Consider the following 110,829-nt stretch of genomic DNA (forward strand, 5'->3'; position numbering starts at 1 on the left):
CAGGGCCACGCCGCGCGCGCCGACATCCCAGGCGATGTGGCGGCCCATGTCGGCGGCGGAGATGCCAAGATCGCCCCCCGCCACATCCGGTGGCACCCGGTTGGAGGCGTGATCGCAGGTGACCAGCCAGCGCCCGGGGCGGTTTTCACCGGTGATGTTGAACGGCGGGATCGTGCAGAAGGCGGTATCAGATGGGGGCATGTCAGGGTTCCTTGCCCCCGCTCTTAGCGAAACCCGCCGGGAATGGGAATCTTTGCCGCGTCAAACAGCAGAAATTTGCGGTCCTGCCCGCCTTTTCAGCAATTCTTCATCCGATCTTTGCCTAATCTTCACGCCTCTCGGTTTGGTTACGATCCGGCCAGTTGCCCCCACGGGCTAATTGCGCGATAAGACCCCCGGCCCACCGTAACACCGGAACCCGACGAAAAGGATCAGGCATGAGACGCCTCCGTAATGTGAAGATCGTGGCCACTCTGGGCCCGGCTTCCAGCGACTACGCCACCATCCGCGCTTTGTTCGAGACGGGGGCCGATGTGTTCCGTCTGAACATGAGCCATGGCACCCATGACGACATCCGCGCGCGGCATGTCATCATCCGCAAGGTCGAAGCCGACGTTGGTCGCCCGATCTGCATCCTGGCCGACCTTCAGGGCCCGAAATTGCGCGTCGGCACCTTTGCCAATGGCCATGAGGATCTGGTCGAAGGCGCCAAGTTCCGCATGGACCTCTCGGCGGCGCCCGGCGATGTCCACCGCGTGCAACTGCCCCACCCCGAGATTTTCGCGGCGCTGGAACCCGGCGCCTCGCTCCTGGTCAATGATGGCAAGATCGCCGTCCGCGTCGATGACTGCGGCAAGGATTTCGCCAATTGCACCGTGACCGTGGGCGGCACCATTTCCAACCGCAAGGGCGTGAACGTGCCCGACGTGGTGCTGCCGATGGCGGCCCTGTCCGAAAAGGACCGCGTCGATCTGGAGTTTGCCTGCGAGCTCGGGGTTGACTGGCTCGCCCTCTCCTTCGTGCAGCGCCCCGAGGATGTGATCGAGGCGCGTGGCCTGGCCCGTGGCCGCGCCGCCATCATGGCCAAGATCGAAAAGCCCGCCGCCGTGAAGGCCTATGACGCGATCCTGCAGGTCTCGGATGGCATCATGGTCGCGCGCGGCGACCTTGGCGTCGAGCTGCCGGTCTATTCGGTGCCGCCGATCCAGAAACGCCTGATCCGTGGCGCCCGCGCTGCGGCCAAGCCGGTGATCGTGGCGACCCAGATGCTGGAATCGATGATCGAATCGCCGGTCCCGACCCGGGCCGAGGTTTCGGACGTCGCCACCGCCATTTACGAAGGCGCCGATGCCGTGATGCTTTCGGCCGAATCGGCTGCCGGCAAATACCCGCTGGAGGCCGTGGCCACGATGAACAACGTCGCCATCTCGGTCGAAAAGGACCCGACCTACCGTCAGGTCATCGAATCGAGCCGCACCGTCCGGCGCGAGACCATCGCCGACGGCATCGTGGCCGCCTCGCGCGAGATTGCCGAAGCGACCAACATCAAGGCCATCGCCTGCTTCAGCCTGACCGGGACCACGGCGGCGCTGGTGGCGCGAGAACGCCCGCGGGTTCCGATCATCGCCCTGACGCCCCTGATGTCGACCGCGCGCCGCATGGCGCTGACCTGGGGCGCGCATTGCGTCATCACCGAACCGCAGGAACGCCTGAAGGGGGCCGTCATCGCCGCCATCCGTGCTGCCCGGGACGAAGGCTTTGCCGATGTCGAGGATACCATCGTGCTGACCGCCGGTGTGCCCTTCAACGTCAAGGGCACCACCAACGTGCTGCGCGTGGCGCCTTGCGATGAACGGTTGATTTCGCGGGTCGATCCTGAATAATCGCTGAAAGGCGATTGCCGGAGTTTTCTTCGGGGTATTCATGGATACTGATCTCATACTGGTGGTGGGCATCGTCGCAATTGCGCTGGCGGTGCCCACTTTGCTTGCGTCCTGGGTCGATGGCTCGGTCCCGCGCACCGGTTCCTTGCTGGTGCTCTTGGGCGGCGTGCTGATCGCCGTGGCCCTGACCCAGCACGGGCGCGGCTATACCTTCGCCGAAATGCCCGATCTCTTCATCCGGGTGATCGGACGCCTGATCAAATAGCGGTTTGCGGGCCGATCCGGCCCGTTTAATCGCCCGATTGGCGCCAAGGCCGGGTCAAAGCCCCTTGCGTCCCCCCGGCCCTGCCCCTATACGCCAGCCCTCAGACTACCCCCGCACGGCCGGCCCACGTGGCATGCCGAGTCGTGCCTGCAACCACGGAGATGGAAATGCCCAAGATGAAGACCAAGTCGGCGGCCAAGAAGCGCTTCAGCTTCACAGCCAACGGCCATGTGAAAGCCGGCGCTGCCGGCAAGCGCCACGGCATGATCAAGCGCACAGCGAAATTCGTCCGCGACAGCGCTGGCACGATGATCCTGTGTGCTTCCGACGAGAAAATCGTCAAAAAGTACATGCCGTATAACCGCTAAGGAGAGATCACATGTCCCGCGTCAAATCCGGCGTTGTCACCCACGCCCGCCACCGCAAGGTGATCGCCAAGGCGGCAGGCTACTACGCCGCCCGCTCCACGAATTTCAAGACCGCGACCCAGGCCGTCGATAAGGCGCAGCAATACGCCACGCGCGACCGCAAGGCCCGCAAGCGTCAGTTCCGCGCGCTGTGGATCGCCCGTATCAACGCCGCCGTGCGTCTGTACGATCCGGCCTTCACCTACTCGCGTCTGATCGACGGTCTGGCCAAGGCCGGCATCACCGTCGACCGCAAGGTCCTGGCCGATCTGGCCGTGCATGAGCCCGAAGCGTTCAACGCCATCGCCGCCCAAGCCAAAGCAGCTCTGCCCGCCGCGGCCTGAGCCTTCCAGACCTGACTTAAAGAAAACCCCGCCACTGGCGGGGTTTTTTCATTGTGGTGTGGCGCGGCGCGGTCAGCCTGCCGCCCTTAGGGCCGCCTGCCGGCGCGCGGCCACGCGGAAGGCCAGCATGGCCAGCGCCCCCACCCCTGCCGTCACCAGCGCCGCCGACAGCGCCGGGTCGGGCCCCAGCCCCACCGCCGTGGTGCAGACCGCCGCAACCATCATCTGCACAAAGCCGTACAGCCCCGAGGCCGCCCCGGCGTATTCCGGCAAGATGTTCATGGCTTGCGAGGTCGCAATCGGGCTCGTCACCCCGGTCGCCAGGCAAAAGAAGAAGACCGGCGCCATGAAGACCGGGGCGGACAGGGGTACGAAGAGAACAATCGCCAGCAGCGCCAGACCCGAACCCAGCGTCACCCAATTGGCCAGCCGCAGCAAATGCGGCAACGGCACCTTGCCCGCGGTCAGGCGGATCAGGAAGTTCCCCATCGCCACCGCCAGCACCACCAGCGCCAGCCAGGGCCCGACCTCATGCGCCGGGCGGTGCAGGTCTTTTTCGAAGATGAAGGGCGCCGCGGTGATCACCCCATACATCGAGGTCGTGGCACAGGCCCCGCCCAGCACCAGCCAGCCATAATCGCCGCGCCCCAGTAAGGCCTTGATGCCTTCGGTGAACCTGGAATGGGCCGCAGCCTCGGGCCGAGTCTCGGGGATCAGGAAGACCACGCTGGCCAGATTGGCGACGCCAATCGCCAGCAGCAGGGGGAAGATCATCCGCCAGCCCGCAAATTGCACCACAAAGCCACCGATCATCGGGGCGAGCGAGGGGCCGACCACCATGATCATGGTCAGCACGGCCAGACGGCTGGCGATCTCCTCGGGCGCGGAGGTGTCGCGCAGGATCGCCCGACCCAGGACCAGCCCGGCGCAACCGCCAAGCGCCTGAAACAGCCGCGCTGCGATCAGCAAGTCGAGGCTTGGTGCGAGGTAGGCCGCAATCCCGGCCAGGCAGTACAGGCCCAAGGCGACCATCAGCACCGGACGCCGCCCGAAATGGTCGCTCAAGGGACCGTAGAGCAACTGCCCCAGCGCCATGCCGAGGATATAGACGCTGATCGTCATCTCCATCCGCGGCATGGAGGCGGCGAACTCCGCCCCCGCCCCCGGCAGCGCGGGCACGAAGATATGCATGGCGAGCGAGCCGGTCAGCGTCAGCGCACCCAGCACCCAGACCGGGACACGGTGTTTCTGCTGGGCGGGTTTGCGGGTCAGGTCGAAATCTGCGGCGGTCATGCGGAAAGGCTTTCGGCAGGGGAGGGTTCGGCGCTCTGCGGCAGGCGGGAGAGGATCACGCCCAGAACCCGTTCGGTGGTGGCCAGATCCTCGGGGTCGATCCCGGCCATCGCCTCGGCGCGCACCTCGGCCGCGGCTTTCTGCGCGGCGCGCACCACCCCGGCTGCGGCGGGGGTCAGCACGACCCAGCGCACCCTGCGGTCCTGCGGGTCATCCTCGCGGCGCACCAGCCCTTGCGTCGTCAGCGCATCGACCAGCCGCACCACCGACGAGCGGTCAAGCCCGAGGTACTGCGCCAGATCGCCCTGCCGCACCGGGCCCACCCGGTTGAGGTACAAAAGCGGCAGCCAGGTCGCATCGGTCAGCCCCAAAGGGGCGAGGCCGAGGTTCACCGCCCGCCGCCAATTGCGCGAGACATGCTGGATCAGGCGGCCAATCGTCTCGCGCGTGGTTTCTGCTGGCATGCTCGCACAGGCTCCGGCGTGATTGTTTGCAATGCAACAATTGATATGCAATCAATACCCACATGACAAGCCCCGGCGGCCTTCCGCATGGCGGCCTTCCCCTTGGATCATGGCCATCGTGCAAACGAAAAAGCCCCGCCGGATGGCGAGGCTTTTCCCGTGCTTCAGGCAGGGTTTACTGGCCTGCGGTCCCGATCGCATCCAGCGCCGCCACGGCCTCAGGCGGCAGGGTCAGCGCGGCGGCGGCCAGGTTTTCGTGCAGATGTGCCACCGAGGAGGTGCCGGGGATCAACAGGATGTTCGGCGCGCGCTGCAACAGCCACGCCAGCGCCACCTGCATCGGCGTTGCACCCAGACCCGCGGCAACCTCGGTCAGGGTCGCGGATTGCAGGGGCGAGAAGCCGCCCAGCGGGAAGAAGGGCACATAGGCGATCCCCTCCGCCGCCAGCGTGTCGATCAGCGCGTCGTCCTTCCGATGGGCCAGGTTGTAGTGGTTTTGCACGCAGACCACCTCGGCGATCCGCCGGCCCTCGGCGACCTGGGCCGGGGTCGCGTTGCTCAACCCGATGTGGCGGATCAGGCCCTGGCGCTGCAATTCGGCCAAGGCCGTCATCTGCGGCTCGATCGGCCCTTCGGCCGGGCCGTAAACGTCGAACATCAGGCGCAGGTTGACCACGTCGAGCACCTCGACGCCAAGATTGCGCAAGTTGTCATGCACCGCCGACACCAGCTGGTCCGGCGCGAAGGCGAGGTTCCAGGAGGCGTCCTGCCCGCGGACCGCGCCGATCTTGGTGACAAGGGTCACGCCGTCATAGGGATAAAGCGCCTCGCGGATCAGCTGGTTGGTGATGTGGGGGCCGTAAAAGTCACTGGTGTCAATGTGATTGACCCCACGCGCCACCGCCTCGCGCAGGACGGCCAGCGCCGCAGCAGGGTCTTTCGGGGGCCCGAAGACCCCGGGCCCCGCCAGTTGCATGGCGCCATAGCCCATCCGGCGGACCGGGGCCGCGCCGAGTTTGAAGGTGCCGGCTTTGCCAATATCAGTCATGTCATCTCTCCTGTTGACGCTTGGCCCCTGATCTAGACCCGGCGGCACTGTGTGATAAGCTGGCACAATCAGCACAGCCCGTGCGGAGGGGCGCACAATGACCGCAGATCTTGGTGACCTGAATGCTTTCGTGGCCGTGGCGCGGGCTGGCGGCTTTCGCACCGGAGCGCGCATCCTTGGCCGCAGCGCCTCCAGCCTGTCGGAAGCGGTGCGGCGGCTGGAGGCGACGCTCGGCGTCCGCCTTCTGAACCGCACCACCCGCAGCATCGCCCTGACCGAGGCGGGGAGTCGTCTTCTGGAACGCCTGGCCCCGGCCCTGACCGAGGTGACGGCGGCGCTGGATGTGGTCAACACCTTCCGCACCAGCCCGACCGGCACCCTGCGACTGAATGTGCCGGTCGCCGCCGCCCGCCTGGTCCTGCCCGCGCTGGTGCCCGGCTTCCTGGCCGCCTATCCCGACATCACGCTGGACATCATCGCCGAGGACGGCTTCGTCGACATCCTCGCCGAGGGCTGCGACGCGGGGATCCGCTATGAGGAGCGGCTGGAGCAGGACATGATCGCCGTGCCGATCGGCCCGCGCCTGCAACGCTTTGCCACCGCCGCCGCTCCCGCCTATCTGGACCGCCGCGGCCGCCCGCAGCATCCGCGCGACCTGTTGTCCCACGCCTGCCTGCGCGGGCGCTTTGCCAGCGGCGCCACCCCGGCCTGGGAATTCGAGCGCGCGGGCGAGACCTTGCGGATCGAACCGTCGGGCCCTTTGGTCGTGCGCCTCGGCGGGGCGGTGGACCTCGCGGTCGAGGCGGCGCTGGCGGGAAGTGGAATCATCACCCTGTTTGAGGACTGGCTGCGCCCCTATCTGGACCGCGGCGCGCTGGAACCGGTGCTGGAGGAGTGGTGGCCCAGCTTCTCCGGCCCCTTCCTTTACTACCCCGGGCGCCGCCACCTGCCCGCCCCGCTGCGCGCTTTTGTCGACTACATCGCCGCGGCAAGGCCATCGGCCGCCGCTCCACTTGCATCCCGCGTGCCATCCGGTTAGCACCGTCGCGCATCTGTAGGAGGCGCATATGGACGGGCTCGACACGCTGAAAGCCAAATATCTGACCGCTGTGGCCGCGGCGTCGGACGAATCCGCGCTGGAAGAGGTGCGGCTGGCGGCCCTTGGCAAGAAGGGCGAGGTTTCGGCCCTGATGTCCTCCTTGGGCAAGATGGCGCCGGAGGAACGCAAGGCCGCCGGTGCCAACCTGAACCTCCTGAAGGACGAGATTGACGCGGCTTTGCGCGCCAGGAAATCCGGGCTGGCGGATGCGGCACTCGACGAACGTCTGCGCTCGGAATGGCTCGACGTCACCCTGCCCGGCCGCCCGCGCCCGCAAGGCACGATCCACCCGGTGTCACAGGTCATGGAAGAGCTGACCGCGATTTTCGGCGACATGGGCTTTGCCGTGGCCGAAGGCCCGCAGGTCGAAAGCGACTGGTACAATTTCGACGCGCTGAACATCCCGCCGGAACACCCCGCCCGGCAAGAGCATGACACCTTCTTCATGGCCCGCGCCGAGGGCGACGCCCGCCCACCCCATGTGCTGCGCACCCATACCTCGCCCGTGCAAATCCGCGCCATGGCCGCGCAAGGCGCCCCGATCCGCGTGATCGCGCCGGGCCGGGTCTACCGGATGGACATGGACCAGACCCATGCGCCCATGTTCCACCAGGTCGAGGGTCTTGCGATCGACCGCAACATCTCGATGGCGAACCTGAAATGGACGCTGGAGGAGTTCTGCCGCGCCTTCTTCGAGGTGCCCTCGGTCGAACTGCGCTTCCGCGCCTCGCACTTCCCCTTCACCGAACCTTCGGCCGAAGTCGACATCCGCTGCTCGTGGAAAGACGGTCAGCTGAAGATCGGCGAGGGCGACAGCTGGCTGGAGATCCTCGGCTCCGGCATGGTGCATCCCAAGGTGCTGACAGCGGCGGGCGTTGACCCGACGCAATGGCAGGGCTTCGCCTTCGGCATGGGAATCGACCGCATCGCGATGCTGAAATACGGCATCCCCGACCTGCGCGCCTTCTTTGAAAGCGATCTGCGCTGGCTGCGCCACTATGGCTTTGCCGCACTCGACATGCCGGATCTGCCCGGCGGCCTCAGCCGCTGATCGCCACGCACGTCTGATTTCGGGATTCACCCAACCACCAGAGCCATTGCCAGCTCTGGTGGTTGGGCTCAGATGCCACCATGCATCAGGCACATAAGAACAGTCAGTCCCATCATCAACGCCAAACGCGCCGGATGGCGGCGCGGAAGGTCTGCGGGAATGGACAACATATCGTTCATTGCCACAATCTAGCACATATTGCGCGGCCAATTGTGTCAAAAAAGAGTTAATTGCGGCGACAAGCCGTTTCCTTTCGCGCAACGCTGCGCATTCCCGCCGCATTCTCGCGTGAGGGCTGTCCGACGGACCGCTTCCCCTTGGCCCGGCTTTGCGGTAAGTCCCTGCGCGACCACTACCGATGACTTCCGACCCGCCGGATCCCTATGACCCGGCATCCGCAACTGACCTGGGGATTGCCATGAAATTCACCCTGTCCTGGCTCAAGGACCATCTCGACACCACCGCTTCCGTGGACGAGATCACCGAGGCGCTGACCGATCTTGGACTGGAGGTCGAAGAGGTGGTGAACCCCGCGGCCCGGCTTGCCCCCTTCACGCTGGCCAAGATCCTTCACGCCGAAAAGCACCCGGATGCCGACAAGCTGCGGGTCTGCCGGGTGCTGACGGATGAGGGCGAAAAGCAGATCGTCTGCGGCGCGCCCAATGCCCGCGAAGGCATCACGGTGGTTCTGTGCAAGCCGGGCGATTATGTGCCCGGCATCGACGTGACCCTTGGCGTCGGCAAGATCCGCGGCGTGGAAAGCCAGGGCATGATGGCCTCCGAGCGCGAGCTGGAGCTGTCGGACGAACACAATGGCATCATCGAGCTGCCCTCGGGCGAGGTCGGCGAAAAGTTCATTGACTGGCTGGCGATCAACCGCCCCGGCACCGTCGATCCGATGATCGAAATCAAGATCACCCCCAACCGCCCCGACGCCCTTGGCGTGCGCGGCGTGGCGCGCGATCTGGCCGCCCGCGGTCTGGGCGTGCTGAAGCCCCTGGTCGTGACGCCAGTGGCGGGCAGCTTCGCCTCGCCCATCGGCGTGAAGATCGACGATACGTTGAAGGTCAAAGGCTGCCCGCATTTCGCCGGCCGCACCATCCGGGGCGTGAAGAACTCAGCCTCGCCCGACTGGCTGCAACAGCGGCTGAAGGCGATCGGTCTGCGGCCGATCTCGGCCCTGGTCGATATCACCAATTACTTCACCTTCGGCCTGAACCGCCCCCTGCACGTCTTTGACGCGGGCAAGGTCAAGGGCGACCTGATCGTGCATCCCGCGGCGGGCGGCGAAGAGTTCCTCGCCCTCGACGGCAAGACCTACACGCTCCGCGCCGGGATGATGGCCATCTCCGATGCGGCGGGCGTGGAATCCCTGGCAGGCATCATGGGCGGCGAGGTCTCGGGCTGTTCGGAAGCCACGACCGATGTCTTCCTGGAAAGCGCCTATTGGGACCCGATCACCATCGCCGCCACTGGCCGCGCGCTGAAGATCAACTCGGATGCGCGCTACCGCTTCGAACGTGGCATCGATCCGGCCTTCACGCTGGACGGGCTGGACCTTGCGACGCAGATGGTCCTCGACCTCTGCGGCGGCGAGGCTTCCGTCGTGGTGCAGGACGGCGCCCCCCTCGACGTGACCCGCGCCTACCGGCTGGACCCGGAGCGGCTGGTCAGCCTCGTGGGGATGGAGATCCCCGAAGCCACCCAGCGCCAGACGCTGGAGGCTCTGGGCTTTGTGCTGAACGGCAACATGGCCACCCCGCCGACCTGGCGCCCCGATGTGCTGGGCGAGGCCGATCTGGTGGAAGAGGTCGCCCGCATCGCCTCCCTGACCAAGCTGCAGGGTCGGCCCCTGCCCCGCGTCAACACCGGCGTGCCGCGCCCGATCCTGACCCCCCTGCAGGTGCGCGAGCGGACCGCGCGGCGAACGATGGCGGCGCTGGGGTATAACGAATGCGTCACCTACAGCTTCATCGACGCCGAGGCGGCCGGCCTCTTCGGTGGCGGGTCCGATGCCGTGCGCATCGAAAACCCGATCTCGTCGGAGATGACCCACCTGCGCCCTGACCTCTTGCCCGGTCTCTTGCGGGCGGCTGCGCGCAACCAGGCGCGCGGCTTTGCCGATCTGGCGCTCTTCGAGGTCGGCCCCGCCTTCTCGGGCGGTGAACCGGGTGAGCAGCAGTTGCTGGCCTCCGGCCTTCTGGTCGGCGCCGTGGCGCCGCGCGACCCCTTCGGCTCGCGCCGCCCGGTGGATGTGTTCGACGCCAAGGCCGATGCCGAGGCGGTTCTGGCCGCCCTCGGCGCGCCGACCCGGGTGCAGATCAGCCGCAAGGTGGCAGGCTGGTGGCACCCCGGCCGCTCGGGCGCCATCGGCCTCGGGCCGAATGTGCTGGCCAGCTTCGGCGAGGTCCACCCCCGCGTGCTGGCCGCGATGGGCGTGAAAGGCCCGGCCGTGGCCTATACGATCGCGATATCCGCCGTCCCCGCCCCCAAGGTCAAGACGCCGACCCGCCCGGCGCTGGCTCTGTCGGATCTGCAAGCCGTCGACCGCGACTTCGCCTTCGTGGTGGACGCCAAGGTCGAGGCCCTGACCGCCGTCAACGCCGCGATGGGGGCCGAAAAAGGCCTGATCGACGGCGTGAAGGTCTTCGACCAGTTCACCGGCGAGAAGGCCGAGGCGCAGATGGGCGCGGGCAAGAAGAGCATCGCTTTGACCGTCCGCCTGCAACCGCGCGACAAGACCCTGACCGATGCCGAGATCGAGGCGGTCTCGGCGAAGATCGTCGAAAAGGTCAGCAAGGCCACCGGCGGCACGCTGCGCCGCTGAAGGCAGATCGCGGCGTCCCGGCGTCGCCCTCTACCCCGGCCGCAGTCTTACGCCGCCGTCACCCGGTCGCTTGGTACCCCGGCGGGGCGCTGCCCCGTGCCCCGGAGTATTTGGGCAGAGGGCAAAGGGGCCCCTTTTTCCCTTTCATCCAGATGCAAATATCCCCGGGGGTCTGGGGGCAGGCAGCCCCCAGCCGGGGCCGCCGCGCGCCCTCCGGGTCAGGATCTGCGACCGAAGAGCCGCGCGAACCAGCCGCGGGTGCGGTCGCCGGCCTCTTGCACTTCGGCCACAGCCGGGTCGACCATCCGCTCCCAGAACTGCAGCCACATCCGCCGCGCCATGAAGACCAGGAAGGCCAAGAGCGTCAGGATGACCACGTTGAGCCAGGGGAAGAAGCTCACGTCGGGTCCTGCGACCTCGGTGATGCGCACCGCATTGGGGTAGATCGACAGCATCGGCCAGCGAAAGCCGTAATGCGTCACCATCACCCATTTCGGCGCCGCATCCGAGGATTTGAGATTGGTCGCCACCGCTTGCAGGTTGGAGCTGTCGTATTTGAAATAGGGCGGCCAGATCCAGCCGGTATCTTCGTTGCGATAGACCATGACCCGGCCGTCGGCAAAGGCCGCGTTGATGAAACGGATGTCGCGGCTGTCCTTGCCCTCGGCGGTGCCGGTATCGGGTGAGGCGTAGAAGTATTTGTTGGCCCAGCTGACCGTGGTCACCCGGTTGTAGGCCTCGGTGATGCGCACCACGTCATGGTGGGGCAGCGTGTAATCGAGCAACCCCGCCACGATCAGCGCCAGTATACCCCAGATCGCCCATTTCGCCTTACGCATCAGAACCTCCTCATGTGTGGTTCACCACATAGGCGATCACGACGATCAACACCACCGGCACCACATAGACCAGCAGGATCAGCCGTTTGCGCAGCCCGTGTTCGTATTGCGCCATGCCGCGCGCCACGAAATCCTCGCGCAGGCCCGCGATGCCGCCGGCGTCGAATTCATTCTCCAGCTTCTCGCGGCGGACGGATCGGGAATAGGCCGAGATGATCCAGTAGATCACCGTCAACCCGACAAGCCCGCCGATGATCAGTTGCAACATCATCCGCCCTCCCCTGCCCCTCTCAGCTAGTCCCGCCCGGGCCTTGGTTCAAGGGATTTGCACGGCGCCCGATGCGGCGCGGCCCCGAACGCCGCGTCAGACCGCGATATTGTCGATCAGGCGCACCCCGTCGAGCCAGGCCGCCGCCAGAAGGCGCAAGGGGCGGGCCAGATCCGCGGCGGGCTCCAGGCTTTCGGCGTCGCGCAGGGTCAGGTATTCGACGCGGGAGAAACCTGCCGCCAGAACGGCGGCTTCGCCCCGGGCCAAAGCGGCATCAGCGGCGGCGCCACCGGCGCGCAACTCCTCTGCCGCGGCCTGCATCGCCGCATGCAGGGCCGGCGCGATGCGCAGGGCCTCGGGCGAGAGGCGCTGGTTGCGCGAGGAGAGTGCCAGGCCGTTCGGATCGCGCAGCGTCGCACAGCCGGTAACCTCGACCGCCAGATTCAGGTCGGCGACCATCCGCCGGATCACCTGCAATTGCTGCCAATCCTTCTCGCCGAAATAGGCGCGGTCGGCTTGCGTCATGCCGAAGAGCTTGGCGACCACCGTGGCCACCCCGGCGAAATGGCCGGGACGCAACGCGCCCTCCAGCGGTTCGGCCACGCCCGCCACCGTCACCGTGGTGGCAAAGCCCGGCGGATAGACCGCTTCGGGCGGCGGGGCGAAGATCACATCGACGCCCAAGGGCGCCAGAAGGGCGGTATCCGCCGCCTCGGTCCGCGGGTATTTCGCCAGATCCTCGCTGTTGTTGAACTGCCTCGGGTTCACGAAGATCGTCACGATCACCCGGTCCGAGCCCGCCTTGGCGGCGCGCACCAGGCTCAGATGGCCATCATGCAGCGCGCCCATGGTGGGGACGACACCGACGCTTTGGCCGGCAAGCTTCCAGCCGCGCACCAGCTGCCGCAGCGCCGCGACATCGCGCAGGATCGTGGTCAAGACGGTTTGCCCGGCAGGACATCGGCAAAGCCATGTTCCGGCCCCGGAAAGCGGCGGTTGCGGACATCTTCGGCATAGGCGGCAATCGCCTCGCCCGCGGTCTCGCCCAGATTGGCATAGCGCTTGACGAATTTCGGACGGAAATCGGTGAACATGCCCAGCATGTCATCGACCACCAGAACCTGGCCATCGCATTGCACGCCCGCGCCGATGCCGATGGTGGGGATCGCCAGCCTTTGGGTGATGCGGGCGGCAAGGCCGACCGGCACCTTCTCCAGCACGACCGAGAAGGAGCCCGCCGCCTCGACCGCGATTGCATCCTGCATGACGCGCTCCGCCTCGTCCGCGCGGCCCACCACCTTGTAGCCGCCCAACGTGTTGACCGCCTGCGGGGTCAGGCCGATATGGGCCATCACCGGCACACCGCGCGCGGTCAGAAAGGCAATCGTCTCGGCCATATGGCTGCCACCCTCCAGCTTGACCGCCGGAGCGCCGGTTTCCACGATCAACCGGGACGCGTTGCGAAAGGCCTGCTGCGGGCTTTCCTCGTAGCTGCCGAAGGGCATGTCGATGACCGCCATCGCCCGCTTGAGACCCCGGACCACGGCGCGGCCATGCAGGATCATCATCTCCATCGTCACGCCAAGGGTCGAAGGCATGCCGTGCAGCACCATGCCGAGCGAATCACCCACCAGCGCCACATCGCAATGCGCATCGACCAGACGCGCCATCGGCGTCGTATAGGCGGTCAGCACCACAAGGGGGGCCTGGCCCTTGCGGGCGCGGATCTCGGGCGGCAGCACGGACCGCAACTCGCTGGGTCCGCTGGACGGTGTCGCGCTCATCTTTCAGGCTCCGCAAGCTTGTGTCGCTGGCAATATGGGCATGTTTTCAACGCAGGCGCAAGAAAGCTGCGCCGCATCGCAGCACAGAAATCGCTTGACCTTGGCCGTGGTCAAAGGCGCATTGACCCGGCAAGGAGCATCCATGACAAACCTCATCCGACTGTCCCGCGAAGGGATCACCCCCGAAATCAGCCGTCCCGACCCCGAAAAGGTGATCGAGGGCGATCCCGTCCACACGACCTGGAACCTGGAAGAGCGCGGCACGCTTTTTGCCGGCCTCTGGCATGCCACGCCGGGCACCTGGCGCGTCAGCTATGACGAGTGGGAATATGTCCATATTCTGGAGGGGGTTTCGGTCCTGACCGATGCCGAGGGCAACGAGACCGTGCTGCAGGCCGGCGACAGTTTCGTCATCCGCCCGGGCTATTCCGGCACCTGGCGCGTCGTCGAGGCGACGCTGAAGGATTATGTGATCCTGGCCTGACCGGGTCGCTAACAGGGCCACCAAAAAAAGGCAGGTCCCGACCCGAGGGGCGGAACCTGCCAAATCTTACAACAGCTTAAGTCTAAGACCCGGCGAAGGTTCAGTACCCGCCGGCGGCGGCTGCTTGCTGGCGGGCAGCCTCGTCGGCGGCGCGGGCTGCGGCGTCATAGGCGGCCAGCGCGGGGTTCGCGGCCTCGGCAGCGGCAAGGGCTTCGGCGTCCTTGATCTTCTTGGCCTGATTCTCGGGGGTATCGGGCACGGCGCGGCCATAGGCGTCGTCCATATAGGGGCCTTCGGCGGCGACGCTTTCTTCCAGCGTGCGGACTTTGACCTTGGCGCCGATCTTCACGCGCTCGAACAGTTCGATCGCATCCTGATTGAACAGGCGGATACAGCCGGCCGAGGTGGCATGCCCGATCGAGTTGTTGTCGACCGTGCCATGGATGCGGAAATAGGTGTCGCGACCACCGCGGTAAAGATACATGGCCCGCGCGCCCAGGGGATTGTCCGGGCCGCCGGACATGCCGCCGGCATATTCCTTGTAAAGGTCGGGACGGGTCCGCACCATGTTGTTGGTGGGGGTCCAGGACGGCCATTTCTCCATCCGGCCGATCACGCCGGTGCCGCGGAAGGACAGGCCCTCACGCCCGACGGCGATGCCGTAACGGGTGGCCATGCCGCCCTCTTCGACAAAGTACAGCTTGCGGGCAAAGGGATCGACCACGATGCTGCCGGGCTTTTCCTCGCCGCTGTAGGCGACTTCGGTCTTCTGATAGCCGTCGATCATCAGACGGGCATCCACGGCGGGAATCTGGAAGCCGCCATCCTCGAGGGCTTCATAGCCGGGCAGGACGGCCATCTTCGGCGTCTCCTCCGCGACATGGGGGGTTCCACAGGCGGCCAGCAGGGACAGCAGGGCCATGGCAGCAAGTTTGGTCATAAGTCTGGTCACGGGTGTATATCCGGTCGGGAATTGGGTCTTTTTCACCAAGCGCCTAACGTCGTGTGAGTCAAGCCCCGGCGCGATTTCGGGCGGTTTGGCGCAGAAAACATCGTCAGTCCAGCGTTCGTGCAACACTGATCAGCATGATCGGGATGCCATCCCGGATCGGGAATGCCAAACGCGCCGACTCCGAGATCAGTTCCTGCTTTTCGGCGTCATAGCGCAACAAATCCTGCGTGCGGGGGCAGACCAGCGCCTCCAGCATGCGGCGGTCAAAGGCGTTGGTGCTGGACAGCGCCGGAATCGCGTCTTCGCCGGTCTCGGTCATTGCACCACCTCGTCGGACGCGCTGCCCGCCTGCATCGCGAAGGCGATCAGGGTTTCCAGCACCTGACGGCGGTCCGTCAGGGTCGGGGCCTCCAGCAGGGCCTGCTTCTCCTCGGGGGCAAAGGGGCACAGCATGGCCAGCGCATTGATCAGAAGCTCGTCATCGGCCTCTTTCAGCGTGGCCCAGTCGACGCCCAGATTGCGCGCCTTGAGGTAGCGTTGCAGCTTTTCAAGAAAGGCCTCGCGCGGGAAATCGGTGTCGGCATCGGTGCCGCCCGGGTCATTCAGGAAGGGCGTCCAATCGACCCTGCAGCGCCGGTAGGGCACAAAGCCCGAGATCTCTTCGACCACGCGAAAGCGCGAAACGCCCATCAGAGTGATCAGCATCCGGCCATCCTCGGTTTCCGAGAACGAGGTGATGCGCCCGGCGCAGCCGACCGAGGCCAGCGCCTGCGCCCCATCCGGGCCGCCGCGCGGCTGGATCATGCCGATCATCCGGCGGTCGGTCTTCAGGCAATCCTCGACCATCGCCAGATAGCGCGGCTCGAAGATGTGCAGGGGAAGGCGCGACCGGGGCAGAAGGATCGCCCCGGGCAGCGGAAAGACGGCAAGCGTCTCGGGCAGGGTTGCAAGTTTCATCATGCCGGCAACCTAGCGCGCATTTGCCTGATGACAAATCCCCACGACGGCCCTTCCACGACGTATCTCAGACGAAGATCATCGAGGACAGGCGGCGCCGGCCTTTCAGCACGATCGGGTCCTGCGGCTTCAGCGCGCCGAAGATGGTCAGAAGCTGCGCCTTGGCCGCGCCCTCGTTCCACTCGCGGTCGAGCTTGAAGAGGTCGAGGAGCATGTCCACCGCCTCTTCGACCTTGCCCTCGGCATGCAGCGCCGTGGCCAGATCGAACATGATCTGCGGGTTGCCCGGCTCGCGGGCCAAAGCGGCGCGCAGTTCCGCCTCGGGGCCGGCCTTGGCGGCTTGCCGTGCCAGCGCGATCTGCGCCTTGGCCGCCGTCACCTCGGGCGAGGCGGCGATCTTGGCGGGGGCCGCTTCGGCCAGCGCCTCGGCCTTGTCGAGGTCGCCCAGCGCCAATTGCGCCCGGATCAGCCCGCCATAGGCGCCGGCATTCTCCGGCTCCTCGGCCAGGATGGCGGCGAAGGTTTCGGCGGCATCTGCCACGGCGCCCTCGGTCAGCATCTGTTCAGCCGCCTCAAGCGCCTCGGCCAGCCCGCCATCGGCACCGGGGCCCATGGCGGCCAGATTGTCGATGAATTTCTTGATCTCGCTGCCCGGGACCGCGCCCTGAAAGCCATCGACCGGCTGGCCCTGCCAGAAGGCATAGACCGTCGGGATCGACTGGATGCGCAGCTGCCCGGCAAGGCCCTGCGCCTTGTCCACGTCGATCTTGACCATCTTGACCGCGCCCTTGGCCGCGATCACCGCCGCCTCCAGCGCCGGGCCGAGGGTCTTGCACGGGCCGCACCACGGCGCCCAGAAGTCCACGATGACCGGCACGGTCTTGCTCTGCTCGATCACGTCTTTCATGAAGGAGGCTTCGCTGCCCTCGATGATCAGATCGGCGGCGGCAGCGGCTTTCGGGGCGGCGGAGGGATTGGCTATTCCGAACATGGCATCCTCATTCGGCTGAAACTTTCCCCCTATATGCGGCAGGGGGGCACAAACGCCAAGGGGGCTGGGCCGGGCGGCGATAAAGTCCTTGGCAAAAAGGGCGGCTTTCGCGCAAAAGAGGCCATGCAAATCGAAAACACCGCCCTGCCCGATGTCCTTGTCCTAACCCCTGCCCGCTTTGGCGACGCACGCGGCTGGTTCTCCGAAACCTTCAACGCCGGCCGTTTTGCGGCGGCCGGGCTGACGATGGACTGGGTGCAGGACAACCACTCCATGTCCGCCGCCGTGGGCACCCTGCGCGGCCTGCATTTCCAGCGCCCGCCCCATGCGCAGGACAAGCTGGTGCGCTGCACGCGCGGGGCGATCTTCGACGTGGCGGTCGATGTCCGCAAGGGCTCGCCGGCTTACGGCCAATGGGTCGGGGTGGAGCTTTCGCCCGAGAACGGCAAGCAGCTTCTGGTGCCCAAGGGCTTCCTGCACGGCTTTGTCACCCGCCTGCCCGACACCGAGGTGCAGTACAAATGCTCGGACGTCTATGCACCCGATTGCGATGGCGGCATCCGCTGGAACGACCCGGACATCGGCATCGACTGGGGCATCACCGATCCCGTCCTGTCAGCCAAGGACCAGGTGGCGCCCTTCCTTGCCGGCTGGGAAAGCCCGTTTGTGTGGGCCGGCGCATGAGGCGCCCGCCGCGCGTTGCCCTGACGCGGGCCTGAGATGAAACGGCGGCGGATCATGGCCCTGTGCTGACAGCGCATCTCCCCTCGGGCTATGTTCTGGCGCGTGCCTCGCGGCTGGATCCGCGTCGGGTGCCCCTCCTGCTGACGGCGGCGCTGGTCGGCGCGGTGCTGCCCGACTTCGACATTCTGTGGTTCCACTTCGTCGACCATGCCAGCACCCATCATCACCGTTATTGGCCGCATATCCCGCTGGTCTGGCTGGGCCTCGCCCTCGTGACCCTGCCAACGGTCTGGCGCACGAGGTACCGCCTGACCGCGCTGGTGTTTTTCAGTGCCATCTTCCTGCATCTGGTACTGGACACGCTGGCCGGCGGGATCCTCTGGCTCTGGCCCTTCGACACGCGGCTCCTGTCGCTGGTCACCATCCCGCCCACCCGGTCGAACTGGATCCTGTCCTTCGTTTTTCACTGGACCTTCCTGCTGGAGATCGCAATCTGGCTGGTGGCCTTGTTTCTCTGGTTTGGCAGAAGGCGCTGATGCACGATCTGTTCTATATATCGAGCAAGACGCTGGGTCTGGCGGCGCGGGCGGAAAGCTGGCTGTTGCTTGCGATGGCGCTGGCGTTGCTGGCGCTGTGGCGGGGGCGCGCCCGGCAGGCCGGGGTCTGGCTCGGGCTGGCCTTTGGCGCCACCTTGCTTTTGACCACTTATCCCCTGGGCGACCTTCTGATCGCCACGCTCGAAAGCCGCTATCCGGCGGAGCCTGCGGTGGAAAAGGTCGATGACATCATCGTCCTCGGCGGGCTGGAGGATGTCGGCCCCTACCGCCGCTGGGGCGGGATCGAGGTCAACGAGGCGGGTGAGCGGCTGATCGCAGGTGCGCTTCTGGCCAAGCGTTTTCCCCAGGCGCGGCTGGTCTTCACCGGAGCCGCAGCCTCGCTGACCGGGGATGCCGCGCCCAAGGACCCGTCGCAGATGGTCTATGACGCCTGGGTTGCCCTCGGGATCGACCCGATGCGGATCGTGCTGGAACAGGCCTCGCGCAGCACCTCGGAAAACGCCCGGATGACGCGGGAGATGATCAAGCCGCAGCCGGGCCAGGTGCATCTTCTGGTCACCTCGGCCTTCCACATGCCGCGCGCGATGGAAAGCTTTGCCCGCAATGGCTGGACCGGGCTGGTCGCCTGGCCGGTGGATTTCCGGTCCGGCGGGCAAGGCGGCGGCGGGTTTGCCGGCACCGGGCTTGGCCTGCCCGGCTGGAAACTGGACCGCAACCTGGCCGAACTGGATCTGGCCTTGAAGGAATATCTGGGACTTCTGGCCTACCGGATCGCCGAAAAATAGGTGCGTCGGCCTGGCACAGGACAGCGCCCCCCGGCCAGGAACCGCAAAGCGCGGCAGGCCGAAGATCGGGCCTGTCGGGGTCATCGACCTCGCTTCAGGCGGCGACGGGGCGCCGGATCTTCTCGGCCGCCTCGATCACCAGGGGGCGCAGGCCCTGGCCGCCGGCATCCAGCACCTCGAACAGGTGCTTGCGCATCCGCGGCTCCCAGAAGTCGTTGATATGGCTGGCAAGTCCTGCCAGACCCTCGTCATGGGGCTTGGACTCCATGAACTTGGCGATCTGGTTGGCCATGTAGATCAGTTTGGCATGAGCATCATGCGACATGGGTCTCTCCTGCGGCGGGGCCAGCTATCAAGCGGCTTTCATGGGTGAAAACTTCAAAACGGTCCGGGCGGGCCAAGGCGATCAGGGTGATCCCCGCCGCCTCGGCCATGGCGACCGCATGGGCGGTGGGGGCAGAGACCGCGATCAGAACCGGCACGCCAAGGGCGGCCACCTTCTGCACCATGTCGATCGACACCCGTGAGGTCAGCACGATGGCGCCGCCAGGCTGCGTGCCGGCACGCACCATGGCGCCTGCAAGCTTGTCCAGCGCGTTGTGCCGCCCGACATCCTCACGCGCGGCGAGAAGCCTGCCGTTCCAGAAGCCCGCCGCATGGACCGCATGGGTCGCATCATGCAAGGGCTGCGCCCCCGGCAGGGCCGCGATTGCCGCCTGCACTTCAGCTGCGGTCATCTGGAACCTCGCCGTCACCGGGGGCAGCGCGCGCACCGCCTCCTCCAGCGAGTCGATGCCGCAGAGGCCACAGCCCACCGGCCCCGCCATCGTGCGGCGGCGTTTGGCCAACCGCGCCTCGGCCTCGGGCTTGACCCAGATCTGCAGGTCGATGCCCTTGGGGGTTTCGACCGCCTCGACGGAGTCGATCTCCTCCGGCCGGGCCAGACCCTCGGTCAAGGCAAAGCCATAGGCGAAATCCTCCAGGTCGGCGGGCGTCGCCATCATCACGGCCTGGGTCGAGCCGTTGAAGGACAGGGCCACCGCCACCTCTTCCGGCAGCAAGCGGCTGCCTGCCAGGGGCGCGCCCGGCCCGAAGGCCAGACGCGGCAAGGCACGGTGGGTTTGCATCACGCCCCCGCCTTCACTCGGCTGCCGGCAGGATGCGGCGCGACAGGGTGGCCTGGGCGTTATACTCCTGCTGCCACTCCGTCGGGCCATTGGAGGAGCCGACCTGCACCGCCGTCACCTTGTATTCCGGGCAATTGGTCGCCCAGTCGGAATAGTCGGTGGTGATGACGTTGGCCTGCGTGTCGGGGTGGTGGAAGGTGGTGTAAACCACGCCCGGCAGCACGCGGTCGGTGATCTGGGCATGGAGGGTCGTCTCGCCCGAACGGCTTGCGAGCTTCACCCAATCGCCATCCTTGATGCCACGCACTTCGGCGTCGGAGGGGTGGATTTCCAGCACATCCTCGGCATGCCAGACCACATTCGCCGTGCGCCTCGTCTGCGCGCCGACGTTGTACTGGCTCAGGATCCGCCCGGTGGTCAGCAGAAGCGGGAAGCGCGGGCCGGTGCGTTCGTCAGTCGCGATATACTCGGTGTTGATGAACTTGCCCTTGCCGCGCACGAAACCGTCGACGTGCATCAAGGGCGTGCCCTCCGGCGCCTTCTCGTTGCAGGGCCACTGGACCGAGCCCATCGTCTCCAGCTTTTCATAAGAGACGCCCGCGAAAGAGGGCGTGGTCAGGGCGATCTCGTCCATGATCTGGCTGGGATGCGTATAGGTCCACTGCGCCCCCATCGCATTCGCGAACATCTGCGTCACTTCCCAGTCGCCATAGCCATTGCGCGGGGACATCACCTTGCGGACGCGGTTGATCCGCCGCTCGGCATTGGTGAAGGTGCCGTCCTTTTCAAGGAAGGTCGAGCCGGGCAGGAAGACATGCGCGTAATTCGCCGTCTCGTTCAGGAAGAGGTCGTGCACGATCACGCAGTCCATCGCCGCCAGACCCGCCGCGACATGCTTGGTGTCGGGGTCGGATTGCAGGATATCCTCGCCCTGGCAGTAGAGGCCCTTGAAGGTGCCCTCGACCGCAGCATCCAGCATGTTGGGGATGCGCAGGCCCGGCTCGCTGTCGATCTGCACGCCCCAGACTTTCTGGAAGATGTCGCGGACGCCCTCGCCCTTCACATGGCGATAGCCGGGCAGTTCGTGCGGGAAAGAGCCCATGTCGCAGGAGCCCTGCACGTTGTTCTGGCCGCGCAGCGGGTTCACCCCCACGCCGGGACGCCCGACATTGCCGGTCATCATGGCAAGGTTGGCAATGCCGATCACGGTGGTGGAACCTTGGCTGTGTTCCGTCACGCCCAGCCCGTAATAGATCGAGCCGTTGCCGCCCTTGGCATAAAGCCGGGCCGCCGCACGCACTTCCTCGGCCGGAACGCCGGTCAGCATCTGCACCGCTTCGGGCGAGTTCTGCGGTTGGCTGATGAATTCGGCATAGTCCTGGAATTCGTCCCAATCGCAGCGGTTGCGGATGAAGTCTTCGTCGAAGAGGCCCTCGGTGACGATCACATGCGCCAGAGCCGTGACTATGGCCACGTTGGTGCCCGGCGTCAGCGCCAGGTGATGCGCCGCCTTGATATGCGGGCTTTCGACCATCTCGGTCCGGCGCGGGTCGATGACGATCAGCTTGGCGCCCTGGCGCAGCCGCTTTTTCAGACGCGAGGCGAAGACCGGGTGCCCCGAGGCCGGGTTGGCGCCGATGACAATCGCCACATCGGTTTCTTCCACCGAGTCAAAGTCTTGCGTCCCGGCCGAGGTGCCGAGCGTCTGACCCAGACCATAGCCCGTGGGCGAATGGCACACCCGGGCGCAGGTATCGGTGTTGTTGTTCATGAAGACCGCGCGGGTCAGCTTCTGCACCAGATAGGCTTCTTCATTGGTGCAGCGCGAGGAGGTGATCACCCCCACCGAGTGCCGGCCATGGGTGTCGATGATGCCCTGCATCCGGCGCGCGGCAAATTCCATCGCTTCCGGCCAAGAGACCTCTTTCCACGGATCGTTGATCGAATCCCGGATCATCGGGTTCAGAATGCGGTCCTTGTGGGACGCATAGCCATAAGCAAAGCGCCCCTTGACGCAGCTGTGCCCCCGGTTGGCCTTGCCGTTCTTGTAAGGCGTCATGCGCACCAACTCGTCACCGCGCATCTCGGCCTTGAAGGAGCAACCCACCCCGCAATAAGCGCAGGTGGTGATCACCGATTTGGTCGGCGTCCCCAGTTCAATGACCGACTTTTCCTGCAAGGTCGCCGTGGGGCAAGCCGCCACGCAGGCGCCGCAAGACACGCAATCCGAAGACAGGAAATCATCCGACTTCAAGCCAGCCGAAACCCGGCTGTCAAAGCCCCGGCCCGAAATCGTCAGCGCGAAGGTGCCCTGCACCTCCTCGCAAGCCCGCACGCAGCGCGAGCAGACGATGCATTTCTGCGGATCATAGCTGAAATAGGGGTTGGAATCGTCACGCGGAATATACTGCGGGTTGGCCCTGCCGGAGGTGTCCTTGGCGCGGAAGTGGGTGTCCACCGCCTCATAGCGCACATCGCGCAGGCCGACGACACCGGCCATATCCTGCAACTCGCAATCGCCATTGGCCGAGCAGGTCAGGCAATCCAGCGGGTGGTCCGAGATGTAAAGCTCCATCACCCCCTTGCGCAGCTTGGCAAGCTTGGCGTTCTGGGTATGGACCTTGATCCCTGCAGCCACCGGCGTGGTGCAGGAGGCCGGGGTGCCATTGCGGCCCTCGATCTCGACCAGACACAGCCGGCAGGAGCCGAAGGCATCGACCGAGTCGGTGGCGCAAAGCTTCGGCACCTGAATGCCGGCTTCCGAAGCGGCCCGCATGATGGATGTGCCTTCCGGCACCGTCACGTCAAAACCATCGATGGTCAGCGTGACCATGACCTTGGATTTCGCCGCGGGCGTGCCGAAATCGCGGTCCGGGATGATGAAGTCTTTCATTCGGCGGCTTCCTTCATACGGTTGAAATCGTTCGGAAAGTGGTTGAGCGCGGAAAGCACCGGATAGGGCGTGAAGCCGCCCAAGGCGCACAGCGACCCGGCCTTCATCGTCGCGCACAGATCCTCCAGCAGCGGGATGGCCGCCGCGTCGCCCTTGGCAATGCGGTCCACAGTTTCCACCCCGCGCACCGCCCCAATCCGGCAGGGCGTGCATTTGCCGCAGGATTCGATGGCGCAGAACTCCATCGCGAAACGGGCCTGTTTCAGCATGTCGGCACTGTCGTCAAACACCGTCAGCCCGGCATGGCCGATCAGACCATCGGCGCCAGCGAATTCCTCATAGCCAAAGGGCGTGTCGAACAAGGCCCGCGGGAAATAGGCGCCCAAGGGCCCGCCCACCTGCACCGCCTTGACCGGCCGACCCGAAGCCGTACCACCGCCGATCCCGTCGACGATCTGGCCCAGGGTCACGCCAAAGGCGATCTCGTACAGCCCGCCATGCTTCACATTCCCCGCAATCTGCAACGGAATTGTACCACGAGAGCGCCCCAGACCAAAGGCCTTGTAATGCTCGGCCCCCTTCTCGAAGATCACCGGGACCGAGGCGAGCGAGATCACGTTATTGACCACGGTCGGCTTGCCCATGAAGCCCTGCAAGGCCGGCAGCGGCGGCTTCGCCCGCACCACGCCGCGCTTGCCCTCCAGCGAGTTCAAGAGGCTGGTTTCCTCGCCACAGACATAGGCGCCAGCCCCAACCCGGACCTCCATGTCAAAGATCTGGCCGGAGCCGAGGACATCGCCCAAGACCCCTGCTTCCCGCGCGATCTGCACGGCATCCTGCATGACGCGGATCGCCACCGGGTATTCGGAACGGATGTATACATAACCCTGCGTCGCCCCGCAGGCGAGGCCGGCAATCGCCATGCCCTCGATCAGCGTGAAGGGGTCGCCCTCCATCAGCATCCGGTCGGCGAAGGTGGCGCTGTCGCCCTCGTCCGCGTTGCAGACGATGTATTTGCGGTCGGCCTTGGCTTCCGAGACGGTCTTCCACTTGATCCCCGTCGGGAACCCCGCACCGCCCCTGCCCCGAAGACCGGAGTTGGTGACCTCGGCCACCATCGCCGCCTTGTCCATGGTCAAGGCCCGCGCCAGCCCGGTCAAGCCGCCCAGGGCCTTGTATTCCTCAAGGTTATGCGGGTCGATCACGCCAACCCGGGCAAAGGTCAAACGCGTCTGCGCCTTCATCCAGGGCAGATGCTCGGTCAGGCCCAGGGCCTTGGGATGCTCAGCGAGGTCGCCGAACAGGGAGGGCACATCGGCCAGCTCCATCGGGCCAAAGGCCAGGCGCCCCTCCGGCGTTTCGATCTCGACCAGGGGTTCCAGCCAGACCATGCCCCGGCTGCCATTGCGCACCAGAGTGACGGTCACGCCCTTGGCATGGGCATGTTTCAGAATCGCATGGGCGATCTCATCCGCGCCCAAAGCCACGGCAGCCGAATCGAGCGGCAGGTAAATCTTCATTTCAGCTCCTCCAGCACGCGGTCCAGCTTGGCCGCATCGAGCCGCCCCACCAGCTTGCCATCGACCAGGGCCGCCGGCCCGCAGGCGCAAAGGCCCAGGCAGAACACCGGCTCCAGCGTCACCGACCCATTCTTCGCCGTCTCATGCCAGTCGAGCCCGAGCTTCCCCTTGGCATGGTCGGCCAGATCATCCGCCCCCACCGCCTGACAAGCCTCGGCCCGGCAGAGCTTCACCACATGCCGCCCCGCCGGCGCCTCACGGAAATCATGGTAAAAGCTCATCACGCCATGCACTTCGGCCCGGCTGATGTTCATCGCCTTCGCCACGGTCGGAAGAACTTCCTGCGGCACATGGCCGAACTCTTCCTGAATGGCATGCAGGATCGGCAGCAAGGCCCCCTCCATCCCGTGATGGCGGGCGAGGATCTCCTCAACCCGTGCAATCGTGCTGGCGGTATCAAGCATCAGAGGCGCCTCCCATGGTCCGCGCCCGGTCTACGCCAGTTGATCGCAAAATCAATATCAGAGTGCCGTCGATCAATAGGTAAAAACTATCAAACCCCTTGCCCTCTGCTCAAATACTCGCGGGGGGGGTCTGGGGGCGGCGGCAGCCCCCCCAGCCGGGTCCGCCGAGCGCCCCCCCGGGTCCGGCTAACGATGCCGCGCCCCGAATTTCGCCGCCTCATCAATCAGCGCGGCCAATACCGGGGTCTGCAGATCGCGGCGCGGGGTGATCAGGCCCACGACATGTTCCGCTTCGGGCTGCACCAGGGGGATCGACCGCAGCTTCGCGTCCTGAAACATCTGCGCCAGCCGCATCGGCACGACCGAGGCCCATTGGCCGCTCCGCACATGGGCGATCAGCGCAATCGTCGAATTGCTTTCAACCGAAGGCTGCACCCGGACCCCGGCCTCGGCGAGAAGCTGGTTGACGATGCGGCGGTTCTGCATGTCGGCGGTCAGAAGGCAAAGGGGGGCGCCCGCCGCCTCGGCCCAGGTGACGCTCTCATGCTCGGCAAAGGCAGATCCGGCGAGGCAGAGGAAGCGGTAGTATTCCAGGTACAAGGGCACCTGCGCCACCCGGCCCAGGGGTTCGTTGTCGAGATAGGTGATCCCGGCATCCAGCTCCAGGCTTTCGATCCCCGACAGGATCTCAGCCGAGGTGCGCGACAGCACCGTCACCCGCACATTGGGGTGCCTTTTGGTGAAGGGCGCCGTCAGATCGGCCACCATCGGCAGGGCAGTCGGGATCACCCCCAGCCGCAAGACGCCCGACAGACCCGCATGGACCGAGCGCATCTCGTCCTTCATCGCCCGCACATCGCCGGTGATCCGCCGTGCCCAATCCAGAACGCTCTGCCCCTCCGGCGTCAGGCCCTGAAACCGGCTACCTCGATAGACCAGCTGCACGCCCAATTGATCCTCCAGCTGGCGGATGGCGGAGGAGAGTGAGGGTTGCGTCACGCCGCAGACCTCGGCCGCGCGGCCGAAGTGGCGTTCGGCGGCCAAAGCGATGAACATTTCCAGCTTGTCGATCATGTGAGCATCCTCGCCCCAATCCGCCCTTGCCCGCAAGGGTGAAGCACCTTACCTCCTTGGACATGCGCAACCTGATCCCCTTCCTGAAGAAACCCCCTCGCGTGCCGGTGATCCGGCTGTCGGGCACCATCTCTTCCTCCAGCCGGGGGTTGAACGATGCGGGCATCGGCCCCCTGATCGAAAAGGCCTTCCGGTCGAAACCGACCGCGGTGGCGCTGCTGATCAACTCCCCCGGCGGCTCGCCGGTGCAGTCGAGCCTGATCGCCGCCCGCATACGCAGGCTTTCCGCCGAAAAAAATGTGCCGGTCCATGCCTTCGTCGAGGATATGGCCGCCTCGGGCGGCTATTGGCTGGCCTGCGCCGGCGATCAGATCTGGGTCGATGACAGTTCCATCCTCGGTTCGATCGGCGTGATCTTCGCCTCGTTCGGATTCCCCGAACTGATGGCGCGTCAGGGGATCGAGCGTCGCGTGGTCACCGCCGGCACCTCGAAAAGCCTCGCCGATCCGTTCCTGCCGCAGAAGCCCGAGGATGTGGAGCGGTTGAAGGCCCTGCAAAACCCGATTCATCAGGCCTTCATCGCCCATGTGAAGGCGCGGCGTGGCAGCAGGCTCGCCGATCAGGACCTGTTCAACGCCGATGTCTGGGTCGGCCAGAAGGCGGTCGATCTGGGGCTGGCGGACGGCGTGGCGCATCTGGTGCCCAAGATGAAAGAGCTTTATGGCGAGAAGGTCCGCCTGCAACCCCTGGGCCAGAAGCGCGGGCTCCTCAGCCGCTTTGGCCTGACCCTTGCCGAAGACATGCTGATGACGGTCGAAGAGCGCCTGATGCGGGCGCATTACGGGATGTAAGATGGTCAAGATCGTCGTCGTCTTTCTGATGCTGCTGCTCATCGTCTCGATGATCGGCAATCTGGTGACCAAGTTCCTGGCGCCCCCGCCCGAGCCTCCCAAGGTTCAGACCAAGGCCAAATGCGCCCATTGCGGCCGCACCGTCGTCGGCACCGCCCCCTGCATCTGCGGGAAAGGCTGATGCGGGCGCTGGTCACCGGCGGGGCCAAGCGGATTGGCCGCGAGATCGCGCTGTACCTCGCGCGGCGCGGCGCGGATGTGGCGGTGCATTATTCTTCGTCGCAGGACGAGGCCGAGGCCACCGCCGCCGAGATCCGCGCCCTCGGCCGCAAGGCGGTGCTGTTGCAGGCCGATCTTCTGGACGAGGACGCGGTGCAGGCGCTGGTTCCCGCAGCCGTGGCCGGTCTTGGCGGGCCGCTGACGGTTCTGGTCAACAACGCCTCGATCTTCGAATATGACAATATCCGCAGCGCCACCCGCAAAAGCTGGGACCGCGCCATAGGCTCGAACCTGCGCGCGCCCTTCGTGCTGATCCAGGCCTTCGCCGCCCAGGCGCCGCAGGCCCTGCCCGACGCCAATGGCGAGCCTTTGGCCCAGGCCATGGTGCTGAACATGATCGACCAGCGCGTCTGGAAGCTGACGCCCGAGTTCATGTCCTACACCATCGCCAAGATGGGGCTCTGGGCGCTGACCCAGACCTCGGCCCAGGCGCTGGCACCCCATGTGCGGGTCAATGCCATCGGCCCCGGCCCCACAATGCAGGGCACGCGCCAGACCGAAAGCCACTTTGCCCGCCAACGCGAAGCCACCATTCTGAAGCGCGGCGCGGGCCCGGCCGATATCGTTGCGGCGCTTGGATTCTTCCTCGATTCCCCCGCCGTGACCGGCCAGCTGATCGCCGTCGACGGTGGCCAGCATCTGGCCTGGGCGACCCCGGATGTGATCGGCCTCGAGTAACAAAAATTCGTGGGTGCGGCGACTTGTCCACTTTCGCACGCGCCTTCACAAATCAGTCACGAATTCTTTATGTTTATCAGGGATTTGCCTAACGGTCAAAAAAGTTTCGGCCATTATCAAAGACTTAGCAAATCGCCTCTTTTTTAATCAACTCAGCGAAAGGGGCAGATTTCAAGGGAAAATCCGCGCTTCTGAAAAGTTCTCCATAAACTTATCCACAGAAACGGTGGACTTCTTTTCCCTTGCCCCAACCGCCATATCATTGCAGCCAAGACCCGAGCCAAAGCAGAATCGAAAGCGAAATCCCGCAAGTGACGGAAGAGATCCAAACCGGCCAAGAGGTCATCCAGGCCTACCTCAAGACGCTGGACAATTCGCCCGGCGTCTACCGGATGCTGAACCCCAAGGGCGAGGTGCTTTACGTCGGCAAGGCGCGCAACCTGAAGGCCCGGGTGTCGAATTATGCGCGCGGCAACGGCCATTCGGCGCGGATCGCCCGGATGATCTTCGAGACCGCCTCGATGATGTTCCTGACCACGCGGACCGAGACCGAGGCGCTGCTTCTGGAGCAGAACCTGATCAAGCAATTGAAGCCGCGCTACAACGTGCTGTTGCGCGACGACAAGTCCTTCCCCAACATCCTGATCGGCAAGGAACACGCCTTCCCGCAGATCAAGAAGCACCGCGGCAAGAAGACTGAAAAGGGCAGCTACTTCGGCCCCTTCGCCTCTGCCGGGGCGGTCACCCGCACCCTGAACCAGCTGCAGAAGGTCTTCCTTTTGCGCAACTGCACCGACAGCATGTTCGAAGGCCGCACCCGGCCCTGCCTGCAGTACCAGATCAAACGGTGTTCGGCGCCCTGCGTCGGCAAGGTGGACGAGGCGAGCTATGGCGCCTTGGTCGCCGATGCCGAACTGTTCCTGCAGGGCAAGACCACCACCGTGCAATCCGACCTCGCCACCCAGATGCAGGTAGCCTCGGAAGCGATGGAGTTCGAACGCGCAGCCGCCCTGCGTGACCGGATCAAGGCGCTGACCCAGATCCAGTCCGCCCAAGGCATCAACCCCAAAGGCGTGGCCGAGGCGGATGTGGTGGCGCTGCATCTGGAACACGGCCAGGCCTGCGTGCAGGTCTTCTTCATCCGCGCCCATCAAAGCTGGGGCAACCGCGACTTCTACCCCAAGACCGGGGCGGGCGCGGAAGAGCCCGAGATCATGGAAGCCTTCGTGGCCCAGTTCTACGACGACAAGGAACCGCCGCCGCTGGTCCTGCTGTCGCATCCGGTCGAAAACCCCGACCTTCTGGGCCAGCTTCTGTCCGAACGCGCCGGGCGCAAGGTCGAAATCGCCGTGCCCCAGCGCGGCGAGAAGGCCGAACTGATGGAAAACGCCGCCCGCAACGCCCGCGAAAGCCTGGCGCGACGGATGTCGGAAAGCTCGACCCAGAACAAGCTTTTGCAGGGCCTCGCCGATGCCTTCGACCTCGACGGCCCGCCGAAGCGGATCGAGGTCTATGACAACGCCCATATCCAGGGCTCGGACGCCGTGGGCGGCATGATCGCTGCGGGGCCGGAGGGGTTCCTGAAAAGCCAGTACCGCAAGTACAACATCAAATCCGCCGCCGGGGCCAATTCCGACGACTTCGGCATGATGCGCGAGGTGATGACCCGGCGCTTCGAACGCCTGCTGAAGGAAGACCCGGAACGCAAGACCGACGCCTGGCCCGACCTTCTGTTGATCGACGGCGGCGCGGGGCAGGTCTCGGCCGTCGCGGGCATCCTGGCGGAACTGGGCGTGGATGACATCGCGATGGTGGGCGTCGCCAAGGGCATCGACCGCGACGCCGGCAAGGAGGAGTTCTACCGCACCGGCCAGCCCGTCATGGCGCTTCAGCGCAATGATCCGGTCCTCTATTTCATCCAGCGCCTGCGCGACGAGGCGCACCGCTGGGCCAATGGCGCGCACCGGGCCAAGCGCGCGAAGCAAGTCTCGGTCACGCCGCTGGATGACATTCCGGGCGTCGGCGCCACCCGCAAGCGTGCCCTTCTGGCGCATTTCGGCTCGGCCAAGGCGGTGGCCCGCGCCGCTTTACCAGACCTCATGGCGGTGACCGGCATTTCGGCGGCGATGGCCGAGGGGATCTACAACTTCTTCCACGCCAAGGGCTGAGGCCTGCCCGGCACTGCCCGCCCCGTCGCAAAACCGTCACGCAACTGTGTTTGACCCCCACTGAACCGCCCCGTCGCACCCTTGGAGGCCCGCATGGCACAGATTTCCGACGAACCCGCGCAGGATTGGCTTGCCGAAGAACTGGCCGATGCCCTGGTCGAAGACCTGGAGTTGGAGATGGAGGATGCGGCGCTCAGCCGGGAAATCGCCCGCATCTACAAGGACCGCCACCCCGACGCGCTGGATAACAAGGCCTATCTGACCAGCCTGATCCACCTGCAGGCCGAGCTGATCAAGCTGCAGGACTGGGTCCAGCACACCGGCGAAAAGGTCGTGGTCCTGTTCGAGGGGCGCGACAGCGCGGGCAAGGGCGGCGTCATCAAGCGTATCACCCAGCGCCTCAACCCGCGCGTCGTGCGCACCGTGGCCCTTCCCGCCCCGTCTGACCGTGAAAAGACCCAGTGGTATTTCCAGCGCTATATCCCGCATCTGCCCGCCGCCGGCGAGATCGTCCTCTTTGACCGCTCATGGTACAACCGCGCCGGGGTCGAGCGCGTCATGGGCTTTGCCACCGAGGATCAGGTCGAGGAATTCTTCCGCTCGGTCCCCGAGTTCGAACGGATGCTGGTCCGCTCTGGCATCCGGGTCATCAAATACTGGTTCTCGATCACCGACGAGGAACAGCAGATGCGCTTCCTCGTCCGCATCCATGACCCGTTCAAACAGTGGAAGCTGTCGCCCATGGACCTGCAATCGCGCATCCGGTGGGAGCAGTACACCAAGGCCAAGGAAGACATGTTCGCCCGCTCGAACATCGACGAGGCGCCGTGGTACATCGTCGAGGGCAACGACAAGAAACGCGCCCGGCTGAACTGCATCAGCCACCTTCTGTCGCTGTTTCCCTATGTCGATGTCGAGCGTGAAGAGATCCATCTGCCCGACCGTGTCTTCAACCCTGCCTACGAACGCGCCACCCTGCCGCCGGAGCTTTATGTCCCGCAGAAATACTGAGACCGGCGCCGGAGGGGTGCCGTGCCCCGCAAGAGAGCCGGCGCCCGCCAGACTTCCTGCCGATGTGACCCAGCCCCCCTTTCACGCCGGGCGACCTTGGGCTAGGAAAGGCGCATGAAGTGGACAATCCCCAATACGCTGACCACGATGCGTCTTCTGGCCGCCCCGGGCGTGCCGGTGATGTTTCTTTATTTCCACCGCCCGATCGCCGATTGGTTCGCGCTGACGCTCTTCGTCTCGGCCGCGATCACCGATTACTTCGACGGCTATCTGGCGCGGCTCTGGAAGCAGGAAAGCAAGTTCGGCACCATGCTGGACCCGATCGCCGACAAGGCGATGGTGGTGATCGCCTTGCTGATCCTGACCGGCTATTCGGGGATGAACCCCTGGCTGATCCTGCCCGCCACGGTGATCTTGTTCCGTGAGGTCTTCGTCGGCGGGTTGCGCGAATATCTTGGCGCCAAGGCCGGGCTTTTGAAGGTCACCAAGCTTGCAAAATGGAAGACCACCGCCCAGATGATCGCCATCGCGGTGCTGTTCCTTGGCACCGGGCTGGAGCATCTCGAAGGCATCGCCCGCCAGGGCAAGACGGTGGAGCAATATGCCGACCTGGTGGCCAAGGGCCTTGCCGACCCGATCCGCAGCTGCGGGATGCGCGGCTGTTCCTCCTATGCGACCGAGGCGGGGTTGACCCTGATCTGGATTGCCGCGCTGTTGACCGCCTTCACCGGCTGGGATTACTTCCGCAAATCCCTGCCGCAGCTGAAAGACTGATGATGGTTGAGGTTCTGTACTTTGCCTGGGTCCGCGAACGCATCGGCCTGCCGCGCGAAAAGGTCGAAACCGCGGCGCTGAACGTCCATGACCTGATCGCCGAGCTTTCCGCCCGCGAGGAGCGTTATGCCTTGGCCTTCGCCGACCTCAAGAGCCTGCGGGTGGCTTTGGACCAGAAGCTCTCCTCGTTTGACGCGCCTCTGGCGGGCGTGCGCGAAGTGGCCTTCTTCCCGCCGATGACCGGGGGTTGAGATGAAGCTCTCGGTTCAGGAAGAGGCTTTCGATGCCGGCGCCGAGCTGAACGCCTTCAGCGCCGCCGTGCCCGGCGCGGGCGCGGTTGTCACCTTCACCGGCGTGGTGCGCGACAGCACCGGCTCCCTGAAGGCGATGGAGATCGAGCATTACCCCGGCATGACCGAAAGCGCCATTCGCGCGATCATGGATGAGGCGATGGAACGCTGGGCGCTGACCGATGCCCTTGTCATCCACCGCCACGGCGCCCTTGCCCCCGGCGCGCAGATCATGATGGTCGCCACCGCCTCGCCGCACCGCGTCGCGGCCTTTGAGGCGGCAGAGTTCCTGATGGACTACCTCAAATCCCGCGCCCCCTTCTGGAAGAAGGAAATCGGCCTCGACGGTGCCACCTGGGTTGCCGCCAAGGACGAGGACGAGGACGCCCTTACCCGCTGGTAGCCCAGCGCGCGGCCCAGGTCGGTTGCAAATCACCGGGCATGGCACGGGCAAGATAGACGCCCCGCGCAATCGCCCGCGCAAGGCAGGTCGCCGCAGCATGACCCAGCTGGAACTGGTCGCGGATCGGGTCGGCCAGATCCCGCAGGCCCGTCGCCGCCGCAAAAACCAGATCGCCATCCAGTAGCGTATGCGAGGGAACGATGGCCCGCGCCATCCCGTCATGCGCCGCCACCGACATCCGATGCGCCTGCGCCTTGGTCAGCCGGGCGTCGGTGGCGACAATGGCGATGGTCGTGGCCTCCCCCAGCCGTTTCTTCGGCTCCGGGTCCATGGTGTCGGCCATCTGGGGCGAAGGCCCAAGCCCGCCAAACTCCCCCGCCATCTCGAGGGGCGCCGCCCAGAACTGCGGCCCCTCCCCCACCGTGACCGAGCCCAAGGCATTGACCGCGACCAAAGCCGCCACCGTGATCCCGCTGTCCAGCACGACCGAGGCCGAGCCAAGTCCGCCCTTCCAGCGCCCGGTCATCGCGCCATAACCTGCCCCCGCCGTGCCCAGCGCAAACTCCGCCCCCGACTGATCCAGCGCCTGCCGCCCAAGATCGTAGTAGGGATTGCGCGCCCAAGCCTTGTCGCCGCCGTTCAAGAGGTCGAACAGGATCGCCCCCGGCACGATCGGCACCCGCTGATCGCCCACCGCAAAGCCGCGCCCCATCGCCCGCAAGCCATCCGCCACGCCGCTGCAAGCATCCAGCCCGAAGGCCGAACCGCCCGACAGGACCAGCGCATCAACTTCCTGCACCAGCCGGTCGGGCGAAAGCAGATCGGTCTCCCGCGTGCCGGGCGCGCCGCCCATGACCGAGACCGCCGCCGTGAAGGGCCACTCTCCCAGAAGCACCGTGACGCCGGACCGCAGGCCCGCGTCCTCCGCCAACCCGACCTGCAGGCCCGCGACATCGGTTATCAGGTTCCTTGGTCCGGGTTTCATCGGGTCTCTCCCACAGGCTGCGCCACCAAAGCCCCCGCTCCCCCAACTGTCAACGCCCGGGTGCCCTCTGCCCCTTGCCATCGCCTCCCATGCAGGTTTGACTTGGGCGATGGAAAACCCGTTCAAATCCCTGCGGCGCGGCAAGACCGATGACCGCTGGACGAAACCGCGCAAGTTTGACCGCAACCTGATCGTGATTGGCGCCGGGGCAGCTGGCCTCGTCTCGGCCTATATTGCGGCGGCGACCAAGGCCAAGGTGACCCTGATCGAAGGCCATGTCATGGGCGGCGACTGCCTGAACTATGGCTGCGTGCCCTCCAAGGCCCTGATCAAAAGCGCCAAGCTCGCCCATCAGATGCGCCATGCCGACCATTACGGGCTGGAGCCTGTCCCCCCTGCCTTCTCTTTCGCCCGCATCATGGCGCGCATCCAGACCGTGATCGCCACCATCGCCCCGAATGACAGCGTGGAACGCTATACTGGGCTGGGGGTCGAGGTGCTTCTGGGCCACGCCCGCCTGATCGACCCCTGGACGGTCGAAGTCGCCACCCCCGACGGGCAAAAGCAACGCCTGACCACGCGGGCGATCATCCTCGCCACCGGCGCCGCGCCCTTTGTGTCGGACCTGCCGGGGCTGGAGGAGGTGGGCTATCTGACCTCCGACACGATGTGGCAACGCCTCAGCGCCCACCAATCCCCGCCCAAGCGCCTCGTCATCCTCGGCGGCGGGCCGATCGGCACTGAACTGGCGCAGGCCTTCGCAAGGCTCGGCTCTTCGGTCACCCAGATCGAGAAGGGCGCCCGCCTGCTGTCGCGCGAGGATGAGGAGGTCTCCACCCTCGTCCGCACCGCTTTGGAGCGCGACGGCGTTCAGGTCCTGACTGGCCACAAGGCACTGGGTTTCGGCCTTGCCGAGGGCGAAAAATGGGTCGAGATGGCGCATGACGGCCAGACCCGCCGCATCGTCTTTGACGAGGTGATCGTGGCGCTTGGCCGTGCGCCGCGGATTACCGGCTACGGGCTGGAGGAGCTGGGCATTCCGACCGACCGGGTGATCGAGACCAATGACTACCTCGAAACCCTCCACCCCAATATCCTCGCCTGCGGCGATGTCGCGGGCCCCTACCAGTTCACCCATACCGCCAGCCACCAAGCCTGGTTCGCTGCGGTCAACGCGCTGTTCGGCAGCCTCAAGCGGTTCAAGGTCGATTACCGGGTGATCCCCTGGGCCACCTTCTGCGACCCCGAAGTGGCCCGCCTGGGCCTGAACGAGGCCGAGGCGCGGGAGAAGGGCATCCAGCACGAGGTGACGCGCTACGAGATCAGGGACCTTGACCGCGCGGTCGCCGATGGCGCTGCCTACGGCTTTGTCAAAGTGCTGACCGTGCCGGGCAAGGACCGCATCCTGGGCGTCACGCTGGTCGGTGAACATGCGGGCGATCTGATGGCGGAATTCGTGCTGGCGATGAAGCATGGGCTGGGCCTGAACAAGATCCTCGGCACCATCCACATCTACCCGACCCTGGCCGAGGCGAACAAATACGCCGCCGGCACCTGGCGCCGCGCCCATGTCAGCCCTTGGGCGCTGGCCGTGGTCAAAGCCTTCCACCGCTGGCGGCGCGGCTAAGCACCGCAGGCCCGCCCTCTCCGCCACACGGCAGTTGAAATCCACCGAGGTTCGGTCGGGTCTGCCGTCATGGCGGCCCTTGCCGGGCGTCAAACATCAATCCACGCCACGGTATAGCAAGTTGAAGCGGCTCATTCCGCGATCCAACGGACATGTACGGAGTGGCGCTCCTGCATTGTAGGCAGGCTGCGACATGGTGATCTCACGATGCTCGGACAATCAAGCGCCCACATGTTCCTCACGCCGCAGTCGACGATCGGGCCTTCCCCCCTGTGGAAGGCCGAAACCGCGCTGGCGTGCTCCGTATCGTGACGAAGTCCGCCGCCCTGATCGACGAAAGCCGGAACTGCCTCCCCCGCACCATGACGACGGAAAACGGCAATCCCCTGACGGAGGCGCGGGGCGCGATCGACTTTTCAGCCAAAGCCACGCGCTGGTATGCCGAAAAGGGCAAGCGCAGCGATGGACACGGCCCTGAAACGCAGCAAGGGGCCGGAGGACGCAACCAAGGGGGGATATGACTGGCGGCCAACGGCTGAAGGGCCCGGGCAATTTCCTTGCCCCACCGTCCCGAACAACGGCCCCGCCGATTCCCGCCTCCTGCATGAGGAGCCCTTCGGCCCTTAGCCGCGAACCTCTCCTTCACGACCTACGACGAGGCGTTCGCCCGCGCCAATGCCCTGCCCTATGGCCTTGCCTCCTTGGTTTTCAACCGCGATGGCGGCGTCTCCTCCATCCATCTGCTCGCTTTCGCCCCGACCCCGGAACCGCGCGCCTCCCTGCAAGCCCTGGCCTTCCAGCTGGCCCGGCAGCTGGAAGGCCGGCCCGAAACCGGGGCGGACGAAGAAGACAAGGCGCTCCTGCTCACCTGCAACCTTCTGGCCAGAAGGCTGCGCGACCTCGGACTTGGGGGCGCTTTTCTGGAGCCGCCCCCCGCCGCGAAACATCGGCCGGCGGTCGCGATCCGGCTTGACCCTCGCCCCGCACCGCTCGACACTGGCCCATCGGTCGCATGGACCAGCAGCGGAGGAACCGGACGATGAGCGCAGAACTTCAGGTCGTCCCGGCGCGGCGCGGCAGGGCCGTGCGTCTGGCCAAGGGCCAGGCCATTCAGATCATCAACACCCATGGCAGCCAGGTCGTCGACACCTGGTGTTTCAACGCCGATGACCTGTCGGAGTTCATGTCGATGGAACACCTGCACGCCAGCCTGCAAGGGATCTTCCCTTCGCAGGGCGACGGCCTTGCGACCAACCGGCGGCGGCCGATCCTGACGCTGGAGGAGGACACCTCCCCAGGCCGCCACGACACGATCATCGCGGCCTGCGACGTGCACCGCTATGCCTCCCTCGGCTGCCGCGAGTACCACGACAACTGCACCGACAACCTGCACGCGGCGCTGAGGCAGCTGGACCTGCGCGCCCCCGACTGCCCGGCGCCCCTGAACCTGTGGATGAACATCCCGGTGGCCCCCGACGGCAAGATCACCTGGGGCGAGCCGCTTTGCAAACCGGGGGATCATGTGACCCTGCGCGCCCTGATGGATTGCATCGTCGTCATGTCGACCTGCCCGCAGGACATGATCCCGATCAACGGCGCCGCCTGCCAGCCGACCGAGGTGCATTACCGGCTGCTGAACTGACCAGCGGCCACCCGGCGCAGGATCGGGCCCCGCCAAGGCCGCCGACGCTCGCTCAGAGACCCCCGCGCAAGATCACCCCGCGCGCCCCCCTCTTTGCAGCACGATCCACTGTCCACCCCGGCCAGTGCGGCATCTGCTGGCGCCGGACGCGGGCTACCAAGGCGCTCTAACCAAGGAGCCGCGCCATGAGCCTGCTGAAAACCCTCGACCCCAACCCGACCTTCGCCCCCACCCATGCCCTGCCCACGCCCGAACGCCTGATCTCCGGCGCGCCGGAGTTCGACACCTGGGCGATGGACGAGGCGAAGGACGGCAAGATCAAGTCCGGCGTCTGGCAGGCCACCCCCGGCGTCACCCATTCCATCAAGGGCGAGACTTTCGAGTTCTGCCATATCCTCGAAGGCGTGGTGGAGATCACCGAGACCGGCAAGGCCCCGGTCACCTACCGCGCCGGCGACAGTTTCGTGATGAAGCCGGGCTTTATCGGCATCTGGAAAACCATCGAGACGGTCCGCAAGATCTATGTCGTGGCCTACTGACCCTCCGGGGCGGATCACTGGCTGAGATCGCGCGGCCAAAAGGATTTGGGAACCAAAGTCACCTGATCATGACCAAAGGCCACCCGGGAATTTGCGCCAGCTTGACGGATGTGGCCCCCCGCACCATAACGGGCCATCCGGGACACACGCTCCGGTTGGGCTGAAGCGGCTGTCGATCAGGATCCCGACCGAAGAACCGACCTGCGGATTCCCATTTCTGCGACCATCTTGAAGGCGCCGTTGAATGCCTCCCTTGACCCGCCTGTTCATCCTTGCCGCCACGCTTGCACTCGCATGGCCGTCAGCCGGCCACGATACTCCGGCAGTCGGTACAATGAACGGCACGGTCCGCAATCTGAACTCCGAAGCCGATATCATTTTCGCTGGAGGCGAACGCGTTCATCTTTGGGGATTGAAAATAACGGACATTCAACGCGTAAGCCAGATTTTGTCAAACAAAACCGTGGCTTGCTCAATTCTATCCAGCCGCGACGACACGCTGACGGCAGATTGCCTGCTGCTGCCCTCAGAAGCGTCCCTTGGCGCCAAAAAGAACTATATTGACCTCTTCACCTGGCTGGTCGAGTTTGGAGTTGCCGACTACCATTGTTCGGATTTCGAGCGCAATCTCGGGCCTATCGTGCACGCGCGAGGCTACCGCTACACGTGCGAGCAAGCCCAGAACCCGACGAGAGAGCAAATCATCAACAAGGTAGTTCAGTAAAGACCATCGCCCTCGATGCCCGATATGGGACAACCAGAGGTAACTTCCCCCGTTTTCGACCGCAGTCAGGTTCTCCTTGCGGCACGCCTTGCGACAGTTCGCATCGCTTGTCTCCGCGCTTGGAACGGCGGGCTCAGACACCAGCCCCCTGTCGCACCCTCAAACCGTGGGATCAGACATCTAAGACAACGCCCGCCCCAGCCCCCGCAACATCGCACAACAGGCGGCGAGTTCGCTGCGGGTGACATATTCATCCGGCCTGTGGGCGCGGGTGATCGACCCCGGCCCGCAGATGATCGCAGGCACGCCGGCCGCATGGAACAGCCCCGCCTCGGTACCGTAGCTCACCGATTGCAGCGCGGGCTGGCCGGTCAAACCCTCCAGCAGGTCCGCCAAGGCCCGGTCCTCGGGCGGCGGCAGGGCGGGGTAGCTGCTCAGTTCCCGATGCGAGACCGAAAGCGCCTTGCCCTCGGGCACCAGCGCGGCGAGCCGTTCCAGCACCTTGGCGGTGATGGCCTGCGGCGGCTGGCCGGGCACCGAGCGGACCTCCATCTGGATCGTGCAGCGGTCGGGGATGATGTTGACCGCCGCCCCGCCCCGGACGATGCCCGCGACCACGGTGGAACAGGCGGGCGCAAAGCGGTCGTCGAACGGCCCTTCCCGCTCCAGCCTGGCCGCCAGATCGCGGATGAAGAGCAAAACCTCCGCCCCGGCATAAAGCGCGTTCAGCCCAAGGCCGGGCTGCGAGGAATGCGCGGCCCGCCCCTCGATCACCAGCTCCACCGCCTGCTTGCCCTTGTGCGACAGGACCGGGCGCATGTCGGAAGGCTCGCCCACGATGCAGCCCAGGGGCGGCGCGCAAAGCTGGGGCAGCCGGGCGATCATATGGCCGACACCCCGGCAGCCGATCTCCTCGTCATAGGAAAACGCCAGGTGGACCGGGCGCTGCAACGCCATGGCCTGAAACTCCGGCACCATCGCGATCATGCAGGCAAGGTAGCCCTTCATGTCGGTGGCGCCGCGCCCGTAAAGCCGGTCGCCCTCGCGCCGCAGCCGGAACGCGTCCGTGGTCCAGACCTGGCCCTCGACCGGCACCACATCCATATGACCCGACAGGATATAACCCGGCACATCCCGCGGCCCGATCGTGGCGAACAGGTTGACCCGGTCGCCCTCGGGGCCGGGGATTACCGTGCACTCAACCCCGAACCGCGCCAGATGCTCCTGCACGCAGGCCGCCATGCGGGCATTGGACTGGCCGGGCAGGTCGGGGATGGCGACCAGATCGACCAGGATGGCTTCGGCAGAAGTTTCGGGGGGCTTTTCGGGGGACATGACGCCTCATTTCGCTTTCCGGCATCATCGCCGAGGGGCCGCGCAGATCCTGCCGAAGCCCACGGGCCTTGCACAATTTCCTGCGGATCTTGCCCGCAGCGCAGGCTGCACGCCCCCGCCCGCTCTGCCATACTGCCGGGATGGAGACCGCGATGACCCAAGATTTCCCCCCCGTGACCTGGACCCGCGCCGACGGCTACAGCCTCAGCACCGACCGCAGCCGGCTTGACCTTGACCGGATCGAGCGCTTTCTGACCGAAGAGGCCTATTGGTCGAAAGGCCTGCCCCGCCCCCTGCTGGAACGCGCCCTCGCAAACTCGCTGCCCTTCGGCCTCTACGCGCCTGAGGGGGCCATGGTGGGCTTTGGCCGCCTCGTGACCGATTATGCGACCTTCGCCTATCTGCGCGATGTCTTCGTGCTGCCCGACCATCGCGGGCGCGGGCTGTCGGTCTGGCTCGCGACCCAGATCCGCAGCCATCCCGAACTTGCCACCGTCACGACCTGGATGCTCGCCACCCGTGACGCCCATGCCGTCTATGCCAAGGCCGGCTTCGCCCCGGTGCCGCATCCGGAATATTACATGAGCCTGCCGAAGTCATAACCCAAGGCTATGGATACCCATCCCCTTTGAATTGGCCTCCGCCACGGCGGCCTGCGAGACTGTCGCAGGACACGGAACGATACCGGCAAGGGAGCATGACATGGGCTATCGGATTGGCGTGGATGTGGGCGGGTCCTTTACCGACTTCGCCGTGCTGGAGGAAGAGACCGGCGCCCTGACCACGCTCAAGGTCGTCTCGCGCCCCGATGCGCCGGGGGCGGAGATTGGCGCGGGGTTGGACCGGCTCGCCGCCGACCATGGCCTCAGCGCGGCGGAGGTCAGTTATTTCACCCATGGCACCACGGTGGGCATCAACACCGTGATCCAGCGCAACGGCCCGAAACTGGCCCTCTTCACCACACGGAATTTCGAGGATGTGCTGGAAATTGCCCGCCTCAAGATCCCGCAGATCCACAACCTCTACTCCCGCCGCCCCGCCCCGCTGATCCCGCGCCAACGGGTCTTCGGCATTGCGGAGCGGATGGCGTCGGATGGCAGCGCCCTGACCCTGCCCAGCCTGTCCGATGTGGCCGAAGCCCTGACCCGCGCCCGCGAGGCCGGGGCCGAGGGCATCGTCGTGGCTTTCCTGCACGCCTACCGCAACCCCGCCCATGAACAGGCGGTCCAGACGATGATCGAAGGCCTGGCGCCGGGACTGCCCGTCATCACCTCTTCGGGCACATGGCCGGTGATCCGGGAATACGAGCGCACCATCACCGCGACCATCTCGGCCTATGTTCAGCCGCGCGTGGCGCATTACCTGAACCGGTTCGAGACCGCCCTGCAGGACAAGGGCGTCAGCGTCCCCGCCCATATCACCAAGTCGAACGGCGGGGTGATGGGGATTGCGCAGGCCAAGGCGGAATGCGTGCAGATGATCCTGTCGGGCACCGCGTCGGGCGTCATCGGGGCGGGGTTTCTGGCGCAGGCCTGCGGCTTTGACAAGGTGCTGAGCCTTGATATCGGCGGCACCTCGGCAGATGTCGCGGTGATCCTCGACGGCGTTGCGCAATATGGCACGGGCGAGGTGATCGGCGATTTCCAGATCCATATCCCCTCGGTCGCGGTCAGTTCGGTGGGTCAAGGCGGCGGCTCGGTGGCGCAGGTCGATGCGACCGGGCTGCTGACCGTCGGCCCGGAAAGCGCCGGAAGCACCCCCGGTCCGGCCTGTTATGGCCGGGGCGGCATCAAACCCACGATCACCGATGCGATCGCCGCCGCCAACCTGATCGGCCACGGCACGCTGGGCTATGGTGCGGTCACGGTGGACCAATCCGCCGCCCGCACCGCCATCGCCCCCCTCGCCGCCCGCCTGAACGCCACGATCGAGGAAACCGCCGCCAGCATCGTCGAGGTTGCCGTCTCGGCCATGTATGCCGAGGTTTCGGGCCTGATCTCGCGCTTTGGCATCGACCCGCGGGAGTTCCACCTCTTCGCCTTCGGCGGCGCGGGGGCCATGCTCGCCTGCTTCCTCGCCCGCGAGCTGGACATGAAAGGCGTCGTCGTGCCCCCCACCCCCGGCGTCGTCTCGGCCTTGGGCGGGCTCATCGCCGACCTGCGCAACGATTTCATCCGCACGCTGTTCCTTGACCTCGGCCAGGGCACCGTCGCCCTCGCCGCCGCCCTGACCGAGCTGGAGGCGACGGGCCGCGCCTGGATCAGCGGCCAGGGTTACACCGGCCCGGTCGAGATCCGGGTTTCGGCCGACATGCGCTATCTGGGCCAATCCTACGAGATCGAAACACCGCTCGCCCCCGACTGGATCACCCAAGGCGACAGCGAAGCCATCGCGCAGGCCTTCCACGCCGAACACGCCCGCCTGTTCGGCCATGCCCGCGCCGGGGCCGAGGTGCAGGTGGTCAACCTGCGCCTTGTGGCCTCGGGCGCCACGCCGAAACCCGTGGTTCGCAAGCCTGACCCCGCCAGTGCCCCCGTCACGCCCGAGCGCCACGTCACCGGCTGGTTCGACGGCAAGCCGCATCAGACCCCGCTCTACCCCCGCGCCAGCCTCAAGCCCGGCCATCGTCTGACCTCTCCCGCCATCGTCGCCCAGGACGATACCACCACCGTCATCCCGCCCGGCTTTGCCCTGACGGTCGACGCCTTCGGCAACCTCGTCATCACGCGTCAGGTGTAACATGACCCAGATCAGCCCCCGCACCCTGCAAGTCCTCGCCAATTTCTGCGGTGCCGCCGCCGATGCCATGGCCTTCACCCTGATGCGCACCGCCCATTCGGCCTTTGTGAAAGAGACCGAGGATTTCTCCTGCCAGGTCGTCACCCGCGAGGGCCTTGCCTTCGCCAACCCGCGCCAGTTCGGCGCGCCCTGGTATTCCGGCATCGACTACGGCCCGCTTCTCGCCAGCTTCGCCACCTATGCCGAAGGTGACATCTGCATCACCAACGACCCCGAGGCCGGCCATGTCGCGACCCACACCCCCGACATCCACATCTGGAAGCCGGTCTTCCACGAGGGCACCCTCGCCTGCTTTGTCGTGGGTCACATCCACAACACCGATGTCGGCGGCGCCGTCCCCGCCTCGCTGTCGCGCAGCCTGACCGAGATCGCGCAGGAGGGCCTGCGCATCCCGCCGGTCAAGCTGGTGCAGAACGGCGTCGAGAACCCCTATATCGCCGACCTCATCCGCGCCAATGTCCGCCTGCCCGACCAGAACCTTGGCGACCTTGCCGCCCAGATCGCCTCCGTCAACGTGGGCGCGCGCAAGATGGGCGAGATCATCCGCCGCTTCGGCCTGCCGGACTTCCTGGAGGGTATCGCGGCGATCCTCGACCATGCCGAGGCGCAGACCCGCGCCATAATCTCCCGCGTCCCCGACGGCGATTATTTCTTCGCCGACTATGCCGACGAGGACAGCCCGAAAGGCCTGCCCGCCCGCGTCGCCCTGACCCTGCGCATCAGGGGCGACAGCGTGGAGCTGGATTACACCGGCAGCGACCCGCAACTTGGATCGTCGCTGAACATGCCGACCGGGGGCCGCGAAAGACACCCGCTGGTGATGGTCGGGCTGACTTATGTGCTTTACACGCTGGACCCGACCCTTTGGCTGAACGCCGGCACCCTGCGCCCGGCGCGGGCGGTGCTGCCGGAGGGGTCGATGGTGAACTCCGCCCCCGGGGCCGCCATCGGGATGCGCTCGCTCACCTGTGCCATGACGCAGATCGTCACCGTCGGCGCCTTTGCCCAGGCCCTGCCCGACCTGATCCCCACCGCAGCCCCCGGCGGCAATGCGATCATGAACATCAAGACCTCGGCCCGCAACGGCCGCCCGATCATGGCCTCGATCGGCCCGGTGGGCGGCGGCGGCGGGGCCACGCCCTTTGCCGATGGCAGCGACGGCGCGGGCGGCGCCACCGGCTTTCTGCGCAACACGCCGGTTGAGATCACCGAGGCCGAAGTGCCGATCCGCTTCCTGCGCTATGGGCTGGAGCCCGACACCGGCGCCCCCGGTCTTTGGCGCGGTGGCCTTTCGGCGGTGATGGAGTTCCAGATCTCCGCCCCCGAAACCGTGGTGACGGCGCGCAACCGCAACCGCTCGGTCATGGCGGCCTGGGGCTTGCAGGGGGCGGGGGCAGCCTGCGTCTCGCGCTTTGTGAAGAACCCGGAGGGCGAGGCCATCGACCTTGGCAACACCGACCTCGTCGCCTGCGCGCCCGGCGACGTGATCCGCGTCACAGGCCCCGGCGCGGGCGGCTGGGGCGATTCCTTCCGGCGGCCAGAGGCGCTGGTCCTGCGCGATGTGCAGGCCGGGGCGGTCAGCCTCGCCTCTGCCGCCCGCGATTACGGCGTGGTGATCCGCAATGGCACGGTGGACAGGCAAGCCACCGCAGCCTTGCGCGCCGCCCCCCGCCCCGCGCCGCAAACCTTCAGCCTTTCCCCGCAACGTCAGGCCTTCGAGGCGGTCTGGACACCCGAACGTTATGACCACTTGACCGCCTTCCTCGCCGCACAACCCGTCGGCTGGCGCTTCTTCCTCAAACACCGGGTCTTTGCCGAGGTCGCCCAGCGCCCCTCCACCGCGATGGCGGAGATTTTTGCGGGCCTCACCGCGCAATACGCCCTGTGACCTTGCGCGGCCCGTCGCGATATGGCCCCCTGCCCGGATGAACGCCCGCCAGATCGAGCTTTTCCGTGCCATCCTGCGCGACGGGTCGCTGACCGCCGCGGCGGCGAGCCTTGGCATCTCGCAGCCCGCCGCCTCCAAACTCTTGCACCATCTGGAGGATCACCTTGGCTATGCGCTGTTTGAACGCCTCGGCGGCCGGCTGATCGCCACGCCAGAGGCGCAGCTTCTGAAGGACGACGCCGACCGCGTGTTCCGCCAGATCGAGGTCTTGCGCGATCTGGCCCGCAGCGTGGGCAGCCGCAAGGTCGGCCTTCTGCGCATCGGGGCCAGCCTGCCGGTGATCTGGTCGGTGCTGCCCCAGGCCCTGACCGATTTCCGCGCCCTGCATCCGACCGTGAAGATCCACCTGCACAACCTGACCGCCAAAGAGATCACCGAGACGCTGCGCGCGGGCGAGCTGGATCTTGGCCTGACCCTCTCGCCCATCCTCGCCCCCACCGTGCGGACCGAGGCGCTGGCCCCGGTCGAGGTCGCCGTCCTTCTGCCACAGGGCCATCCCCTGGCCGAACGCGCCACCATCGGCCCCACCGACCTGCAAGGCCTGCCGCTGATCTCTTACGGCAGCCATGCCGTCGTGGGTCCCGCGCTGGACGAGGCTTTCCAGACGGCGGGATTTGCGCGCGAGGTGGCGCTGCAGGTGACCACCTCGGTCGCGGCGGCGCCTTTGGTCGCGGCGGGGCTGGGGGTGGCCCTCGTCGATGGCATGGCCGATTGGCCCGGCCTGATCCGCCGCCCCTTCCGCCCTGCGGTCCATATGGGGCTTGTCGCCTCCACCGACAGCGCGCGGCCCCTGTCGCGGCTGGCCAAACCCTTCCTTGCCGCCCTGCGCGCCCGGCTGTGACGCCACACAGAATTGCGCCACCACCCCGGCAAACAGGATAATCCACTGCGCACCCCTTGGGCCCGACGCAATCTGCGGGGCCCCTGCCCTTATCTTCGGCGCAAGCCAAGCCGGAGAGACCCATGAGCCAATCCTTCAACCCCGATGCCCTGAACCTGCCGCAGGGCCACTTCATCGGCGGCCGTCTGGTGCCGGCCAAGGGGGGCATGGACCTCAAGCGCCCCTCGGATGGCCAGGGCTTCGCCAGCTGCCCGATCGCCGAAGCCGACATGGTCGATCAGGCGGTCGAGGCGGCAAAGGCTGCGCTCAAGACCTCCGGCTGGGGCCAGTGCCAGCCCCGCGACCGCACCCGCGCCCTGCACGCCTGGGCCGACCTGATCGAGGCCGAGGCCGAGGATCTGGCGAGGCTGGAGGCCGTCCCCTCCACCCGCCTCATCTCCCAGATCGTGGCGGGCGATATCGCCGTGACCGCCGAACAAATCCGCTTCTTCGCCGAGATGGCCGACAAGGAAGGCAGCGATCTGGTCCCGACAAGGGGCGATCAGCTGGGCATGATCGTCTCGGAACCTTACGGCGTCGTGGGTGCCATCACTCCGTGGAACTTCCCGATCTCGATGGCGGGCTGGAAGCTGGGGCCGGCGCTGGCGGCGGGCAATGCCGTGGTGATCAAGCCATCGGAAATGACGCCGTTCTCCACCCTGCGCCTGGCCGAACTGGCGGTGAGGGCGGGGATACCGGCCGGGCTGATCAATGTGGTGCTGGGTGACGGTCCCACCACCGGCACCGCGCTGACAGGCCACCCCGGGATCGGCAAGATCAGCTTCACCGGGTCAACCGCCGCAGGCAGCGCCATCATGGCCAATATCGCCCGCAGCGGGGTCAAACCCATGACGCTGGAACTGGGCGGCAAAAGCCCTCAAGTCGTCTTTGCCGATGCCGACCTGACGCTCGCCGCCGATTGCATCACCCGCAACATCCTGTTCAACGCAGGCCAAGCCTGCGTCGCGGGCAGCCGGGTGATCGTCGAGGCCTCGGTCGCCGAGGCCTTCGCCGCAGCGCTGACCCAGCGGATGAAAGCCCATGCCCCCGGCGTGACCTGGGATGCCGCCTCGGCCTATTCACCGATCATCTCGGCCCGCCAGATCGACCGGATCGACAGCCTTGTCCAATCCGCCGTGGCTGAGGGCGCCGAGGTTCTGACCGGCGCCTGCCGCATCGACCGCCCGGGCTATTTCTACGCCCCCACGCTTCTGGCCAATGTCACCCAGACAAACCCCGCCGTCACCGAAGAAATCTTCGGCCCGGTCCTGACCCTGCAAACCTTCACCACCGAGGCCGAGGCCCTGGCCCTGGCCGACCACCCGACCTATGGCCTCTGCGCCGGGCTTTATACCCGCGACCTTTCCCGCGCCTTGCGGGTGATGAAGGGCCTGCAGGCCGGCACGGTCTGGATCAACCGCTATGGCCGCTCGCGCGACCATATCCTGCCGACCGGGGGTTACAAATCCTCCGGCCTCGGCAAGGATCTGGGGCGCGAGGTCTACCACGCCAACCGGCGCACCAAATCCGTCCTGATCGACCTGTGAGGCTGAAATGACCCAATCCAAGACCCACCGCATCGCCCTGATCCCCGGCGACGGCATCGGCGTCGCCGTGACCGAAGCCGCCATGCAGGTGGCCGCCAAGGCCTGCCCCGCGGTGCAGACCACCAGTTTCCCCTGGTCCTGCGAGACCTACCTGCAAACCGGCCGCATGATGCCCGAAGACGGCCTCGAAACCCTGCGCGGCTTTGACGCGATCTTCCTTGGCGCGGTCGGCTGGCCGGCCAAGGTGCCCGATGCCGTCTCGCTCCACGGGCTCTTGCTGCCGATCCGCAAGGCCTTTGTGCAATATGCCAACATCCGCCCGCACCGCCTGCTGCCAGGCGTCGAGGGGCCGCTGCGCAAGGACGGCTTCGACATCCTCTGCATCCGCGAGAATACCGAGGGCGAATATTCCGGCGCCGGTGGCCGCGTCCATGTCGGCACCCCCGACGAGGTGGCGGTCGAAACCGCGATCTTCACCCGCTCAGGCGTCGAACGCATCCTGCGCTTTGCCTTTGACCAGGCCCGCAAGCGGCGCGGCAAGCTGGCTTCGGTGACCAAATCCAACGCCCAGAAATACTCGATGGTGTTCTGGGACGAGATGACGGCCCTTGTGGCCAAAGACTATCCGGAGGTGGAGGTCACCTCCTATCACGTCGATGCGATCTGCGCGCGGATGGTAATGGCGCCGGAAAGCCTTGATGTGGTGGTCGCCTCGAACCTTTTCGGCGACATCCTGACCGACCTTGGCGCCGCCATTCAGGGCGGGCTTGGCTTTGCCGCCTCGGCCAACATCAACCCCGAACATTCGGCGCCTTCGATGTTCGAACCGGTGCATGGCTCGGCCCCCGACATCGCCCATCTGGGCATCGCCAACCCGATCGCCGCGATCTGGTCGGCGTCGATGATGCTGGACCATCTGGGCGAGGCCGATGCCGCCCGCCGCATCATGGCCGCGGTGGAGGCCACGACCGCCCAAGGCATCGGCACCGCGCCGGGCCGTGACCGGACCGAAACCATCACCAAGGCCGTTCTGGCCGCCCTCGACTAGGAAGATCCCGATGACCCAGACCTATCCCGCCCTGCCCGGCCTGAAAGACCCCGACCTCTTCCGCCAGACCGCCCTGATCGGCGGCGCCTGGGTGGAGGGCGAAAAGACCGTCGACGTGACCGACCCCGCCACCGGCGCCGTGATCGGCACCGTGCCAGACCTGTCGGGCGCCCAGACCCGCGCCGCAATCGACGCCGCCGAGGCCGCCTTCCAGACCTGGCGCCGCGTCCCCCATGCCCAGCGCGCCGCCGCACTGGAACGCTGGTTTGCCCTGATGGAGGCGCATGCCGCCGACCTCGCCCTGATCCTGACGATGGAGCAGGGCAAACCCCTCGCCGAGGCCCTGGGCGAGATCGCCTATGGCGCCTCCTTCGTGAAATGGTTCGCCGAAGAGGCGCGGCGGATCGACGGCTCGGTCATCCCCTCCCCCGCCGGAGACCGCCAAATCGTGGTGCTGAAGGAACCGGTGGGCGTCTGCGCCATCGTCACACCCTGGAACTTCCCCAATGCGATGATCACCCGCAAGGTGGCCCCGGCGCTCGCCGCCGGCTGCACCGTGGTGATCAAGCCATCCGAGTTCACCCCTTTTTCGGCGCTGGCCCTCGGCGTTCTGGCCGAACGGGCAGGAATCCCGGCCGGCGTGGTCAATATCGTGACCGGCATGCCGCAAGAGATTGGTGCGGAACTGACGTCCAACCCGGTGGTGCGCAAACTGTCCTTCACCGGCTCCACCAGGATCGGCTCGCTTCTGATGGCGCAATGCGCGCCGACCGTGAAACGCCTGAGCCTGGAACTCGGCGGCAACGCGCCGCTAATCGTCTTCGACGACGCCGATCTGGAGGCCGCCGTCGACGGCGCCATCCTGTCGAAATTCCGCAACGGCGGGCAAACCTGCGTCTGTTCGAACCGGATTCTGGTGCAGGCCGGGGTCTACGATGCCTTTGCCGAGAAGCTCTCCGCCCGGGTTGCGGCGATGAAGGTCGGACCGGGCCTGACCCCCGGCATGGACATCGGCCCGATGATCAACGCTGCCGCCATCGACAAGATCGCCCGCCATGTGGCGGACGCTTTGGCCAAAGGCGCAAAGGTCGCAGCCCAGGCGCCAGTGCCCGCAGGCGCGCAATACGCCGCCCCCGTGGTGCTGACCGGGGCGACCGAGGCGATGGACCTGGCGCAGGAGGAGACCTTCGGCCCCGTCGCCCCGCTGTTCCGCTTCGAGACGGAGGAAGAGGCGATCCGGCTGGCCAATGCCACGCCCTACGGCCTCGCCGCCTATTTCTTTACCGAAAGCCACAAACGCGCCTGGCGCGTCGGGGCCGCGCTGGAGTTTGGCATGGTCGGGCTGAACACCGGCTCGGTCTCGACCACCGTGTCACCCTTCGGCGGCGTCAAGCAATCGGGCCTGGGGCGCGAGGGCGGCAGGCTCGGGATCGAGGAATATCTGGAGAGCAAGGCCTTCCACATGGCGGGTCTCTGAACGGGAAAAGGGGGGGCTAGCCCCCCCGCTGCGCAGCAAGCTGCTTCGCACCCCCCAGGATATTTGCGCCAAAATGAAAGGGATGCCGGTTATTGCACCCGGTCGAGGAACTTGTACCAGGCGCCGACCACGGGCAGGAACCAGGGCTTGCCGAAATGGCCGGGCACCGCGGCCCAAGGGAGATCGGCCCAGGGGTTTTGCGTGGCCGCACCGGTCATCAGATCGGCCATGATTTCCCCCATATGGGTGGCGATCTGGGCGCCGTGGCCGGAATAGCCCATCGAGTAATAGACGCCATCGGCCTGGCCGGCGCGCGGGAAACGGTCCTTGGTCATGTCGACCAGACCGCCCCAGCAGTAATCCACCTCGACTCCCTTCAGCTGCGGGAAGATCTCGGCCAGCGCCGCTTGCAGGATGGCGCCGCTTTTCGCGTCCGACTGCTGGTCCGACCGGGCCGAGAACCGCGCCCTGCCGCCGAAGATCAGCCGGTTGTCGGGCGACAGGCGGAAGTAGTTGCCGACGTTGAGCGAGGTCACGCAGGTCCGGTTGCCCGGCATGGTGGCGGCCACTTCGGCGCCGGTCAGCGGGCGGGTCGCCAGAAGGAAACTGCCCACCGGCACGATCCGGCGCCGGAAGAAGGGGAAGGCCGCTGTCGTATAGGCCCCGGTGGCGAGGAAGACTTTCGAGGCGGTCACGGTGCCTTTCGGCGTGGTCAGCGCCCAGCCCTGGCCCTGCGCGCGCCGCGCGGTGACGGGGGTATGCTCGTGGATCTCCGCCCCACGGCGGGCGGCGGCCTCGGCCAGACCGACGACAAAGCGCCCCATATGCATCATCGCACTTTTCGGCATCAGAACCCCGCCGTAAAAGGCGTCCGAGCCGATCTCGCGCGCAAGGTCGGCACGGGTCAGCAGTTCCGCCTCGCGGTCGACCCTGGCATGGATCGCCTTGTAATTCTGCGCGATGCCCTCGAAATGCTTGGGCTTGGAGGCGAGCTTCAGCTTGCCCGAGCGGCGGAAATCGCAGGCGATCCCCTCCTCGGCGATGATGCGTTCGATCGTCTCGATGCCCTGATCGAAGGCGCGGTACATCGCCTCTGCCCGCGCCGCGCCGAACAAGGCGCAGGCATGCCCGTAGCTGTGGGCGATGCCGTTGTTCAGATGCCCGCCATTCCGCCCCGAAGCGCCGAAGCCGACCTGATGCGCCTCCAGCACGATGACGCGGCGCCCTTCCATCGCGAGCTTGCGCGCGGCGCCAAGGCCGGTGAACCCCGCCCCGATCACCGCCACATCGTATTGGCCCTGCGGCGCCGCCTTGCTGCCGCCGGTGAAGGCCGGGGCGGTCTCGTGCCAGTAAGAGCTGAACTGCGTGGCCATTTACAGACCAAACACGCCGGGCAGCGCGCCGACATCGGTAATCTCGGTATATTCGTAGAAGGGGTTGGCCGGCTCGTGCTTGCGGTTCACCCAGACCTTGGAGGTGATCCCCAGATCATAGGCCGTCATCAGATCATAGCGGAACGAGGAGGAGACATGCGTCACATCCTGCGGCCCGCAGCCAAGCTGGTCGAACATATATTCAAACCCGTTCATCTGCGGCTTGTAGCTTCCCGTCTGTTCCGCAGTGAAGACGGCATGGAAGGGCGCGCCGAGCTTTTCGACATTCGACATGATCTGGGCATTGTCGGCGTTGGAGAGGATGACCAGCGGGATCTCCTTGGCCAGTTTCGCAAGACCCGCCGGCACATCGGCATGCGGGCCCCAGGTCGGCACCTCGTTATAGATGCGCAGGGCGTCCTCGTCGCGGAAGGTCACCTTGTTCAGCTTGCAGGTGCGTTCGAGGGAATTGTAGACCACCTCGGAATAGGACTTCCAGGCGCCCAGCACCTCGTCCAGCCGGTAGGCGGAGAAGTTCTTGATGAACTTGGTCATGGCGGTCTCGTCGAGCATCTCGCCATAGATGCGGCGGGCGGCGCCGGCCATGTCGAAGTTGATCAGCGTGCCGTAGCAATCGAAGGTCACGAATTTCGGGCGGAAGGCGGGCATGGCGGTATCCTTGGGCTGGGGCGCTGCGGGCAGTGGCCCGGGGTGCATTTTGTCGAGTCTAGCGGCAAAAGCGCGGCTGGCCTTGTTGCAATCCCACCCCGCCAAAGCACAAAACGCTGTATGAAATCGGCGCTGCGGCACAGAGTTGCGGAGAGGGGCTTTCCCTGGGCCCGGCTGCCGGTGCCAAAGACCGCGCGTGGCACATCCTGCGGTGCGCCGGGGCAGGAACGGCGGAAGATTGCGCCGGGCTTGCCTGTTGCAACCGCATAAGGCAGCGGATGCGGCCTAGTCTGAGTGCCATTCCAGACGCCTGACAGGTTGGCCATGACTGATATACTCACCTTCGCCCCCTTCACCCCGGATCACCTGGACGGCGCTTTACGCCTGTCACAGGCCGCAGACTGGCCGCATCGCCGCGCGGATTGGGATCTGGTCCTCGGCCTCAGCCAGGGCGTGGTGGCCCTGGCGGGCGACAAGGTGGTGGGCACCGCCATCGCCACCACCTTCGGCCCCGTCGCCTTTGCCAACATGATCATCGTTGACGCGGCGATGCGCGGCCGTGGCCTCGGCCGCAGCCTGATGGAGCGGATGATGGCGCTTGCCGCACCGCAGGAATGGCGCCTGACCGCCACGACCGAGGGCTTCCCCCTCTACCGCAAGCTCGGCTTCGAGGAGACCGGACAGATCGTGCAACTGCAAGGCCCGGTCGCCGCGCTGACGGCACCTGCGGGCGTCGACTGGGCCACGCCTGCCGATCTGCCCGGGGTCATCGCCCTGGACCAGCAGGCGACCGGCGCCGACCGTCGCACGCTTTTGACCCGGCTGGCCGATGTAGGGCGGATCGCCGTGATCCGCGAGGCGGAGGGTCTGGCGGGCTTTGCCGCCCTGCGCGCCTTTGGTCGCGGCGAGGTGGTGGGCCCGGTGGTGGCACAGAGCGACGATGTGGCCAAGAACCTGTTATCCTTTCTGTTTTCCTCGCGCCCCGGTGCTTTTCTGCGGGTGGACATCCCGCAGACCTCGGGCCTGGCCCCCTGGTTGCAGGCGGCGGGCCTCGCCCCGGTGGGCGGCGGCATCGCCATGCGGCGCGGCGCGGCCGTGGCGCAGACCTCCCCCGCCCAAACCCCGATTTTCCTTACCTATGCCCTGGCCGCGCAAGCGCTCGGCTGACCTGATCCGGAGACCAAAATGCTCAGCAATTCCCTCATCGAGCTTGACCGCGCACATCTGATCCATCCCGTCGCCTCGTGGCGCGGGCATGAAAAGGCGGGCGTGCGGGTCATAGCCTCCGCCAAGGGCGCCACGGTGACCGATGCCACCGGCCACCAACTGATCGACGGCTTTTCCGGCCTCTGGTGCGTCAATGCCGGCTACGGGCAGGAGAGCGTGATCGAGGCCGCCACCCGCCAGCTGCGCGAGCTGCCCTACGCCACCGGCTATTTCGGCCTGGGGTCGGAGCCGGCGATCCTGCTGGCCTCCCGGCTGGCCGACCATGCGCCGGGCGATCTGAACCATGTCTATTTCACCCTCGGCGGCTCGGATGCGGTGGACAGCACGGTGCGCTTTGCCCGCTACTACTGGAATGCGCGCGGGATGCCGGGGAAGGATCAGTTCATCTCGCTGCTACAGGGCTATCACGGCTCCTCCACCGTGGGGTCGGGGCTGACCGGGATTCCCTTGTTTCATGCGGGCTTCGGCGTGCCTCTGGACTGGCAGCACAAACTGCCGTCGCATTACATCTACCGCAACCCGGTGGGCCAGGACCCCGCCGCGATCATCGCGGCCTCGGTCGCGCAACTGCGCGCCAAGGTCGAGGAGATCGGCGGCCCGGACCGCGTCGCGGCATTTTATGCCGAGCCGATCCAGGGCTCCGGCGGCGTGCTGGTGCCGCCCCGGGGCTGGATGGCGGCAATGCGCGCGGTCTGCACCGAGCTTGACATCCTCTTCATCGCCGATGAGGTCATCACCGGCTTTGGCCGCACCGGCCCGCTGTTCGCCTGCGCCGAGGATGGCGTGGTGCCCGACATGCTGACCTGCGCCAAGGGCCTGACCTCGGGCTATGTGCCGATGGGGGCGGTCTTCCTGTCGGAAGGGGTCTACAGCACCATCGCCGACCATGCCGGCGCCGCCGCCATTGGCCATGGCTTCACCTATTCCGCCCATCCGGTCAGCGCGGCCGTCGGCCTTGCCGTGCTGGACCTCTACGAGGGCGGGCTTCTGGACAACGGCCGCACCATGGGCGCGCGCCTGCTGGAAGGTCTCGCCAGCCTCTCCGACCATCCGCTGGTCGGCGATGTCCGCGGCCGCGGCATGCTCGCGGGGGTGGAGCTGGTCACCGACAAGGCCAGGAAAACCCCGCTGCCCGCCACGTCCTTGCCCTCGACCCGCATCTTCGAACGCGCCTGGGCCAATGGCCTGGTGATCCGCGCCTTCGGCAACGGAGTCCTGGGCTTTGCCCCGCCGCTCTGCTGCACGGGGGAGGAGATCGACCAGATCGTCGCCCGCACCCGCCAGACCCTCGACCAGACGCTGGAGGACCCCGAGGTGCGGGCAGCTTTGGCCTGATGGCGGTCCTGTACCTGTCGGACCCGGCGCGCGGTGCGGTTTTCCGCGCCGCGCTGGCCGCGGCCTTCCCCGACCTGCCCTTCCACATCGGCGAGGCGCCCGACCCCAAGGCCGTGCGCTACCTCGTGACCTGGGAGGCACCCGCCAACCTGGCCGAGACCTATCCCAACCTGCGGATCATCCTGTCGGTGGGCGCCGGCGTCGACCAGTTCGATCTGGCCAGCCTGCCACCGGAGGTCGCGGTGGTGCGCATGCTCGACCCCAGCATTGCCGAGCAGATGCAGGAATATGTCACCCTCGCCACCCTCGCCCTGCACCGCGATCTGCCGCTGTACCTTGGCCGTCAGGGGCTTGGGCACTGGCAGACCAGCCCGAACCAACCCGCAGCCAAACGCCGCATCGGGGTGATGGGGCTGGGCCAACTGGGACAGGCCGCGCTCTCCGCCCTGCGCCCCTTCGGCTTCCCCCTCGCCGGGTGGAGCCGCAGCCCGCACCAGATCGAGGGCGTCACCTGCTTCACCGATCTGGACAACTTCCTGGCCCGCACCGACCTGCTGATCTGCCTCCTGCCGCTGACACCCGAGACCACCGGCATCCTCAACGCCGACCTCTTCGCCCGCCTGCCCAAGGGCGCGCAGCTGGTCCATGCCGGGCGCGGCAGGCAGCTTGACACCGAAGCCCTGCTTGCGGCGCTGCAAGCGGGCCATCTGGCCGGCGCCATGCTGGACGTGACCGACCCGGAACCCCTGCCCGCCGACCATCCCTTGTGGTATGATCCGCGTGTCATCGTCACACCGCACATCGCCTGCCAGACCCGGCCCGAGACCGCCGCCGCCCATGTCACCGCCGTCCTGCGCGCCGATCGAAGCGGCGCCCCGCTGCCGGGCCGCATTGACCGCACAAAGGGCTACTGACCGGATGCCGCAGGGCTTGAACGATTCAGCATATTCTGCCGTCTGACCGGATTTTTCAAAGTTTACCTTTGGAGAATTGGCCCAGAATGACGGCATAGACCAGCAATTCTCCGCAAGAATTGCAGAGGTTTTCCGGCCAGAGCGGTCAGATATCTCTCTGGCAGTAAATGCCGCAAGTGTCGAACCAGACCCCCGGCCCGCTTGGGCAGGGACCTGCCATAAAAATGCGCCCAGGCGCAGCAACACGGGAAAATGCCATGAAAGACACCGAAGTAAAGAACTGGACCCGCCGCGACGACGCGATGGTTGAAAAGGCGCTGCGGGGCGGGGCGACGCGCCGCGACCTTCTGCGGATGTTCATGGCGGGCGGCATCAGCCTGGCCGCCGGCGGCATGATCCTCGGCCGCGCCTCTTCCGCGCTGGCCGCCACGCCGGTCAAGGGCGGGCACCTCAAGGCTGCCGGCTGGTCCGCCTCGACCTCCGACACGCTCGACCCGGCCAAGGCCTCGCTGTCGACCGATTACGTCCGCTGCTGTGCCATCTACAACCGCCTGACCTTCCTGCCGGAGAACGGCGAAGTGCAGATGGAACTGGCCGACAGCATCGAAAGCAAGGATTCCGTCGTCTGGACCGTCAAGCTGAAATCCGGCGTGACCTTCCATTCCGGCAAGACCCTGACCTCGGCCGATGTGGTCTTCTCGCTGATGCGCCACCTTGACGAGGCCACCGGCTCCAAGGTCCATTCGATCGCCAAGCAGATGGTCGAGATCAAGGCCGTCGATCCCTCGACCGTGCAGATCACCCTCTCCGCCGCCAACGCCGACCTGCCGACGATCCTGGCCCTGCACCACTTCATGATCGTCTCCGAAGGAACCACCGACTTCTCCAAGGGCGACGGCACCGGCGCCTTCAAGCTCGACAGTTTCGAGCCCGGCGTCCGCTCGGTCATGGCGCGCAACGAGGCCTATTTCAAAGGCCCGGTCCCGCTCGACAGCTTTGAATTCTTCGGCATCTCGGACGATTCCGCCCGGGTCAACGCGCTGATTTCCGGCGATATCCAGCTGGCCGCCTCGATCAGCCCGCAGTCGATGCGCCTGATCGAAAGCCAGTCCAACGTGGACATGCTGAAATCGACCGCCGGCAACTACACCAACCTCAACATGCGTCTCGACATGGCGCCGGGCGACAAGGCCGACTTTGTCGAGGGCATGAAGCTGCTTCTGGACCGCGAGACGATCCAGAAATCCGTGCTGCGCGGTCTGGCCGAGGTCGGTAACGACCAGCCCATCCCGCCGATGAGCCGCTATCACAATGCGGACCTCAAGCCGCGCGCCTATGACCCGGAAAAGGCCAAGGCGCTGTTCGAAAAGGCCGGTCTCCTCGGCCAGTCGATCCCGATCGTGGCCTCCGAAGCTGCGACCTCCTCGATCGAGATGGCCACCGTCGTGCAACAGGCCGGGGCCGAGATCGGCATGAACTTCGACGTGCAGCGCGTGCCGTCGGATGGCTATTGGGACAAGTACTGGCTGGTGGCGCCGATCCACTTCGGCAACATCAACCCGCGCCCGACCCCCGACATCCTGTTCTCGCTGCTCTACGACACCAAGGCGCCGTGGAACGAAAGCCACTATTCCTCGCCCAAGTTCGACAAGATGCTGGTCGAGGCGCGCGGTCTGCAGGACTTCGCCAAGCGCAAGGAGATCTATGACGAAATGCAGGTCATGGTCTCCAACGAGGCAGGCACCGCGATTCCGGCCTACCTGTCCAACGTCGATGCCAAGTCGAAAAAGCTGCAAGGCCTGGTTGCCAACCCGCTGGGCGGCATGATGGGCTATGCTTTCGCCGAATACGTCTGGCTCGAGGCGTAACACAAGCCAGACCGCGGCGACCGGAAGGGATGCTCCCCCCTTCCGGTCGCCTGATTTTCGGATGATCGGGCCAATGAGGGGAAGACTTCGATGACGGCGCAGACAGTTTCCCTTGTGATGGCGCGGCTGGGCATTGCCCTGATCACGCTGGCCATCGTGTCCTTCGCGGTCTTTGCCGCAACGCAGATGCTGCCCGGCGATGTGGCGACGATCCTTCTGGGTCAGGCCGCCACACCCGAGGCCGTGGCCGGCCTGCGCACTGCCATGCACCTCAACGACCCCGCGATCCTGCGCTATCTGCGCTGGCTTCTGGGCTTTGTTCAGGGCGATCTCGGCACCTCCTACGCCAACAACCTACCGATTGCCTCGATGATCGCCGGGCGGCTTGCCAATACGCTGAAGCTGGCCGCCGTGACCTCGGTCGTGGCCGTGCCCTTGGCGCTGTTTCTGGGCATTACGACCGCCATGTACCGCGGCTCGGTCTACGACCGGGTGATCACGATGGGCGTCGTCGCGGTGATCTCGGTGCCCGAGTTCCTGATCGCCACCCTCGCCGTCCTGACCTTCGCGGTCTGGCTGAAATGGTTGCCCGCCCTGTCCTTCACCAACGAGATCACCAGCTTTGGCGCGCTGATCAAGGTCTTTGCCATGCCGGTCATCACACTGTGCTGTGTCATCTCGGCCCAGATGATCCGGATGACCCGCGCCGCCGTGATCGACGCGCTGAAGATGCCCTATGTCGAGATGGCGCTTCTGAAGGGCGCCTCGCGGCCCCGGATGGTGCTGCACCACGCCCTGCCCAATGCGGTAGGCCCCATCGTCAACGCGGTGGCGCTGTCGCTGTCCTACCTGCTGGGCGGGGTGATCATCGTCGAGACGATCTTCAACTACCCCGGCATCGCCAAGCTGATGGTCGATGCCGTGGCCACCCGTGACCTGCCGCTGATTCAGGCCTGCGTCATGGTGTTCTGCTTTGGCTATCTGGTGCTGATCACCGCCGCCGACATCATAGCCATTCTCTCGAACCCGAGGTTGCGCAAATGATCGCCCTGACCCCCCGCCGCCTTGGCTATCACATGCCCACCGTCGGCATCATCGCCGCCTGCGTCGTAGCCTTCTGGGCCGTCGTCGCTGTGCTGGGCCCCTGGATCAGCCCCTATGCCCCCGGCAAGATCGTCGATTTCGACTATTTCGGCCCGATGAGCGCGAAGCTCTGGTTCGGCTCCGACTACCTCGGCCGCGACATGTTCTCGCGCATCCTGCTGGGCGCGCGCTATACGGTCGGCATCTCGCTCGCCTCGGTCTGCCTCGCCTGTTTTTCCGGCGTCGTGCTGGGGATGACGGCGGCGGTGGTCGGCGGCTGGCTTGATACCGTCCTCAGCCGCACGCTGGACGCGCTCAGTTCCATCCCCTCCAAGATGTTCGGCCTCGTCATGGTGGCCGCCATCGGCTCGTCCATCCCGGTGCTGATCGTGCTGCTGGCCATCATCTACATCCCCGGCGCCTTCCGCTTTGCCCGCGCCATGGCGGTCAACATCAACACGATGGATTACGTCACCGTCGCCCGCGCCAGGGGAGAGAAAACCGGCTACCTCATCGCACAGGAAATCCTGCCCAACATCACCGGCCCCGTCCTCGCCGACCTTGGCCTGCGCTTCGTCTTCATCGTGCTTCTGCTCTCCGGCCTCTCCTTCCTCGGCCTTGGCGTGCAGCCGCCCAATGCCGACTGGGGCTCGCTGGTGCGGGAAAACATCGGCGGCCTGCCCTATGGCGCCCCTGCCGTGCTGATGCCCTGCCTTGCCATCGCCAGCCTCACCATCTCGGTCAACCTCCTGATCGACAACCTTCCCATCAAGATCCGCGATCGGAGTGCGTGATGCCCAACCTTGTCGAGATCCGTGACCTCAAGGTCCAGGCCACCAGCGATGCCGGCCGCAAGATCGAAATCATCAAGGGCGTCAGCTTTGACATTGCCGAGGGCGAGATCGTCGCCCTGATCGGCGAAAGCGGTTCTGGCAAGACCACCATCGCGCTGACCATGATGGGCTACGCGCGCCCCGGCTGCCGCATCATCGGTGGAGAGGTCCGGCTTTCGGGGCAGGATCTGGTCAAGATGCCCGAAGCCCGCCGCCAAAGCCTGCGCGGCACCGAGGTCGCCTATATCCCGCAAAGTGCCGCCGCCGCCTTCAACCCGGCCCAGCGCCTGATCGACCAAGTGATCGAGGTGGCGCAGATCCACAAGCTGATGCCGATGGAAGAGGCCCGCGCCAAGGCGGTCGACCTCTTCCGCGCCTTGGCCCTCCCCGACCCCGAAACCATCGGCCAGCGTTACCCGCATCAGGTTTCGGGCGGGCAGTTGCAGCGCGTCTCGGCGGCGATGGCGCTGATCGGCGGGCCGAAGCTGGTGATCTTCGACGAACCCACCACCGCGCTGGATGTCACCACCCAGATCGAGGTGCTGCGCGCGTTCAAATCGGTGATGAAGGCGGGCGGCATGGCGGGGGTCTATGTCAGCCATGACCTTGCCGTAGTGGCCCAGATCGCCGACCGCATCCTCGTCCTCAAAGGCGGCGAGGTGCAAGAGGAAGGCGCCACCAACCAGATCCTCCACCACGCAAACCACCCCTACACGCAAGAACTCCTCGCGGCTTTCGAGCCGATCCCCTATGCCTCCGCCGCCCGCGCCGACACCTCGGTCAAGCTGCCGGTGCTGGAGGTGAAGGGCGTCCTCGCCGGATATGGCCCGGTCGATGCCAAGGGCATGCCCAACAAACTGGCCCTGAACAATGTCAGCTGCCGGCTGGACCGTGGCCAGAACCTCGGCGTGATCGGCGAAAGCGGCTCGGGCAAATCCACCCTCGCCCGCGCCATCGCGGGGCTTCTGCCGCCGGTTTCGGGCTCGGTGCTGCTCGACGGCCAAGCCCTGGCGCCCACCGCCCATCAGCGCGACAAGGAACAGTTGCGCCGCCTGCAGATCGTCTTCCAGCTTGCCGATACCGCGCTGAACCCCGCCCGCTCGGTAGGGGAGATCATCGGGCGCCCGCTGACCTTTTACCACGGCCAAAAGGGCGCCGCCCGCGACGCCGGGGTGGAAGCTTTGCTCGACATGGTCCGCCTGCCCCGCGCCATGCGGCACCGCCTGCCCGGCGAATTGTCGGGCGGCCAGAAGCAGCGCGTCAACCTCGCCCGTGCGCTGGCCGCCAAGCCCGATGTGGTCCTGTGCGACGAGATCACCTCGGCCCTCGACACCGTGGTGGCCGCCGCGATCATCGACCTGTTGAAGGAGCTTCAGCGCGAGTTGCACCTGTCTTACGTCTTCATCAGCCATGACCTTTCGACGGTTCAGGCGATCTGCGACGATGTGATGGTGATGCACAACGGCGCGGTGGTCGAACGTCTGGCCGCAGCCAACCTCGCAGGCGGCGCGCAGCATCCTTATTCGAGGCTCCTCTTCGCTTCGGTCCCGAAACTCGACAGCACCTGGCTCGATTCCGTTCCCCTGCGCGACCCGGCCCTCGGCTGAGGCTGATTCGCGGATCATGGTTAACAGGGTCTTCAGCCGCCGTGCGTAGAGACGGAAGGAAGACAGAAGGAAGACAGAAGGAAGACAGCAAAAAGACCGCGCCTCCCCCCGGGTTGCGGTCCTTTAAGGCAGCGATCTGAAGGACCTGGGCAGATTACATCGGAAAGATGGTCTTCAGCGGCAGATGCGCCTTGATGAAGGGCGATTTCATCACGACGAAGCTGAAGTATTTGTCGATCCCGATGTCCATGTCGGTCAACTTCTCCATCAGGGTCTGGTAATCGCCGATGCCCGCGGTGACGAACTTTAACAGATAGTCATAACCGCCGGAAATCAGGTGACATTCGATGATCTCCTCCACCTTCTCGGCCGCCTGCTGAAAGCGGTGAAAGTCGATCTGGCGGTGGTTTTTGAGCGTGACTTCGGTGAAAACGGTGATGGTCTGACCCAGCTTGGCAATGTCGATCTGCGCCGAATAGCCCAGGATGAACCCCGCCTGCTGCAGCTTTTTCACCCGCATCAGGCAAGGGCTCGGCGACAGATGCACCAGATCGGCCAATTCCACATTGGTGATGCGGCCATTCTTTTGCAATTCGTGCAGGATGCGGATGTCGATCCGGTCAAGTTTCATGCGGCACCCCTTCGCAACGCCTGCGCCCATGCTACGCAGGATCTGCCGAAACCTCAACCGATTCACCTGCCGCAGCGAGGTCGCGGGCAACAAAAACTAAAAAGTATAACGCTCTGCCCGCCGCCCCAATGTCAGCAGGAAATGCTGCATTCGGCGCGCGAGCGGTAGCCCCGCCCGCCCCGCCCGCCCTAAATTAAGGGCCAAGGAGGCCCCGATGCCCGCACCGCTCTACCACATCACCACCGCCCCCACCCTGCCGGATGCCGCCGATGTCGTGGTGATCGGCGGCGGAATCGTAGGCTGCAGCACCGCCTATTACCTGGCCCGACGCGGCGTGAAGGTCGCCCTGGTCGAGAAAGGCCGGATCGGCGCCGAACAATCCAGCCGCAACTGGGGCTGGTGCCGCCAGCAAAACCGCGACGCCCGCGAACTGCCGATGGCGACCAAAAGCCTCGCCCTCTGGGACACGCTGGCCGCCGAAATCGGTCTCGACCTTGGCTTTCGTCGCTGCGGGCTGATGTATCTTTCCAACAACGAGGCCGAGATCGCCGGCTGGGCACGCTGGCGCGATTTTGCGCGGGGTGAGGGCGTCACCACCGAAATGCTGTCCTCCGCGCAGGCGACTGCACGCGGTCACGCCACAGGAAAGCCTTGGAAAGGCGGGGTTTTTTCACCCTCCGACGGCATCGCTGACACGCAACGCGCCGCCCCCGTCATCGCCTTGGGGGTCGAGAAATTCGGCGGCTCGGTCCACCAATTCTGCGCCGCCCGTGGGCTGGAGCTGGAGGCGGGAAGGGTCAGCGGTGTGGTGACCGAGGCCGGGGTGATCCGCACCCGAACCGTGGTGATGGCGGGTGGGGCCTGGGCCTCCTCCTTCTGCCGCCAGCTCGGAATCCGCTTCCCGCAGGCTTCGGTACGCGCCTCGATCCTTGCCGTCGGGCCCGGTGCCGACCTGCCCGACGCGCTGCACACCGCGCAAGTATCTGCCACCCGGCGCGGCGACGGCGGCTATACGCTGGCGATTTCCGGCAAGGCCCGGGTCGACATGACCCTGCAACAGCTGCGCTTTGCGACCAGCTTCCTGCCGATGTTCTTCAAGCGGCGCAAATCCCTCGCCCTCGGCGGGCTGGAGGGGTTGCGCGGCGGCCACGAGCGCCTGCGCCATTGGCGGCTTGACCAACCCACCCCGATGGAGGCCAACCGCATCCTCGACCCGACCCCCGACAAGACCCAGATCGACGAGACCCTGCGCCGCGCCCGCCTGCTGTTCCCCGCACTTGCCGATGCCAAGGTCACCGCCGCTTGGGCCGGCTACACCGACAGCACACCAGATGGGGTGCCCGCGATCGGCGAAACCACGGTGCCGGGGCTGATCCTTACCGCTGGTTTCAGCGGGCATGGCTTTGGTATCGGCCCCGGTGCGGGCCATCTGATCGCCGATCTGGTCACTGGCGCGCCGCCCTTGGTCGACCCTTCCGACTATGACCCGGCCCGATTTGAACGCTCGTCCTGGGGCAAGGTTGCGGAGTTCTGACCCGCGCCTTGCGGCCCGCCCTGCGGACCGAACCCATCCAAGCCGCCACAAACGCCATTTCCCAAGCCCGTGACCGGGAAATGCCAGAAAGGAACCTGCCCTTGTCCCCCCCGGTTCACCGCGTTGCCAGCGACGCCACCCTGCCCCGTCACGTCGATGTCGTCGTGATCGGCGGCGGCATCTCCGGCATCGCGGCGGCATGGGATCTGGCGCGGCGCGGCACTTCGGTGGCGGTGGTCGAAAAGGGTGTGATCGGGGGCGAGCAGTCGAGCCGCAACTGGGGCTGGTGCCGCCAGCAGAACCGGGACGAGCGCGAATTGCCGCTGGCCATCCTGGCCCTGCGGATGTGGGACGAGTTGGCGGCACAGGCCGGGGACATGGGCTTTCGCCGTGCAGGCCTGGTCTATACCTCGAACGCGCCGAGCGACCTTGCGGCGTGGGAGGCCTGGGGCCAGATGGCGCATGGCTACGGCGTTGATACAAGGATGATTTCCGGCGTCGAGGCCGCGACCCTCTTGCCGCATCATGCGAAAACCTGGAAAGGCGGCGTCCATTCCCCCACCGATGGACGGGCCGAGCCCGCCCTCGCCGTGCCGCGCATCGCCGAGGCCGCCCGCCGCCACGGCGCCACGCTGCATCAATCCTGTGCGGCGCGCGAGATCGAGTTTTCCGCAGGCCGCGTCTCGGGCGTGGTGACCGAGGCCGGGCGGATCGGCTGCGCTGCGGTTCTGGTGGCCGGCGGCGCCTGGGCCGGGATGCTGTTGCGCCACCACGGGCTCAAATTCCTGCAAGCCTCGATCCAGTCGACCTCTTTCTTCACCGAACCGGGGCCGGAGGTGATCGCGGGCGGCCATTCCACCCCCGATCTGACCCTGCGCCGGCGGCAGGATGGCGGGTATACGGTCGGCCTCAGCGGCTTTGGCAAGCTGCACCTCGCCCCGATGGGGATCTTGCAGGCACGGGAGTTCTGGCCGACTTTCGTCAAGCGTCGGGCCAAGTTGCGCTTTTCCCTCGGGCGCAGTTTTCTGAACGGCCCCGATGCCCTGCGGCGCTGGACGGCGGATGGCATCTCGCCCTTCGAGCAGAGCCGCGTGCTGGACCCCTCGCCCGATGCCGCCCTGCTGCGGCGCGGCTTGCAGGGGATGGCAGAGGCCTATCCGGCACTTGCGGGCCTGAAGATCGCCAGCGCCTGGGGCGGGATGGTGGATTGCACGCCGGATGCCATTCCGGTCATCGGCCCGGTCCTGTCGCATCCGGGCCTGTTCATTTCCGCCGGCCACACCGGGCACGGCTTTGGCACCGGTCCTGCGGCGGGGCGGCTCGCGGCGGATCTGATCCGCGGCGATGCACCCTCGGTCGACCCGCGGCCCTTCCGCTATGAGCGGATGATCGACGGCACCGATCTGGGTGCGATGGGCATGATGTAAGGCAAGGCACCCTAGCCAAGCGCCTGATTGACCAGCGAAAAGCTTTGCACCGGCCCCGTGGGCGCCGGAACCGCGCCAAGGCCCATGCGTGTGACGGTGTCATAATGGCGGATGCCGCAGGCCACCAGAAACTCGCGGAACGGCCCTTCGGGCTGGCGGGTGTCAAGCCGCAGGAACTGGCCCTGCATCGCCTCGACGAAGGGCGCGACCAGGGCGATGGCGTCTTCCTCGGTCTCGGCAACCACGGGGCCGACCACATGGCCACGACCGAACTTGCGGCAGAGGGCAAAGCCCGTCACCTGGCCATCCCGCGTGATCACCCGGCCCTCGGACAAGGCCAGAAGCCGCTCGATCACCTCAGGCCGGGCAATCCCCATCGCGGCGGTGTCGAGGGCGTGGACAAAGGGGCGGTCCGCTTCGTCCAGGACACGCGCGGTGCGCGGGCTTGGCGCGAGGCCCGTGACCACGCCGTTATGCTGGAACGACGGGCTCAGGGGCATGAACCCCAGCGAGATATAAAGCCGATAGGCCGCCCGCGTCGCATTGAGCACTTTGCCGCGCGCGCCCACCTGATCGAAGATATGGCCCATCAGCCAGCGCCCGGCGCCATGTTCCTGCAAGCGGGGCGAGGTGATCACCATCCCGATCGCCGCATGATCCATCCCCATGGGAAACCACATGGCCGAACCCACCACGCGGCCGATCTCGTCCCGCGCCACGATGCCCTGCCCGAGCCCGATCACCAGCGCCCAGTCCTCCGGCCGATGCGGCCAGCCGACCCCGATGGAAAGCTCGTGCAACTTCGGCACATCCGCTATCTCCATCGGCGAGACCGCAAGCTCGTAGGATTCCAGCAGTTTGGTAGGCGCAGCTTGCACGACAGCACTCCTCAGGCATCTCTTTTCGCAGTTTGCCCATCTTATCCGCGATGTACGAGCATTTCCTGCGCGTTTTCGGGCCGTGTTAGCAGAAGCTGCGGCGGGCTTCAGGCGCCGCTCCAGAAATCCACATCGGGGATATCCAGCGCGGGATAGTGGGCCTGCACCTTGCGGTAATCGGCGCGGAGTTCTTCGACGATCCAGGTGCGGACCTCCTCCACCACCGGGCGCAGCGGGCGGTCGGCCACCTGGACGATGCAGCATTGCCGGGGCGTCACATGGCTGCGCTGACCCAGGGGGACGAGATGCGCCTCAAGAAGCCAGTGGCCGACCACATTCAACCAGCCCCAGCAGATGCCCTGACCCAGCAGCGCGGCCTGCAACACGATGGCATAATCGGCAAAGAACAGCGGGATCGGCTGATCCGGGCCGAGCCCGTCGAGCAGGTCATAGGGCGACAGGGGCTCGCCGCTGGACAGTTTGATCAGCGTATCGCCACGCCCCGCCGGGTCGCGGGCGTCGCGGTAGGTCGGGCTGCAGACCGGCACCATCACCTCGGGCATGATAGGATAGATGCGCAAGCCTGCGCCCTTTCCGGTCAGAAAGCGCATGCCCAGATCCACATCGTCGACCGGCCCGGTCAGGGGCCCCATCAGCAGCTGGAAGCGCAGATCCACCTGGGGAAAGGCCGCCTTGAACGCCGTCATGCGCGGCATCAGCCAATGGGTCGTGAAAGCGGTGGACACCGAAATCGTCACCGTATCGGCGCCTTTCCCGCGATCTGCGATTTCGACCAGGGCAGATTCGATCTGCGTGATCGCCCGCCGCGTCGCCTGATAGAGCAGTTGACCATTGTCGCTGAGCGCCACGCCAGCCCCGGTCCGCTGGAAAAGTTCGGTGCCGATCAGCCCCTCCAGCCGCTGCATCGTCCGGCTCACTGCGGCGGGTGTGACGTTCAACTCCTCCGAAGCACGCGAGAAATTCAGCAGGCGGCCCGCCGCCTCGAAGGCGAAAAGCGCGTTGAGCGAGGGGATCTGTCGGCGCAGTTTCGTCATTACATGATGTAACAACAGGCGCGTCTTTTTTTCAATTGCCCGCACGTCATTAATTCTTCATCTTTGCTTTCAAGCGGCGCAAGGACGCGCCGAAATCAGCCCGAACATCGAAGATCCCGGCCCCACCGCGCCCCTGCAAGTGGCGGATGCCACGGCATGCGTGCCTGTGGCCTCCCCTTGCCTGACCGATCCACAGGAGACGCCGTTTCATGACTTCCTCCCCACAGCCCCAGAAGTTCGGCGTGTCGATCCGCAACGCGGTCAAGCGGTACGGGACGTTTTCGGCGCTGGACGATGTGAGCCTGGATGTGGCCCCCGGCGAGTTCCTGTCGGTCCTTGGCCCGTCGGGCTCGGGCAAGACCACGCTTCTGGGGCTTTTGGGCGGCTTCGTGCAGCCGACCTCGGGCAGCATCCATCTGGGCGAGACGGACATCACCTACAGCCCGCCGCATCTGCGCAACATCGGCATCGTGTTCCAGAACTACGCGCTCTTTCCCCATATGACGGTGGGCGAGAACATCACCTTTCCCCTGCGCGCCCGCCGGATGCCGAAGTCCCAGTGGCCGCAAAAGCTGGCAGCCGCCCTCGCCATGGTGGAACTCTCGGGCTATGCCGACCGGGCCATTTCGGCCCTGTCGGGCGGGCAGCGGCAGCGGGTGGCGCTGGCGCGGGCAATGATCTTCGAGCCGCGGCTGATCCTGATGGACGAGCCCCTGTCCGCGCTGGACAAGCAGCTGCGCGAGACGATGCAGATCGAACTCAAGCAGCTGCACGCCAAGCTGGGCGCCACGATCATCTATGTGACCCATGACCAGCGCGAGGCGCTGACCATGTCGGACCGCATCGCCGTGATGAAGTCGGGCAAGCTGGTGCAGGTCGACACCCCTCGCCAGTTGCACGACCGCCCCTGCGACGCCTTCGTGGCGAGCTTCATCGGAGAGGCGGTGCTGGTGCCGGTCGAGCGGTCGGATGCCACGACGGTGACCTTTGCCGGCAAGGTGCTGCGCTCGGTCCATCCCGTGCCGCAGGCGGATGAGCTTTACCTCACGCTCCACTCCGAAAAGCTGTCCTTTGCCGATGCCGCGACCCCGCCGGAATCGAACCTGCTGCCGGGGACGGTGACCTCCTGCCTCTATCAGGGCGAAAGTGTGCGGATCTTTGTCGCGCTTGCAGCGGGCCAGACGGTCAGCCTGCGCCTGCCGGCCAACCATGCGGGCTGGCAGGTGATGCCGGCGCCGGGTCAGGCCGTCACGCTGGCGCTGCACCCGCAAGACACCATCGTCGTTCCCCGCGCGGCCTGAGATCGGGCCGCCGCAAGATACCCCCCTCAACAACAAGGAAATGGGACATGAAACTTACGGATTTCAAGGTGATGACCTTTGACGTGGTCGGAACGTTGATCGACTTCGAGAAAGGCGTTCTGGACGCCGTGCGCGCGCTTGGCGGCAAGAAGGCCGCGGCGGCGACGGATTACGAGATCTTCGAGCCCTATCTGCGCGGTCGCGACAAGTTCTATGGCCGGTCCTCCTTTGCCTTCCGCGATGTCTATCTGTCGCTCGCCACCGAAGCCGGGTTTGACGCCACCGAAGAGATCGCCAATGCCTTCCAGCTGTCGGTCCTGCGCTGGCCCGCCTTTGCAGATTCCGCCCAGGCCCTGGCCCGCCTGCGCAAGAATTTCCGTCTGGTGGCGATGACCAACGCCGACCGCACCGCCTTCACAGCCTATGAACACACGCTCGGCCGCCCCTTCCATGACGCGGTGACCACCGACGAGACCGGCTATGCCAAGCCCGCGCCGGAGTTCTTTGCCTTCAACAAGGGCCGCCAGTCCGCCTTTGGCTTCAAGCAATCCGAGATCCTGCATGTGGCGCAAAGCCAGCACCATGACATCGGCGTGGCGCGCGAGCTCGGCTATACGACCTGCTGGATCCAGCGCCGCGCCGGGCAAGAGGGCTTTGGCGCCTCGCCGATCCCGAAGCAAGTCACGACCCCCGACTTCCGCTTCACCACGCTGGGCGAACTGGCCGATGCGGTCGATGCCGAACTGGCGGGTCAGCGCCTTGGCGCGGCGGCCTGAAGCATGACCCTGGCCCCCCTCCCCGAAGCGGCCTCGCTCTGGCGCGACACGGCGCCGGCGCTGGCCGCCGGCCAGCCGCTCCGCGGCGATGTGCAAGCCGATGTCGCCGTGATCGGCGGAGGCTATGCGGGCCTGTCCACCGCGCGCGCTTTGGCCGCGCGCGGTTTGGATGTGGTCGTGCTGGAGGCCAACCGCTTCGGCTGGGGCGCCTCGGGGCGCAACGGCGGGGTCGTGTCGGGCAAGTTCCGCATGACCTTCGCCGAAATGGCCCGCCGCTGGGATATCGACACCGCCAGGCGCATGCATGACTTCGGCATCGAGGCGATCGAGAACATCGGCACCTTGCTGCAAGACCTGGGGATCGAGGCCGATTACACCGGCCACGGATCGTTGCGCTGCGCCCACCGGCCCGAGGCGCTGGCCGCCCTGCAGGCCGAATGCGCCTGGCTGAAGACCACGCTGGGCGATAGCGCGGTCTCGATCCTCGGGCCAGAGGAGATGGCGCAGGAAACCGGCTCCACCGATTTCTGCGGCGGGATGCTCAATCGGCATGGCGGGGTGATCCATCCGCTGAAGTTCCTGACCGGGATGGTCGCAGGCCTGCGCCGTCAGGGCCTGCGCCTGCATGACGAAAGCCCGGTGACGGCTTTGGAGCATCTGCCCGACGGCGTGCGGCTGCATCTGCCCGAAGGTCGCGTCCGCGCCCGGCAGGTGGTTCTGACGACCAACGCCTATTCCAGCCTGACGGAAGCCACCGATGCGATCAAACGCAAGGTGGTGCCCTTCCGCTCGGCCATGGTGGCGACCCAGCCTCTGACCGACACGGCTGGCGCGGATCTTCTGGGGCAAGGCCGCAGCTACACCGAAACCCGCCGCATGATGCGCTGGTTTCGCAAGTCCGGCGACCGGCTGATCTATGGCGGGCGCGGCGCCTTCGGCAAGGACGACAGCCCCGCCGCCTTTGCCGCACTGGAGGCCGCCATGCGCCGCCAGTTCCCGCAGCTGGGCGGCGTGCAGGTCACGCACCGTTGGTCTGGCCTCGTCGCCATGACCATGGACAGCCTGCCGCATCTGGGCCGGCTCGATGAGCGCGTGGTCTATGCCATGGGCTACAACGGCACCGGCGTCGCCTTGTCGAGCTATATCGGCACCCATGTCGCCGATTGCGTCCAGGGCCGGCCCTCGCGCGCCGGTCTGATCGGCGCCCTGCCCCTGCCCAATGTTCCCTTCTATCCGGCGCGCGAACTCGGCGTGCGTCTGGTGGCGGGCTGGTACCAGTTTCTCGATGCCATCGGGAAATAGACGACACGCGAAATCAAAAACAGGAAGGTGAAAAGAATGAAGAAACAACTCGCACTCTCGGCCCTTGCCCTCTGCCTCGGCACCAGCGCCCTTTGGGCTGAAGAGGTGACCTTCGTCTCGCAAGGCGGCGCCTATCAGGAGGCCCAGACCAAGGCCATTCTCGACCCCGTCACCGCCAAGACCGGCATCGTGGTCAATCAGGACACCAGCCCCGACGCCTGGCCGGTGATCCGCACCCAGACCGCGACCGGCAAGCCGATCTGGGATGTGATCGACACCCCCACCAAGGACTGCCTGCGCGGCGGCGAACAGGGAATGATCGAGAAATTCGACCTCTCCAAGATGCCGACCGTGGCCGCCATGCCGGCGGAATACCGCACCGATTACTCGGTGGCTTACGAATTCTACTCCAGCGTTCTGGCCTACAACAAGAAGACCTATGGCGATCACCCGCCGCAAAGCTGGGCCGATTTCTGGGACGTCAAGAAATTCCCCGGCACGCGCGCCTTGCGCAACAACCCGGTGGCCACACTGGAAGCGGCCCTGATGGCCGATGGCGTGGCGCCCAAGGACATGTACCCGCTCGACGTCGACCGCGCCTTCAAGAAGCTGGAAGAGATCAAGCCCAACATCACCGTGTGGTGGACCTCGGGCGCGCAATCGGCGCAGCTTCTGTCGGATGGCGAGGCGGATATGGTCATGGCTTGGAACGGCCGCGTCTCGGCGGTGATGAAAGAGGGCGCCGATGTCGGCTTCACCTATAACCAGGGCATCCTGCAATATACCTCGCTTTGCGTCCTGAAAGGCGCGCCGCATCTCGACACCGCGATGAAGTTCATCGAAGCCGCGATGGACCCCGAGATCCAGGCCAATTTCCCGGCCTATATCGACTACGGCCCCGGCAACCCCGCTGCCTATGCGACCGGCAAGATCACGGCAGAGCGTGCGGCCCAGATGCCCAACTCGCCGGACAATGCGGCGGCCCAGGTGCTCAATTCCACCGAATGGTGGAGCTCGCCCGCCGGTGAAGCCGCGCAGGAACGCTGGGCCTCTTTCGTCCAGCAATAAGCCCCCCGCCCTGCCGCCCGCGCGGCAGGGCCCCTTTTCGCGGAGAGCCCGATGTCAGATGCCCCGAGCCCCGAGGACCGCCGCGAACGGCGCATGATCCTCATGCTGCTTGCCCCCGCGCTGATCGTGGTGGGCCTTTTGCTGATCATGCCGCTGGTCTGGATGGCCTGGCAATCCATCCGCGGGCCTGACGGCTTCACCCTGATCAACTATGCGCGCTTCTTCACCGACAGCGTCTATCTGACCTCTTTCGTGCAGACCTTCCGCATTGCCTTTGTCGTCACCATCGCCGCCATCCTGATTGGCTATCCGATCGCCTATGTCGCCGCGAAGGCCGAGGGGATCTGGCCGCCGATCATCCTTGGCATGGTCCTGCTGCCCTTCTGGACCTCGGTCCTGGTGCGCGCCTACGCATGGCTGATCCTGTTGCAAAGGAAGGGCTTGGTGAACACCGCCCTGGTCAACAGCGGGCTGATCGACCAGCCACTGATCCTCGTGAACAACGAATTCGGCACCGTGATGGCGACGCTGCACATCCTGTTGCCCTTCATGGTGCTGCCGCTCTACGCCACGATGAAGAAAATCCCGGCCGAGCTGGAGATGGCGGGATCGAGCCTGGGCGGCAATGGCTGGCTGATCTTCCGCTCGATCTTTCTGCCCTTGTCGCTGCCCGGGGTCATTGCCGGTTCGGTGCTGGTCTTCGTGCTGACCCTGGGCTTTTACATCACCCCGGAGCTTTTGGGAGGCGGGCGGACCTTCCTCGTCTCGATGCTCGTCTCGCGCAATATCGAACTTTACAACGAATGGGGGGCGGCCTCTTCGATCTCGGTCGTGCTTCTGGTGCTGGTCTTTGCGATCTTCCGGCTGGCCAGCCTGCTCATCCCCTTTGACCGCCTGATGGGCACGAGGTAATCCGATGCGCGCTTTCCCGCTTTCGCTGCCGCAGATCCTGTTGCGTGGCTTCGTGATCCTGGCGCTGGCCTGGCTGATCCTGCCGGTGCTGATCATCATGCCGATGTCGTTCTCCGGCGGGCGCTTTCTGGCCTTTCCGCCGGAAACTTGGTCGCTGCGCTGGTACGAGGCCTATCTGGGCAATCCCGGCTGGATGAAGGCGACCCGCACCAGCCTGATCATCGCGGTGACAAGCTCGGCCCTGGCCACGGTGCTGGGCACCGCTGCCGCCTATGCGCTGAACCTCAGCGAGTCGCGGCTGGTCAAAAGCCTGCAGGTGGTGCTGCTGTTGCCGCTGGTGGTGCCGATCGTCATCACCGCCGTCGGGGTGTTCCTGATCTATGCCCAGGTCGGCCTGATTGCGACGATGACCGGGCTCATCCTGGCCAATGTCATGCTGGGGATGCCCTATGTCATCACCTCGGTTCTGGTCGGGCTGCGCAAGTTCGACCCGACGCAAGAGATGGTGGCGCGCAGCCTGGGCATGAACCGCTGGCGCGCCTTCTTCGCCGTCGTGCTGCCGCAGATCCGGCCTTCGGTGATCACCGGCACGCTCTTCGCCTTCATCTCGGCGCTTGATGAAACCGTGGTGTCCCTGTTCATCTCGGGCGGCGACAACCAGACCTTGACCAAGCGGATGTTTACCGCCCTGCGGGATGAGATTGACCCGACGATCGCAGCAATCTCCACCCTCTTGACCGCGGTCTCCTTCCTGATGGTGATGCTGATGGCGATCAACGCCCGAAAAATCCGTGTGCGCGAAAGGGTTTGAGGCGATGACACGGTTCCTTATCCTCGGCGGCGGATCGGCCGGCTGCGTCCTGGCCGCCCGCCTGTCCGAGGTGCCGGGCTTTGACGTGACGCTGGTCGAGGCGGGCCGCGACATCCATCCCCCCGCCCTGCCGTCCGAGATCGCCTCCCGCTACCCCGGCCGCGCCTATCTGGACCGCCGCAACATCTGGACCGCGCTGAAGGCGCGCTATGGCGAAGGCCCCGAGCGGACCTATGAACAGGCGCGCCTTCTTGGCGGCGGTTCGGCGATCAACGCGCTGATGTCGAACCGCGGTGCGCCCTCTGACTATGACGAATGGCATTCCCTCGGCGCCGAGGGCTGGAATTGGGCTTCGGTCCTGCCCTATTTTCGCAAGCTGGAGCAGGATTGCGACTTTGACGGCCCCTTGCATGGCAAAAGCGGCCCCCTGCAGATCCGCCGCCCCGGTGACCGCGCCCTGTCGCCCTTTGTGGCCGAAGTGATGGCGACTTTGGCCGCGCAGGGCCACCCGATCCGCGCCGATCAGAATGGCGAGTGGCAGGACGGCGCGTTTCGCGGTGCGGTGGGGGCGTCCGATTCCGGCCAGCGCCAGCCGACCTCGCTCACCTGGCTGACCGATGCGGTGCGCGCCCGGCCGAACCTGCGCATCCTGGCCGACCACCTGGCCCTGCGCCTGACCATCGAGGGCCGCCGCGTGACCGGGGCCGAGGTCGAGACACCAGCGGGCCAGATCCTGCGCCTTGCCGCGGACCAGACCATCCTGTCTATGGGGGCGATCCACAGCCCGGCCCTGCTTCTCCGGTCCGGCATCGGTCCCGCGGGGCCGCTGCAGGCGGCGGGCATCGCCCCGGTGGTGGCGCTGGCGGGCGTAGGGCAGAACCTGATGGAACATCCCTCGATCGCCCTCGGCAGCTACCTGCCGCCCGCCCTGCGGGTGCGCGACCCGGAAGAGCATCACGAGCAGGGCGTCTGGCGCTATTCCTCCGGGGTTGCGGGCACGCCGCAGGGTGACATGCATGGTGCGATCCTGTCGCGGTCGGGCTGGCACGCAGTGGGCAAGCGGATCGGCTCGATCTTCTTCTGGGTCAACAAGTCCTTCTCGCGCGGCCATCTGACGGTGGCCAGCGCGGACCCGCACCACGAACCGCAGGTGAACTTCAACATGCTGTCGGACCGCCGCGATCTGGACCGATTGAAACAGGCGCTGCGCAAAGGGGCCGAGGTGCTGACCGACCCGCGCCTGACGATGCGCAACGCGGTGGTCTTTCCGACCAGCTACACCCCCCGCGTGGCCAAAGTCGCCGCCCCCGGCTGGCAGAATGCGGTGCAACGCGGGGCGCTTTCGGCCCTGCTGGATCTGGCAGGCCCCTTGCGCGCCGCCTTGATCCACGGGCTTGTGACCAAGGGCGTGACCCTGCGCGACCTCCTGTCGGACGACGCCACGCTGGAGGCCTTCGTGCGCGCCAATGTCGGCGGCACCTGGCACGCCTCGGGCACCTGCCGGATGGGTGCTGCGGGCGACCCTCTGGCCGTCACCGGACCGGATGGCGCGGTGCATGGGGTAAGCGGGCTTCGCGTCGTGGACGCCTCGGTCATGCCGTCGATCCCCTGCGCCAATACCAATCTTCCCACGATCATGATCGCCGAACGGATCGCGGATCTGATCAAGGCGGCCCCCGCCGCCAGTTGAAAAGGCCAAGGATGCCACAGCAGCCCCCCGAACCCCGCTGACGGCCTGCGCCCTGCCCACATACCCCCTCGAAAGACCCTGTCCCGGAGATTGCCATGCCCTATCTGCTGACCGTCGACCATAACCCCGTCACCGCACCCGAAGCCAACAATGCCCTGCCCGAACGCCTGATCGCGGGCGATCCGTCCTATCTGACCTGGGCGCTGGACCTGTCGCGCGAAGCCGCAGCGAACGGGCCGGTCCGCACCGGGATCTGGCAGGCCACGCCGGGCGAGACCCTCTCGATCAAGGGCGACACGTTCGAATTCTGCCACCTGCTGGAGGGCGTGATCGAGCTGACCGAGGAGGGTTGCGCCCCGCAAGTCTACAAAGCCGGGCAGAGCTTCATCCTGAAACCGGGGTTTCGCGGCCTCTGGAAAACCATCGAGACGGTGCGCAAGATCTATGTGATCGTTGGCTGAAACCGATCGCCTCCCCTCCGGAGAGCCGTCAGGGCGATGCCATTCCTGCATGGCATCCCTGACGCTGCCCCAAGCTCCCTCCGGCTTGAGCGCCTTTGGCTTTCAGTTTTGCCCAAATCGGGCCTCTCGATCAACGTGTCCATGGTGAGAAATTGGTGCGCGACCGCGGCGCTTTCTGAAATGGATCAGCTTCAACGTCGTGCTGGACCCCGCTTTGCCCCAAGCTGTGGCAAGACAGCCGCGGGTTCGCTGGGCGTCACCGACATTGCCGCAGTGCGCTTCTGGCTGCGACGCAAGTCAATTTGACCTGAATTGAACGCCGCTTCTTCAAGCTATTGCTGCCTGACATCTGACCGGATTCCCGGCGCCACCAGTGACGGTCAGGGCCTCCGTCTTCAGAAACAGATTTCCCCGCGAAAAGGCAAGCGTAAGCGGCAAACCGGCCAGATAGGAACTCCGTCAAAAGCCGCACGCGCCTTGTCTTGCGCGTCTCCCCTTGCGTCAGAAGCCAGAGCACGCCGTGCAGATGTCGCGCGAACCCCGATGCGCTCGGCCGCGGCCCGCGCCGAGCCGCCGCTTGCGACGGCCAGAAAGTGGCGAATGACATCCGAGGCAGTCTTGGTTCAGTCCGGCACCACCCGGTGCACTGCCCAGATCCCGCGCAGGATGCATTCCAGGTCGAAAAAGCAATTTTCCCAAGCGAAGGTCGTTGTTTACCTCTCTCCCCCGGATGAGGTGCTGTGATCCGATCCAGCGGCGCCCTCCGTACAGCCGGATGGATTACGCACCACCGATCCGCGCACCTGCGCACTGAACAAGCGGCACAGGTGGGCCCATTTCGTGGCTCTGAGGCACAGATGCTGTCTCGACACCACGATAGGAGAAGTCATGGGAAAGCTTGAAGGCAAGGTCGCCGTCATCACGGGCGGCAACAGCGGCATCGGTCTGGCCACGGCCAAGCGCTTTGTGCAAGAGGGGGCGCATGTCGTCATCACCGGCCGGCGCGAAAAAGAGCTGGGCGAGGCAGCGGCCCTGATCGGCGGCAAGGTCACCACGGTTGCAGGCGACGTCTCGCGCCTGGCCGATCTGGACCGGCTCTTTGCTGTGGTGAAGGAAAAATACGGTCACATCGACGTGCTTTTCGCGAATGCTGGCTGGGGTGAGGTGGCACCGTTTGAAACGGCGACCGAAGCGCATTTCGACAAGACGTTCGGCCTGAACGTCAAGGGCACCTTCTTCACGGCGCAGAAGGCCCTTCCCCTCTTCAAGGATGGCGGCTCGATCATTCTGAATGCCTCGGTCGCGAATGTCAGGGGGGATGCCGCCTTCTCCGCCTATGCCGCCAGCAAGGCGGCCGTGCGCTGTTTTGCACGCGGCTGGACGACGGACCTGAAGCACCGCCAGATTCGTGTGAATTCGATCAGCCCCGGGCCGATCGACACGCCGGCCTTGGCAAATGCTGGTCTTAGCGCGGAACAGGTGGAACAGGCGGCGGCACATTTCGCGTCGCAAGTCCCGCTTGGCCGCAGAGGCAGGCCCGAGGAAATCGCGGCGGCCGTCGTGTTCCTCGCCTCGAATGAAAGTTCCTTCATCACCGGCGTGGATCTCGCCGTCGATGGCGGCATGGCGCAGGTCTGACCCGGCGCGGTCCCGTGGCCGGCGCGCCGGGTGGGGACCGCGTCCCCGAAACTCTCAATCAAACACAAGAACGGAGACATATCATGACCTATGCCATCATAGGATTCGGCAAGATTGGCCAGGCTCTCGCCCAGGCCTTCGCACGCAGCAATATCGAGGTGGCCGTAGCAAGCCGCCGCCCACCCGAGGCCCTCGCCCCGCAAGCACGGGCGATCGGCCCCAGGGTCATCGCCAAGTCGCTGCGGGAAGCGATTGAGGCGGACACAATCATCCTGGCGGTGCCCTTCGCAGAACACCGTGGGATTGCAAAAGCCCTGCCGGACTGGACGGGCAAGACCATCATCGACGCGATGAACAGCTTGGCACCCCGTGACGAGATGGGCGGCCTCCTCTCCTCGGCCTACGTCGCGACGGCGTTTACGGGCGCCAAGGTGGTGAAGGGTTTCAATCACCTGATCGCGACCACCCTGGCGACGGATCCGGCTGTCGAGGGTGGACATCGGGTCGTCTTTCTGTCGAGCGATGACGAGGATGCCATCGCACCCGTGGCATTGATGGCCAAACAGCTTGGGTTCGCACCGGTCGATCTGGGCAAGCTTGGCGAGGGCGGCGCGCTGGTCCATGCGCAGGATGGCGTCTGGGGCAAGCTCATCTTCAAAGACCTGTTCAAGAAGGCCCAGTAGCCGATCTTGACCCCTGCGATCGGGTGCAAAATCCGGTCGCGCGCGCCAGCTTCCTTCGGCAGCGCGTGACCGCATGATTGGCGCCCACCGATCCATGAAAGACGGATCTACGAAAGCCGGGCCGCATCCGGCGCCAGCCTTGCAGGCTTCCGCGCATGCGGGCCAACGGGGTTCGGGTGGGCCTCACACCGGCCTCAACCGGATACAGGATCCGTCGTTCTGCTGTTCTTCCTCTGGCTGGCCTCAGGGCGGCTCACGGCTTTCGTCGCGCGGTGCTGGTCGCTTGGGCAGCAGCCCCGGCCGAACCTCGATCTGCCGCTGGTTCAAGACGATGTCGTGGGGCTTCTCTCACAGCCCCGCCGCCTTCGGGTTCTCCAGAAAAAGGGGCCATACCATCCTCGCTCGCGGACGACTTCAGGCGGGCACGCCAAAGCTGCCCCATTCCCGGAATTCCGGGATGGGGGCTACGCTAAGCGGGAGATCTGTCAGTCGTTGGTCTTCAGAACGGCACCGTCCTCGGCCACAAAGACCGCCAGAAGGCTTGCCCGTTCGGTCGCACTGGCATTCTCGCTGATCAGGTGGTCGCTTCCGGGCGGCTCGAAGAAGGCTTCGCCGGCGTGGTAAACGCGCACGGCGCCGGTGGCCGAATTTTCCGAGCGGACGTCACCCTTGAGAATATAGGCCATCACACTGCCCGCGTGATGATGCGCGGGGGATGTGCCGCCCGGCGGGTAGGTCACCAGAACAGCGGTCAGGGTTTGGCCGGGCACATTTGCCAAGGGCTGGACCAGAACGGGCTTGACCGTTTCGGCTGCCGGATCATGCGCCAGGGCGGCGGAGGCCAGGCCAATGGCACAGAGGGCGATGGTGGCGAGGGAGATATGGCGGGTCATGGCGTCATCCTTTGGTTGAGGCAGGAGGGAATGGCAGGGCGATTTCGGAAGGGCGGTGGGATGGTTGGTCACAAACAGAGCAGCTGTCGGAAAGGCGGAACCTGTGATCGCGCCAGACACTGCGATGGTGCGTCTCCTGGGGCTGACGGGCAAAGGCGCAGGGACTTGGGGCATCCCTGTCATCCCGATTGGGAGGATGCGCCAAGACTAGGCCAGTCACGCCGCCGTGATTATCCACCTGAGCGGCATCAGTGAGGTGGCGCGGAGGTGGATAATCCGACGCACCAATTTCCTCTAGGCTTGGGTCGAGACGACGGACCTCCGGAATGGTCCGGCAGATCGCCCCTCACCCTGGAAACGAAATTCTCATGTCCCATCGCATCGATTACGCTGCTGCCAGCCCCGCCGGGATCAAGGCGCTTGGCCAGGTTTATGGCCATATCCTGCAATCCGGCCTGGATGGCGGGCTAGTGGATCTGGTCTATCTGCGCATCAGCCAGATCAACGGCTGCGCCTATTGCATCGACATGCACAGCCGTGACCTCGCCAAACGCAAGATCCCGGCCGAGAAGATCGCCCTGCTGCCAGTCTGGCGCGAGGCGGAGGAGCTGTTCAGCACCACCGAAAAGGCCGCCCTCGGCTGGGCTAAAAGCCTGACCCGTGTGGCCGATACCGGCGCTCCGGATGCCGAATACGCTGCCGCCGCCGCGGTCTTCGCGCCGAAAGCCCTGACCGATCTGACCATCGCAATCGGGTTGATGAACACCTACAACCGCCTTGGCATCGGCTTCCGTGCGGTTCCCGCCGCCGTCCTTGCCGCAAAAGCTGCCTGAGGGCGCCAGTTGGGAGGCGGCAGACGGTCGAAGATCGTGTCGCAAACTTGGGCGCGTGTGTTCGGCGGATCCAGATTTTGAACCGGCGGGAATGAGGCTAAAGAGGCTTTGTCAGCCGCTTGAACCGAATGATCAGGCCAATGCCCCTTGGCCACGGGTTCTCAACGCCGCCTCGCGCCTTTCCTTGCGGTCAGCACCCACTGACCCCGACGATGCGGCCTCCTCCGGTTTGCGGGGGAAGGCAGAACCAATGGCCCCGGGACCATGCAGGGGCCATTTGCGAAAGGCACATCCGGCCCCCGGAGGGCAGGCCCAATCACCACCCTTCAAATGCCAGGGCGCACGGTCACCACTCGGCGAAAGAGCCGTCCTTGTGGCGCCAGACCGGGTTGCGCCAGCGGTGGCCCTCGGCGGCGCGCTCGCGGACGTAGTCCTCGTCCACATCGACCCCAAGGCCGGGGCCGTCCGGGATGGCGACCATGCCGTCCTCGTATTTGAACACGTCCTTGTTCAGCGCATAATCCAGAAGATCGTTGGTGGCATTGTAATGGATGCCCAGGCTCTGCTCCTGGATGAAGGCGTTGTAGGTCACGGCGTCCAGCTGCAGGCAGGCGGCCAGCGCGATGGGGCCAAGCGGGCAATGCGGCGCCACGGCCACGTCGTAAGCCTCGGCCATCGTTGCGATCTTGCGGCATTCGGTGATGCCGCCGGCATGGGACAGATCGGGCTGGATGATATCGACCACAGCCTCGTTCAGCACCGATTTGAAATCCCAGCGCGAATAAAGCCGCTCTCCCAAGGCAATCGGCGCGCTTGACATGGCGGCGATCTCGCGCAGCGCCTCGCGGTTCTCGCTGAGGACGGGTTCTTCGATGAACATCAGCTTGTAGGGTTCAAGCTCCCTGACCATGGCGCGCGCCATCGGGCGATGGACGCGGCCGTGGAAATCGACTGCGATGCCGATATGCGGGCCAACGGCCTGGCGGACCAGAGCCACCCGCTCGATGGCCGCATCGATCTTGGCGTGGCTGTCGACGATCTGCATCTCTTCGGTGCCGTTCATCTTCAGCGCAGTGAAGCCTTTGGCCACCAAATCTTGCGCACCTTGGGCGACGTCGGCAGGTCGGTCGCCGCCGATCCAGGAATAGACCTTGATGCGGTCGCGGCACTGCCCGCCGAGCAGTTCATGCACCGGCACGCCCAAGGCGCGGCCCTTGATGTCCCACAAGGCCTGATCAATCCCGGCCAGGGCGCTCATGTGGATGGCGCCGCCGCGATAGAAGCCGCCGCGGTACATCACCTGCCAGTGGTCCTCGATCCGGCGCGGGTCCTGGCCGATCAGGTAATCGGCCAGCTCGTGCACCGCGGCCTCGACGGTCAGGGAGCGGCCCTCCACCACCGGTTCGCCCCAGCCGGACAGGCCTTCATCGGTCTCGATCTTCAAGAACAGCCAGCGCGGCGGCACGATAAAGGTTTTCAGGGCGGTGATTTTCATGGGTCATGCTCCGGACGGCAGGCAATGCTAATCGCTGCCGAGTTTCTTGGTCAGCGCCAGGTCGCGCGCGGCGAGGTTGACGATATTGTCCGCCGCCTGCCGGGCGGCGCGCGGGTCGCGCAGGCGCAGCGCCTCGACCAGATCACGGTGGACGCGGATCGCTTCGGCCCGTTCATCCGGTGACAGGGTGGCCGTGGCGGTGATGGTGAAGGTCAGGGCCGCGTCGATCATCTTGCCGATCTGGCGGTAAACCGGGTTGTGGCTGGAGGCATAGAGGATGCGGTGAAAGGTGATGTCGTGGCGGGTGAAAAGCTCGATATCGGCACCAGCACTCTGCATGCCCTGCCAGGCCGCCTCGATGGCTGCGACTTCGGACAGGGTGGCGCGGGTGGCGGCCAGTTCACAGACCAAGGGCTCGATCCCCATCCGGGTTTCCAGGATCGCGTCGTACAGGCGCTGATCCAGCGCGCCGGGCGGGTGCCATTCGATGATCTGCGGGTCGAGGATGTTCCACAGGTCCGGATCGGCCACCGAGGTGCCCACGCGCGACCGCGTGACGATCAGCCCCTTGGCGTCCAGCATCTTCAGCGCCTCGCGGATCACCGTGCGGCTGACGCCATATTCGACGCAAAGGTCGGGCTCGCGCGGCAGCATGGCGCCCGGCGCATAGCGGCCGGACAGGATATCACCGGCCAAGGCGCGCACCACATCGGGCATCACCCGAGGGCGGCGCAACTTGATCTCTGCCGCTGCTGTCATCTCATCCTCCCGTTCTGCGCACCCCCAAGGCCCGGGGTGCTGCGTGGCATCTTCCTGCATTCAGTCCCGCAAACTGTCCTGCAATCTGACGCCGAACGCCACCTCCCGCGACGTCGCCAGATGGTCATCAGATTGCACAATGGTTTCATCATATCAAGTGTGTTGACTGGTATGATGAATTGTTTTACCAAAATCGGCACGGCGGGTATGGAGGCCCGCCCCACCCGGAGGAGATACCCATGCGATTCTTGAAAAAGGCGCTCTGCCTGAGCGCTCTTGTGGCTGCATCTGTCCTGTCGTTGGGCGCGGCCTATGCGGAAGACATTAAGATCGGCTTCATCGTGAAGCAGCCCGAGGAGCCGTGGTTTCAGGATGAATGGAAGTTCGCCCAGCAGGCCGCGGACGAGAAGGGCTTCACCCTGGTCAAGATCGGCGCCGAGGATGGCGAAAAGCTGATCGCGGCGATTGACAACCTTGGGGCGCAAGGCGCGCAGGGCTTCATCGTCTGCACCCCGGACGTGAAGCTCGGGCCAGGCATCGTGGCCAAGGCTGCGGCCAACGGGCTGAAGATGATGACGGTGGATGATCGTCTGGTCGACGCGAGCGGCGCCGCGATTGAATCGGTGCCGCATATGGGCATCTCGGCCACCAAGATCGGCGAGGCGGTCGGTGCCGCGATCCTCGATGAGGCCAAGGCGCGCGGCTGGAACCTCGCCGAAGTCGGTGCGATCCGGGTGTCCTACGACCAGCTGCCGACGGCGGTGGACCGTGTCGAAGGCGCGATCTCCGCGCTGAAAGCTGGCGGCTTCCCGGCAGCGAACATCTTTGACGCCCCCCAAGCCAAGACCGACACCGAAGCTGCGCTGAATGCTGCGACCACGGTGTTGAACGCCCATCCCGAGATCAAGCATTGGGTGGCTTTCGGGCTGAATGACGAAGCGGCCCTTGGTGCCGTGCGCGCCTCGGAAAGCGTCGGCATTCCGGCGGACAGCATGATTGCGGTGGGCATCGGCGGTGCGGAATCCGCGATCAACGAGTTCAAGAAGCCGGAACCGACCGGCTTTGTCGGCACCATCATCATCTCGCCCAAGCGGCACGGCTATGAAACCGCGATGAACATGTACGACTGGGTCGCCAACGGAAAAGCGCCCGAGCCGCTGATCCTGACCGCTGGCGCGCTGGCCAAGCGTGACACCTATGAAAGCGTCCGCAAGGATCTGGGCATCGAGTAAGGTTTCTTGGGGCGGCGGCTTCCCTGCCGCCCCGACCACCCGAAGCGGGGGCGAGCATGGCATTTCTGGAATTTGAAGGCATCACCAAGAGCTATCCCGGCGTCAAGGCGCTGGAAGCGGTCGGCTTCGGTGTTGAAAAAGGCGCGGTCCACGGGCTGATGGGCGAGAACGGCGCGGGCAAATCCACGCTGATCAAGATCCTCTCGGGCGATTTGCGCGCCAATGCGGGGCAGATCCGCATCGACGGTCAGGAGCAGGCCTATGCCTCGACCCGCGACGCCTTCGACAATGGCGTCATCGTCATCCACCAGGAATTGCAGCTGGTGCCCGAACTGACCGTGGCCGAGAACCTGACGCTGGGCCGCTTTCCCGCCCGGGCTGGGGTCATCGCCAGCCGCCAGATGCTGGAGGATGTGGGCGCGCGCCTGCGGGCGGCGGGCATCGACATCGATCCGCGGCGCAAGGTGAAAACCCTCTCGATCGGCGAGCGTCAGATGGTCGAGATCGCCAAGGCCGTGATGCTGGAGGCCCGGGTGATCGCGCTGGACGAGCCGACCTCGTCGCTGTCGTCGCGCGAAAGCGAAATTCTCTTCGCCCTGATCGGAAGGCTGAAGGCCGAGGGCAAGGTGATCCTCTATGTCTCGCACCGGATGGACGAGATCTTCCGGCTTTGTGACAGCCTGACCGTGTTGCGCGATGGCAAACTGGCGGCACACCATCCGACCATGGCGGATGTCACCCGCGATCAGGTGGTGTCCGAGATGGTCGGGCGCGAGATTTCCGACATCTGGGGCTACCGGCCCCGCACCGCCGGGGCCGTGCGGCTGAAGGTCGAGGGCATCTGCGGCGCGGCCCTGCCCCACCCGGTCAGCTTTGAGGTGCGGCAGGGCGAGATCCTCGGCTTCTTTGGCCTGATCGGCGCGGGGCGTTCCGAATTGATGCGCCTGATTTTCGGTGCCGATCCGCGCAGCGCCGGTACGATCATGATCGACGGTGCGCCTGTCGCGGCGCGCGACCCCAAGGCGATGATCCGCGCCGGTCTGGTCCTGTGTTCAGAAGACCGCAAGCATGACGGCATCCTGCAGGGCCGCTCGATTGAAGAGAATATCACGATCTCCTCCCGCCGCCACTCCGCGCGCTGGGGCATCCTGAACCTGAGATCCGAGGCCGAGACCGCCGACACCTACATCGCCCGCCTGCGCGTCCGCACACCCTCGCGCAAGCAGGACATCATCAACCTGTCGGGCGGCAACCAGCAGAAGGTGATCCTCGGCCGCTGGCTGTCTGAACAGGGCGTCAAGGTCCTGATCATCGACGAGCCGACGCGCGGCATCGACATCGGGGCCAAGGCCGAGATCTACGAACTGCTCTACGGGCTTGCGGCAGAGGGCATGGCGATTGTCGTCGTCTCCTCCGAATTGCCCGAGGTGATGGGGATCTGCGACCGCATCCATGTGATGTGCGAGCGCCGGATCAGCGCCGACATGAGCCGCGACCAATTCTCGGAAAATGCCATCCTGGCCGCCGCTTTGCCGGACCGTGCAGCCCCCCTTGACCAGATGAAAGCCTCGTGAGGACCGCCATGCAAGACCAACTCAAGAAACTGCTTCTGGGCGAACAGGGGCTTGTCGTCATCTTCCTTCTGGCCTTTGCGCTGGTCTCGCTCATGGTGCCGAACTTCCTGACCGAGCGGAACATGCTGGGGCTGCTGCAATCGGTGGTGACGGTGGGGATCGTCGCCTGCACCATGATGTTCTGCTTGGCCGCGCGGGATTTCGACCTGTCCGTGGGCTCCATCGTGGCCTTCGCCGGCATGGTGGCGGTGATGGCGTCGAATGCCACGGGGTCGATCCTGCTGGGCATTCTGGCGGCTTTGGTCTGCGGCTTTGTCGTGGGTCTGATCAACGGCGTGGTGATCGCGAAATTTCGCATCAACGCGCTGATCACCACGCTGGCCACGATGCAGATCCTGCGGGGCTTTGCGCTGATCGCCTCGGATGGCCGTGCGGTCGGCATCAATGACCCGGCCTTCTTCAACATCGCGCTGAACAAATACCTCGGCGTGCCCGCGCCGATCTGGGTGCTAGGCCTCTTGTTCGTCCTCTTCGGTTTCGTGCTGAACCGGACAGTGTTTGGCAAGAACACCCTCGCCATCGGCGGCAACCCCGAAGCCTCGCGCCTCGCGGGCGTCAATGTGGACCGCACCCGCATCATGATCTTTGCGCTGCAGGGACTGGTCTGTGCGGTGGCCGGGGTGCTTCTGGCCTCGCGGATCACCTCGGGGCAGCCGAACTCGGCGGTGGGGCTGGAGCTGTCGGTGATCTCGGCCTGCGTGCTGGGCGGGGTGTCGCTGGCGGGAGGGCGTGCCGCGATTGCCGGGGTGATCGTCGGCGTGATGATCATGGGCATCGCCGAGAATGCGATGAACCTGCTGAACATTCCGGCCTTTTACCAATATATCGTGCGTGGCGTGATCCTGCTGCTGGCAGTCCTGCTCGACAACCTGCGCTCCAGCGCCTGGGGCCGGCGCTAGGCCATGCTTCGGCTGGAAAACGAAGCTTTGGTCGTCAGCCTTTCGCCGCAGGGCGCCCGACTGACCGGGGCCCTGCAGGACGGGCGGGCGTTTCTGGCGCCACAGGCCTGCTTTCCGATGCTGCCGCTCGGCAACCGGGTCGAGGGCAATGCTTTCACGCTGGGGGGCCAAGTTCACCGTTTCACCCCCAACACGCCCGAGCCCCTTTATCTGCACGGCGATGGCTGGCTTGCCGCCTGGCAGGTGGCCGCCGCAACCGCCACCGAAGCGCGGCTCACGCTGGATCAGTCAGCGCCCGCAGCCTCGCCCCACATCTACCACGCCGAGATGGTCGTGGCGCTTGAGGGGGCCAGCCTTTCAATCACCGTCTCCGTCACCAACCACGCCGCGCAGACCGTGCCCTTCGGTCTTGGCCTGCATCCCTTCTTTCCGCGCAGCCCCGCAACCCGCGTCACCGCCCCGGCGCGGGCGTTCTGGAGCGAGGCTGCGGACTATCTGCCCGGCGCACGGGGTGCGATTCCCGCCAGCGCGGATTTCACCCAAGCCGCAGCTTTGCCCGCCCACCGCCTGAACAACGCCTATGAGGGATGGAGCGGCCTAGCCCGCATCGACTGGCCCGAGACGCGGTTGCGGCTGGATATGGCTGCCGATCCGGTCTTCGCCCATCTGATGGTCTATGCGCCCGAGGACGACCTCGGCTTCTTCTGCCTGGAGCCGATGACACATCTGCCCAACGCCCTGGCGCTGCAGGGGCCGCAGGGCTTGCACCTTCTGGCACCCGGGCAAACCCTGTCCGGCACCATCACCTTTCACCTTTCGGAACTGGAGTAGATCATGGCCGAGCGTCTCGCGGGCAAGCGCCTTTTCCTGACCGGTGCCGCGCAGGGCATCGGCCTCGCCATCGCCAAGGCCTGCCTGCGCGAAGGCGCGGCGGTCTTCCTTGTGGACCGCGACGCGGACCTGCTGGCGCAGACCGTCGCGGATCTGGACGCGGAGGGCCGCGCCGGCTCTGCCGTGGCCGATATAGCGGACCGCGCGGCGATCGAGGCGGCGCTGGCGCAGGCCTCAGCCTTGCTCGGGCCGATCAACGCGGTGATCAACAATGCCGGGATTAACGTGTTCCACGCGCCCTTGGAGACCTCGGACGACGAATGGCAGCGCAACTTTGATGTGAACGTCAAAGGCGCCTGGAACTGCTGCCGCGCCGCCCTTCCGGGCATGATCGCGGCGGGCGGCGGGGTGATCCTCAACATCGCCTCGACCCACAGTTTCACCATCATCCCCGGCACTTTCCCCTATCCGGTGGCCAAACATGCGCTTTTGGGTCTGACGAAATCCCTGGCGCTGGAATTTGCGCCGCAAGGGGTGCGCGTCAACGCCATCGCTCCGGGCTATGTGCAGACGCAAAAGACCCTCGACTGGTGGGCGAGCTTCCCCGACCCGGTGGCTGCCCGTGCCGCGACGATGGCCCTGCACCCCGGCGGCCGCATCGCCTCGCCCGAGGAGATCGCCATGGCCGCCGTCTTCATGATCTCGGACGAGACCCCCTTCATGACCGCCGCCTGCCTTGTGGTGGATGGCGGCCTCAGCACCCTGCAGCACGGATAGACCCATGAAAATCACCGCCCTCAAGACCTTCGTCGTCCCGCCGCGCTGGTTGTTCCTGAAGATCGAGACCGACGAGGGCATCTCCGGCTGGGGCGAGCCGGTGCTGGAGGGCCATGCCGAAACCCTCGCCGCCAAGATCCGCGAGCTGGAGACGGTGATGATCGGCCGCGACCCGATGCTGATCGAGGACACCTGGCAGATGATCTACCGCAACGGCTGCTATCGTGGCGGTCCGGTTCTTATGAGTGCGATGTCGGGCATCGACATGGCGCTGTGGGATATCAAGGGCAAGGCTTACGGCCAGCCGGTCCATGCCCTGATGGGGGGCCGCGTGCGCGACCGGGTGCGCAGCTACCGCTGGATCGGCGGGGACCGGCCGCAAAACCTGATCGAGGAGGCGCAGGCCCTGCTGGCGCTCGGATATGACGCCTGCAAGTTCAACGTTACCGAGGAACTGCAATACATCGACAGCAACCGCAAGGTCGACCAGATCCTGGCCCGCCTGGGTGCCTTGCGCGATGCGGTGGGCTCGGCCCTCGACCTCGCCTTTGATTTCCACGGGCGCGTCCATGCGCCGATGGCCAAGGTGCTGTTGAAAGAGATGGAATATCTGCGCCCGATGTTTGTCGAGGATGCCGTGGTCTCGGCCCATGTCGATGTGATGGCGGATCTGGCGCGTTCGACCTCGATCACGCTGTGCATCGGCGAGCGGCTGCATTCGCGCTACGACTTCCGCCCGGTGTTTGAAAAGCGCGCGGCGGGGCTGATCAACCCCGACACCGCCCATGTCGGTGGCATCTCCGAGATGGTGCGGATCGGTCATATGGCCGAGGCTTATGACGTGGGACTTGCGCCGCATTGCCCCCTGGGCCCGATCGCGCTGGCCGCCTGCCTGCAGGTCGATGCGATCTGCTACAACGCGGTGATTCAGGAGCAGAGCCTTGGCATCCATTACAATCAGGGCGGTGATCTGAACGATTATCTGACCCCGGACAGCCGCTTCAAGGTGGTGGATGGCTTCCTGCCGATCCCGATGGGGCCGGGTCTGGGCATCGAGGTGGATGAGGCCGTCGTGGCCGAACGCGCGGCCCTTGGCCATGCCTGGCGCGCGCCGGTCTGGCGCCACGCCGATGGCTCGATTGCCGATTGGTGAAGGATGCAGGGCTTTTCAACCGACAAGCTGCACGGCATCCACGCCATCCTTTACGCCCTCTTTGATACCGAGGAGCGCCTTGACCGCGCCGCGATGCGCCGTCAGGTCGCGCAGTGTCTGGCGGTTGGCGTGCATGGCATGGCGGCCCTTGGCCTTGCGACCGAGGTCGCCAAACTGACCGGGGCCGAGCGCCTTATGGTGATGGACTGGGTGGCCGAGGATACCGCGGGCGCCGTGCCGCTGGGCTTCACCATCTTCGGCGCTTCGGTGGCCGAGCAGGTGGTGCAGGTGCGGCATGCCGAAAGCGTCGGCGCGGATTGGGTCATCCTGCAGCCGCCAATGGTCGGCAGCTATGGCGCTGCCGAATATATCCGGTTCTTTGGCCGCGTGGCCGAGACGACCTCTCTGCCTGTCGCGATCCAGAACGCCCCCGCCTTCATGGGCCGCGGCCTGAGCGCCGCCGAGATCGCCGATCTGGTGCGCCAGCACCCCAACATCCGTGCGATCAAGGGCGAAGGGGCCGTGACCGAGATTGCTGGCGTCATCGCGGCGACGGGTGGCAGCCTGCCGGTGTTCAACGGCCGCGCGGGTCTGGAAATGCTCGACAATTTCCGCATCGGCTGTCGTGGCCTGATCCTGGCACCCGATTGCATCGACTACGCCGTCGCCGCTTATGAGGCCTTCAGGCGGGGCGATGGGGACGAAGCCGAGGCGCTCTATGCCGCCATGCTGCCCGCCGTTGTGGCGACGATGCAGGGGCTGGAGCATCTGATCTGTTACGGCAAGAGGCTCTACGCGGCCCGGGTCGGCGAAGAGATACAGGACCGCGCGCCCGCCCTGCGCCCGAACCAGACCGGAATGGAGATGGTGGCGCGGCTGTCGGTGCGCCTTGGGCCCCTGCAGCGGCGGTAGGCCCTGGCGCGGATTGGCGCCAGCTTCGTTCAGCCCTTGCCCGCGTTTGCCTGCCGCGCCATCTCGAAGAAGGCCTGCACCAGCTTGGAGCCGCGCCTTTCGTGCAGGCAGATCAGGGCCTCGTCCATCATCATCCGGTCCTCGGGCTCCAGCCGGATCGGCACAAGGCGGCTGTCTTCTCCGAATTCCACCAGGGAGACGAAGCCAATGCCGACGCCCGAGGCCACGATCTCGCGCACCGCCTCGCGGCCTTCGGCCTCGATGGTGGGTTTCAACTCGATGCCCTGGGCGCGGGCGGCCTCCTCCAGCTTCACCCGGGTCTTCGATCCGCGTTCGCGCAGGACCAGCGCCTGATCCGCCAGCTGGGCAAAGGTCAGACGCTCGGCTTTCGCCAGCGGGTGGCCATGGGCGACAAAGGCGATGATGGGAGAGGAGCTGAGCAACTCGCTGTCGAAATTCTTCAGGGTGGGCATCTCGCCGAGGATGCCCAGATCGGCTTCGTAATTGTGCAGGCTGGTGACGACGGTTTCGGTATTGCCTGAGCGGACCGAGATCTTGACCCCCGGATAGCGTTTGCGAAAGGCGGCGAGGATATGCAGCAGATGGTGCGCGCTGTCGGCGACGATGCGCAGATTGCCCGATTGCAGCGCGCGGCTTTCCGACAGGAAATCCAGCGCCTGCTGTTCGCAGTCAAAAAGCCTGCGGGTGATCTGCAGCAAATGCTCCCCCGCCGCCGTCAGTACCACCTGCTTGCGGATCCGGTTGAACAGCAGGACGTCGTATTCCTCCTCCAGCTTGCTGACCTGATCCGAGATCGCGGGCTGGGTCAGGAACAGGGCCTCCGCCGCCCGCGAAAAGCCGCCGCAGGTGGCCACGTAGTGAAAGGCTCGCAGCTGGACATAGCGCATCGGACACCTGTAAAATTTATGATAGGATAAGAACTAACGATTTGAGTTATGCTTTGCAATGGCGCCTTTTGGGGGATCACCCGCAGGAGGCCCAAATGCACCCGTTTCTGATCCTCATTCACCTCGCCGCCGCCGTCATGCTGCTCTTGTGGGCGGTGCGCATGGTTGGCACCGGCATGGACCGCGCCTGGGGGCCGGGTTTGCGGACGCTTCTGCGCCGGGCGGGGGGCGGCTCCATCAGCATGGCGCTGGCCGGGACCATCCTCGCGATCATTCTGCAAAGCGCCACGGCGGTGGGCATCCTGGCCGCGGGCTTTGCCACCTCTGGCATCCTCAGCATCAGCGCGGGGATCGCGGCACTTCTGGGGGCGGATTTCGGCTCGACGCTGGTGGTCAAACTCCTGTCCTTCGATCTGAGCGAGCTGATCCCGATTCTGGTGCTGACCGGGGCCACGCTGTTCCTGAAGTTCGAACACCGCCAGTTGCGCCAGATCGGCCGGGTGGTGCTGGGCGTGGCCTTCATCCTTCTGTCGCTGCGCATGGTGGGGGCCGCGACCGAGCCCTTGCGGCAAAGTGCTGTCCTGCCGCAGGTGGCGGGCTGGCTGGCCGGTGACCCGCTGACCGCGTTTATCGTCGCGGCGCTGATGGCCTGGGGGCTGCATTCCTCGGTCGCCACGCTGCTGATCTTCGCCAATTTCGCCGTCAGCGGCGTGCTTCCGGTCGAGGCGGCGGCCCCGATGGTGCTGGGCGCGAACCTTGGCGGCGCCATGGTCGCGGTCTGGCTGACCCGTGGCGCGGGGTTGCCCGCCCGGCGGATCCCGCTGGCCAACCTTCTGTTTCGCGGCGCGGGCGCGGTGACAGCCCTTTTGCTGTTGCAGGTGGTGCCGCATCCCTTGGAGCATCTGGGGACCGGTGCGGGCGTTCAACTGGTGAACTTCCATGTGCTCTTCAACCTCAGCCTGCTTGTAATCTCCCTCCCCTTCACCGGCCTGATGGATCGGCTGACCGCCCGGCTTTGGCCGACGCCGGAGGGCGCCGCCGCCGCGGCCACCTGGCGCAGCGCTTTGGACCGCAGCGCGATCAGCCGCCCCAATCTGGCGCTCGCCAGCGCCCAGCGCGAACTGTTGCGGATGGGCGAGACGCTGGAGGCGATGCTGCGCCCGGTGATGGATCTGCTGGAGGTCGGCGATGACCTTGGCATCGCGCGCCTGCGGGCAATGGATGCCGAGATCAACCAGCGCCACACCGACATCAAGCTTTTCGTGGCCGAATTGAACCGCGGCGTCCTGACCGAGGACGAGGCCCGGCGCGGGCTGGAACTGGCGGGCCTTGCCAATGATTTCGAGGCGATCGGCGATATCATCGCCAAGACGCTGCTCTCCCAAGCGGCCGACAAGGCCCGGCTGAAGGTGCGGTGTTCGGATGAAGGCTGGCGCGAGCTCAGCAGCCTGCACGCAAGGGTCATGGCGAATGCCCAGATTGCCCTGAATGTCCTGGTTTCGGGCGATCTGGAAAGCGCGCGGCTTCTGGTGGCGGAAAAAGCCGTGCTGCGTCAGGTCGAGCGCGACTTTCACGACCGCCACATTGCCAGGCTCCGGTCCGGCAACCTGCGCAGCATCGACACCAGCGACATCCATATGGAAGTGGTGCGCGCCTTGAAGGAGGTGAACTCCCTTCTGGTCAAGGTCGCCTATCCGATCCTGTCGGACTCCGGGCTCCTGTTGGAAAGCCGTCTGGCAGAACCGGCATGATCATCGTTTTTAACGATGATCTGATCTTAAATAACGATTTTACAGATGATTTGCACCATGAAAAACTGAGGTCAGATCGTCGTTCAACCCCAAGAGGCCTACCATGACCCATGCCGACACCGCTTTTGCCGACCCCCGCCTGGGCGAGCCGTTCCTCTTGACCCCGGGGCCGCTGACCACGGCTTACAGCGTCAAGGAAGCCATGCTGCGCGATTGGGGTTCGTGGGATAGCGACTTCCGCGCCATGACGAAATCCATGTGTGATCAACTGGTTGCACTGGCAGGCGACACGAAGGGAGAATTTGCCTGCGTGCCGATCCAGGGCTCGGGCTCGTTCTGCTGCGAGGCGATGCTGGGATCGCTGGTGCCCCGCGATGGCAAGGTTCTGGTGCTGGCCAATGGCGCTTACGGCCTGCGCGCGGCGGAAACGCTGCGGGTGATGGGCCGGGCCTATACGCTGATTGACAAGGGCGACTACCTGCCGCCGCGCGGTGACGAGGTGGGCCGCGCCTTGGACGCCGATCCGGCCATCACCCATGTCATCGCGATCCATTGCGAGACCTCCTCGGGCATCCTGAACCCGGTGGCCGAGATTGCCGAGGCGGTCGCCGCCCGCGGCCGCAGGCTGCTGGTGGATTCGATGTCGGCCTTCGGCGCGGTGGATCTGGATGTGAACCGCATCCAGTACGATGCCTTCGTCTCATCGGCCAACAAATGCATCGAAGGTGTCCCCGGTTTTGGCTTTGTCATCGCCCACAAGTCGGTGCTTGAGGCGGCAAAGGGCAATGCCCATTCGCTGAGCCTGGATGTCCATGCGCAATGGGCGGCGATGGTCAAGACCGGCCAATGGCGCTTTACCCCGCCGACCCATTCTGTCGCAGCCTTCCTTGAAGCGCTGCGGCTGCACGCTCTGGAGGGCGGCGTGGCCGGTCGGGGCGCCCGCTATACCAGGAACCGCGATGTGATGGTGGCGGGGATGCGCGGCCTCGGGTTTGAGACCCTGCTCGCCGATGCCTGGCTGTCGCCGATCATCGTGACCTTCTTCAACCCGGCCCATCCGAACTTTGTCTTCTCGACCTTCTACGACCTGATGAAGGCCAAGGGCTTCATCATCTATCCCGGCAAGCTGACCGTGGTGGACAGCTTCCGCGTCGGCTGCATCGGCCGGATGAATGAACACATCATGCGCCGGGTCGTGGCCGCCGCCGCAGCCTGCCTGACCGAAATGGGCGTCGACACCGCCGCCCCGCCCGCCGCCGCAATTGCCGAGCGCGCGAAGCTTGCCGCCTGACCTTCCCCTCACAGAACGGACCCCAACATGAACGCTCATCTCCGCCCCCCCGTCGTCGCCAATGACCGCAGCTATCCCTGGCCGAAAGTCACCGCGATCGCGATCTGCCTCGATGGCTGCGAACCGGCCTATCTGGAGGTCGCCATTGCCAAGGGCCTGATGCCGACCCTGAAGAAGATGCGCGAGGTCGGCACCGACCGGCTGGCGCATTCGGTCATCCCCTCCTTCACCAACCCCAACAACCTGTCGATCGCAACCGGCCGCCCGCCCGCCGTCCACGGCATCTGCGGCAACTACCTGTACGAGCGCGAAACCGGCAAGGAGGTCATGATGAACGACGTGCGCTTCCTGCGCGCGCCGACGGTGTTCGGCCAGTTCTACAAGGCTGGCGCCCGCGTCGCCGTGGTGACGGCCAAGGACAAGCTGCGCGCGCTGCTGGGGGCGGGCCTGCGCTTTGACGAAGATCGCGCGATCTGCTTCTCGGCCGAACGCTCGGACAAGGCCACCTTGGCCGAGAACGGCATCGACAACGCCAGCGCCTGGCTCGGGATGCCGGTCCCGGAGGTTTACTCGGCCGACCTGTCGGAGTTTGTCTTTGCCGCTGGCGTGAAGCTGCTGCGCGACTGGAAGCCGGATGTGATGTACCTGACCACCACCGATTATGTGCAGCACAAATACGCGCCCGAGGATGCCCAGGCGCAGAGCTTCTACAAGATGTTCGACCTTTACCTCGCGCAGCTCGATGCGATGGGGGCGGCGATTGTGGTGACCGCCGACCATGGGATGAAGCCCAAGCACCTCGCCGATGGCTCGCCGTCGGTGATCTATGTCCAGGACAAGCTGGATGCCATGCTGGGCAAGGATGCGGCAAGGGTGATCCTGCCGATCACCGACCCCTATGTCGTGCATCACGGCGCGCTTGGCTCTTTCGCCACCGCCTATCTGCCCGAAAGTGCGGATCAGGCGAAGGTCATCGCGGAACTTGCCGCCATTCCCGAGATGACGCTGGTGGTCGACAAGGCCGAAGCCGTCCGCCGCTTTGAACTGCCGGGCGACCGGATCGGCGATATCGTGATGATCTCGGGCGAGAACATGACGCTGGGCACCTCGGCCCACCGCCACGACCTCGCCGCGCTGAACGAGCCCCTGCGCAGCCATGGCGGCCTGACCGAACAGGTCGTGCCCTTCATCGTCAACCGGGTGATTGACCTGCCGAACGCCCCGGTCCTGCGCAACTTTGACGCCTTCTACTTCGCCTGCACCGCTGCGGCGCTGTGAGGTGTGAGATGTTGAAAAGATCCCCCCCGATCGCGATCCGGCACGAGACCATGCGCATCGCCGGCCGCAAGGTCGATACGGTGGACCGCGTGCCGGTCCACTACCCCTGGACGGAGGAGCTGATCGGCACCGTGCCCGCCGGCACCGCCGAACACGTGCGCGAGGCCTTTGCCATCGCCGCCGCCTATCAGCCGACCCTGACCCGCTACGAGCGTCAGAAGATCCTCCTGAACATCGCCCGCATCATCAGCGAGCGGAAATCCGAACTTGCGCCGATCATCACCGCCGAACTCGGCATCTCGCTGGCCGATGCACTTTATGAATGCGGGCGGGCTTTCGATGTCTACACCCTGACCGGGCAAATGTGCATCCATGACGATGGCGAGATCTTCTCTTGCGATCTGACCCCGCATGGCAAGGCGCGCAAGATCTTCACCACGCGGGAGCCCTTGCGGGCAATCTCGGCCATCACGCCCTTCAACCATCCGCTCAACATGGTCAGCCACAAGATCGCCCCGGCGATTGCCACCAACAACTGCATCGTGGTGAAACCGACCGAGCTGACGCCGCTGACCGCCCTCTGGCTCGCCGATGCGATCTATGAGGCCGGGCTGCCGCCGGAAATGCTGTCGGTCGTCACCGGCTGGCCGGCCGATATCGGCGACGAGATGATCACCAACCCGGATTTCGACCTGATCACCTTCACCGGCGGCGTGCCGGTCGGCAAGATGATCGCGGCCAAGGCGGTCTACAAACGCCAGGTGCTGGAACTCGGTGGCAATGATCCCCTGATCATCTGCAACGACCTCAGCGATGCCGATCTGGCCAAAGCCGCCGATCTGGCCGTGGCGGGGGCCACCAAGAACTCCGGCCAGCGCTGCACGGCGGTCAAGCGCATCCTGGTGCAGGAGAGTGTTGCTGATCGTTTCGTGCCCATGGTCCTGGCCCGCGCCAAGGCCCTGCGCTTTGGCGATCCGATGGACCCCAAGACCGACCTCGGCTGCGTCGTCCATGCCCGCGCCGCCGAAGTGTTCGAGAACCGCGTGCATCTGGCCGAGGCCGAGGGCGCCAGGATCCTCTACCACCCCGGCCGCAAGGGCGCACTTTTGCCGCCCATCGTGGTCGATCACGTCCGCCACGAAAGCGAACTGGTGCTCGAGGAAACCTTCGGCCCGATCATCCCGATCGTGCGCGTGCCCGATGACGATGTCGAGACGATGCGCATCTCGAACTCCACCGCCTTTGGCCTGTCCTCGGGGGTCTGCACCAACGACTACCTGCGCATGCAAAGCTATATCAAAGGTCTGGTCGTGGGCACCGTCAACATCTGGGAAGTCCCCGGCTACCGCATCGAGATGTCGCCCTTCGGCGGCATCAAGGACAGCGGCAACGGCTACAAGGAAGGCGTGATCGAGGCGATGAAAAGCTTCACCAACGTCAAGACCTTCTCGCTGCCCTGGGCGTAAAGGCCCCTCCGCGCCGCAGGGGTGAACCCGGCAGAGCCTGTCTCTGCCGGGGGCGCTGACCGGCGCCTGCAACGGCAATAAATCATCGCTCAGGACGATGATTTCATAAAAATAATAGATTTTACTTATCAGACCCACTCCCGCCTCCTGAGACCGTGGCGCCGGACCCTGTGGCTGAAACGGGCCCAAACTCCAGAAGAAACCCAAGAAGAAACGACGCGTGGCCAAACAAGGCCGCCGCAAGATTCACCCAAGATCCAACAAGGAAAACAGACATGACCGTAAAGACTTTCCTGGTCTCCTCCGCCCTTGCGCTGTTTGGCGCATTTGCGGCCCATGCCGAGACCGAACTGACCGTTTACACCGCCTTTGAAGCGGAGTTTCTGGAGCGTTACGCCGCGGCCTTCAATGCCGAACACCCGGATATCAAGATCAACTGGGTGCGCGATTCCACCGGGGTCGTGACGGCAAAACTGCTGGCCGAAAAGAACAACCCCAGCGCCGATGTGGTCTGGGGACTGGCCGCGACCTCGCTTCTGGTTTTGAAGACCGAAGGCATGCTGGAACCCTACGCCCCCGCTGGCGTGGAAAAACTCGACCCGCGCTTTGTGGACAGCGACCAGCCGCCCTCCTGGGTGGGCCTCGACGCCTGGCTGGCTTCGATCTGCTACAACACGGTGGAGGGTGCCAAACTGGGCCTGACCGCACCGACCAGCTGGGAGGACCTGACCAAGCCGGAATATGCGGGCCATGTCGTGATGCCGAACCCGGCCTCCTCGGGCACCGGTTTCCTTGATGTCTCGGCCTGGCTGCAGACTTTTGGCGAGGCCAAGGGCTGGGACTACATGGACCGCCTGCATGCCAATGTGGCGAGCTATACTCATTCCGGATCGAAGCCCTGCAAGATGGCGGCGGCGGGCGAAACCGTGGTCGGCGTGTCCTTCGCCTTCCGGGGTGCGCAAGCCGTGACCGACGGCGCGCCGATCCAGGTGATCACCCCCAGCGAGGGTCTGGGCTGGGATGCCGAAGCTGCCGCCATCATCGGTGGCACCGCGAAGATGGAGGCGGCCAAGACACTGGTCGACTGGTCGATCTCTGCGGCGGCGATGAAGGAATACAACGTCGGCTATGCCGTTCTGGCGCTGCCCGGTGTGGCCAAGCCCGTCGCGAACTACCCGGCCGATGCCGAAAGCAAGATGATCAAGAACGATTTCGAATGGGCTGCCAACAACCGCGCCAAGATCCTGGCCGAATGGTCCAAGCGCTACGACAACAAGAGCGAGCCGAAGTCCTGAATCTGACATGCGCGTGGGCCCCGTTCGGCCCACGCCCCAGCCGACTGGAGCAGCAGCATGAACGCCCTGAATTCCCTGAACCTATCCATCCTGCCGGAGACAAAGCCCGTGAACGACGACTATCTCCGTATTGACAACCTCTGGAAGATCTACGGCGAATTCGCGGCCTTGCGCGACGTGTCGCTGCGGATCGGCCGTGGGGAGTTCATCTGCTTTCTCGGCCCCTCGGGTTGCGGCAAGACCACGCTGTTGCGCGCCATCGCCGGGCTGGAGCCGCAGACTCGCGGCCAGATCCTGCAAGGGGGCCGCGACATTTCGAACTTGCCGGCCTCCCAGCGGGATTACGGCATCGTGTTCCAGTCCTACGCGCTGTTTCCCAACCTGACGGTGGCCCGCAACGTGGCCTTCGGTCTGGAAAACACCGGGCGCCCCAAGGCCGAGATCACCAAGCGCGTCGCCGAGTTGCTGGCGCTGGTCGGCCTGTCCGACAAGGCCGACCGCTATCCCGCTCAGCTTTCGGGCGGCCAGCAGCAGCGCATCGCTTTGGCACGGTCCATCGCCATCAACCCCGGGCTCTTGCTGCTGGACGAGCCGCTTTCGGCGCTGGATGCCAAGGTCCGGGTCCATCTGCGCCACGAGATCAAGGAACTGCAGCGCAAGCTTGGCGTGACGACCATCATGGTGACCCATGATCAGGAAGAGGCGCTGTCGATGGCCGACCGCATCGTCGTGATGAACCACGGCGTGATCGAGCAGATCGGCACGCCGACCGAGATCTACCGCCACCCGGCCTCGCTTTTCGTGGCCGATTTCATCGGCGAGACCAACCGCATCGCCAGCCACTACCGGCAAGGTTCGGTCACGCTGGGCAATCTGGTCCTGAACACCGAAGTGCCTGGCTTGAGCGAGGGGCAAGCGGTCACGGTCGCCATCCGCCCGGAGGATATCCTGCCCCATGCAGCGGGACACGAGGCCCAGCCCAGGCCCAACCATCTGCCGGTGACGATCGAGGGCCAGGAATTCCTCGGTGCGTCGTGGCGGATGCATCTGAGGAGCGAGGCACTGGGGGTGACGCCGCTGGTGGCCAATTTCTCGATGAACGCCGTGCGGCGGTTTGATCTGTCGGAAGGCAGCAAACTGACCGTCGAACTTCCCGCCGAGCGTGTGCTCGTCTTCGCGAAAGGCGCCTGAGATGTCCGCTGCTGACTGGATCCTGCCGCGCCGCACCGTGACCCTGAAGATCGACCGGGATGGGGTGATCAAGCGCGGCTTCATGCTGGTGATCGCGCTTTACCTGATCGTGGCGCTGGCGCTGCCGCTTTACACCATGCTGTCGAAATCCTTCGTGACCTATGGCTTCGATCTCGACCGCTACGAGTTCGAGGTCAGCGATCCGACTGGCACCACCTTCGGCCCGCCCGTGACGGCCGCAGCGCTGAATGCGACCCTTGGCCGCTTTGGCCCCGAGGATCTGCGCACCTCCTCCGAAGGCAGGTTGTCGGTGGTCGAGCTTTTCCCCGACTTCAACTTTCGCAGCCCGGTGAAATACCGCATGCGCGGACTGGGGGATGCGCCCTGGCTGATGGGGCTTGATCTGGTCAGGGCCGGGGACTGGCAGACCTACGACAGCAACAGCTTCCGCCGCATCAATCTGCGCCCGGTCACGACCTTTGGCGTGCAGAACTACCTCGCCTATATCTCCAACCCGACGCTGTTCCGCTCGGTCGAGAACTCGCTTTTCATCGCTTTGGTGAGCACGGTGCTGACGGTCAGCTCCGCCTTCGGCTTTGCCTATGCGATGACCCGCAGCTGCATGCGGTTCAAGGGGGCGATGAAGCTGGTGGCCATGATGCCAATCCTCGTGCCCTCGCTCCTGCCAGGGATCGCGCTGATCTATCTCTTCGGCAATCAGGGTCTGCTGAAAGACCTGCTGATGGGCCAGTCGATCTATGGCCCCTTGGGCATCGTGATCGGCTCGGTGTTCTTCACCTTTCCCCATGCCCTGATCATCATCTCCACCGCGCTCGCCATCGCCGACCAGCGCCAGTACGAGGCCGCCGAGGCCCTGCGCGCTTCGGCCTGGCGCACCTTCTGGACGGTGACGATCCCCGGGGCACGCTATGGCCTGATCTCGGCCGCTTTCGTGACCTTCACGCTGGTGATCACCGATTTCGGCCTGCCCAAGGTGATCGGCGGCCAATACAGCGTGCTGGCCATCGACATCTACAAACAGGTGATCGGCCAGCAGAATTTCGAGATGGGGGCGGTGGTTTCCGTCATCCTGCTGATCCCGGCCGTCCTGGCCTTCGTGATCGACCGGCAGGTGCAAAAGAAGCAGGTCTCGCAGCTTTCGGCACGCTCGGTGCCCTATGCGCCAAAGCCGCGCGCCGGCTTCGATGCGCTGTGTCTGGTCGGGTGCGGGCTGGTGGTGGGGTTCATCCTTCTGATGATCGGCACCTGCCAATTGGCCGCCGTGGTCAAATTCTGGCCCTATGACATGAGCCTGACCTTCAGGAACTTCGCCTTCGACAAGGTGGATGGCGGCGGCTGGGCGGCCTATTGGAACTCGATCAAGCTGGCCTCGCTGACTGCGGTGATCGGGACGGCCGTGGTCTTCACCGGCGCCTATATGGTGGAAAAGCTGGACGGGTCGCATTTCGCCCGCGGGCTGTTCCAGTTTCTGGCCATGCTGCCGATGGCTGTGCCCGGTATGGTGCTGGGGCTGGCCTATATCTTCTTCTTCAACAACCCGGCCAACCCGCTGCATGCGATCTACGGCACGATGGCGATCCTGGTCGTCTCGACCGTGACGCACTTCTACACCGTGGGCCACCTCACGGCCCTGACCGCGCTGAAGCAGATCGACCCCGAGTTTGAATCGGTGGCCACCTCGATGCGGCAACCGTTCTGGCGGCTTTTTGGAAGGGTGACGGTGCCGATCTGCCTGCCGGCGATCCTCGACATCATGATCTATCTCTTCGTGAATGCGATGACGACGGTGTCGGCGGTGGTGTTCATCTATTCCAGTCAGACGGCACTGGCGTCGATCGCCGTGCTGAACATGGATGACGCGGGCGACATCGCCCCGGCGGCGGCGATGGGGATGATGATCTTTTACACCAATGTCGGGGCGCGGCTGTTGCACATGGCGCTGTCGCACGGAATTTTGCGCCGGACCCAGGCTTGGCGGGTCCGGTGATGTACTTATGTGAAACGCATGGGAGCGTGCGGCGGGGCAAATGAGGCAACACGACCGCCCCTTGTGCAGCCTGTCCCAATCTGCGGAATAGCCTGACGCGGGCTGCTGCGCTAAGATCGCTCGACCCGGACCACAGGTATCCCATGGATTTCATGAACCTCCTCCGCTCGGCGGAACTGTTGCTCTACGAGGTGGTGTCGTGGCTGGTCTTCTATCCGCTGACCCTGTGGCGCTGCATCACGCGACCGATGGCCATGATCGCCTATGCCGAACAAGAGCTGACCCGCCCGCCCGAGGACCAGTTCCCCGAGGCCCTGAGCCCGCCGATCTTCCTGTTCCTGACGCTGATGATCGCCCACATGCTGCAGAGCGGGGTTTTTCACAATGAGGCGGTCTTCGAGGGCGTGCTGTCGGATCAGCGCAACCTGTTGATCTTGCGGGCGGTGGCCTTCAGCCTGTTTCCCTTGCTCTTGGGGATCCAGCATGTGCAGCTGGCCGGGCAGCCGCTCAGCCGTTTGACCCTGCGCCCGATGTTCTATGCGCAATGCTATGTGACGGTGCCTTTCGTGCTTGCGCTCGATCTTGCGATGATGCTGGGAAATGCGCCCCTGCCCTGGGCCAAGCCTGCGGCGCTGGCGATCTTCCTGCTCGGGCTCGCATGGTATGCCGTGGCGCTGACGCGCGGCTTCATGATCCACCGCAACACCCGTCTTGCCCATGCCATCGGTCAGACCGCACTGGCGATCACGCTGGGCGGGATCTGCTTTTTTGCCACCTTCGCCCTGTCGCTGCTCACCGGGTCTGTCACCTTGGGCAAGTGATCGGATCAGGCCATCCGCAGCCGGGCCACCGCATCGCCGGGCCACAGGACGGCGGTGATCCCGTCGGCGCCGAGGATCTTCCACGCCGGGTTGCGCGCCTGTATCTCGCAAGAGAGACCCGACATGCACCAAGCCCCGGAACACCACCTGCTGCTGCATCGCTGAGCGTCACCCAAGGCACGGCCAGCGGGTGCAGGGCAGGCTGAATGATCATCCACCGAACCGGCATCGCGACAAGACCTGTCAGCCGCCCTGCCCCATATCAACCGCCCGAGCGGTGATCTTCTCCTCAATGTTGGAACGCCCGAAGCCAGGGTTTCCGGCTCCACTCGGGGTGAAGGGCTAGCGGCCTCCCCCGATTTCACCAGGATTTCGGACCAAGTCCGAGCTTCTTTTATGGAAATATGGCGACCCCGGAAGGAATCGAACCCTCAACCTCGGACTTAGAAGGTCCTTGCTCTATCCAGTTGAGCTACGGGGCCGCACTGACGCTCTTTTGCGGCAGGAGGGGCTTTCACGCAAGAGTGCGCGTCATGAAAACCGACATCGGGTCCAGCACATAGTCGCCGAAGGGCGGGCAATAGGTGAAGCCCGCGCGCTCGTAAAGCATGCGGGCCGGCAGGAACATGTCCTGCGACCCGGTCTCCAGGCTGAGCCGCATCACGCCCGCGGCCTCGGCCGCCGCCACCAGATGCACCAGAATCCGCGAGGACAGGCCCTTGCCGCGGTGTTCGGCCAGCACATGCATCGACTTGATCTCGGCATGGCCGGACTCAAAGATCTTGAAGGCGCCCATGGCCACGGGCGCCCCGGCTTCGCGCAGGACAAAGAACGCCACCTCTGGCACATCCAGCGCGCCGGCATCCATCATATGGATGCTTTCGGGCGGGGTGTCGTGGTGCATATCGGCCGTATGCCGCGCAAAAAGCTGCGCGAGATCCGGGCCGAGCGGGCTTTCCTGCGTGATGGTCAGGCTCAATTGCCACCCATCATCGGGGTGCCGTTGACCAGCAGCGAGCCCGGCTTGGATGCGTCGATTTCCCAGACCAGCTTGCCGTCTTCCTGCTTGGCCATACCCTGCGCCATGCCAAAGCCCATCATCGCCTGACCCTTGATGTCATCCGGGGCGGCCTGCAGTGCGGCCTGCAGCTTTTCAGCACCGGTCAGGGTGACCCTGGCTGTGCCGGTCGGCACCGGCATGTCGGGGCCGGCAATCATGGCGCCCTGATAGGTCAGCTCATAGCCGTCGCCGGTGACCGCACCGGGGTTCATCGTGATCGTCACGGTGCCCTTGGGCAGGAAAGCGGCCTGAACCGCCTTGTCGAACTCGGTCGTGTCGGCCATGCCCTCGGGCAGGTCGAAGGCGCCCATCGCCGCGGTGGCGCCGGCTGCGGCGTCGAAATCGGTGACCTGCACGTCAAACGAGGCTTTCTGCGGCAGGATCGGCGCGGCCCAGGCCGGCACCAGACCATCGGGCAGGGTCACGCCGGACAGCCCAAAGCCCATGCGGGCCTTGCCGTCGGCCACAACCCCGTTCACGTCGAGGCTCGTCGTCATTTCGGCAATGCCGATGGCGCCCACCGGCGACTGCACCGCGATGTTGCTTGCCTTGCCGGTGCCGCTGACATTGCCGAAGATCGGGAACCAATCGGTGAGAGCGGCCTTCAGGCCGGCCTTGTCGGCCTTCATCGCCTCCTCGCCGGGATGGGCGACGAACCAGGCGATCGTCTTGTAGGTCGCATCGGTCTTCATGCCCGTAACGGTCATGTCCTGGCTGCTGCTTTCGACCGTGTAGCTGATCGACTGCGGCGCAGCCCCTTCGCCGGCGCCCGGCATCTCCATCGTCGCGGCCTGGTTCTTGGCCAGGGTCGTCACATGCGAATCCACGCCGCCGGCGGCATTGGCCACCGAGGTGCTGGTGCCGGTCACCGAATCGATCGTCGTGGTGTTGTGCGACAGGCCGCCTTCGACCTTGCCCATCACGGTCTCGGTCTTGAGGCCGGTCGCCTCGAAGGTCGAGGTCGAGAAGGCCATCAGCTTTTCGTCAAAGGTGCCCTCAGACTTCACGGCTTCGGCGGTGAAATTCACCTTGCCGCCCTCAGGCAGGGTCAGCTCGCCCTTCAGGGGCTGGTCTTCGGTGACGGCCCAGGTGCCGTCGCCATTGTCGGTCAGGGTCAGTTCGATGGGCGAAATCGTGCCTGCAACGCCCTGATCCTTGCCCATCGCGATGAAGGGAGCGGCGTCGAGCGTGACGGCATAGGTGTCGCCATCGGCTTCGACGGCGACCACGCCTTCGGTGGACCCCAGATAGGTCTGGAAGACCTTGGTCAGGTGATCGGCGCCCTCCTGCGTGGCAGGATTGGCCAGCGCGGTTGTGGCCATCAGCAGAGGAATAAGCGCAAGTGCATGCTTTTTCATGACAAACTCCGAAAATGAAAAAGCCCCGTCACCCGGGGCCATAAAGGGTCAATGGGTCCAGACGCCCTTGCGGTTGGTCGCGAAATTCTCGCCATAACCGCCGGGGCGGATGTTGGCGCGGCGGGCGTGGGGGTCGATCACGTCAAACTCGATACCGCGTTCGCGGGCATAATCCTCGGCTGCTTCCTTGGTGTCGAAGCGCAGGCGGACCTGGCTGTCCATGTCGTCCGAGGAGGTCCAGCCCATCAGCGGATCAACCTCACGGGCGGTGGCGGGGGCGAATTCCAGCACCCAGCCCTTGGCTTTGGCGGTGCCCGACTGCATGGCAGTCTTGGCGGGTTGGTAGATGCGCGCACGCATGGAAAACCTCACGAGATCAGGGCTACCTGCTTTATTCCGAAATTGGGAGGAAAGTGCAAGGTGCTGTCGGCTGGTTGCTGGGGTTGGGTGGGGTGTGTGGTGCGCCCAGCCGACAGTGTTTGCTGCTTGCCCCTTCAGCTTGCCCCGGAACATTTCGCATTTCAACCAAAAGAAGTATTACTTCTGTCATTTTCCCCTAAAGTTGAACGGACTTTCTTCACTTTAGCGCAAGTCCGCTTACCGATAGGTTAACCGCCCCCTTTAAAGGGAACAAAAACGGAATAGATTGGGAGCCGAAGGGAATCACCATGCCCCACAACAATTCCAACGCGCTCAACGCGCGCCCCGAAGTCCTGACCCGCCCCAAGCTTGAAGGGGGGCGCCGCTTTGTCATGCAGACGCCGTTCACAGCCGCGGGCGACCAGCCGACCGCGATTGCGGAGCTTTCCAAGGGGGTTCTGGCCGGCGATCACGATCAGGTGCTTCTGGGCGCCACCGGCACCGGCAAGACCTTCACCATGGCCAAGGTGATCGAGGAAACCCAGCGTCCGGCGATCATCCTGGCCCCGAACAAGACCCTCGCCGCCCAGCTTTACGCGGAATTCAAAGGGTTTTTCCCCGACAACGCGGTGGAATACTTCGTCAGCTACTACGACTACTACCAGCCCGAGGCCTATGTCGCCCGCACCGACACCTTCATCGAGAAGGAAAGCCAGATCAACGAGCAGATCGACCGGATGCGCCACTCGGCCACCCGTGCCCTGCTGGAGCGGGATGATGTGATCATCATCGCCTCGGTCTCCTGCATCTATGGTATCGGCTCGGTCGAGACCTATTCGGCGATGACCCAGGATCTGGTTGTGGGGCAAAACTACGACCCGCGAAAGATGATGGCGGAACTGGTGGCGCAGGCCTATCGGCGCAACGACATGGCCTTTGCCCGCGGCTCTTTCCGGGTGCGCGGCGATACGATCGAGCTGTGGCCCGCCCACCTTGAAGACCGCGCCTGGCGCTTTTCCTTCTTTGGCGAAGAGCTTGAAGCGATTATCGAATTTGACCCTTTGACCGGGGCCAAGACCGACAATTTCAAGCAGATCCGCATCTATGCGAACTCGCACTACGTCACCCCGCGCCCGACGCTGCAACAGGCGGTCAAGGGCATCAAGATCGAGCTGCAGCAGACGCTCGACCGCTTCATCGCCGAGGGCAAGCTTCTGGAGGCGCAGCGGCTGGAGCAGCGCACCAATTTCGACGTGGAAATGATCGAAGCCACCGGCGCCTGTGCCGGCATCGAGAACTATTCCCGCTACCTCACCGGGCGCGCGCCGGGCGAGCCGCCGCCCACCTTGTTCGAGTTCATCCCCGACAATGCCATTGTTTTTGCAGACGAATCCCACGTCTCGGTGCCGCAGATCGGTGGCATGTACAAGGGCGACTACCGGCGCAAGTTCACGTTGGCCGAACATGGCTTCCGCCTGCCCTCCTGCATGGACAACCGGCCCCTGAAGTTCGAGGAATGGGACGCGATGCGCCCGCAATCCGTCTTCGTCTCGGCCACCCCCGCGTCATGGGAGATGGAACAGGCCGGCGGCGTCTTTGTCGAACAGGTCATCCGGCCGACCGGCCTGATCGACCCGGCGGTCGAAATCCGCCCGGTCGAGATGCAGGTCGACGACCTCTTGGACGAGGTGCGCAAGGTTTCCGCCCGCGGCATGCGGACGCTGGTGACGACCCTGACCAAGCGCATGGCCGAGGATCTGACCGACTACATGCACGAACAGGGCATCCGGATCCGCTATATGCACTCGGACATCGACACGCTGGAACGCATTGAAATCCTGCGGGATTTGCGGCTCGGCGCCTTCGACGTGCTGGTCGGGATCAACCTTCTGCGTGAGGGCCTCGATATCCCGGAATGCGGGCTGGTGGCCATTCTGGATGCCGACAAGGAGGGCTTCCTGCGCTCGGAAACCTCGCTGATCCAGACCATCGGCCGCGCGGCGCGGAACGAGGAAGGCCGCGTGATCATGTATGCCGACCGCATCACCGGCAGCATGGAGCGGGCGCTGGCCGAAACCGACCGCCGCCGCGCCAAGCAGGTCGCCTATAACATCGAACACGGCATCACCCCGCATACGGTGAAAAAGAACGTCGAGGATGTGCTGCAGGGCCTCTGGCAGGGCGATACCGACCAGGCGCGCATCACGGCCAAAGTCGAAAAAACCAATGTGGGTCAGAACCTTGCGGCCCATCTGGAGGCTTTGCGCCTGCAGATGCGCAAGGCCGCCGAGAACCTGGAGTTCGAGGAAGCCGCCCGCCTGCGCGACGAGGTCAAGCGGTTGGAGGCAGTCGAACTCGCCGTGGCCGACGACCCCCTAGCGCGGCAAAGCGTCATCGACGAGGCGGTGGAAGAGGCGGTCTCCAAATCCGGCCGCAGCACCGCGGGCCGGGCCGGGCAGCGCGGCGGCAACAAAAGGCGGCGCTGAAGCAGGCGCCGCCATCCCTTTGAAACAGCAGCTAAAACGCCGCGGCGACCTCATACATCACTGGCTCGAAGCGCGAGCACAGCGCCGCAATCCGGCGGTTCCGCTCACGCATTTCGGGGGTGCGCAGCATCTGCATGAAGTCCTCGCGCTTCTGCCATTGCGAGTAATTGGCGATCCGGGTCTGGGCGTCGTTCACATGCAGGCCCGCCGAGATGAACCCCTGCTGATGGCGGATAAAGGCATCATAGGCCGCGTTCAGCTCGTCCAGCAGATCGGCGCAGTGGCCGGGGGTGGTCTCGAAGGTGGTGATCACGGTCTGCCCGTGGAAATCGGCTGAGATCTTGGTCATGGCGGCCTCCCTTTTCGTCAGCCTAGCCCCCGCGGAGGCATCGGGCAAGCTTGGCATCGGCGGCGTCAGGCCTTACATTGCCGTGGCACCCGGCGGACCGGTTTGCCACGCAGGAGAGCCCGACATGAGACAGCGCAAACCCTTCCTTGACGCAAAACACCCCATGTTTGCAAAGACTTGGGTGCGGGTGCTGACCACCGCCCTCCCCCTCGCCTGGGGCGCTTTCGAGTTCTGGAACAACGAGCCGATGTGGGGCCTGATGTTTGGCGCCGCAGGCGCCTATGCCGGCTGGAAGCTGTTCATCGACAAGAGCTGAGCCTGCCCCGGATCTCGCCGCTATCCCCTTGAGTTGGCAGGGGATTACAGCCTGTCACCTGGCGCACCACCTGCAGCATCGTCTCCTTGATCTGCGGCTGATCGGCCCGGGAAGCCCAGCCGTGGCGCACCACTTCGAACGCCGAGCCCTGCCGCCACACGGTATAATCGCGGCCATCGACCGTGACCTTAACACTTTGCGCGCCGATCATCTGCGGCGCGGGGCTGGCGTCACAAGCCGCCAGAAGAAGGATGAGGAATATCATGCCCATGGCGCCATATCCTCATGTGCCGGTTAATTTTCGGTTAAGAACTCCCCAAGGTCTTGCCCGCGTCTTCCTTCGGTCTTCTTTCCGTCTCTACGCCCGCCCCGCTCAAGTTTGGTTAACCAGCCCCGCCTATCCTGCAATCCGGAGGGCAGCATGACCGATCTCAAACACCAGACCGCGACCCAGACCAGGCACTACACCTACATGATGGACGTGATGCGCCGTCTGGAATGGGACCTGCACAACACGATCGAAACCACCACCCGCATCCCCGAGGAATGGCACCAGATCGCGCGCGAGACGCCCTCTGCGCCCGGCCTCAAGGTCAACCTGCGGCTTGATGCCGATGTGGTGAAATTCTTCAAGTCGATGGGCGAAGGCTATGGGCCGCGCATCAACAATGTCCTGAAAAGCTACATGCATGCCCGCCTCGCCGGGGTGATCAAGGGCGCCGAAACCCTGGCGCATTACCGCAAGCGCGAGGAGCTGCATGACGGCGCCAAGCCCTGCTTCGGGGCGACGGCGCACAGCCTGGGCGAGGAGTGGGCGGACGACGGCCCGCCGCCCCCCGCCAAGGCCCGCGCCCGCATGGCCGAGGAACTGCAGCGCCGCAATGCCGAAACCGGGATGAAGGGCGACCCGAAGGACTGGCTGCGCCTGCGCTAAAGGGCGGAACCTGCGGGCGAAAACTGATGCAGATCAGTGCGGCGCGGCGGGCGAGGTCTATAGGCTGGTTCCAGCCTCGCATCCTGCGAGCCCAAGGAGATTTCCCATGCGCTTCATCCTGCCGCTTCTGTGCCTGACCGCCCTGCTCGCCACCACCGCCTGCGAAACCATCGAAGGCGCCGGCCGCGACGTGACCTCCGCCGGCCAGGTCGTCACCAACGAGGCGCAGAAGGCGGCGAACTGAGGCGAAGCGATTGGGTGCGTGAGATCACGCACCCGGCGCCATTACATGTCGCCTTGCACCTGATCGGCGCTTTGGGTGACGGTCTGCCCCGCGCCTTGAAGATCCCGTCCCGCGCCTTTCATGGTTTCACAAGCAGACAAGGCCAGAACGACCACAAGGGCGATGAGGGGGGTGGCGCGACGCAGGGACATGGCAAACTCCTTTGGAATGTGCAGATCAACGCGGCGCGGAGCAGAGGGTTCCCTGCGCGGGGCACAACGCGGCAAACTGTGGCCGAATGCCTGAGCCCCCGCCCCCTGCGGCGCCTTGCGAGAGCGGAGTCCGGGGCGACCCGGGGCCGATCAGGGGACCTGCCAGTGGCAGGTCACCCGGCCCCTTGGCCGGAGGCTGAAAGCCGGAGGCCAAGAGGGGATGTGCCGCAAACCGGAGCGATGGAAATCGGGGCGCGCCTGCCTGGGCGGGCGCAACGCGCCTGCCGGGGGCAGGCAGGCGCGGCCCGATTTGACGCGGGTCAAATCGGGCCGCGCGACGAACTTTTTCAGAAATCGAATTAGCTATCGAGTATATTATATCTCCGGATTTCGCTCGATTGCTTCATACCCTTCGTTGGTCACCTGAAATATGCCCGATCCGAACTTTGTTTCCTTAATTAACCCGAACTCTTCGAGCTTTTCAACATGAGCCCTCCATTTCGCTTGGGCTCTCGGATCACCATTCTTGGCAATTTCCTCACCACCGGCGGACAAGGACCAGCCTCCAATGTAATCACGCCACAGAATAAATCCGTCCCGCGAATCGCTGGCTTTTCTAAGCAGGCGCGCGGCATCTTCGTTTATAGTGACTTTCCGTAGCTCTTTATCATCCGCGGATTCAACGGCGGGCACCTGCGCCGTAATACTTTGGATATAATCATTCTCATTCAGGCAAATCTTAAACTGTCGACTAAAGAGGTCTTTCAATTCCGCGGCATTATCAAATTCCTGATAGAGGCCCCTCGGCTCGCACCATTTTCTAAACTCCTCCCGCTTCTCCCACTGAGCAAGATCAATCGACTGAGGCGCAATTGGCTTACGACAAAAATAGACTAGCGCAGGCTTTCCTGCCGCATGGTGCCGCTTGATCTCTTCGACGGAGCCACTAATTTCTTTTGAAGTCGGGCTACCCAACTTTGTCCAGAATATTCCAACAAGAACATCGCACCTGTCAACCAAACGCTCGTTAATTTGGTCCTGCGGTGCAGCACCAAGCTCCGGCGCAGAATGCGTTGTCCAAGAAATCGGCAGAACCACAATCTGTTTGTGAAAGGATTCCGTGTGGTTCCATTCGTAAATCAGTTGCGAGATGATGGCGCGTTCTTCTTGAACATCCGAAGGTGACGCTATCATGACTGGCAAGACTTTGGCGCTATACAAATTTCTTCTCCAATTCCTCAACTATCCATCTTCAACGCCGAAATAAACGCCTCCTGCGGGATCTCGACCTTCCCGAACTGGCGCATCCGCTTCTTGCCCTCTTTCTGCTTCTCCAGCAGCTTTTTCTTGCGGCTCGCGTCGCCGCCGTAGCATTTGGCGGTCACGTCCTTGCGCATGGCACTCAGCGTCTCGCGCGCGATGACGCGGGAGCCGATGGCGGCCTGGATCGGGATCTTGAACATGTGGCGGGGGATCAGCTCTTTCAGCTTTTCCACCATGGCGCGGCCGCGCATCTCGGCCCGGTCGCGGTGGACCATCATGGACAGGGCGTCGACCGGCTCGTCATTGACCAGGATCGACATCTTGACCAGAAAATCCTCGCGGTATTCCGACAGGACGTAATCGAAGCTGGCATAGCCCTGGGAGACCGATTTCAGCCGGTCGTAGAAGTCGAAGACCACCTCGGCGAGCGGCAGGTCATAGACGACCATGGCGCGGTTGCCGGCGTAGGAGAGGTCCATCTGGATGCCGCGGCGGTCCTGGCAGAGCTTCAGGATATCGCCGAGATAGGTGTCGGGAACCAGGATCGTGGCCTTGATCCGCGGCTCCTCGATATGGTCGACGAAGGTGAGGTCGGGCATGTCGGCGGGGTTGTGCAGCGAGCGCACCTCGCCGTCCTTCATGTAGAGGTGGAAGACCACCGAAGGCGCGGTGGTGATGAGGTCGAGGTTGTACTCGCGCTCCAGCCGGTCGCGGATGACTTCGAGGTGGAGGAGGCCGAGGAAGCCGCAGCGGAAGCCGAAGCCCAGGGCCGCAGAGGTTTCCATCTCGGTCGAGAAGGAGGCGTCGTTGAGGGATAGCTTCTCGATCGCCTCGCGCAGGTCTTCGAACTGGGCGGCATCGACGGGGAAGAGGCCGCAGAAGACGACGGGCTGCGCGGGTTTGAAGCCGGGGAGCGGTTCGGTCGTGCCCTTGCGTTCATGGGTGACGGTGTCGCCGACGCGGGTGTCGCGGACCTGCTTGATCTGGGCGGTGAAGATGCCGATCTCGCCCGGGCCAAGTTCGGCGATGTCGACCATCTGCGGCTTCAGGACGGCAAGCTTTTCAATGCCATAGACGGCATTGGTCTGCATCATCCGGATCCGGTCGCCTTTGCGGACCACGCCATCCATGACGCGGATCATGGTGACGACGCCGAGGTAGGCATCATACCAGCTGTCGACCAGCATGGCTTTCAGCGGCGCGTCGCGGTCGCCTTTCGGCGGCGGCAGGCGGGTGACGATCGCCTCCAGCACATCGGGGATGCCGATGCCGGATTTGGCCGAGATGAGGACGGCGTCGGAGGCGTCGAGGCCGATGACGTCTTCGATCTGCTGCTTGACCCGCTCGGGTTCGGCGGCGGGAAGGTCGATCTTGTTCAGGACCGGGACGATTTCGTGCCCGGCGTCCAGCGCCTGATAGACATTGGCCAGCGTCTGCGCCTCGACCCCCTGGCTCGCATCCACCACCAAGAGGGAGCCTTCGACCGCGCGCATCGAGCGGGAGACCTCATAGCCGAAGTCGACGTGGCCGGGGGTGTCGATCAGGTTCAGGACATAGGTCTTGCCGTCATTGGCCTTGTAGTCGATCCGCACCGTGTTGGCCTTGATCGTGATGCCGCGCTCGCGCTCGATATCCATCGAGTCGAGCAGCTGGGCCTTCATGTCACGGTCCTTGACCGTGCCGGTTGACTGGATCAACCGGTCGGCGAGGGTGGATTTGCCGTGGTCGATATGGGCCACGATGGAGAAGTTGCGGATGAGGTCAAGCTGGGTCATGCGCCCGCGTATAGCCGGAAGCCGGGGAGCGGGAAAGGGGGGATGGAACCCGCTTCGGGCCTGAAAATCCGGGGCTTTCGGGGCCTAAGCCCGGGGCCAGGCCTGCATGGCGGTATCGACCACCAGATCCAGCGCCGCGATGGCCGCACCGCCCTGCGCCATCGAGGCGATGCCGAAGAGGGTGGCCTCGATGAAATCGCCAAAGGCCTTGGCATCGGCGGTTTGCGGAAACTGGCCCTCGGCCACGGCGCGGCGGAGCCGGGCGTCGATCGCCTGGCGCGAGGCCTGCGCCAGCTCTTTCATCCTGGCGCCGATCATGTCGGGCAGATCATCGCTGCCGGAGGCGGCCAGATTGGTCATCAACAGGCAACCTGCCGGCAGTTCGGGCTGCGCCATCCGGCGAATCGCGGCGCGCAGGTAAAGGCGCAGGGCGGCTTTGGCATCCGGCTCCGCCTCCATCGCGCGGATCGGCGGGGCAACGTAAAGCTGGTTGTAGCGGTCGAGCGCGGCCAGAAACAGCGCCTCCTTGTTGCCGAAAGCGCCGTAAAGGCTGGGCTTGTTGAGCCCGGTCGCAGCACAGAGATCGACGAGGGACGTGCCCAGAAACCCTTGTTTCCAAAACACATCCAGCACGCAGTTCAGCGTGGCGTCATCGTCGAAGGAACGGGGGCGACCCCGGGGCGCGGACATGGCTGGCTCTTTTTTTCCCGGACCCAGGGGTGGGCCGTTGACTATATCTGTACCGATCGGTATTAATTACCGCCTGGTACAGATATAGCGCAAAACAGGGCGCGGGAAAAGGACGGATCATGGGCAAACTTCAGGATAAACGCGTGCTGATCACCGGCGGCACCACCGGCATCGGGTTGGAGACGGCGCGGCTGTTCCTGGCCGAGGGGGCCAAGGTCGCCATCACCGGGCAATC

109 protein-coding genes and 1 tRNA gene (2 of these 110 running past the window's edge) are annotated in these 110,829 nt (G+C 65.2%); 71 read left to right on the forward strand and 39 right to left on the reverse strand.

Features of this window, described 5'->3' with window-relative positions:
- Positions 1-201, reverse strand: partial view of an N-formylglutamate amidohydrolase gene (locus AC1DVR_RS06230; RefSeq protein WP_477999674.1) — the start only. 561 nt of this gene lie to the left of the window's left edge; 201 of the gene's 762 nt are visible here — the first part of the coding sequence; it begins with the start codon at positions 199-201; its stop codon lies off the left edge, out of view.
- A gap of 236 nt (positions 202-437) precedes the next feature.
- On the opposite strand from AC1DVR_RS06230, the gene pyk reads away from it, so the two are divergent.
- The 4 genes from pyk to rplT all read left to right on the forward strand — a co-directional run bounded on the left by pyk (position 438) and on the right by rplT (position 2,899).
- Positions 438-1,883 (forward strand): pyruvate kinase, encoded by a 1,446-nt coding sequence (pyk, locus tag AC1DVR_RS06235; RefSeq protein ID WP_477999675.1) that lies wholly within the window; start codon positions 438-440, stop codon positions 1,881-1,883.
- A 40-nt stretch (positions 1,884-1,923) separates the two neighbouring features.
- Positions 1,924-2,148, forward strand: a complete 225-nt coding sequence (locus tag AC1DVR_RS06240) for a hypothetical protein (protein WP_477999676.1) — start codon at positions 1,924-1,926, stop codon at positions 2,146-2,148.
- Positions 2,149-2,315: 167 nt separating this feature from the next.
- Positions 2,316-2,516, forward strand: a complete 201-nt coding sequence (gene rpmI / locus AC1DVR_RS06245) for a 50S ribosomal protein L35 (protein WP_477999677.1) — start codon at positions 2,316-2,318, stop codon at positions 2,514-2,516.
- Positions 2,517-2,527: 11 nt separating this feature from the next.
- Positions 2,528-2,899, forward strand: coding sequence for a 50S ribosomal protein L20 (gene rplT, locus AC1DVR_RS06250; protein ID WP_477999678.1), 372 nt, complete (start codon positions 2,528-2,530; stop codon positions 2,897-2,899).
- Positions 2,900-2,971: 72 nt separating this feature from the next.
- On the opposite strand, the gene AC1DVR_RS06255 is transcribed toward rplT, so the two are convergent.
- The 3 genes from AC1DVR_RS06255 to AC1DVR_RS06265 form a co-directional block, all read right to left on the reverse strand.
- Positions 2,972-4,192 (reverse strand): multidrug effflux MFS transporter, encoded by a 1,221-nt coding sequence (locus tag AC1DVR_RS06255; RefSeq protein WP_477999679.1) that lies wholly within the window; start codon positions 4,190-4,192, stop codon positions 2,972-2,974.
- The gene (locus AC1DVR_RS06260) at positions 4,189-4,656 is read right to left on the reverse strand and encodes a MarR family winged helix-turn-helix transcriptional regulator (RefSeq protein ID WP_477999680.1); all 468 of its coding nucleotides are present in this window, start codon (positions 4,654-4,656) and stop codon (positions 4,189-4,191) included. The genes AC1DVR_RS06255 and AC1DVR_RS06260 overlap by 4 nt, the downstream gene beginning before the upstream one ends.
- A gap of 175 nt (positions 4,657-4,831) precedes the next feature.
- The gene (locus tag AC1DVR_RS06265; protein WP_477999681.1) at positions 4,832-5,704 is read right to left on the reverse strand and encodes an aldo/keto reductase family oxidoreductase; all 873 of its coding nucleotides are present in this window, start codon (positions 5,702-5,704) and stop codon (positions 4,832-4,834) included.
- Positions 5,705-5,801: 97 nt separating this feature from the next.
- Here AC1DVR_RS06265 and AC1DVR_RS06270 point away from each other — a divergent pair, with 97 nt between their 5' ends.
- From AC1DVR_RS06270 to pheT, 3 genes are all read left to right on the forward strand, one after another.
- Entirely contained in the window at positions 5,802-6,743 is a 942-nt protein-coding gene (locus AC1DVR_RS06270; protein ID WP_477999682.1) for a LysR family transcriptional regulator, read from the forward strand.
- A 28-nt stretch (positions 6,744-6,771) separates the two neighbouring features.
- Positions 6,772-7,854 (forward strand): phenylalanine--tRNA ligase subunit alpha, encoded by a 1,083-nt coding sequence (pheS, locus tag AC1DVR_RS06275; protein WP_477999683.1) that lies wholly within the window; start codon positions 6,772-6,774, stop codon positions 7,852-7,854.
- A 418-nt stretch (positions 7,855-8,272) separates the two neighbouring features.
- Positions 8,273-10,681: a phenylalanine--tRNA ligase subunit beta gene (pheT, locus tag AC1DVR_RS06280; protein ID WP_477999684.1), complete on the forward strand. Its 2,409-nt coding sequence runs from the start codon at positions 8,273-8,275 to the stop codon at positions 10,679-10,681.
- A 218-nt stretch (positions 10,682-10,899) separates the two neighbouring features.
- Here the strand turns inward: pheT and AC1DVR_RS06285 are convergent, their stop codons facing one another.
- The 4 genes from AC1DVR_RS06285 to panB form a co-directional block, all read right to left on the reverse strand.
- Positions 10,900-11,520 carry a DUF1523 family protein gene (locus tag AC1DVR_RS06285; protein WP_477999685.1) on the reverse strand — a complete coding sequence of 207 codons (621 nt, stop codon included), beginning with the start codon at positions 11,518-11,520 and terminating at the stop codon, positions 10,900-10,902.
- A gap of 10 nt (positions 11,521-11,530) precedes the next feature.
- Positions 11,531-11,791: a hypothetical protein gene (locus tag AC1DVR_RS06290; RefSeq protein WP_477999686.1), complete on the reverse strand. Its 261-nt coding sequence runs from the start codon at positions 11,789-11,791 to the stop codon at positions 11,531-11,533.
- A 93-nt stretch (positions 11,792-11,884) separates the two neighbouring features.
- Entirely contained in the window at positions 11,885-12,727 is an 843-nt protein-coding gene (panC, locus tag AC1DVR_RS06295) for a pantoate--beta-alanine ligase (RefSeq protein ID WP_477999687.1), read from the reverse strand.
- Positions 12,724-13,572: a 3-methyl-2-oxobutanoate hydroxymethyltransferase gene (panB, locus tag AC1DVR_RS06300; protein WP_477999688.1), complete on the reverse strand. Its 849-nt coding sequence runs from the start codon at positions 13,570-13,572 to the stop codon at positions 12,724-12,726. Before panB ends, panC begins: the two co-directional genes overlap by 4 nt.
- Before the next feature lie 142 nt (positions 13,573-13,714).
- Between panB and AC1DVR_RS06305 the strand changes: the two genes are divergently transcribed.
- Positions 13,715-14,056, forward strand: coding sequence for a cupin domain-containing protein (locus AC1DVR_RS06305; RefSeq protein ID WP_477999689.1), 342 nt, complete (start codon positions 13,715-13,717; stop codon positions 14,054-14,056).
- A 100-nt stretch (positions 14,057-14,156) separates the two neighbouring features.
- Here AC1DVR_RS06305 and AC1DVR_RS06310 read toward each other — a convergent pair whose 3' ends face one another.
- The 4 genes from AC1DVR_RS06310 to AC1DVR_RS06325 all read right to left on the reverse strand — a co-directional run bounded on the left by AC1DVR_RS06310 (position 14,157) and on the right by AC1DVR_RS06325 (position 16,956).
- Positions 14,157-15,008, reverse strand: coding sequence for a L,D-transpeptidase (locus AC1DVR_RS06310; protein ID WP_477999690.1), 852 nt, complete (start codon positions 15,006-15,008; stop codon positions 14,157-14,159).
- 103 nt (positions 15,009-15,111) lie between these two features.
- The gene (locus AC1DVR_RS06315; RefSeq protein WP_477999691.1) at positions 15,112-15,327 is read right to left on the reverse strand and encodes a Trm112 family protein; all 216 of its coding nucleotides are present in this window, start codon (positions 15,325-15,327) and stop codon (positions 15,112-15,114) included.
- Positions 15,324-15,968: an LON peptidase substrate-binding domain-containing protein gene (locus AC1DVR_RS06320; protein WP_477999692.1), complete on the reverse strand. Its 645-nt coding sequence runs from the start codon at positions 15,966-15,968 to the stop codon at positions 15,324-15,326. The genes AC1DVR_RS06315 and AC1DVR_RS06320 overlap by 4 nt, the downstream gene beginning before the upstream one ends.
- Before the next feature lie 64 nt (positions 15,969-16,032).
- Entirely contained in the window at positions 16,033-16,956 is a 924-nt protein-coding gene (locus AC1DVR_RS06325; protein WP_477999693.1) for a tetratricopeptide repeat protein, read from the reverse strand.
- Positions 16,957-17,079: 123 nt separating this feature from the next.
- On the opposite strand from AC1DVR_RS06325, the gene rfbC reads away from it, so the two are divergent.
- From rfbC to AC1DVR_RS06340, 3 genes are all read left to right on the forward strand, one after another.
- Complete coding sequence (gene rfbC, locus AC1DVR_RS06330; protein ID WP_477999694.1) at positions 17,080-17,640, forward strand: dTDP-4-dehydrorhamnose 3,5-epimerase; 561 nt, start codon at positions 17,080-17,082, stop codon at positions 17,638-17,640.
- A gap of 62 nt (positions 17,641-17,702) precedes the next feature.
- Positions 17,703-18,176, forward strand: coding sequence for a metal-dependent hydrolase (locus AC1DVR_RS06335; RefSeq protein ID WP_477999695.1), 474 nt, complete (start codon positions 17,703-17,705; stop codon positions 18,174-18,176).
- Positions 18,176-18,982 carry a YdcF family protein gene (locus tag AC1DVR_RS06340; protein WP_477999696.1) on the forward strand — a complete coding sequence of 269 codons (807 nt, stop codon included), beginning with the start codon at positions 18,176-18,178 and terminating at the stop codon, positions 18,980-18,982. The genes AC1DVR_RS06335 and AC1DVR_RS06340 overlap by 1 nt, the downstream gene beginning before the upstream one ends.
- Before the next feature lie 94 nt (positions 18,983-19,076).
- Here the strand turns inward: AC1DVR_RS06340 and AC1DVR_RS06345 are convergent, their stop codons facing one another.
- From AC1DVR_RS06345 to AC1DVR_RS06370, 6 genes are all read right to left on the reverse strand, one after another.
- Entirely contained in the window at positions 19,077-19,307 is a 231-nt protein-coding gene (locus AC1DVR_RS06345; protein ID WP_477999697.1) for a formate dehydrogenase subunit delta, read from the reverse strand.
- Entirely contained in the window at positions 19,297-20,112 is an 816-nt protein-coding gene (fdhD, locus tag AC1DVR_RS06350) for a formate dehydrogenase accessory sulfurtransferase FdhD (RefSeq protein WP_477999698.1), read from the reverse strand. Before fdhD ends, AC1DVR_RS06345 begins: the two co-directional genes overlap by 11 nt.
- A 10-nt stretch (positions 20,113-20,122) precedes the next feature.
- Complete coding sequence (gene fdhF / locus AC1DVR_RS06355) at positions 20,123-23,002, reverse strand: formate dehydrogenase subunit alpha (protein WP_477999699.1); 2,880 nt, start codon at positions 23,000-23,002, stop codon at positions 20,123-20,125.
- A complete protein-coding gene (locus AC1DVR_RS06360) occupies positions 22,999-24,522 on the reverse strand; it encodes a formate dehydrogenase beta subunit (protein WP_477999700.1) in 1,524 nt (507 codons plus the stop codon). Before AC1DVR_RS06360 ends, fdhF begins: the two co-directional genes overlap by 4 nt.
- Complete coding sequence (locus tag AC1DVR_RS06365; protein ID WP_477999994.1) at positions 24,519-24,989, reverse strand: formate dehydrogenase subunit gamma; 471 nt, start codon at positions 24,987-24,989, stop codon at positions 24,519-24,521. The genes AC1DVR_RS06360 and AC1DVR_RS06365 overlap by 4 nt, the downstream gene beginning before the upstream one ends.
- 183 nt (positions 24,990-25,172) lie before the next feature.
- On the reverse strand, positions 25,173-26,060 hold the full coding sequence (locus AC1DVR_RS06370; RefSeq protein ID WP_477999701.1) for a LysR family transcriptional regulator: 888 nt from the start codon (positions 26,058-26,060) through the stop codon (positions 25,173-25,175).
- Positions 26,061-26,122: 62 nt separating this feature from the next.
- On the opposite strand from AC1DVR_RS06370, the gene AC1DVR_RS06375 reads away from it, so the two are divergent.
- The 8 genes from AC1DVR_RS06375 to AC1DVR_RS06410 all read left to right on the forward strand — a co-directional run bounded on the left by AC1DVR_RS06375 (position 26,123) and on the right by AC1DVR_RS06410 (position 32,514).
- Positions 26,123-26,911 (forward strand): S49 family peptidase, encoded by a 789-nt coding sequence (locus AC1DVR_RS06375; protein ID WP_477999995.1) that lies wholly within the window; start codon positions 26,123-26,125, stop codon positions 26,909-26,911.
- A 1-nt stretch (position 26,912) separates the two neighbouring features.
- Positions 26,913-27,092 (forward strand): hypothetical protein, encoded by a 180-nt coding sequence (locus AC1DVR_RS06380; protein WP_477999702.1) that lies wholly within the window; start codon positions 26,913-26,915, stop codon positions 27,090-27,092.
- The gene (locus tag AC1DVR_RS06385; protein ID WP_477999703.1) at positions 27,092-27,868 is read left to right on the forward strand and encodes an SDR family oxidoreductase; all 777 of its coding nucleotides are present in this window, start codon (positions 27,092-27,094) and stop codon (positions 27,866-27,868) included. Before AC1DVR_RS06380 ends, AC1DVR_RS06385 begins: the two co-directional genes overlap by 1 nt.
- 311 nt (positions 27,869-28,179) lie before the next feature.
- Positions 28,180-30,036 (forward strand): excinuclease ABC subunit UvrC, encoded by a 1,857-nt coding sequence (gene uvrC / locus AC1DVR_RS06390; RefSeq protein ID WP_477999704.1) that lies wholly within the window; start codon positions 28,180-28,182, stop codon positions 30,034-30,036.
- A 93-nt stretch (positions 30,037-30,129) separates the two neighbouring features.
- The gene (ppk2, locus tag AC1DVR_RS06395) at positions 30,130-31,047 is read left to right on the forward strand and encodes a polyphosphate kinase 2 (RefSeq protein WP_477999705.1); all 918 of its coding nucleotides are present in this window, start codon (positions 30,130-30,132) and stop codon (positions 31,045-31,047) included.
- 114 nt (positions 31,048-31,161) lie between these two features.
- Positions 31,162-31,821: a CDP-diacylglycerol--glycerol-3-phosphate 3-phosphatidyltransferase gene (gene pgsA, locus AC1DVR_RS06400; protein ID WP_477999706.1), complete on the forward strand. Its 660-nt coding sequence runs from the start codon at positions 31,162-31,164 to the stop codon at positions 31,819-31,821.
- Positions 31,822-31,823: 2 nt separating this feature from the next.
- Positions 31,824-32,072, forward strand: a complete 249-nt coding sequence (gene moaD, locus AC1DVR_RS06405) for a molybdopterin converting factor subunit 1 (protein ID WP_477999996.1) — start codon at positions 31,824-31,826, stop codon at positions 32,070-32,072.
- A 1-nt stretch (position 32,073) separates the two neighbouring features.
- Positions 32,074-32,514: a molybdenum cofactor biosynthesis protein MoaE gene (locus AC1DVR_RS06410; RefSeq protein WP_477999707.1), complete on the forward strand. Its 441-nt coding sequence runs from the start codon at positions 32,074-32,076 to the stop codon at positions 32,512-32,514.
- Here the strand turns inward: AC1DVR_RS06410 and AC1DVR_RS06415 are convergent.
- Positions 32,501-33,499: a P1 family peptidase gene (locus AC1DVR_RS06415; protein WP_477999708.1), complete on the reverse strand. Its 999-nt coding sequence runs from the start codon at positions 33,497-33,499 to the stop codon at positions 32,501-32,503. The two genes, AC1DVR_RS06410 and AC1DVR_RS06415, sit on opposite strands and share 14 nt — an antisense overlap.
- Positions 33,500-33,608: 109 nt before the next feature.
- On the opposite strand from AC1DVR_RS06415, the gene AC1DVR_RS06420 reads away from it, so the two are divergent.
- The 5 genes from AC1DVR_RS06420 to AC1DVR_RS06440 all read left to right on the forward strand — a co-directional run bounded on the left by AC1DVR_RS06420 (position 33,609) and on the right by AC1DVR_RS06440 (position 38,031).
- The gene (locus AC1DVR_RS06420; protein WP_477999709.1) at positions 33,609-35,126 is read left to right on the forward strand and encodes a dihydrolipoyl dehydrogenase family protein; all 1,518 of its coding nucleotides are present in this window, start codon (positions 33,609-33,611) and stop codon (positions 35,124-35,126) included.
- 272 nt (positions 35,127-35,398) lie between these two features.
- Positions 35,399-35,647 (forward strand): aldehyde dehydrogenase family protein, encoded by a 249-nt coding sequence (locus AC1DVR_RS06425; RefSeq protein WP_477999710.1) that lies wholly within the window; start codon positions 35,399-35,401, stop codon positions 35,645-35,647.
- 518 nt (positions 35,648-36,165) lie between these two features.
- On the forward strand, positions 36,166-36,768 hold the full coding sequence (locus AC1DVR_RS06430; protein WP_477999711.1) for a DUF1989 domain-containing protein: 603 nt from the start codon (positions 36,166-36,168) through the stop codon (positions 36,766-36,768).
- Positions 36,769-36,953: 185 nt separating this feature from the next.
- Entirely contained in the window at positions 36,954-37,307 is a 354-nt protein-coding gene (locus AC1DVR_RS06435; RefSeq protein ID WP_477999712.1) for a cupin domain-containing protein, read from the forward strand.
- Between the two features lie 253 nt (positions 37,308-37,560).
- A complete protein-coding gene (locus tag AC1DVR_RS06440; RefSeq protein WP_477999713.1) occupies positions 37,561-38,031 on the forward strand; it encodes a hypothetical protein in 471 nt (156 codons plus the stop codon).
- A 180-nt stretch (positions 38,032-38,211) separates the two neighbouring features.
- Here the strand turns inward: AC1DVR_RS06440 and argE are convergent, their stop codons facing one another.
- The gene (gene argE, locus AC1DVR_RS06445; protein ID WP_477999714.1) at positions 38,212-39,366 is read right to left on the reverse strand and encodes an acetylornithine deacetylase; all 1,155 of its coding nucleotides are present in this window, start codon (positions 39,364-39,366) and stop codon (positions 38,212-38,214) included.
- Between the two features lie 152 nt (positions 39,367-39,518).
- Here argE and AC1DVR_RS06450 point away from each other — a divergent pair, with 152 nt between their 5' ends.
- From AC1DVR_RS06450 to AC1DVR_RS06480, 7 genes are all read left to right on the forward strand, one after another.
- Complete coding sequence (locus AC1DVR_RS06450; protein WP_477999715.1) at positions 39,519-39,968, forward strand: GNAT family N-acetyltransferase; 450 nt, start codon at positions 39,519-39,521, stop codon at positions 39,966-39,968.
- Between the two features lie 100 nt (positions 39,969-40,068).
- Positions 40,069-42,105 (forward strand): hydantoinase/oxoprolinase family protein, encoded by a 2,037-nt coding sequence (locus tag AC1DVR_RS06455; protein WP_477999716.1) that lies wholly within the window; start codon positions 40,069-40,071, stop codon positions 42,103-42,105.
- A 1-nt stretch (position 42,106) separates the two neighbouring features.
- Positions 42,107-44,053: a hydantoinase B/oxoprolinase family protein gene (locus AC1DVR_RS06460; RefSeq protein WP_477999717.1), complete on the forward strand. Its 1,947-nt coding sequence runs from the start codon at positions 42,107-42,109 to the stop codon at positions 44,051-44,053.
- A gap of 37 nt (positions 44,054-44,090) precedes the next feature.
- Positions 44,091-44,954, forward strand: coding sequence for a LysR family transcriptional regulator (locus tag AC1DVR_RS06465; RefSeq protein ID WP_477999718.1), 864 nt, complete (start codon positions 44,091-44,093; stop codon positions 44,952-44,954).
- 122 nt (positions 44,955-45,076) lie between these two features.
- Positions 45,077-46,540, forward strand: a complete 1,464-nt coding sequence (locus AC1DVR_RS06470) for an aldehyde dehydrogenase family protein (RefSeq protein ID WP_477999719.1) — start codon at positions 45,077-45,079, stop codon at positions 46,538-46,540.
- A 7-nt stretch (positions 46,541-46,547) separates the two neighbouring features.
- Complete coding sequence (locus tag AC1DVR_RS06475; RefSeq protein WP_477999720.1) at positions 46,548-47,588, forward strand: tartrate dehydrogenase; 1,041 nt, start codon at positions 46,548-46,550, stop codon at positions 47,586-47,588.
- Positions 47,589-47,598: 10 nt separating this feature from the next.
- Entirely contained in the window at positions 47,599-49,065 is a 1,467-nt protein-coding gene (locus AC1DVR_RS06480) for an NAD-dependent succinate-semialdehyde dehydrogenase (RefSeq protein ID WP_477999721.1), read from the forward strand.
- Between the two features lie 89 nt (positions 49,066-49,154).
- On the opposite strand, the gene AC1DVR_RS06485 is transcribed toward AC1DVR_RS06480, so the two are convergent.
- Together AC1DVR_RS06485 and AC1DVR_RS06490 are read right to left on the reverse strand one after the other, a co-directional pair.
- Complete coding sequence (locus AC1DVR_RS06485; protein ID WP_477999722.1) at positions 49,155-50,438, reverse strand: NAD(P)/FAD-dependent oxidoreductase; 1,284 nt, start codon at positions 50,436-50,438, stop codon at positions 49,155-49,157.
- Positions 50,439-51,107 carry a haloacid dehalogenase type II gene (locus tag AC1DVR_RS06490; RefSeq protein WP_477999723.1) on the reverse strand — a complete coding sequence of 223 codons (669 nt, stop codon included), beginning with the start codon at positions 51,105-51,107 and terminating at the stop codon, positions 50,439-50,441.
- Positions 51,108-51,431: 324 nt separating this feature from the next.
- On the opposite strand from AC1DVR_RS06490, the gene AC1DVR_RS06495 reads away from it, so the two are divergent.
- The 7 genes from AC1DVR_RS06495 (at position 51,432) to AC1DVR_RS06525 (ending at position 59,974) form a co-directional block, all read left to right on the forward strand.
- Positions 51,432-52,274, forward strand: coding sequence for a GNAT family N-acetyltransferase (locus AC1DVR_RS06495; RefSeq protein ID WP_477999724.1), 843 nt, complete (start codon positions 51,432-51,434; stop codon positions 52,272-52,274).
- Between the two features lie 18 nt (positions 52,275-52,292).
- A complete protein-coding gene (locus AC1DVR_RS06500) occupies positions 52,293-53,669 on the forward strand; it encodes an aminotransferase class III-fold pyridoxal phosphate-dependent enzyme (protein ID WP_477999725.1) in 1,377 nt (458 codons plus the stop codon).
- Positions 53,669-54,583, forward strand: a complete 915-nt coding sequence (locus tag AC1DVR_RS06505) for a 2-hydroxyacid dehydrogenase (RefSeq protein WP_477999726.1) — start codon at positions 53,669-53,671, stop codon at positions 54,581-54,583. Before AC1DVR_RS06500 ends, AC1DVR_RS06505 begins: the two co-directional genes overlap by 1 nt.
- A gap of 257 nt (positions 54,584-54,840) precedes the next feature.
- Positions 54,841-56,451: an ABC transporter substrate-binding protein gene (locus tag AC1DVR_RS06510; protein ID WP_477999727.1), complete on the forward strand. Its 1,611-nt coding sequence runs from the start codon at positions 54,841-54,843 to the stop codon at positions 56,449-56,451.
- A 90-nt stretch (positions 56,452-56,541) separates the two neighbouring features.
- Complete coding sequence (locus AC1DVR_RS06515; RefSeq protein WP_477999728.1) at positions 56,542-57,495, forward strand: ABC transporter permease; 954 nt, start codon at positions 56,542-56,544, stop codon at positions 57,493-57,495.
- Positions 57,492-58,328, forward strand: coding sequence for an ABC transporter permease (locus tag AC1DVR_RS06520; RefSeq protein ID WP_477999729.1), 837 nt, complete (start codon positions 57,492-57,494; stop codon positions 58,326-58,328). The genes AC1DVR_RS06515 and AC1DVR_RS06520 overlap by 4 nt, the downstream gene beginning before the upstream one ends.
- Complete coding sequence (locus tag AC1DVR_RS06525; protein WP_477999730.1) at positions 58,328-59,974, forward strand: ABC transporter ATP-binding protein; 1,647 nt, start codon at positions 58,328-58,330, stop codon at positions 59,972-59,974. Before AC1DVR_RS06520 ends, AC1DVR_RS06525 begins: the two co-directional genes overlap by 1 nt.
- 154 nt (positions 59,975-60,128) lie before the next feature.
- Here the strand turns inward: AC1DVR_RS06525 and AC1DVR_RS06530 are convergent, their stop codons facing one another.
- The gene (locus tag AC1DVR_RS06530; protein ID WP_477999731.1) at positions 60,129-60,605 is read right to left on the reverse strand and encodes an Lrp/AsnC family transcriptional regulator; all 477 of its coding nucleotides are present in this window, start codon (positions 60,603-60,605) and stop codon (positions 60,129-60,131) included.
- Positions 60,606-60,819: 214 nt separating this feature from the next.
- Between AC1DVR_RS06530 and AC1DVR_RS06535 the strand changes: the two genes are divergently transcribed.
- Both AC1DVR_RS06535 and AC1DVR_RS06540 read left to right on the forward strand, forming a co-directional pair.
- Positions 60,820-62,139 (forward strand): NAD(P)/FAD-dependent oxidoreductase, encoded by a 1,320-nt coding sequence (locus AC1DVR_RS06535; RefSeq protein WP_477999732.1) that lies wholly within the window; start codon positions 60,820-60,822, stop codon positions 62,137-62,139.
- A 101-nt stretch (positions 62,140-62,240) separates the two neighbouring features.
- Positions 62,241-63,566 (forward strand): NAD(P)/FAD-dependent oxidoreductase, encoded by a 1,326-nt coding sequence (locus AC1DVR_RS06540; protein WP_477999733.1) that lies wholly within the window; start codon positions 62,241-62,243, stop codon positions 63,564-63,566.
- A gap of 11 nt (positions 63,567-63,577) precedes the next feature.
- Here AC1DVR_RS06540 and AC1DVR_RS06545 read toward each other — a convergent pair whose 3' ends face one another.
- On the reverse strand, positions 63,578-64,444 hold the full coding sequence (locus AC1DVR_RS06545; RefSeq protein ID WP_477999734.1) for a GNAT family N-acetyltransferase: 867 nt from the start codon (positions 64,442-64,444) through the stop codon (positions 63,578-63,580).
- 107 nt (positions 64,445-64,551) lie between these two features.
- Positions 64,552-65,499: a LysR substrate-binding domain-containing protein gene (locus AC1DVR_RS06550; protein ID WP_477999735.1), complete on the reverse strand. Its 948-nt coding sequence runs from the start codon at positions 65,497-65,499 to the stop codon at positions 64,552-64,554.
- A 209-nt stretch (positions 65,500-65,708) separates the two neighbouring features.
- Here AC1DVR_RS06550 and AC1DVR_RS06555 point away from each other — a divergent pair, with 209 nt between their 5' ends.
- From AC1DVR_RS06555 to AC1DVR_RS06600, 10 genes are all read left to right on the forward strand, one after another.
- Entirely contained in the window at positions 65,709-66,800 is a 1,092-nt protein-coding gene (locus tag AC1DVR_RS06555; RefSeq protein ID WP_477999736.1) for an ABC transporter ATP-binding protein, read from the forward strand.
- A 47-nt stretch (positions 66,801-66,847) separates the two neighbouring features.
- Complete coding sequence (locus AC1DVR_RS06560; RefSeq protein ID WP_477999737.1) at positions 66,848-67,576, forward strand: HAD-IA family hydrolase; 729 nt, start codon at positions 66,848-66,850, stop codon at positions 67,574-67,576.
- A 3-nt stretch (positions 67,577-67,579) separates the two neighbouring features.
- Entirely contained in the window at positions 67,580-68,878 is a 1,299-nt protein-coding gene (locus tag AC1DVR_RS06565; protein ID WP_477999738.1) for an NAD(P)/FAD-dependent oxidoreductase, read from the forward strand.
- A gap of 36 nt (positions 68,879-68,914) precedes the next feature.
- Positions 68,915-69,946, forward strand: a complete 1,032-nt coding sequence (locus AC1DVR_RS06570; protein ID WP_477999739.1) for an ABC transporter substrate-binding protein — start codon at positions 68,915-68,917, stop codon at positions 69,944-69,946.
- A gap of 51 nt (positions 69,947-69,997) precedes the next feature.
- Positions 69,998-70,858, forward strand: coding sequence for an ABC transporter permease (locus tag AC1DVR_RS06575; protein WP_477999740.1), 861 nt, complete (start codon positions 69,998-70,000; stop codon positions 70,856-70,858).
- A gap of 4 nt (positions 70,859-70,862) precedes the next feature.
- Positions 70,863-71,669 carry an ABC transporter permease gene (locus AC1DVR_RS06580; RefSeq protein WP_477999741.1) on the forward strand — a complete coding sequence of 269 codons (807 nt, stop codon included), beginning with the start codon at positions 70,863-70,865 and terminating at the stop codon, positions 71,667-71,669.
- Positions 71,670-71,673: 4 nt separating this feature from the next.
- Positions 71,674-73,359, forward strand: coding sequence for a GMC family oxidoreductase (locus AC1DVR_RS06585; RefSeq protein WP_477999742.1), 1,686 nt, complete (start codon positions 71,674-71,676; stop codon positions 73,357-73,359).
- Between the two features lie 95 nt (positions 73,360-73,454).
- Positions 73,455-73,820 carry a cupin domain-containing protein gene (locus tag AC1DVR_RS06590; protein ID WP_477999743.1) on the forward strand — a complete coding sequence of 122 codons (366 nt, stop codon included), beginning with the start codon at positions 73,455-73,457 and terminating at the stop codon, positions 73,818-73,820.
- Positions 73,821-74,708: 888 nt separating this feature from the next.
- Positions 74,709-75,458, forward strand: coding sequence for a glucose 1-dehydrogenase (locus AC1DVR_RS06595; protein WP_477999744.1), 750 nt, complete (start codon positions 74,709-74,711; stop codon positions 75,456-75,458).
- A gap of 83 nt (positions 75,459-75,541) precedes the next feature.
- On the forward strand, positions 75,542-76,141 hold the full coding sequence (locus tag AC1DVR_RS06600; RefSeq protein WP_477999745.1) for an NADPH-dependent F420 reductase: 600 nt from the start codon (positions 75,542-75,544) through the stop codon (positions 76,139-76,141).
- A gap of 485 nt (positions 76,142-76,626) precedes the next feature.
- Here the strand turns inward: AC1DVR_RS06600 and AC1DVR_RS06605 are convergent, their stop codons facing one another.
- Positions 76,627-77,034, reverse strand: coding sequence for a cupin domain-containing protein (locus AC1DVR_RS06605; RefSeq protein ID WP_477999746.1), 408 nt, complete (start codon positions 77,032-77,034; stop codon positions 76,627-76,629).
- 368 nt (positions 77,035-77,402) lie between these two features.
- On the opposite strand from AC1DVR_RS06605, the gene AC1DVR_RS06610 reads away from it, so the two are divergent.
- The gene (locus AC1DVR_RS06610; protein WP_477999747.1) at positions 77,403-77,867 is read left to right on the forward strand and encodes a carboxymuconolactone decarboxylase family protein; all 465 of its coding nucleotides are present in this window, start codon (positions 77,403-77,405) and stop codon (positions 77,865-77,867) included.
- Positions 77,868-78,213: 346 nt separating this feature from the next.
- Here the strand turns inward: AC1DVR_RS06610 and dgoD (AC1DVR_RS06615) are convergent, their stop codons facing one another.
- Positions 78,214-79,362: a galactonate dehydratase gene (gene dgoD / locus AC1DVR_RS06615; protein ID WP_477999748.1), complete on the reverse strand. Its 1,149-nt coding sequence runs from the start codon at positions 79,360-79,362 to the stop codon at positions 78,214-78,216.
- 27 nt (positions 79,363-79,389) lie between these two features.
- Positions 79,390-80,121, reverse strand: coding sequence for a FadR/GntR family transcriptional regulator (locus AC1DVR_RS06620; RefSeq protein WP_477999749.1), 732 nt, complete (start codon positions 80,119-80,121; stop codon positions 79,390-79,392).
- A 239-nt stretch (positions 80,122-80,360) separates the two neighbouring features.
- Here AC1DVR_RS06620 and AC1DVR_RS06625 point away from each other — a divergent pair, with 239 nt between their 5' ends.
- The 7 genes from AC1DVR_RS06625 to AC1DVR_RS06655 are packed head-to-tail and all read left to right on the forward strand — an operon-like array spanning position 80,361 to position 87,559.
- On the forward strand, positions 80,361-81,353 hold the full coding sequence (locus AC1DVR_RS06625) for an arabinose ABC transporter substrate-binding protein (RefSeq protein WP_477999750.1): 993 nt from the start codon (positions 80,361-80,363) through the stop codon (positions 81,351-81,353).
- 56 nt (positions 81,354-81,409) lie between these two features.
- Positions 81,410-82,927, forward strand: a complete 1,518-nt coding sequence (gene araG / locus AC1DVR_RS06630) for an L-arabinose ABC transporter ATP-binding protein AraG (RefSeq protein ID WP_477999751.1) — start codon at positions 81,410-81,412, stop codon at positions 82,925-82,927.
- A gap of 8 nt (positions 82,928-82,935) precedes the next feature.
- Entirely contained in the window at positions 82,936-83,886 is a 951-nt protein-coding gene (gene araH / locus AC1DVR_RS06635) for an L-arabinose ABC transporter permease AraH (RefSeq protein WP_477999752.1), read from the forward strand.
- Between the two features lie 3 nt (positions 83,887-83,889).
- The gene (locus tag AC1DVR_RS06640; RefSeq protein WP_477999753.1) at positions 83,890-84,717 is read left to right on the forward strand and encodes an aldose 1-epimerase; all 828 of its coding nucleotides are present in this window, start codon (positions 83,890-83,892) and stop codon (positions 84,715-84,717) included.
- A 3-nt stretch (positions 84,718-84,720) separates the two neighbouring features.
- Entirely contained in the window at positions 84,721-85,494 is a 774-nt protein-coding gene (locus tag AC1DVR_RS06645) for an SDR family oxidoreductase (protein ID WP_477999754.1), read from the forward strand.
- A 4-nt stretch (positions 85,495-85,498) separates the two neighbouring features.
- Complete coding sequence (dgoD, locus tag AC1DVR_RS06650) at positions 85,499-86,647, forward strand: galactonate dehydratase (RefSeq protein WP_477999755.1); 1,149 nt, start codon at positions 85,499-85,501, stop codon at positions 86,645-86,647.
- A 3-nt stretch (positions 86,648-86,650) separates the two neighbouring features.
- Positions 86,651-87,559 carry a dihydrodipicolinate synthase family protein gene (locus AC1DVR_RS06655; protein ID WP_477999756.1) on the forward strand — a complete coding sequence of 303 codons (909 nt, stop codon included), beginning with the start codon at positions 86,651-86,653 and terminating at the stop codon, positions 87,557-87,559.
- A gap of 29 nt (positions 87,560-87,588) precedes the next feature.
- Here the strand turns inward: AC1DVR_RS06655 and AC1DVR_RS06660 are convergent, their stop codons facing one another.
- Positions 87,589-88,467 (reverse strand): LysR substrate-binding domain-containing protein, encoded by an 879-nt coding sequence (locus AC1DVR_RS06660; RefSeq protein WP_477999757.1) that lies wholly within the window; start codon positions 88,465-88,467, stop codon positions 87,589-87,591.
- A gap of 95 nt (positions 88,468-88,562) precedes the next feature.
- Here AC1DVR_RS06660 and AC1DVR_RS06665 point away from each other — a divergent pair, with 95 nt between their 5' ends.
- The 8 genes from AC1DVR_RS06665 (at position 88,563) to AC1DVR_RS06700 (ending at position 99,568) form a co-directional block, all read left to right on the forward strand.
- Positions 88,563-90,218, forward strand: a complete 1,656-nt coding sequence (locus AC1DVR_RS06665) for a Na/Pi cotransporter family protein (protein WP_477999758.1) — start codon at positions 88,563-88,565, stop codon at positions 90,216-90,218.
- A gap of 103 nt (positions 90,219-90,321) precedes the next feature.
- Positions 90,322-91,509 carry a 2-aminoethylphosphonate--pyruvate transaminase gene (locus tag AC1DVR_RS06670; RefSeq protein ID WP_477999759.1) on the forward strand — a complete coding sequence of 396 codons (1,188 nt, stop codon included), beginning with the start codon at positions 90,322-90,324 and terminating at the stop codon, positions 91,507-91,509.
- 27 nt (positions 91,510-91,536) lie between these two features.
- Positions 91,537-92,787, forward strand: coding sequence for a phosphonoacetate hydrolase (gene phnA, locus AC1DVR_RS06675; RefSeq protein ID WP_477999760.1), 1,251 nt, complete (start codon positions 91,537-91,539; stop codon positions 92,785-92,787).
- Positions 92,788-92,795: 8 nt separating this feature from the next.
- On the forward strand, positions 92,796-94,253 hold the full coding sequence (phnY, locus tag AC1DVR_RS06680; RefSeq protein ID WP_477999761.1) for a phosphonoacetaldehyde dehydrogenase: 1,458 nt from the start codon (positions 92,796-92,798) through the stop codon (positions 94,251-94,253).
- 275 nt (positions 94,254-94,528) lie between these two features.
- Complete coding sequence (locus AC1DVR_RS06685) at positions 94,529-95,548, forward strand: putative 2-aminoethylphosphonate ABC transporter substrate-binding protein (RefSeq protein ID WP_477999762.1); 1,020 nt, start codon at positions 94,529-94,531, stop codon at positions 95,546-95,548.
- Positions 95,549-95,605: 57 nt separating this feature from the next.
- Positions 95,606-96,739 (forward strand): putative 2-aminoethylphosphonate ABC transporter ATP-binding protein, encoded by a 1,134-nt coding sequence (locus AC1DVR_RS06690; RefSeq protein ID WP_477999763.1) that lies wholly within the window; start codon positions 95,606-95,608, stop codon positions 96,737-96,739.
- A gap of 1 nt (position 96,740) precedes the next feature.
- Positions 96,741-98,747, forward strand: coding sequence for a putative 2-aminoethylphosphonate ABC transporter permease subunit (locus tag AC1DVR_RS06695; RefSeq protein WP_477999764.1), 2,007 nt, complete (start codon positions 96,741-96,743; stop codon positions 98,745-98,747).
- Between the two features lie 143 nt (positions 98,748-98,890).
- Complete coding sequence (locus tag AC1DVR_RS06700) at positions 98,891-99,568, forward strand: MFS transporter permease (RefSeq protein WP_477999765.1); 678 nt, start codon at positions 98,891-98,893, stop codon at positions 99,566-99,568.
- Positions 99,569-99,973: 405 nt separating this feature from the next.
- On the opposite strand, the gene AC1DVR_RS06705 is transcribed toward AC1DVR_RS06700, so the two are convergent.
- The 4 genes from AC1DVR_RS06705 to AC1DVR_RS06720 form a co-directional block, all read right to left on the reverse strand.
- Positions 99,974-100,050, reverse strand: a tRNA-Arg gene (locus tag AC1DVR_RS06705).
- Between the two features lie 32 nt (positions 100,051-100,082).
- Complete coding sequence (locus tag AC1DVR_RS06710) at positions 100,083-100,547, reverse strand: GNAT family N-acetyltransferase (protein WP_477999766.1); 465 nt, start codon at positions 100,545-100,547, stop codon at positions 100,083-100,085.
- On the reverse strand, positions 100,544-101,986 hold the full coding sequence (locus AC1DVR_RS06715) for a hypothetical protein (RefSeq protein ID WP_477999767.1): 1,443 nt from the start codon (positions 101,984-101,986) through the stop codon (positions 100,544-100,546). Before AC1DVR_RS06715 ends, AC1DVR_RS06710 begins: the two co-directional genes overlap by 4 nt.
- A 48-nt stretch (positions 101,987-102,034) precedes the next feature.
- Positions 102,035-102,346: an ETC complex I subunit gene (locus AC1DVR_RS06720; protein ID WP_477999768.1), complete on the reverse strand. Its 312-nt coding sequence runs from the start codon at positions 102,344-102,346 to the stop codon at positions 102,035-102,037.
- A 308-nt stretch (positions 102,347-102,654) separates the two neighbouring features.
- On the opposite strand from AC1DVR_RS06720, the gene uvrB reads away from it, so the two are divergent.
- Entirely contained in the window at positions 102,655-104,832 is a 2,178-nt protein-coding gene (gene uvrB, locus AC1DVR_RS06725; protein WP_477999769.1) for an excinuclease ABC subunit UvrB, read from the forward strand.
- A 31-nt stretch (positions 104,833-104,863) separates the two neighbouring features.
- Here uvrB and AC1DVR_RS06730 read toward each other — a convergent pair whose 3' ends face one another.
- On the reverse strand, positions 104,864-105,181 hold the full coding sequence (locus tag AC1DVR_RS06730) for an antibiotic biosynthesis monooxygenase family protein (RefSeq protein WP_477999770.1): 318 nt from the start codon (positions 105,179-105,181) through the stop codon (positions 104,864-104,866).
- A gap of 124 nt (positions 105,182-105,305) precedes the next feature.
- Between AC1DVR_RS06730 and AC1DVR_RS06735 the strand changes: the two genes are divergently transcribed.
- The gene (locus AC1DVR_RS06735) at positions 105,306-105,497 is read left to right on the forward strand and encodes a hypothetical protein (protein WP_477999771.1); all 192 of its coding nucleotides are present in this window, start codon (positions 105,306-105,308) and stop codon (positions 105,495-105,497) included.
- Here AC1DVR_RS06735 and AC1DVR_RS06740 read toward each other — a convergent pair.
- Complete coding sequence (locus AC1DVR_RS06740) at positions 105,481-105,768, reverse strand: hypothetical protein (protein WP_477999772.1); 288 nt, start codon at positions 105,766-105,768, stop codon at positions 105,481-105,483. The genes AC1DVR_RS06735 and AC1DVR_RS06740 overlap by 17 nt on opposite strands.
- Positions 105,769-105,918: 150 nt before the next feature.
- Between AC1DVR_RS06740 and AC1DVR_RS06745 the strand changes: the two genes are divergently transcribed.
- Together AC1DVR_RS06745 and AC1DVR_RS06750 are read left to right on the forward strand one after the other, a co-directional pair.
- Complete coding sequence (locus AC1DVR_RS06745) at positions 105,919-106,431, forward strand: BrnA antitoxin family protein (protein ID WP_477999773.1); 513 nt, start codon at positions 105,919-105,921, stop codon at positions 106,429-106,431.
- A 106-nt stretch (positions 106,432-106,537) separates the two neighbouring features.
- Positions 106,538-106,675, forward strand: a complete 138-nt coding sequence (locus AC1DVR_RS06750; RefSeq protein WP_477999774.1) for an entericidin A/B family lipoprotein — start codon at positions 106,538-106,540, stop codon at positions 106,673-106,675.
- A gap of 41 nt (positions 106,676-106,716) precedes the next feature.
- On the opposite strand, the gene AC1DVR_RS06755 is transcribed toward AC1DVR_RS06750, so the two are convergent.
- The 4 genes from AC1DVR_RS06755 to AC1DVR_RS06770 form a co-directional block, all read right to left on the reverse strand.
- Positions 106,717-106,866 carry an entericidin A/B family lipoprotein gene (locus AC1DVR_RS06755; RefSeq protein ID WP_477999775.1) on the reverse strand — a complete coding sequence of 50 codons (150 nt, stop codon included), beginning with the start codon at positions 106,864-106,866 and terminating at the stop codon, positions 106,717-106,719.
- A 375-nt stretch (positions 106,867-107,241) separates the two neighbouring features.
- Entirely contained in the window at positions 107,242-108,087 is an 846-nt protein-coding gene (locus tag AC1DVR_RS06760; RefSeq protein ID WP_477999776.1) for a DUF4062 domain-containing protein, read from the reverse strand.
- A 17-nt stretch (positions 108,088-108,104) separates the two neighbouring features.
- Positions 108,105-109,904 carry a translation elongation factor 4 gene (gene lepA, locus AC1DVR_RS06765; protein ID WP_477999777.1) on the reverse strand — a complete coding sequence of 600 codons (1,800 nt, stop codon included), beginning with the start codon at positions 109,902-109,904 and terminating at the stop codon, positions 108,105-108,107.
- Positions 109,905-109,988: 84 nt separating this feature from the next.
- Positions 109,989-110,594: a TetR/AcrR family transcriptional regulator gene (locus AC1DVR_RS06770; RefSeq protein ID WP_477999778.1), complete on the reverse strand. Its 606-nt coding sequence runs from the start codon at positions 110,592-110,594 to the stop codon at positions 109,989-109,991.
- Between the two features lie 119 nt (positions 110,595-110,713).
- Between AC1DVR_RS06770 and AC1DVR_RS06775 the strand changes: the two genes are divergently transcribed.
- Positions 110,714-110,829, forward strand: the 5' end (the start) of a protein-coding gene (locus AC1DVR_RS06775; protein WP_477999779.1) for an SDR family oxidoreductase. Its footprint extends 622 nt past the window's final position; 116 of the gene's 738 nt are visible here — the first part of the coding sequence; its start codon is at positions 110,714-110,716; its stop codon lies beyond the right edge, outside the window.

It is taken from the genome of Rhodobacter sp. P2_H5 (genome assembly GCF_056403335.1).

What these genes read in the sequence shown, in the direction of transcription:
- pyk (WP_477999675.1), top strand. Translation starts at nt 438, where the DNA reads ATGAGACGCCTCCGTAATGTGAAGATCGTGGCCACTCTGGGCCCGGCT.
- AC1DVR_RS06240 (WP_477999676.1), top strand. Translation starts at nt 1,924, where the DNA reads ATGGATACTGATCTCATACTGGTGGTGGGCATCGTCGCAATTGCGCTG.
- rpmI (WP_477999677.1), top strand. Translation starts at nt 2,316, where the DNA reads ATGCCCAAGATGAAGACCAAGTCGGCGGCCAAGAAGCGCTTCAGCTTC.
- rplT (WP_477999678.1), top strand. Translation starts at nt 2,528, where the DNA reads ATGTCCCGCGTCAAATCCGGCGTTGTCACCCACGCCCGCCACCGCAAG.
- AC1DVR_RS06255 (WP_477999679.1), bottom strand. Translation starts at nt 4,192, where the DNA reads ATGACCGCCGCAGATTTCGACCTGACCCGCAAACCCGCCCAGCAGAAA.
- AC1DVR_RS06260 (WP_477999680.1), bottom strand. Translation starts at nt 4,656, where the DNA reads ATGCCAGCAGAAACCACGCGCGAGACGATTGGCCGCCTGATCCAGCAT.
- AC1DVR_RS06265 (WP_477999681.1), bottom strand. Translation starts at nt 5,704, where the DNA reads ATGACTGATATTGGCAAAGCCGGCACCTTCAAACTCGGCGCGGCCCCG.
- AC1DVR_RS06270 (WP_477999682.1), top strand. Translation starts at nt 5,802, where the DNA reads ATGACCGCAGATCTTGGTGACCTGAATGCTTTCGTGGCCGTGGCGCGG.
- pheS (WP_477999683.1), top strand. Translation starts at nt 6,772, where the DNA reads ATGGACGGGCTCGACACGCTGAAAGCCAAATATCTGACCGCTGTGGCC.
- pheT (WP_477999684.1), top strand. Translation starts at nt 8,273, where the DNA reads ATGAAATTCACCCTGTCCTGGCTCAAGGACCATCTCGACACCACCGCT.
- AC1DVR_RS06285 (WP_477999685.1), bottom strand. Translation starts at nt 11,520, where the DNA reads ATGCGTAAGGCGAAATGGGCGATCTGGGGTATACTGGCGCTGATCGTG.
- AC1DVR_RS06290 (WP_477999686.1), bottom strand. Translation starts at nt 11,791, where the DNA reads ATGATGTTGCAACTGATCATCGGCGGGCTTGTCGGGTTGACGGTGATC.
- panB (WP_477999688.1), bottom strand. Translation starts at nt 13,572, where the DNA reads ATGAGCGCGACACCGTCCAGCGGACCCAGCGAGTTGCGGTCCGTGCTG.
- AC1DVR_RS06305 (WP_477999689.1), top strand. Translation starts at nt 13,715, where the DNA reads ATGACAAACCTCATCCGACTGTCCCGCGAAGGGATCACCCCCGAAATC.
- AC1DVR_RS06315 (WP_477999691.1), bottom strand. Translation starts at nt 15,327, where the DNA reads ATGACCGAGACCGGCGAAGACGCGATTCCGGCGCTGTCCAGCACCAAC.
- AC1DVR_RS06320 (WP_477999692.1), bottom strand. Translation starts at nt 15,968, where the DNA reads ATGATGAAACTTGCAACCCTGCCCGAGACGCTTGCCGTCTTTCCGCTG.
- AC1DVR_RS06325 (WP_477999693.1), bottom strand. Translation starts at nt 16,956, where the DNA reads ATGTTCGGAATAGCCAATCCCTCCGCCGCCCCGAAAGCCGCTGCCGCC.
- rfbC (WP_477999694.1), top strand. Translation starts at nt 17,080, where the DNA reads ATGCAAATCGAAAACACCGCCCTGCCCGATGTCCTTGTCCTAACCCCT.
- AC1DVR_RS06340 (WP_477999696.1), top strand. Translation starts at nt 18,176, where the DNA reads ATGCACGATCTGTTCTATATATCGAGCAAGACGCTGGGTCTGGCGGCG.
- AC1DVR_RS06345 (WP_477999697.1), bottom strand. Translation starts at nt 19,307, where the DNA reads ATGTCGCATGATGCTCATGCCAAACTGATCTACATGGCCAACCAGATC.
- fdhF (WP_477999699.1), bottom strand. Translation starts at nt 23,002, where the DNA reads ATGAAAGACTTCATCATCCCGGACCGCGATTTCGGCACGCCCGCGGCG.
- AC1DVR_RS06360 (WP_477999700.1), bottom strand. Translation starts at nt 24,522, where the DNA reads ATGAAGATTTACCTGCCGCTCGATTCGGCTGCCGTGGCTTTGGGCGCG.
- AC1DVR_RS06370 (WP_477999701.1), bottom strand. Translation starts at nt 26,060, where the DNA reads ATGATCGACAAGCTGGAAATGTTCATCGCTTTGGCCGCCGAACGCCAC.
- AC1DVR_RS06375 (WP_477999995.1), top strand. Translation starts at nt 26,123, where the DNA reads ATGCGCAACCTGATCCCCTTCCTGAAGAAACCCCCTCGCGTGCCGGTG.
- AC1DVR_RS06380 (WP_477999702.1), top strand. Translation starts at nt 26,913, where the DNA reads ATGGTCAAGATCGTCGTCGTCTTTCTGATGCTGCTGCTCATCGTCTCG.
- AC1DVR_RS06385 (WP_477999703.1), top strand. Translation starts at nt 27,092, where the DNA reads ATGCGGGCGCTGGTCACCGGCGGGGCCAAGCGGATTGGCCGCGAGATC.
- ppk2 (WP_477999705.1), top strand. Translation starts at nt 30,130, where the DNA reads ATGGCACAGATTTCCGACGAACCCGCGCAGGATTGGCTTGCCGAAGAA.
- pgsA (WP_477999706.1), top strand. Translation starts at nt 31,162, where the DNA reads ATGAAGTGGACAATCCCCAATACGCTGACCACGATGCGTCTTCTGGCC.
- moaD (WP_477999996.1), top strand. Translation starts at nt 31,824, where the DNA reads ATGGTTGAGGTTCTGTACTTTGCCTGGGTCCGCGAACGCATCGGCCTG.
- AC1DVR_RS06410 (WP_477999707.1), top strand. Translation starts at nt 32,074, where the DNA reads ATGAAGCTCTCGGTTCAGGAAGAGGCTTTCGATGCCGGCGCCGAGCTG.
- AC1DVR_RS06415 (WP_477999708.1), bottom strand. Translation starts at nt 33,499, where the DNA reads ATGAAACCCGGACCAAGGAACCTGATAACCGATGTCGCGGGCCTGCAG.
- AC1DVR_RS06420 (WP_477999709.1), top strand. Translation starts at nt 33,609, where the DNA reads ATGGAAAACCCGTTCAAATCCCTGCGGCGCGGCAAGACCGATGACCGC.
- AC1DVR_RS06430 (WP_477999711.1), top strand. Translation starts at nt 36,166, where the DNA reads ATGAGCGCAGAACTTCAGGTCGTCCCGGCGCGGCGCGGCAGGGCCGTG.
- AC1DVR_RS06435 (WP_477999712.1), top strand. Translation starts at nt 36,954, where the DNA reads ATGAGCCTGCTGAAAACCCTCGACCCCAACCCGACCTTCGCCCCCACC.
- argE (WP_477999714.1), bottom strand. Translation starts at nt 39,366, where the DNA reads ATGTCCCCCGAAAAGCCCCCCGAAACTTCTGCCGAAGCCATCCTGGTC.
- AC1DVR_RS06450 (WP_477999715.1), top strand. Translation starts at nt 39,519, where the DNA reads ATGACCCAAGATTTCCCCCCCGTGACCTGGACCCGCGCCGACGGCTAC.
- AC1DVR_RS06455 (WP_477999716.1), top strand. Translation starts at nt 40,069, where the DNA reads ATGGGCTATCGGATTGGCGTGGATGTGGGCGGGTCCTTTACCGACTTC.
- AC1DVR_RS06460 (WP_477999717.1), top strand. Translation starts at nt 42,107, where the DNA reads ATGACCCAGATCAGCCCCCGCACCCTGCAAGTCCTCGCCAATTTCTGC.
- AC1DVR_RS06465 (WP_477999718.1), top strand. Translation starts at nt 44,091, where the DNA reads ATGAACGCCCGCCAGATCGAGCTTTTCCGTGCCATCCTGCGCGACGGG.
- AC1DVR_RS06470 (WP_477999719.1), top strand. Translation starts at nt 45,077, where the DNA reads ATGAGCCAATCCTTCAACCCCGATGCCCTGAACCTGCCGCAGGGCCAC.
- AC1DVR_RS06475 (WP_477999720.1), top strand. Translation starts at nt 46,548, where the DNA reads ATGACCCAATCCAAGACCCACCGCATCGCCCTGATCCCCGGCGACGGC.
- AC1DVR_RS06480 (WP_477999721.1), top strand. Translation starts at nt 47,599, where the DNA reads ATGACCCAGACCTATCCCGCCCTGCCCGGCCTGAAAGACCCCGACCTC.
- AC1DVR_RS06485 (WP_477999722.1), bottom strand. Translation starts at nt 50,438, where the DNA reads ATGGCCACGCAGTTCAGCTCTTACTGGCACGAGACCGCCCCGGCCTTC.
- AC1DVR_RS06490 (WP_477999723.1), bottom strand. Translation starts at nt 51,107, where the DNA reads ATGCCCGCCTTCCGCCCGAAATTCGTGACCTTCGATTGCTACGGCACG.
- AC1DVR_RS06495 (WP_477999724.1), top strand. Translation starts at nt 51,432, where the DNA reads ATGACTGATATACTCACCTTCGCCCCCTTCACCCCGGATCACCTGGAC.
- AC1DVR_RS06500 (WP_477999725.1), top strand. Translation starts at nt 52,293, where the DNA reads ATGCTCAGCAATTCCCTCATCGAGCTTGACCGCGCACATCTGATCCAT.
- AC1DVR_RS06505 (WP_477999726.1), top strand. Translation starts at nt 53,669, where the DNA reads ATGGCGGTCCTGTACCTGTCGGACCCGGCGCGCGGTGCGGTTTTCCGC.
- AC1DVR_RS06510 (WP_477999727.1), top strand. Translation starts at nt 54,841, where the DNA reads ATGAAAGACACCGAAGTAAAGAACTGGACCCGCCGCGACGACGCGATG.
- AC1DVR_RS06515 (WP_477999728.1), top strand. Translation starts at nt 56,542, where the DNA reads ATGACGGCGCAGACAGTTTCCCTTGTGATGGCGCGGCTGGGCATTGCC.
- AC1DVR_RS06520 (WP_477999729.1), top strand. Translation starts at nt 57,492, where the DNA reads ATGATCGCCCTGACCCCCCGCCGCCTTGGCTATCACATGCCCACCGTC.
- AC1DVR_RS06525 (WP_477999730.1), top strand. Translation starts at nt 58,328, where the DNA reads ATGCCCAACCTTGTCGAGATCCGTGACCTCAAGGTCCAGGCCACCAGC.
- AC1DVR_RS06530 (WP_477999731.1), bottom strand. Translation starts at nt 60,605, where the DNA reads ATGAAACTTGACCGGATCGACATCCGCATCCTGCACGAATTGCAAAAG.
- AC1DVR_RS06535 (WP_477999732.1), top strand. Translation starts at nt 60,820, where the DNA reads ATGCCCGCACCGCTCTACCACATCACCACCGCCCCCACCCTGCCGGAT.
- AC1DVR_RS06550 (WP_477999735.1), bottom strand. Translation starts at nt 65,499, where the DNA reads ATGACGAAACTGCGCCGACAGATCCCCTCGCTCAACGCGCTTTTCGCC.
- AC1DVR_RS06555 (WP_477999736.1), top strand. Translation starts at nt 65,709, where the DNA reads ATGACTTCCTCCCCACAGCCCCAGAAGTTCGGCGTGTCGATCCGCAAC.
- AC1DVR_RS06560 (WP_477999737.1), top strand. Translation starts at nt 66,848, where the DNA reads ATGAAACTTACGGATTTCAAGGTGATGACCTTTGACGTGGTCGGAACG.
- AC1DVR_RS06565 (WP_477999738.1), top strand. Translation starts at nt 67,580, where the DNA reads ATGACCCTGGCCCCCCTCCCCGAAGCGGCCTCGCTCTGGCGCGACACG.
- AC1DVR_RS06570 (WP_477999739.1), top strand. Translation starts at nt 68,915, where the DNA reads ATGAAGAAACAACTCGCACTCTCGGCCCTTGCCCTCTGCCTCGGCACC.
- AC1DVR_RS06575 (WP_477999740.1), top strand. Translation starts at nt 69,998, where the DNA reads ATGTCAGATGCCCCGAGCCCCGAGGACCGCCGCGAACGGCGCATGATC.
- AC1DVR_RS06580 (WP_477999741.1), top strand. Translation starts at nt 70,863, where the DNA reads ATGCGCGCTTTCCCGCTTTCGCTGCCGCAGATCCTGTTGCGTGGCTTC.
- AC1DVR_RS06585 (WP_477999742.1), top strand. Translation starts at nt 71,674, where the DNA reads ATGACACGGTTCCTTATCCTCGGCGGCGGATCGGCCGGCTGCGTCCTG.
- AC1DVR_RS06590 (WP_477999743.1), top strand. Translation starts at nt 73,455, where the DNA reads ATGCCCTATCTGCTGACCGTCGACCATAACCCCGTCACCGCACCCGAA.
- AC1DVR_RS06595 (WP_477999744.1), top strand. Translation starts at nt 74,709, where the DNA reads ATGGGAAAGCTTGAAGGCAAGGTCGCCGTCATCACGGGCGGCAACAGC.
- AC1DVR_RS06600 (WP_477999745.1), top strand. Translation starts at nt 75,542, where the DNA reads ATGACCTATGCCATCATAGGATTCGGCAAGATTGGCCAGGCTCTCGCC.
- AC1DVR_RS06605 (WP_477999746.1), bottom strand. Translation starts at nt 77,034, where the DNA reads ATGACCCGCCATATCTCCCTCGCCACCATCGCCCTCTGTGCCATTGGC.
- AC1DVR_RS06610 (WP_477999747.1), top strand. Translation starts at nt 77,403, where the DNA reads ATGTCCCATCGCATCGATTACGCTGCTGCCAGCCCCGCCGGGATCAAG.
- dgoD (WP_477999748.1), bottom strand. Translation starts at nt 79,362, where the DNA reads ATGAAAATCACCGCCCTGAAAACCTTTATCGTGCCGCCGCGCTGGCTG.
- AC1DVR_RS06620 (WP_477999749.1), bottom strand. Translation starts at nt 80,121, where the DNA reads ATGACAGCAGCGGCAGAGATCAAGTTGCGCCGCCCTCGGGTGATGCCC.
- AC1DVR_RS06625 (WP_477999750.1), top strand. Translation starts at nt 80,361, where the DNA reads ATGCGATTCTTGAAAAAGGCGCTCTGCCTGAGCGCTCTTGTGGCTGCA.
- araG (WP_477999751.1), top strand. Translation starts at nt 81,410, where the DNA reads ATGGCATTTCTGGAATTTGAAGGCATCACCAAGAGCTATCCCGGCGTC.
- araH (WP_477999752.1), top strand. Translation starts at nt 82,936, where the DNA reads ATGCAAGACCAACTCAAGAAACTGCTTCTGGGCGAACAGGGGCTTGTC.
- AC1DVR_RS06640 (WP_477999753.1), top strand. Translation starts at nt 83,890, where the DNA reads ATGCTTCGGCTGGAAAACGAAGCTTTGGTCGTCAGCCTTTCGCCGCAG.
- AC1DVR_RS06645 (WP_477999754.1), top strand. Translation starts at nt 84,721, where the DNA reads ATGGCCGAGCGTCTCGCGGGCAAGCGCCTTTTCCTGACCGGTGCCGCG.
- dgoD (WP_477999755.1), top strand. Translation starts at nt 85,499, where the DNA reads ATGAAAATCACCGCCCTCAAGACCTTCGTCGTCCCGCCGCGCTGGTTG.
- AC1DVR_RS06655 (WP_477999756.1), top strand. Translation starts at nt 86,651, where the DNA reads ATGCAGGGCTTTTCAACCGACAAGCTGCACGGCATCCACGCCATCCTT.
- AC1DVR_RS06660 (WP_477999757.1), bottom strand. Translation starts at nt 88,467, where the DNA reads ATGCGCTATGTCCAGCTGCGAGCCTTTCACTACGTGGCCACCTGCGGC.
- AC1DVR_RS06665 (WP_477999758.1), top strand. Translation starts at nt 88,563, where the DNA reads ATGCACCCGTTTCTGATCCTCATTCACCTCGCCGCCGCCGTCATGCTG.
- AC1DVR_RS06670 (WP_477999759.1), top strand. Translation starts at nt 90,322, where the DNA reads ATGACCCATGCCGACACCGCTTTTGCCGACCCCCGCCTGGGCGAGCCG.
- phnA (WP_477999760.1), top strand. Translation starts at nt 91,537, where the DNA reads ATGAACGCTCATCTCCGCCCCCCCGTCGTCGCCAATGACCGCAGCTAT.
- phnY (WP_477999761.1), top strand. Translation starts at nt 92,796, where the DNA reads ATGTTGAAAAGATCCCCCCCGATCGCGATCCGGCACGAGACCATGCGC.
- AC1DVR_RS06685 (WP_477999762.1), top strand. Translation starts at nt 94,529, where the DNA reads ATGACCGTAAAGACTTTCCTGGTCTCCTCCGCCCTTGCGCTGTTTGGC.
- AC1DVR_RS06690 (WP_477999763.1), top strand. Translation starts at nt 95,606, where the DNA reads ATGAACGCCCTGAATTCCCTGAACCTATCCATCCTGCCGGAGACAAAG.
- AC1DVR_RS06695 (WP_477999764.1), top strand. Translation starts at nt 96,741, where the DNA reads ATGTCCGCTGCTGACTGGATCCTGCCGCGCCGCACCGTGACCCTGAAG.
- AC1DVR_RS06700 (WP_477999765.1), top strand. Translation starts at nt 98,891, where the DNA reads ATGGATTTCATGAACCTCCTCCGCTCGGCGGAACTGTTGCTCTACGAG.
- AC1DVR_RS06715 (WP_477999767.1), bottom strand. Translation starts at nt 101,986, where the DNA reads ATGAAAAAGCATGCACTTGCGCTTATTCCTCTGCTGATGGCCACAACC.
- AC1DVR_RS06720 (WP_477999768.1), bottom strand. Translation starts at nt 102,346, where the DNA reads ATGCGTGCGCGCATCTACCAACCCGCCAAGACTGCCATGCAGTCGGGC.
- uvrB (WP_477999769.1), top strand. Translation starts at nt 102,655, where the DNA reads ATGCCCCACAACAATTCCAACGCGCTCAACGCGCGCCCCGAAGTCCTG.
- AC1DVR_RS06730 (WP_477999770.1), bottom strand. Translation starts at nt 105,181, where the DNA reads ATGACCAAGATCTCAGCCGATTTCCACGGGCAGACCGTGATCACCACC.
- AC1DVR_RS06735 (WP_477999771.1), top strand. Translation starts at nt 105,306, where the DNA reads ATGAGACAGCGCAAACCCTTCCTTGACGCAAAACACCCCATGTTTGCA.
- AC1DVR_RS06740 (WP_477999772.1), bottom strand. Translation starts at nt 105,768, where the DNA reads ATGGGCATGATATTCCTCATCCTTCTTCTGGCGGCTTGTGACGCCAGC.
- AC1DVR_RS06745 (WP_477999773.1), top strand. Translation starts at nt 105,919, where the DNA reads ATGACCGATCTCAAACACCAGACCGCGACCCAGACCAGGCACTACACC.
- AC1DVR_RS06750 (WP_477999774.1), top strand. Translation starts at nt 106,538, where the DNA reads ATGCGCTTCATCCTGCCGCTTCTGTGCCTGACCGCCCTGCTCGCCACC.
- AC1DVR_RS06755 (WP_477999775.1), bottom strand. Translation starts at nt 106,866, where the DNA reads ATGTCCCTGCGTCGCGCCACCCCCCTCATCGCCCTTGTGGTCGTTCTG.
- lepA (WP_477999777.1), bottom strand. Translation starts at nt 109,904, where the DNA reads ATGACCCAGCTTGACCTCATCCGCAACTTCTCCATCGTGGCCCATATC.
- AC1DVR_RS06770 (WP_477999778.1), bottom strand. Translation starts at nt 110,594, where the DNA reads ATGTCCGCGCCCCGGGGTCGCCCCCGTTCCTTCGACGATGACGCCACG.